The sequence below is a fragment of the Paucibacter sp. KBW04 genome (assembly GCF_003852425.1).
Lineage (GTDB): Bacteria > Pseudomonadota > Gammaproteobacteria > Burkholderiales > Burkholderiaceae_C > Paucibacter_A.
The window spans coordinates 57,098-168,227 of record NZ_QAJN01000001.1; the positions used below are offsets into that span (position 1 = coordinate 57,098).

101 protein-coding genes and 2 tRNA genes (2 of these 103 cut by a window edge) are annotated in these 111,130 nt (G+C 63.4%); 44 read left to right on the top strand and 59 right to left on the bottom strand.

From position 1 onward, the window contains the following. Positions 1–172, bottom strand: the 5' portion of a protein-coding gene (locus DBR47_RS00235; protein WP_124446000.1) for a VWA domain-containing protein. Its footprint begins 1,013 nt before the window's first position; only the first 172 of its 1,185 coding nucleotides appear in the window; it begins with the start codon at positions 170–172; its stop codon lies beyond the left edge, outside the window. Positions 173–453: 281 nt separating this feature from the next. Between DBR47_RS00235 and DBR47_RS00240 the strand changes: the two genes are divergently transcribed. Continuing rightward, positions 454–2,526 (top strand): EAL domain-containing protein, encoded by a 2,073-nt coding sequence (locus tag DBR47_RS00240; protein WP_124446001.1) that lies wholly within the window; start codon positions 454–456, stop codon positions 2,524–2,526. Here DBR47_RS00240 and DBR47_RS00245 read toward each other — a convergent pair. Genes DBR47_RS00245 through DBR47_RS00255 form a run of 3 tightly spaced genes read right to left on the bottom strand, consistent with a single transcriptional unit; the run spans position 2,517 to position 5,800 of the window. Further along, positions 2,517–4,628 (bottom strand): S9 family peptidase, encoded by a 2,112-nt coding sequence (locus DBR47_RS00245; RefSeq protein ID WP_124446002.1) that lies wholly within the window; start codon positions 4,626–4,628, stop codon positions 2,517–2,519. The genes DBR47_RS00240 and DBR47_RS00245 overlap by 10 nt on opposite strands. 11 nt (positions 4,629–4,639) lie before the next feature. Then, entirely contained in the window at positions 4,640–4,891 is a 252-nt protein-coding gene (locus DBR47_RS00250) for a hypothetical protein (protein ID WP_124446003.1), read from the bottom strand. A gap of 54 nt (positions 4,892–4,945) precedes the next feature. Continuing rightward, on the bottom strand, positions 4,946–5,800 hold the full coding sequence (locus tag DBR47_RS00255; protein WP_124446004.1) for a MoxR family ATPase: 855 nt from the start codon (positions 5,798–5,800) through the stop codon (positions 4,946–4,948). An 87-nt stretch (positions 5,801–5,887) separates the two neighbouring features. Between DBR47_RS00255 and DBR47_RS00260 the strand changes: the two genes are divergently transcribed. The 5 genes from DBR47_RS00260 to DBR47_RS00280 all read left to right on the top strand — a co-directional run bounded on the left by DBR47_RS00260 (position 5,888) and on the right by DBR47_RS00280 (position 13,085). Continuing rightward, positions 5,888–6,547 (top strand): cytochrome c, encoded by a 660-nt coding sequence (locus DBR47_RS00260; protein ID WP_124446005.1) that lies wholly within the window; start codon positions 5,888–5,890, stop codon positions 6,545–6,547. Between the two features lie 198 nt (positions 6,548–6,745). Continuing rightward, positions 6,746–8,002 (top strand): HD-GYP domain-containing protein, encoded by a 1,257-nt coding sequence (locus tag DBR47_RS00265; RefSeq protein WP_124446006.1) that lies wholly within the window; start codon positions 6,746–6,748, stop codon positions 8,000–8,002. 115 nt (positions 8,003–8,117) lie between these two features. Then, entirely contained in the window at positions 8,118–9,695 is a 1,578-nt protein-coding gene (locus DBR47_RS00270; RefSeq protein WP_124446007.1) for an ABC transporter substrate-binding protein, read from the top strand. A gap of 215 nt (positions 9,696–9,910) precedes the next feature. Then, positions 9,911–11,821 (top strand): hypothetical protein, encoded by a 1,911-nt coding sequence (locus DBR47_RS00275; RefSeq protein WP_124446008.1) that lies wholly within the window; start codon positions 9,911–9,913, stop codon positions 11,819–11,821. A gap of 106 nt (positions 11,822–11,927) precedes the next feature. Further along, positions 11,928–13,085, top strand: coding sequence for a GGDEF domain-containing protein (locus DBR47_RS00280; RefSeq protein ID WP_197046783.1), 1,158 nt, complete (start codon positions 11,928–11,930; stop codon positions 13,083–13,085). A gap of 28 nt (positions 13,086–13,113) precedes the next feature. Here the strand turns inward: DBR47_RS00280 and DBR47_RS00285 are convergent, their stop codons facing one another. Then, positions 13,114–15,423, bottom strand: a complete 2,310-nt coding sequence (locus tag DBR47_RS00285; protein WP_124446010.1) for a metallophosphoesterase — start codon at positions 15,421–15,423, stop codon at positions 13,114–13,116. 152 nt (positions 15,424–15,575) lie between these two features. Between DBR47_RS00285 and DBR47_RS00290 the strand changes: the two genes are divergently transcribed. After that, positions 15,576–16,301: a toll/interleukin-1 receptor domain-containing protein gene (locus DBR47_RS00290; protein ID WP_124446011.1), complete on the top strand. Its 726-nt coding sequence runs from the start codon at positions 15,576–15,578 to the stop codon at positions 16,299–16,301. Then, positions 16,298–18,274, top strand: coding sequence for a hypothetical protein (locus DBR47_RS00295; RefSeq protein ID WP_124446012.1), 1,977 nt, complete (start codon positions 16,298–16,300; stop codon positions 18,272–18,274). Before DBR47_RS00290 ends, DBR47_RS00295 begins: the two co-directional genes overlap by 4 nt. Positions 18,275–18,309: 35 nt before the next feature. On the opposite strand, the gene DBR47_RS00300 is transcribed toward DBR47_RS00295, so the two are convergent. Beyond that, the gene (locus tag DBR47_RS00300; protein ID WP_124446013.1) at positions 18,310–24,057 is read right to left on the bottom strand and encodes a CHAT domain-containing protein; all 5,748 of its coding nucleotides are present in this window, start codon (positions 24,055–24,057) and stop codon (positions 18,310–18,312) included. 236 nt (positions 24,058–24,293) lie between these two features. Here DBR47_RS00300 and DBR47_RS00305 point away from each other — a divergent pair, with 236 nt between their 5' ends. Next, the gene (locus DBR47_RS00305) at positions 24,294–24,614 is read left to right on the top strand and encodes a YnfA family protein (RefSeq protein WP_124446014.1); all 321 of its coding nucleotides are present in this window, start codon (positions 24,294–24,296) and stop codon (positions 24,612–24,614) included. Between the two features lie 155 nt (positions 24,615–24,769). Beyond that, a complete protein-coding gene (locus DBR47_RS00310; protein ID WP_124446015.1) occupies positions 24,770–25,048 on the top strand; it encodes an HU family DNA-binding protein in 279 nt (92 codons plus the stop codon). 215 nt (positions 25,049–25,263) lie between these two features. Here DBR47_RS00310 and DBR47_RS00315 read toward each other — a convergent pair whose 3' ends face one another. Then, on the bottom strand, positions 25,264–25,935 hold the full coding sequence (locus tag DBR47_RS00315; protein WP_124446016.1) for a hypothetical protein: 672 nt from the start codon (positions 25,933–25,935) through the stop codon (positions 25,264–25,266). A gap of 36 nt (positions 25,936–25,971) precedes the next feature. Further along, positions 25,972–28,347: a cation-translocating P-type ATPase gene (locus DBR47_RS00320; RefSeq protein WP_124446017.1), complete on the bottom strand. Its 2,376-nt coding sequence runs from the start codon at positions 28,345–28,347 to the stop codon at positions 25,972–25,974. Between the two features lie 67 nt (positions 28,348–28,414). Between DBR47_RS00320 and cadR the strand changes: the two genes are divergently transcribed. After that, positions 28,415–28,900 (top strand): Cd(II)/Pb(II)-responsive transcriptional regulator, encoded by a 486-nt coding sequence (gene cadR, locus DBR47_RS00325; protein WP_124446018.1) that lies wholly within the window; start codon positions 28,415–28,417, stop codon positions 28,898–28,900. Between the two features lie 316 nt (positions 28,901–29,216). Here the strand turns inward: cadR and DBR47_RS00330 are convergent, their stop codons facing one another. The 3 genes from DBR47_RS00330 to DBR47_RS00340 all read right to left on the bottom strand — a co-directional run bounded on the left by DBR47_RS00330 (position 29,217) and on the right by DBR47_RS00340 (position 31,493). Beyond that, positions 29,217–29,930 carry a hypothetical protein gene (locus tag DBR47_RS00330; RefSeq protein WP_124446019.1) on the bottom strand — a complete coding sequence of 238 codons (714 nt, stop codon included), beginning with the start codon at positions 29,928–29,930 and terminating at the stop codon, positions 29,217–29,219. Between the two features lie 428 nt (positions 29,931–30,358). Then, positions 30,359–30,448: transfer RNA gene (locus DBR47_RS00335), tRNA-Ser, on the bottom strand. A gap of 217 nt (positions 30,449–30,665) precedes the next feature. Next, positions 30,666–31,493: a symmetrical bis(5'-nucleosyl)-tetraphosphatase gene (locus DBR47_RS00340; RefSeq protein WP_124446020.1), complete on the bottom strand. Its 828-nt coding sequence runs from the start codon at positions 31,491–31,493 to the stop codon at positions 30,666–30,668. Positions 31,494–31,600: 107 nt separating this feature from the next. Between DBR47_RS00340 and DBR47_RS00345 the strand changes: the two genes are divergently transcribed. The 6 genes from DBR47_RS00345 to DBR47_RS00370 all read left to right on the top strand — a co-directional run bounded on the left by DBR47_RS00345 (position 31,601) and on the right by DBR47_RS00370 (position 39,268). After that, a complete protein-coding gene (locus DBR47_RS00345) occupies positions 31,601–32,905 on the top strand; it encodes a hemolysin family protein (RefSeq protein WP_124446021.1) in 1,305 nt (434 codons plus the stop codon). Beyond that, positions 32,902–33,648, top strand: coding sequence for a SapC family protein (locus DBR47_RS00350; protein WP_124446022.1), 747 nt, complete (start codon positions 32,902–32,904; stop codon positions 33,646–33,648). Before DBR47_RS00345 ends, DBR47_RS00350 begins: the two co-directional genes overlap by 4 nt. A gap of 208 nt (positions 33,649–33,856) precedes the next feature. Next, positions 33,857–35,281, top strand: a complete 1,425-nt coding sequence (locus tag DBR47_RS00355; RefSeq protein WP_124446023.1) for a lyase family protein — start codon at positions 33,857–33,859, stop codon at positions 35,279–35,281. Positions 35,282–35,492: 211 nt separating this feature from the next. Further along, positions 35,493–36,788: an acetyl-CoA hydrolase/transferase family protein gene (locus tag DBR47_RS00360; protein WP_124446024.1), complete on the top strand. Its 1,296-nt coding sequence runs from the start codon at positions 35,493–35,495 to the stop codon at positions 36,786–36,788. A gap of 94 nt (positions 36,789–36,882) precedes the next feature. Next, positions 36,883–38,244, top strand: a complete 1,362-nt coding sequence (locus DBR47_RS00365; RefSeq protein WP_124446025.1) for a ferric reductase-like transmembrane domain-containing protein — start codon at positions 36,883–36,885, stop codon at positions 38,242–38,244. Between the two features lie 352 nt (positions 38,245–38,596). Beyond that, positions 38,597–39,268: a hypothetical protein gene (locus DBR47_RS00370; protein WP_124446026.1), complete on the top strand. Its 672-nt coding sequence runs from the start codon at positions 38,597–38,599 to the stop codon at positions 39,266–39,268. A 21-nt stretch (positions 39,269–39,289) separates the two neighbouring features. On the opposite strand, the gene DBR47_RS00375 is transcribed toward DBR47_RS00370, so the two are convergent. Beyond that, positions 39,290–40,105 (bottom strand): IclR family transcriptional regulator, encoded by an 816-nt coding sequence (locus DBR47_RS00375; protein WP_124446027.1) that lies wholly within the window; start codon positions 40,103–40,105, stop codon positions 39,290–39,292. A gap of 157 nt (positions 40,106–40,262) precedes the next feature. On the opposite strand from DBR47_RS00375, the gene DBR47_RS00380 reads away from it, so the two are divergent. From DBR47_RS00380 to fahA, 6 genes are all read left to right on the top strand, one after another. After that, positions 40,263–41,234 carry an MBL fold metallo-hydrolase gene (locus DBR47_RS00380; protein ID WP_124446028.1) on the top strand — a complete coding sequence of 324 codons (972 nt, stop codon included), beginning with the start codon at positions 40,263–40,265 and terminating at the stop codon, positions 41,232–41,234. A 51-nt stretch (positions 41,235–41,285) separates the two neighbouring features. Beyond that, positions 41,286–41,822, top strand: coding sequence for a VOC family protein (locus tag DBR47_RS00385; RefSeq protein ID WP_124446029.1), 537 nt, complete (start codon positions 41,286–41,288; stop codon positions 41,820–41,822). An 84-nt stretch (positions 41,823–41,906) separates the two neighbouring features. Continuing rightward, on the top strand, positions 41,907–43,532 hold the full coding sequence (locus DBR47_RS00390; RefSeq protein WP_124446030.1) for an FAD-dependent oxidoreductase: 1,626 nt from the start codon (positions 41,907–41,909) through the stop codon (positions 43,530–43,532). Then, positions 43,529–43,744, top strand: a complete 216-nt coding sequence (locus DBR47_RS00395) for a DUF2783 domain-containing protein (RefSeq protein ID WP_124446031.1) — start codon at positions 43,529–43,531, stop codon at positions 43,742–43,744. Before DBR47_RS00390 ends, DBR47_RS00395 begins: the two co-directional genes overlap by 4 nt. Beyond that, entirely contained in the window at positions 43,741–45,027 is a 1,287-nt protein-coding gene (gene hmgA, locus DBR47_RS00400; RefSeq protein ID WP_124446032.1) for a homogentisate 1,2-dioxygenase, read from the top strand. Before DBR47_RS00395 ends, hmgA begins: the two co-directional genes overlap by 4 nt. A gap of 19 nt (positions 45,028–45,046) precedes the next feature. Next, a complete protein-coding gene (gene fahA / locus DBR47_RS00405; RefSeq protein ID WP_124446033.1) occupies positions 45,047–46,363 on the top strand; it encodes a fumarylacetoacetase in 1,317 nt (438 codons plus the stop codon). Between the two features lie 15 nt (positions 46,364–46,378). On the opposite strand, the gene arsA is transcribed toward fahA, so the two are convergent. After that, positions 46,379–48,145 (bottom strand): arsenical pump-driving ATPase, encoded by a 1,767-nt coding sequence (gene arsA / locus DBR47_RS00410; protein ID WP_124446034.1) that lies wholly within the window; start codon positions 48,143–48,145, stop codon positions 46,379–46,381. 121 nt (positions 48,146–48,266) lie between these two features. Between arsA and DBR47_RS00415 the strand changes: the two genes are divergently transcribed. The 6 genes from DBR47_RS00415 to DBR47_RS00440 all read left to right on the top strand — a co-directional run bounded on the left by DBR47_RS00415 (position 48,267) and on the right by DBR47_RS00440 (position 55,986). Next, on the top strand, positions 48,267–48,587 hold the full coding sequence (locus DBR47_RS00415) for a helix-turn-helix transcriptional regulator (protein WP_124446035.1): 321 nt from the start codon (positions 48,267–48,269) through the stop codon (positions 48,585–48,587). Between the two features lie 18 nt (positions 48,588–48,605). Further along, positions 48,606–49,298 (top strand): MIP/aquaporin family protein, encoded by a 693-nt coding sequence (locus DBR47_RS00420; RefSeq protein WP_124446036.1) that lies wholly within the window; start codon positions 48,606–48,608, stop codon positions 49,296–49,298. Next, a complete protein-coding gene (gene arsH / locus DBR47_RS00425; RefSeq protein ID WP_124446037.1) occupies positions 49,295–50,014 on the top strand; it encodes an arsenical resistance protein ArsH in 720 nt (239 codons plus the stop codon). Before DBR47_RS00420 ends, arsH begins: the two co-directional genes overlap by 4 nt. Positions 50,015–50,351: 337 nt before the next feature. Then, positions 50,352–52,985: a TonB-dependent receptor gene (locus tag DBR47_RS00430; protein ID WP_231512058.1), complete on the top strand. Its 2,634-nt coding sequence runs from the start codon at positions 50,352–50,354 to the stop codon at positions 52,983–52,985. A 102-nt stretch (positions 52,986–53,087) separates the two neighbouring features. Next, positions 53,088–54,446, top strand: a complete 1,359-nt coding sequence (locus tag DBR47_RS00435; protein WP_197046784.1) for a sugar MFS transporter — start codon at positions 53,088–53,090, stop codon at positions 54,444–54,446. 7 nt (positions 54,447–54,453) lie between these two features. Beyond that, positions 54,454–55,986 (top strand): tryptophan halogenase family protein, encoded by a 1,533-nt coding sequence (locus DBR47_RS00440; protein WP_197046785.1) that lies wholly within the window; start codon positions 54,454–54,456, stop codon positions 55,984–55,986. Here DBR47_RS00440 and DBR47_RS00445 read toward each other — a convergent pair. The 8 genes from DBR47_RS00445 to prfB all read right to left on the bottom strand — a co-directional run bounded on the left by DBR47_RS00445 (position 55,983) and on the right by prfB (position 65,712). Beyond that, the gene (locus DBR47_RS00445) at positions 55,983–57,509 is read right to left on the bottom strand and encodes an ATP-binding protein (protein ID WP_124446039.1); all 1,527 of its coding nucleotides are present in this window, start codon (positions 57,507–57,509) and stop codon (positions 55,983–55,985) included. The two genes, DBR47_RS00440 and DBR47_RS00445, sit on opposite strands and share 4 nt — an antisense overlap. Next, complete coding sequence (locus DBR47_RS00450; protein ID WP_124446040.1) at positions 57,499–58,215, bottom strand: response regulator; 717 nt, start codon at positions 58,213–58,215, stop codon at positions 57,499–57,501. Before DBR47_RS00450 ends, DBR47_RS00445 begins: the two co-directional genes overlap by 11 nt. Next, positions 58,212–59,567, bottom strand: coding sequence for an ABC transporter substrate-binding protein (locus DBR47_RS00455; RefSeq protein ID WP_124446041.1), 1,356 nt, complete (start codon positions 59,565–59,567; stop codon positions 58,212–58,214). Before DBR47_RS00455 ends, DBR47_RS00450 begins: the two co-directional genes overlap by 4 nt. 493 nt (positions 59,568–60,060) lie before the next feature. Next, entirely contained in the window at positions 60,061–60,462 is a 402-nt protein-coding gene (locus DBR47_RS00460) for a VanZ family protein (RefSeq protein ID WP_124446042.1), read from the bottom strand. Positions 60,463–60,550: 88 nt separating this feature from the next. Further along, positions 60,551–60,626 (bottom strand) — tRNA-Thr (locus DBR47_RS00465). A gap of 169 nt (positions 60,627–60,795) precedes the next feature. Next, positions 60,796–61,800: a class 1 fructose-bisphosphatase gene (locus DBR47_RS00470; RefSeq protein WP_124446043.1), complete on the bottom strand. Its 1,005-nt coding sequence runs from the start codon at positions 61,798–61,800 to the stop codon at positions 60,796–60,798. 31 nt (positions 61,801–61,831) lie between these two features. Beyond that, positions 61,832–64,519 (bottom strand): aminopeptidase N, encoded by a 2,688-nt coding sequence (gene pepN / locus DBR47_RS00475; protein ID WP_124446044.1) that lies wholly within the window; start codon positions 64,517–64,519, stop codon positions 61,832–61,834. Positions 64,520–64,607: 88 nt separating this feature from the next. Beyond that, positions 64,608–65,712, bottom strand: a protein-coding gene (prfB, locus tag DBR47_RS00480; RefSeq protein ID WP_124446045.1) for a peptide chain release factor 2 whose coding sequence is annotated in 2 segments (ribosomal slippage) — positions 64,608–65,630 and positions 65,632–65,712 — 1,104 coding nt in all. Because the reading frame shifts where the segments join, the coding sequence is not laid out codon by codon here. 201 nt (positions 65,713–65,913) lie between these two features. Between prfB and DBR47_RS00485 the strand changes: the two genes are divergently transcribed. Further along, entirely contained in the window at positions 65,914–66,213 is a 300-nt protein-coding gene (locus DBR47_RS00485; RefSeq protein WP_370454848.1) for a DUF4212 domain-containing protein, read from the top strand. On the opposite strand, the gene DBR47_RS00490 is transcribed toward DBR47_RS00485, so the two are convergent. Further along, a complete protein-coding gene (locus DBR47_RS00490; RefSeq protein ID WP_124446046.1) occupies positions 66,210–67,163 on the bottom strand; it encodes an alpha/beta hydrolase in 954 nt (317 codons plus the stop codon). The two genes, DBR47_RS00485 and DBR47_RS00490, sit on opposite strands and share 4 nt — an antisense overlap. Positions 67,164–67,237: 74 nt before the next feature. Between DBR47_RS00490 and DBR47_RS00495 the strand changes: the two genes are divergently transcribed. After that, the gene (locus DBR47_RS00495) at positions 67,238–67,720 is read left to right on the top strand and encodes a GNAT family N-acetyltransferase (protein ID WP_124446047.1); all 483 of its coding nucleotides are present in this window, start codon (positions 67,238–67,240) and stop codon (positions 67,718–67,720) included. Between the two features lie 29 nt (positions 67,721–67,749). Here DBR47_RS00495 and DBR47_RS00500 read toward each other — a convergent pair whose 3' ends face one another. The 8 genes from DBR47_RS00500 to DBR47_RS00535 form a co-directional block, all read right to left on the bottom strand. After that, complete coding sequence (locus DBR47_RS00500; protein WP_124446048.1) at positions 67,750–68,379, bottom strand: hypothetical protein; 630 nt, start codon at positions 68,377–68,379, stop codon at positions 67,750–67,752. A gap of 32 nt (positions 68,380–68,411) precedes the next feature. Next, positions 68,412–69,104, bottom strand: a complete 693-nt coding sequence (locus DBR47_RS00505) for a hypothetical protein (RefSeq protein ID WP_124446049.1) — start codon at positions 69,102–69,104, stop codon at positions 68,412–68,414. A 21-nt stretch (positions 69,105–69,125) separates the two neighbouring features. Continuing rightward, the gene (locus DBR47_RS00510; RefSeq protein ID WP_124446050.1) at positions 69,126–69,914 is read right to left on the bottom strand and encodes a hypothetical protein; all 789 of its coding nucleotides are present in this window, start codon (positions 69,912–69,914) and stop codon (positions 69,126–69,128) included. A 142-nt stretch (positions 69,915–70,056) separates the two neighbouring features. Beyond that, positions 70,057–70,662 (bottom strand): hypothetical protein, encoded by a 606-nt coding sequence (locus DBR47_RS00515; RefSeq protein ID WP_124446051.1) that lies wholly within the window; start codon positions 70,660–70,662, stop codon positions 70,057–70,059. Beyond that, positions 70,646–70,885, bottom strand: coding sequence for a helix-turn-helix transcriptional regulator (locus DBR47_RS00520; protein WP_124446052.1), 240 nt, complete (start codon positions 70,883–70,885; stop codon positions 70,646–70,648). Before DBR47_RS00520 ends, DBR47_RS00515 begins: the two co-directional genes overlap by 17 nt. Beyond that, the gene (locus DBR47_RS00525) at positions 70,885–71,466 is read right to left on the bottom strand and encodes a DUF2975 domain-containing protein (RefSeq protein ID WP_124446053.1); all 582 of its coding nucleotides are present in this window, start codon (positions 71,464–71,466) and stop codon (positions 70,885–70,887) included. The genes DBR47_RS00520 and DBR47_RS00525 overlap by 1 nt, the downstream gene beginning before the upstream one ends. A gap of 183 nt (positions 71,467–71,649) precedes the next feature. Then, positions 71,650–72,246: a GNAT family N-acetyltransferase gene (locus DBR47_RS00530; protein ID WP_197046786.1), complete on the bottom strand. Its 597-nt coding sequence runs from the start codon at positions 72,244–72,246 to the stop codon at positions 71,650–71,652. Between the two features lie 13 nt (positions 72,247–72,259). Continuing rightward, the gene (locus DBR47_RS00535) at positions 72,260–72,730 is read right to left on the bottom strand and encodes a carboxymuconolactone decarboxylase family protein (RefSeq protein WP_124446055.1); all 471 of its coding nucleotides are present in this window, start codon (positions 72,728–72,730) and stop codon (positions 72,260–72,262) included. A gap of 272 nt (positions 72,731–73,002) precedes the next feature. Between DBR47_RS00535 and DBR47_RS00540 the strand changes: the two genes are divergently transcribed. The 4 genes from DBR47_RS00540 (at position 73,003) to DBR47_RS00555 (ending at position 76,407) form a co-directional block, all read left to right on the top strand. Further along, positions 73,003–73,566: a GbsR/MarR family transcriptional regulator gene (locus DBR47_RS00540; RefSeq protein WP_197046787.1), complete on the top strand. Its 564-nt coding sequence runs from the start codon at positions 73,003–73,005 to the stop codon at positions 73,564–73,566. A gap of 3 nt (positions 73,567–73,569) precedes the next feature. Further along, the gene (locus DBR47_RS00545) at positions 73,570–74,937 is read left to right on the top strand and encodes a cytochrome ubiquinol oxidase subunit I (RefSeq protein ID WP_124446056.1); all 1,368 of its coding nucleotides are present in this window, start codon (positions 73,570–73,572) and stop codon (positions 74,935–74,937) included. Continuing rightward, positions 74,934–75,929, top strand: coding sequence for a cytochrome d ubiquinol oxidase subunit II (locus DBR47_RS00550; protein ID WP_124446057.1), 996 nt, complete (start codon positions 74,934–74,936; stop codon positions 75,927–75,929). The genes DBR47_RS00545 and DBR47_RS00550 overlap by 4 nt, the downstream gene beginning before the upstream one ends. Positions 75,930–76,119: 190 nt before the next feature. Further along, positions 76,120–76,407, top strand: a complete 288-nt coding sequence (locus tag DBR47_RS00555) for a hypothetical protein (RefSeq protein ID WP_231512059.1) — start codon at positions 76,120–76,122, stop codon at positions 76,405–76,407. Between the two features lie 65 nt (positions 76,408–76,472). Here the strand turns inward: DBR47_RS00555 and DBR47_RS00560 are convergent, their stop codons facing one another. After that, positions 76,473–77,000: a GNAT family N-acetyltransferase gene (locus DBR47_RS00560; protein WP_197046789.1), complete on the bottom strand. Its 528-nt coding sequence runs from the start codon at positions 76,998–77,000 to the stop codon at positions 76,473–76,475. 383 nt (positions 77,001–77,383) lie between these two features. On the opposite strand from DBR47_RS00560, the gene DBR47_RS00565 reads away from it, so the two are divergent. Then, a complete protein-coding gene (locus tag DBR47_RS00565) occupies positions 77,384–77,890 on the top strand; it encodes an SET domain-containing protein (protein WP_124446060.1) in 507 nt (168 codons plus the stop codon). Positions 77,891–78,054: 164 nt separating this feature from the next. On the opposite strand, the gene DBR47_RS00570 is transcribed toward DBR47_RS00565, so the two are convergent. Together DBR47_RS00570 and alaS are read right to left on the bottom strand one after the other, a co-directional pair. After that, the gene (locus DBR47_RS00570) at positions 78,055–78,756 is read right to left on the bottom strand and encodes a UPF0149 family protein (protein ID WP_124446061.1); all 702 of its coding nucleotides are present in this window, start codon (positions 78,754–78,756) and stop codon (positions 78,055–78,057) included. Between the two features lie 81 nt (positions 78,757–78,837). Further along, entirely contained in the window at positions 78,838–81,477 is a 2,640-nt protein-coding gene (alaS, locus tag DBR47_RS00575; protein ID WP_124446062.1) for an alanine--tRNA ligase, read from the bottom strand. Positions 81,478–81,683: 206 nt separating this feature from the next. Between alaS and DBR47_RS00580 the strand changes: the two genes are divergently transcribed. After that, complete coding sequence (locus tag DBR47_RS00580; protein ID WP_124446063.1) at positions 81,684–83,171, top strand: NAD-dependent succinate-semialdehyde dehydrogenase; 1,488 nt, start codon at positions 81,684–81,686, stop codon at positions 83,169–83,171. Positions 83,172–83,254: 83 nt separating this feature from the next. Here the strand turns inward: DBR47_RS00580 and DBR47_RS25315 are convergent, their stop codons facing one another. From DBR47_RS25315 to DBR47_RS00610, 6 genes are all read right to left on the bottom strand, one after another. After that, the gene (locus DBR47_RS25315; protein WP_305037007.1) at positions 83,255–84,787 is read right to left on the bottom strand and encodes a methyl-accepting chemotaxis protein; all 1,533 of its coding nucleotides are present in this window, start codon (positions 84,785–84,787) and stop codon (positions 83,255–83,257) included. A 315-nt stretch (positions 84,788–85,102) separates the two neighbouring features. After that, entirely contained in the window at positions 85,103–87,208 is a 2,106-nt protein-coding gene (locus DBR47_RS00590) for a TonB-dependent receptor (protein WP_124446065.1), read from the bottom strand. A 52-nt stretch (positions 87,209–87,260) separates the two neighbouring features. Further along, complete coding sequence (locus DBR47_RS00595; protein ID WP_124446066.1) at positions 87,261–87,956, bottom strand: phage tail protein; 696 nt, start codon at positions 87,954–87,956, stop codon at positions 87,261–87,263. Between the two features lie 30 nt (positions 87,957–87,986). Continuing rightward, the gene (locus DBR47_RS00600) at positions 87,987–88,697 is read right to left on the bottom strand and encodes a YmfQ family protein (protein WP_124446067.1); all 711 of its coding nucleotides are present in this window, start codon (positions 88,695–88,697) and stop codon (positions 87,987–87,989) included. Between the two features lie 5 nt (positions 88,698–88,702). Further along, positions 88,703–89,086 (bottom strand): tail fiber assembly protein, encoded by a 384-nt coding sequence (locus DBR47_RS00605; RefSeq protein WP_124446068.1) that lies wholly within the window; start codon positions 89,084–89,086, stop codon positions 88,703–88,705. After that, entirely contained in the window at positions 89,083–89,643 is a 561-nt protein-coding gene (locus DBR47_RS00610) for a hypothetical protein (protein ID WP_124446069.1), read from the bottom strand. Before DBR47_RS00610 ends, DBR47_RS00605 begins: the two co-directional genes overlap by 4 nt. A 631-nt stretch (positions 89,644–90,274) precedes the next feature. On the opposite strand from DBR47_RS00610, the gene DBR47_RS00615 reads away from it, so the two are divergent. Further along, on the top strand, positions 90,275–90,844 hold the full coding sequence (locus tag DBR47_RS00615; protein WP_197046790.1) for a hypothetical protein: 570 nt from the start codon (positions 90,275–90,277) through the stop codon (positions 90,842–90,844). 477 nt (positions 90,845–91,321) lie between these two features. On the opposite strand, the gene DBR47_RS00620 is transcribed toward DBR47_RS00615, so the two are convergent. The 20 genes from DBR47_RS00620 to DBR47_RS00715 form a co-directional block, all read right to left on the bottom strand. Then, on the bottom strand, positions 91,322–92,374 hold the full coding sequence (locus DBR47_RS00620) for a baseplate J/gp47 family protein (protein WP_124446071.1): 1,053 nt from the start codon (positions 92,372–92,374) through the stop codon (positions 91,322–91,324). Next, the gene (locus tag DBR47_RS00625; protein ID WP_124446072.1) at positions 92,375–92,812 is read right to left on the bottom strand and encodes a phage GP46 family protein; all 438 of its coding nucleotides are present in this window, start codon (positions 92,810–92,812) and stop codon (positions 92,375–92,377) included. A gap of 1 nt (position 92,813) precedes the next feature. Then, entirely contained in the window at positions 92,814–93,395 is a 582-nt protein-coding gene (locus DBR47_RS00630; RefSeq protein ID WP_124446073.1) for a phage baseplate assembly protein V, read from the bottom strand. Continuing rightward, the gene (locus DBR47_RS00635; RefSeq protein ID WP_124446074.1) at positions 93,395–94,471 is read right to left on the bottom strand and encodes a phage baseplate assembly protein; all 1,077 of its coding nucleotides are present in this window, start codon (positions 94,469–94,471) and stop codon (positions 93,395–93,397) included. The genes DBR47_RS00630 and DBR47_RS00635 overlap by 1 nt, the downstream gene beginning before the upstream one ends. After that, positions 94,464–95,666: a DNA circularization protein gene (locus tag DBR47_RS00640; protein WP_124446075.1), complete on the bottom strand. Its 1,203-nt coding sequence runs from the start codon at positions 95,664–95,666 to the stop codon at positions 94,464–94,466. The genes DBR47_RS00635 and DBR47_RS00640 overlap by 8 nt, the downstream gene beginning before the upstream one ends. Then, entirely contained in the window at positions 95,663–97,159 is a 1,497-nt protein-coding gene (locus DBR47_RS00645) for a hypothetical protein (protein WP_124446076.1), read from the bottom strand. The genes DBR47_RS00640 and DBR47_RS00645 overlap by 4 nt, the downstream gene beginning before the upstream one ends. A gap of 50 nt (positions 97,160–97,209) precedes the next feature. Beyond that, positions 97,210–97,335 (bottom strand): GpE family phage tail protein, encoded by a 126-nt coding sequence (locus tag DBR47_RS00650; RefSeq protein WP_124446077.1) that lies wholly within the window; start codon positions 97,333–97,335, stop codon positions 97,210–97,212. Between the two features lie 8 nt (positions 97,336–97,343). Beyond that, positions 97,344–97,640 (bottom strand): phage tail assembly protein, encoded by a 297-nt coding sequence (locus DBR47_RS00655; RefSeq protein WP_124446078.1) that lies wholly within the window; start codon positions 97,638–97,640, stop codon positions 97,344–97,346. Further along, positions 97,637–97,984 carry a phage tail tube protein gene (locus DBR47_RS00660; RefSeq protein ID WP_197046792.1) on the bottom strand — a complete coding sequence of 116 codons (348 nt, stop codon included), beginning with the start codon at positions 97,982–97,984 and terminating at the stop codon, positions 97,637–97,639. The genes DBR47_RS00655 and DBR47_RS00660 overlap by 4 nt, the downstream gene beginning before the upstream one ends. 22 nt (positions 97,985–98,006) lie before the next feature. After that, entirely contained in the window at positions 98,007–98,192 is a 186-nt protein-coding gene (locus tag DBR47_RS00665) for a hypothetical protein (RefSeq protein WP_124446080.1), read from the bottom strand. Between the two features lie 44 nt (positions 98,193–98,236). After that, complete coding sequence (locus DBR47_RS00670) at positions 98,237–99,697, bottom strand: phage tail sheath subtilisin-like domain-containing protein (RefSeq protein WP_124446081.1); 1,461 nt, start codon at positions 99,695–99,697, stop codon at positions 98,237–98,239. 2 nt (positions 99,698–99,699) lie between these two features. After that, on the bottom strand, positions 99,700–99,912 hold the full coding sequence (locus tag DBR47_RS00675) for a DUF2635 domain-containing protein (protein ID WP_231512060.1): 213 nt from the start codon (positions 99,910–99,912) through the stop codon (positions 99,700–99,702). Between the two features lie 11 nt (positions 99,913–99,923). Next, positions 99,924–100,547 (bottom strand): phage protein Gp37, encoded by a 624-nt coding sequence (locus DBR47_RS00680; protein ID WP_124446082.1) that lies wholly within the window; start codon positions 100,545–100,547, stop codon positions 99,924–99,926. Next, complete coding sequence (locus tag DBR47_RS00685) at positions 100,544–100,978, bottom strand: gp436 family protein (protein WP_124446083.1); 435 nt, start codon at positions 100,976–100,978, stop codon at positions 100,544–100,546. The genes DBR47_RS00680 and DBR47_RS00685 overlap by 4 nt, the downstream gene beginning before the upstream one ends. 15 nt (positions 100,979–100,993) lie before the next feature. Further along, positions 100,994–102,760, bottom strand: a complete 1,767-nt coding sequence (locus tag DBR47_RS00690) for a GDSL-type esterase/lipase family protein (RefSeq protein WP_124446084.1) — start codon at positions 102,758–102,760, stop codon at positions 100,994–100,996. A gap of 192 nt (positions 102,761–102,952) precedes the next feature. Then, positions 102,953–103,144 (bottom strand): hypothetical protein, encoded by a 192-nt coding sequence (locus tag DBR47_RS00695; RefSeq protein WP_124446085.1) that lies wholly within the window; start codon positions 103,142–103,144, stop codon positions 102,953–102,955. A gap of 33 nt (positions 103,145–103,177) precedes the next feature. Then, entirely contained in the window at positions 103,178–104,131 is a 954-nt protein-coding gene (locus DBR47_RS00700; protein WP_124446086.1) for a phage capsid protein, read from the bottom strand. A gap of 41 nt (positions 104,132–104,172) precedes the next feature. After that, positions 104,173–104,529, bottom strand: a complete 357-nt coding sequence (locus tag DBR47_RS00705) for a capsid cement protein (RefSeq protein ID WP_124446087.1) — start codon at positions 104,527–104,529, stop codon at positions 104,173–104,175. 25 nt (positions 104,530–104,554) lie between these two features. Continuing rightward, positions 104,555–105,634, bottom strand: a complete 1,080-nt coding sequence (locus DBR47_RS00710) for a peptidase (RefSeq protein WP_124446088.1) — start codon at positions 105,632–105,634, stop codon at positions 104,555–104,557. Between the two features lie 557 nt (positions 105,635–106,191). Beyond that, on the bottom strand, positions 106,192–106,773 hold the full coding sequence (locus DBR47_RS00715) for a hypothetical protein (RefSeq protein ID WP_124446089.1): 582 nt from the start codon (positions 106,771–106,773) through the stop codon (positions 106,192–106,194). A gap of 39 nt (positions 106,774–106,812) precedes the next feature. Between DBR47_RS00715 and DBR47_RS00720 the strand changes: the two genes are divergently transcribed. The 6 genes in view from DBR47_RS00720 to DBR47_RS24515 are tightly spaced (at most 46 nt apart) and all read left to right on the top strand, a layout consistent with a single transcriptional unit that may run on beyond the window. Beyond that, positions 106,813–107,007 (top strand): DNA-binding protein, encoded by a 195-nt coding sequence (locus DBR47_RS00720; protein ID WP_124446090.1) that lies wholly within the window; start codon positions 106,813–106,815, stop codon positions 107,005–107,007. Then, positions 107,004–109,352: a Mu transposase C-terminal domain-containing protein gene (locus DBR47_RS00725; protein WP_124446091.1), complete on the top strand. Its 2,349-nt coding sequence runs from the start codon at positions 107,004–107,006 to the stop codon at positions 109,350–109,352. Before DBR47_RS00720 ends, DBR47_RS00725 begins: the two co-directional genes overlap by 4 nt. Positions 109,353–109,398: 46 nt before the next feature. Then, on the top strand, positions 109,399–110,124 hold the full coding sequence (locus DBR47_RS00730) for an AAA family ATPase (protein ID WP_124446092.1): 726 nt from the start codon (positions 109,399–109,401) through the stop codon (positions 110,122–110,124). Further along, the gene (locus tag DBR47_RS00735) at positions 110,124–110,465 is read left to right on the top strand and encodes a hypothetical protein (RefSeq protein ID WP_124446093.1); all 342 of its coding nucleotides are present in this window, start codon (positions 110,124–110,126) and stop codon (positions 110,463–110,465) included. Before DBR47_RS00730 ends, DBR47_RS00735 begins: the two co-directional genes overlap by 1 nt. Next, positions 110,462–111,043 (top strand): helix-turn-helix transcriptional regulator, encoded by a 582-nt coding sequence (locus tag DBR47_RS00740; RefSeq protein WP_124446094.1) that lies wholly within the window; start codon positions 110,462–110,464, stop codon positions 111,041–111,043. Before DBR47_RS00735 ends, DBR47_RS00740 begins: the two co-directional genes overlap by 4 nt. Next, a protein-coding gene (locus DBR47_RS24515) for a hypothetical protein (RefSeq protein ID WP_156089031.1) crosses the window boundary here: on the top strand, positions 111,040–111,130 show its 5' portion. Its footprint extends 59 nt past the window's final position; the window shows 91 of its 150 coding nt (coding positions 1–91); it begins with the start codon at positions 111,040–111,042; its stop codon lies beyond the right edge, outside the window. The genes DBR47_RS00740 and DBR47_RS24515 overlap by 4 nt, the downstream gene beginning before the upstream one ends.

Here is a 111,130-nt window from a genome sequence, read left to right on the forward strand (position 1 = left end):
GAGCCTCGTCCTTGACCAAGGTGGTGCGGGCCAGGAAGTAAAAGTCATCCACCGAGGGCGGGCCTTCGGCCCCAATAACGCCGGCCTTCAATCCCTCCAGCAGGCTCAGAAACTCCCGGACCGAAACCGGCAGCTTGGCAGCGCGCAAGGTGTAGAAAAATTTGATCAGCATGGCGTGGGAGGAAAGGGCTTACGTTCCATTATCCACAGCAAAAGCGGCCGAGCTCGGGCTGCGACGGTGGGGGCGAAGGCGTGAAGCCCTGGACTTGTCAAGGCGCAGGCTCCCGCATTCATAGGGGGGGCATTTGTTGGAGTGACAAAGGCGTGGTGCCGGGCAAAATCCCCTGAGGCTCGCAAAGCCTGGACTTGGCTGCCAAGGCGGTGGGCAGAAGCACCGGGCCTGAGTGCTTGGCCAGGGCGCTGCGCGAGCGAGCACAAGGGACAAAACATTTCATGACGGCAATGCCTAAGTCCAGATTGAATCGGCTCGCGCAAAGCCGCTTTGTGCTTTGCATGCGCGAGAGTTTTCTGTCGGTCTTGCCGGTTTACTTGTTTTTGCAGCTGACGGGCTTGCTGGTCGTGATGCTGCAAGCACTGGCGCCCGACCTGGTCCTGCGCCTACAGCCCGAGCTGCTCTTGTTTGCAAAGTTCAAGCTGTTTTGCTGGCCCTTGGTGATGATGAGCTCCTTCACCACCCATTTCGCCAGAGCTTATGGCATCGATCCCTTGTATGCCCTGATGCTGGTGCTGTCCCTGACTTTGCTGGCTTTTTTGGGGGGCTCCGGCGGGCAAAGCGTGTTGCAAACCTCGGCTTGGTTGATGTTGGCTTCATTCGTCTTGCCCCTGGCATCGGTCATGCTCTTGTGCAAGCTGATCGCCTGGATGCCCAGCATCAATATGAGCGGCGTGGCTCGGTTTTCACCGGCGCTATCCAAGACGGTGGTGCATGGGCTGCCCTTCTTGCTGATCCTGGTGGTCCTGGCCTGGCCAGCCATGCTGCTGTCCGATGTTCTGTCCAAGCCCCTGCTCAATCTCGGAGATCAAATTCCGGTCGGCCTGTACCTGGTGGCCCACATCATGATCAGCACTTTTCTTTGGTGGATGGGGATCAGCGGCTCATCGGTGCTGAGCTTCCTCACCGGAGACTATGCGGCCCACCATGAGGCGATTCCCGGTGTGTCCCTCGGCTCCTTGATCTACGACTTCATGGTGCCGGGCGGTTGCGGCGCCAGCCTGGCGCTGACCTTTTGCCTGATGTGGTACCAGCGCAAACAAAAGGGGCCCAAGATCTGGCATTGGGCCTTGCCCTTGCAAACCTTCAATATCAGCGAGGTGCTGATCTTCGGCTTGCCGGTGGTCGGCAATGTCAGCCTGCTCATCCCCTTTATGTTGGCGCCATTGCTGAACTGTGTGCTGGTGTATTTGGTGGTGGTGGAGTTCCGGCTCTTGCCGGTGCTGGGCTCTTGGCAAGGACATTGGATGACGCCTTACGGCCTGAACGCCTGGCTGATTGGCAGCACGACGGCGAGCGTGCTGGCCTTGCAGCTGGCTGTGCTGACCCTGTCCACCGCGGTTTACCGCCCCTTTGTGAAACGCTGGGTGCAGGAAGCGCAGCTGGGCGAGGCCAGCTGGGCCCTGGCCAAGCGCATGAATATCGGGCCGGGTTTGGAGATGTTTGCGGAGGCGCGCTTCGTCAAACGGCATGAGGCTCAGAATGAATGGGGGCTGCAGGCCCAGGCCGCCTTGCGCCTCTTGCAGACCGGCACCTTGTGCATGCATTACCAACCCAAGCTCAATCTAAGAACCGGGCAGGTGGTGGGCCTGGAGGCCTTGCTACGCTTGCGCCTGGAGGACGGCAGCTTTGTCCAGCCCGGGCGCTTTATGCCGGCCTTGGAGCAGACCGGCTTTGGCGATTTGCTGGACCTTTGGGTGGCGCGGCAGGTGGCGGATGATTTGCAGCGCTGGAATGCGGCGGGCTTTGCCAGCAAGGTGGCCATCAATCTCTCGGCGGCCACCATAGGCAATGACGATGCCTTTGGAGAAATTCTGGCCATCATGATCAAGTTCAAGGCCTTGGGCCTGGAGGCCGAGCTGCTGGAGAGCAGTCTGATCAAGGAGCCCGACTTGGTGCGTGCCCGCCTGGGCCGTTTGCGCGAGGCCGGGGTCAAGGTCTATGTGGACGACTTCGGCACCGGCTACTCCAACCTCACCGTCTTCCACAGCGCCGAGGTGGATGTGGTCAAGCTGGACCGCTCCTTGCTAGAGGCGGCGGCCAAACCGCGCGGCGCCGATCTCTACCGCGAGGTCTGCGGCGCCATGCAGAGATTGGGTTATGAGGTCTTGGCCGAGGGGGTGGAAACCCCCGCCGAAGCGGACTTTGTCGCTGCTAGCGGTGTGTGTTTGATCCAGGGGTGGTGGGTGTGCCGCCCCCTGGAGGCCGCTGCAGTGCCGGCCGGGGTGGCGGCCGTGTCCTTGCGCTTTAGCAAACAAGCCCGGGCAGATCCGGCAGCCCTGGCTCAGGCCTGAGTCCTTGGCTTTGCCTTGCCTTTTTCCTTCGCTGGTTTGGCCTTCTTGCCATGCGCCGAGCCGGATTGGCTCGCCGGGTCGTGTTTTTTCAACCAATCAAAGAACTCGCCGTACCAGAGCTTGCTGTTCTGGGGCTTCAAGATCCAATGGTTCTCGTCCGGGAACCAGAGCAGGCGAGCGTCCACATCCTGGGCCTTGAGCGTGTTGTAGTAGGCCAGGCCTTGGGCATCGGGCACGCGATAGTCCTTGGCACCGTGGATGACCAGGGTGGGGGTGCGCATATGCTGGGCAAAGGCGGCCGGATTCTGGCTCGCGACCCGGGCTGCATCGTCCCAATAGTAGGCGCCCAGCTCTTTGGCGAACCAGTGATAAGCGTCGCCGGCGAACATGGCTTGCCAGTCAAAGCAGCCGGCATGGCAGACATAGGCCTGGTAGCGGCCGGGTTTGATATGCCCATTCATCCAGGCCACCATATAGCCGCCATAGCTGCCGCCTGTGGCGAAGAGCCGCTGCTTGTCCACCCAGGGTTTTTTGAGCAGCCAATCGCTGCCGGCCTCGATGTCTTGCAGCTCCAGCTCGGTCCAGTGGCCGGTGATGGAGTCCAGGAAGGCATGACCAAAGCTCGATGAGCCGTGGTAGTTGACGCAGGCCACCACATAGCCTTGCGCGGCAAAGACCTGATGGTTCCAGCGCCAGTGCCAGGAGTCGCCAAAAGCGGTGTGCGGGCCGCCGTGGATGACATGCATCACCGGGTACTTCTTTTTGGGGCTGAAGTCGGGCGGGTAGATCAGCCACATCTGCACCGGCTCATTCAATGCGCCCTGCACAAAAACTTCCTCGTGGCGGCCGAAGCGCTGTTGTTCCAGGCGCTGGCTGTTGAAGTGCTCGATGGCCTGCGCCTGGCCTTGCTCGTCCAGCACCGAAATGCGCGGCGGGTATTGCACGCTGTCGTGGTTGAGGACGATGACGCCGGCGGCCAGATCGAAGCTGGCGGCATGGCCGCCTTCGAATACGATGTGCGCCTGCTGGGCTTGCAGAGCAAAGCGCCAGAGATGGCGGCGACCGCGTTCCTCGGCCGCAAAGAGGATGGACAGATCGTCCGCATCCCAGATCAGGGGTGCGCTGACCTCCAGATCCAGCGCCTCCGACACCACGGCCCATCCGTTCTTGTAGGTGCCCTGCGTGTCCAGCACCGCCAGCTGCGCAGGCATGGTGTGTTTGAGTCCTTGATGGCTGGCCAGAAAGGCCAGGTGCTGGCCGCCATGGCTGTAGCGGGGGGCCTCAAAAGTCCAGTCCTTGTCCTGCAGCAGGGTACGGATGCGGCCGGTCTTGAGCTCCACTTCGCCCAGGGCGAAGCAGTCGTCCAGACGTTTGCTTTTGGCCGGGTTGAAGGAGAAGACGATGCAGCGACCGTCGGGCGAGATGTCAAAGCTATTGGCGTCCACGGCGGACCAGGACAGGCTGACCTCTGTGCCCTCGAACAAATCGCTGACCTTGCCGGTTTGCACATCCAGCACATGCAGATGAGGCACCCGGCCCTGGGGGATGTTTTGGTCCCAGTAGCGGTAGATGTTCTCTGAGGTGGCGTAGCCCGTGCTCTTGCGCGCCTTGAAGTCGGCCAAGGCCTTGGCCTGCGCCGCTGAACCTTTGAGTTCGGGCCAGACCCAGGAGACGAAGGCGATGCGGCGGCCATCGGGGAACCACTTGAAGCATTCCACGCCGGTGGCAATGCCCTGGCCCTTCTCTTGCCCCTGCCCGCCCAAGCGCCGCGCCTCGCCGCCGTCCGGGGCGATCAGATAGAGCTGGGCTTCCTCGTCCTTGTGGCCTTCTTGCTCGCGCCGGGCGACGAAGGCGATTTGCTCGCCGTACTTGGAGGCGGGGCTCCACTGCGGCGCACCATCTTTGTCGCCCGCGGCCGTCAGGCGGCGGGGCTCGCCGCCCAGGGTAGAGAGCAGGTAGAGGCTGCTGGTCCCGGCGTTCTTCTCCATCGAGAACTGGCTCAGGCTGACCACGGCCTGCGCCCCATCGGGCGAGAGGCTGGGCGCGCCCAGGCGATCCAGGGCCCAGAGGGCGTCGACGTCAAAAGCTTTGCTTTGGCTCATGGGGTGCTGCTTCAGGGTTTCTTTTGTTGTTGCTGCTGCTTTGCTTGCCATTGGGCCAGGGCCTGGCGGCACAGCCAGCGACCGGCGCCGCTGCCAGCCAGGATCAGCGCCAGGCTGATCATCTCCGGCATGCCCCAGGCCTTGGAGGCGATGAAGTCAAGCCCGAAGGCCTGGCCCACCCACCATCCGGCCAGGGCGCCCAGCACAAAGCCGAGCGCGTCCGCCAGGCCTTCTTGCAAGGCCTTTTTCATTGCTGCATCCATGTTTTTTTGTCTCCCTCGTGTGCTTTCGACTTCTACTTCTGTTTTAGGCCCTGCTCAGCGGTTGCGGCTTTGCATAAAGACCAGCTTCTCGAACAGGGTCAGGTCTTGCTCATTCTTCAGCAAGGCGCCCACCAGAGGCGGCACCGCGGTGGCGGCGTCCTGGGTCAAGAGCGACTCGGTAGGGATGTCTTCGGCCACCAGGAGTTTGAGCCAGTCCAGTAGCTCGGAAGTCGAGGGCTTTTTCTTCAGGCCCGGCAGATTGCGCACCTCGAAGAAGGTCTTCAGCGCGGCAGCCAGCAGCTCTTTCTTCAGGCCGGGGAAGTGCACGTCCACGATGCTCTGCATGGTCGCCGCATCGGGGAACTTGATGTAGTGGAAGAAGCAGCGGCGCAAAAAGGCGTCGGGCAGCTCTTTCTCGTTGTTCGAGGTGATGAAGACCAGGGGGCGGTGCTTGGCCTTGATCAGCTGGCGGGTCTCGTAGACGTAGAACTCCATGCGGTCGATCTCACGCAAGAGATCGTTAGGGAATTCGATATCGGCCTTGTCGATCTCGTCGATCAGCAGGGCGACGGGCTGCTCGGACTCAAAAGCCTGCCAGAGCACACCCTTGACGATGTAGTTCTCGATATTGCGAACCTTGTCCGAACCTTCGATGCCGGCCAGCTGGCTGTCCCGCAAACGGCTCACTGCGTCGTATTCGTAGAGGCCTTGCTGGGCCTTGGTCGTGGATTTGATGTGCCATTGCAACAGGGGCATACCCAGGGATGCGGCCACTTCCTCGGCCAACATCGTCTTGCCGGTACCGGGCTCGCCCTTGACCAATAAGGGGCGTTGCAGGGTGGCGGCGGCGTTCACCGCCAACATGAGATCGGGAGTGGCGATGTATTGGTCCGAGCCTGCAAATTTCATGCTGTAGATCAAGTGATAGATTGGAAAAATCAGTATAGAGCCGCGACCTATAATCGCCGCCGAACTAGACCAAGACCCCCGGAGACCATGAAAAAACTGTTGCAGAGCTCGCTTGTCGTGGCCGCTATGTTTGGCGCCTCGTTTTCCGTTCATGCCCAGGCAACAGCCGCGGGTCAGGGCAGTGTTCAATCCAAGATTGCCATGTGCATTGGCTGCCACGGCATTCCAGGGTATCAGGCCACCTTCCCTGAGGTGCACAAGGTGCCCATGATCGCAGGTCAGAACGCCAAGTACATTGCCACGGCGCTGACGGCCTATGCCAAGGGTGATCGCAAGCACCCCACCATGCGCGGCATCGCTCAGACCCTGAGCGAGCAAGACATCGCCGATATCTCGGCCTACTACGAGAAACAGGCCGTTGTGCCCGCAGTGCCCGAGACGCCCGCCGCGCCCTCGGCCCAGGTGTCCGCCTTGCTGACCAAGGGCGCATGCGCCTCCTGCCATGGCGCCAACTTCAGCAAGCCCATCGACGGCAGCTATCCCAAGATCGCCGGCCAGCATGCCGACTACCTCTTGGTGGCCCTGAAGTCCTACCAGACCGAAGGCAACCCCGTGGTCGGCCGCAGCAACGCCATCATGGCCGGCCAGGTCAAGCAGTTCAGCCATGCCGAGCTGAAAGCCATCTCCGGCTACCTGGCCAGTTTGCCGGGTGAGTTGCGCACCGTGCCGCAAAGCAAGTTCCGCTGAATCCAGCGTTAGGCCGTAGCGGTGCCAGTGGCGCGGCTGCGGAATTGAGAAGCCGCCTTGGCTGTGGACTTCTTGCAGGCGAAAGCCTGCAAAAGGTCGCAGAAAGGCGGCTTTTTCATGTTTATCTAGAGGTGTGCATCCTCTCGGGCTGCGTGATACTGGGTGTTCCTGACTTTCTCATCTCGGCTGCACCCAGCGATGCTCAAGAAGATTCCCACACAGCAGGTTCAGTTGGGCATGTACCTCCAGTCCATGGAGGGCTCCTGGCTTTCTCATCCTTTTTGGAAGACCAAGTTCGTCCTGAAAGATCAGGCCGATCTCGAAGCCTTGTTGACCAGCGGCGTGCCCATGGTCTGGATCGATGTCAGCAAGGGCGACGACGTCCAGGACTGCCCCAAGCAAGAAGCCAATGCCCATGCCCAGGTGCAAGCGGCCCTGGCCGTGCCCGAGCCCAGCGTTCCGGTGGCCGAGGCCGCCAAGTTTGTCCCCCCAGCAGCCGCCCTGCCTGAGAAGGTCAGCCTGGGCGCCGAGATGGAACGCGCCGGCAAGGTGATCAATCGCTCCAAGCAGGCGGTGATGTCCTTGTTTGGTGAAGCCCGTTTGGGCAAGGCGGTCGACACCGAGCAATGCTTGCCGGTGGTGGAGGAGGTGGCCAATTCGGTCTCCCGCAATCCTTCGGCCCTGATCAGCCTGGCCCGGCTCAAGACCAAGGACGACTACACCTATATGCATTCGGTGGCGGTCTGTGCCCTGATGGTGTCCCTGGCCAAACAGTTGGACATGAACGAGGAGCAGGTGCGCGAAGCCGGCCTGGCCGGCCTGCTGCACGATATCGGCAAGATGATGATGCCGCTGGACGTGCTCAACAAGCCTGGCGCCCTGACCGAGGCCGAGTTCAACGTCATCCGCTCCCACCCGGTGCGGGGCTACCAGATGCTCAAGGAGGGCGGCGCCGTGCCGGCCTCGGCCCTGGATGTCTGCCTGCACCATCACGAGAAGATGGACGGTACCGGCTATCCGCAAAAGCTCAAGGGCGAACAGATTTCGGTGCTGGCCCGCATGGGCGCGGTCTGCGATGTGTATGACGCCATCACCTCGACCCGGCCTTACAAAAGCGCCTGGGACCCGGCCGGCTCCATCCAGCGCATGGCGCAGTGGACGGGGCAGTTCGATCCGCAGATCTTCAAGGCCTTTGTGAAGTGCGTGGGCATCTACCCGGTGGGCAGCTTGGTGCGATTGGAATCGGGCCGCTTGGCCGTGGTGGTCGACCTCAACCCTTTGTCCCTGGCCGCGCCGCTGGTGCGGGTGTTTTACTCCACCCGCTCCAAGCTGCCGGTGCCGGTGCAGATGCTGGACCTCTCCAGCCCTACGGTGCAAGACAAGGTGGTCGGCCGCGAGTCACCGCAGGACTGGGGCTTTACCCACCTGGACGATATCTGGCGCGCACCTCAGTGAGGCTGGGCCGTTCGCCCTGCGCATGAGCCGAGCGGGGCCCTAGGGTTGCCCCCAGAGATATTGCCTTGCCTGCTCCCTACACTCCCGGCAACGCCATTCCTGTGAGGGCTTGCTCATGCGTCGATTGCTTGTGTCGGCTGTCGTTCTTGCGCTCTGCTGCGGCAGCCTGGTGCAGGCCCAGACCCTGCGCTGGGCCAGCCAGGGTGATCCCCAAACCATGGATCCCCACTCACAGAACGAGAGCATGACCAATATGGTCAATGGCCAGGTTTATGAGCGCCTGACCAATCGCGACCGCCATCTGAATATCGTGCCCGGCCTAGCCACCGAGTGGAGCCAGGTTTCGCCCCTGTTGTGGCGCTTCAAGCTGCGGCCCGGCGTCAAGTTTCACGAGGGCCAGAGCTTCACGGCCGACGATGTGGTCTTCTCGGTGCAGCGCGCCAAGGAAGCCAGCTCGCAGCTGGCCGTCTACGCCAATGCGGTGGGTGTGCCGCGCAAGGTGGACGAGCTCACGGTGGAGTTTCAACTCAATACCTTCAACCCTATCTTTTTGCAGCACATCGACCTCTTGTGGATGATGAGCAAGCCCTGGGCCGAGGCGCACAAAGTCCTGCGCCCCCTGGACTTCAAGAACAAGGAAGAAAGCTACACCAGCCTGAATGCCAATGGCACCGGGCCCTTCCGCCTGGTCTCGCGCCAGCCCGGCATCAAAACCCAGTTCAAGCGTTTTCCGGGCTGGTGGGGCAAGTTCGAGGGCAATGTGCAGGAGGTGGTGTTCAGCCCCATCGCCAACGACGCCACCCGTTTGGCGGCCCTGGTCTCGGGCGAGATCGACTTTGTGCTGGACCCGGCGCCGCGCGATGTGCCGCGCCTGCGCAATACCAGCGGTGTGAAGATTGTCGACGGGCCAGAGAATCGCCTGATCTTCATCGGCATGGACCAGGCGCGCGACAAGCTTTTGCACGGCCAGGCGCCGGGCGACAAAAACCCCTTCAAAGACATCCGCGTGCGCCGTGCCCTCTACCAAGCGGTGGACGTGGAGGCCATGCGCGTCAAGCTGATGAATGGCCTGAGCATCCCCACCGGCGGTCTGACGCCTTCCGCCGTGGCGGCTTTCGGTGATGCCGCACTGGATGCGCGTTACCCCTTTGACGTCGCGGCGGCCCGTAAGCTGATGGCCGAGGCCGGCTATGCCAATGGTTTCGAGGTCATGCTGGACTGCCCCAACAACCGCTACGTCAACGACGAAGAAATCTGCCAGGCCCTGGCCGCCATGTGGGCCCAACTCAAGATCAAGGTGAGGGTCTCGGCCATGCCCCGCGTGACCTTTTTCCCCAAGCTTGAAAAACTGGACAGCAGCCTCTTCCTCTACGGCTGGGGCGGCGCCATCACCGATGCCGAGTCCATTCTGACCCCTGTGTATCGCAATCGCGGCGAGCGCGGTGTCGGTGCCTACAACTACGGCAATGTGCATAACGACAAGTTCGATGCATTGGCGGCCCAGTCCAGCACCGAGCCCGATCCAAAAAAGCGCGAGCAGCTGATCAAGGCCGCGCTGCAGGAGTACAAGGAGCAGTTCCATGTCCTGCCCCTGCACCGGCAGATGATTCCCTGGGCGGCACGCAGCAATATCAATGTGGTGCACCGTGCCGACAACTGGTTTGAGCTGTCCTGGGTGCAGATCGGGCGATAGCTCTTGGCCGAGCAAACTTAGGCCCAAATCGACCAGCATCTCCGCCGAACATAACCTCACCGGCCCTGGCAAGATCAGCTGATTGCAAGACTTTTGTCTGCGCTCCTGAACTTGCCTGGAAGCCCACCATGCCGCGTCGATCGGATCTTCTGTCTGCCCCCCTTCAAGCCTTTCTGCCCCGCGCCGGGCAGGCAATTTCTGCCGCAGCCCTGGCCATGGCCTTGACTGCCTGTGGCGGTGGGGGCGGCAGCAGTGCCAGCGGTGGAGGCAGCGACCCCACGCAGACGACGGTGTTCAGCGTCGATCCCACCCTCAGCGGCGTGGCTGCCGTGGGCGCGCCGCTGACCAATGCACGCATCCAGGTGGTGGACGGCAAGGGCGTGGCGGTGGGCTCGACCACAAGCTCGACGGCGGACGGCTCCTACAAGCTCACGCTCAGCAGCAAAAACCTCAACTCTCCCTTGCTGCTGCAGGTGCGCGGCTTGGACGCGGCCGGCGTTCCGCAGGTCTTGCATTCGGCCGTGCCGATTCTCAGCGCCTCCACTCCGGCCATGGTGGCCAATATCACCCCGCTCAGCAATGCCATCGTGGCGCTATCGCTGGGCAGCGATCCGCAAGCCGTGTTTGCCGCGCCGACTCAGAACGCCACCGCGGTCATCGCTGTGGCCAGCGCGGCCAGCGGCGCGGGTGAGTTTGTCAAGAGCTTGGTCAAGACCCAGCTGACCGACCTCAAATTCAGCAATGTCGCGGCCCTTGACCTGCTGGCCGACCCGAGCTTTAGCGCCAACAAAAGCGCCCAAGACCTGCTGCTGGAGAGCCTGCGGGTCAATGTGCTCAAGAGCAGCAAGGGCGTGATGCAGCTGCAACTCAGCAACAAGCTGCAAGCCGGCAGCAGTGCCGAGGTGGTGGTGGAACTGGCCACGGCCCAGACCGAGCTGCTCAAGACCACAGCGTCCAGCCCCGCCAATGCCATCGTCTCGACCCTCAAGGCCACGACCAGCCCGACGGCGACCCTGGCCAATCTGGCGCCGCTGGATGATCTCTCGGCCGCGCTCAACAAGCTGATCGCTCAAGGTGCCAATGCCACGACTATTGCGGCCTCACCCTTGCTGGCCAGTTATGACCAGCACAATGGCCGATTGAAGGCGGCCGTGGTGGCCAAGCTGGCGGACTATGCCAGCAAGAATCGACAGTTTGGTCGCTGGCTGTTGACGGGCTGTGCCGACGATGTGGTCACCGGCGGCCTGTGCAAGCGGGTGCTGGTATCGGCACCCATCAGCGACTCCACCGGCACCGTGGTTGAGCTGTTCAGCGATGCCCTCAGCTATAACAAGACCTCCACCTCGGGCAGTGTCTGGAACCTGATCGGCAATGGCAAAAAGCTGGAGCTCGCCAGCTACCCCTTGGCCTATCTGGCTCTGGCGGCCGACGGCACGCTCAACACCTCCAGCAGCCCCAACCCCACGGCCGGCATTCAGCTGCTGATTCAGGCGCAGGACAGCAGCGGCGCCAAGCTGATGGACACGGCGACGGTGCAAACGCCTGGCGGCTTCAGCATCCCCTTCGGCTATTGCGCCCAGCCGCAGCTGTGCATTTCCAGCACTCCGGGGGCTAGCAATCTGGTCGCCTCGGGCGGGGTGATCGACACCGTCTTGCAACAGTCCAGCGTGGGCTGGATAGGCGGTGCCGACACGGTGCGCAATGCCAAATTCATCGCCACCTACACCCTGACCGGCGGAGCCGAGACGCGCGCCATTTACCTGCCTGTCGATGTGCCGGCCGAGCTGCCCCAGGCCCGCTTCCCCACGCTGGACGGCGTCAGCGCCACGGCGACCTTGCGCGGTGGGCAATTCCTGGTCGGCACGGCCTTGAGCTGGGCCACTTGGGCGGCGGCCAACCCGGATATGCGCTTGATCAGCATTCGCACCGTGCTCAGCATTGCCGAGGACGCAAGCCAGGCACCCTTGATCAAGGACAGCGCGCCGCCGCTGCCGCCGGCCACCGGCCTGACTCTGGCCGGCATCAGCGTGCCCGATGCCTATGTGCCCACCCGTTACGAACTTTGGCTGGGCGCGCAGGACTCGGCGGGCCGCCGCTACTTCACGCGTTACACCCTGCAGCCTTGAGTCTAGGGCGAGCGGTCTAGCCGGCTTGAGGCCGCGGAGAATCTGGCTATGCTGGCTTTCGGTCTCGCCGCTTGCTGGTGGGGGCGGCAATTCAAAGCATGCTCTGATGAACGAAACCGATTTTGGGCGCCCGCCCGATCCGCTGCGCTTGGAGGTCACTCGCCGACTCGCGGAGCGTGAACTTCAATCGGCTCTCAGCTCTTTCCTGGGCTATGGCCTGCAGGCCTATCTGGCCCTGAGCGTGCTGCCCAAGGCCCTGGTCTGGGGCTGGCTGGGCCTGATGCTGCTGCTGGAGGGCTGCAACGCGGCCATCGCTTGGTGGGGGCGGCCGGTGCTCAAGCACCCGGCGCGCATGCGCAGCTATCTGCGCCTGCAGACCCTGGGCCTGCTGCTGTCTGGCAGCTGCTGGGGCTTGTCGGCCTTGGCCCTGGCCATGCAGGGCGACATCCTGCTCTACGCCATCAATGTCTTTGTGCTGGTGGTGGTGGGGGCGTTTTCCATCCACAACCTCTGCCTCTACCTGCCGGCCCTGGCCTGCTTCAACCTCGGCCTGATGCTGCCTGTGGCCTTGTCCGGCCTGCTGCAGACTCAGCCCTATGCCGGCTTCTCGACGGCGGCGGCCCTGTTCAGCTTTTTGATGATTCTGCTCTACGGTCATGGCGCCGGACGAGCCACCCGGCGCGAGATCCAGACCCGCTTCGCCATGCAGTCGCTGACCCAGGAGCTGATGCGCAAGAACAAGGATTTGACCGAGGCCTACCAGCTGATCGAGGAGCAGGCTGCCCACGATTCGCTGACCCATTGCCTGAACCGGCGTGCCTTGCGCCAGCGATTTCAAAAGCTGCAGGAGCGGCGGCGCAGCGAGGATGTGTTTCTGGGCGCCTTGATGATCGATGTGGATCATTTCAAGCAGATCAACGATAGGCACGGTCATGCCGCGGGTGATCTGGTCTTGCTGACCCTGGTGGCGCGCATCAAGGAGCAGCTGCGCGCCATCGACCTGCTGGCGCGCTGGGGCGGCGAAGAGTTCCTCTGCCTGGTGTTCGGCGGCGAGGGCGGCAATCTGCCCGCTGTGGCCGAGCGCATTCGGGCCGCCGTGGCCGTCCTGCCCATCCCCTTTGAGGGCGAGTATCTCTATGTCACCGTCTCGATTGGCGCGGCCCGCTTGCGCGAGGGCGAAGACTTTGAAGCCTTGGTGCGCCGCGCCGACGAGGCCCTGTACCGGGCCAAGGCAGGCGGGCGCGACCAGGTTCAGGCGGACTGAGCGACAGCCTCTTTGGCTTGAGCGGCCCTTATTCGCTGCAGCGCGTGCGCTTGCCCTCGGTGACGCAGCTGCGCAGCAGGCGGCGCTCGGGGTCGTACATGCGGGCCGTCCAGTTGCTCGTGCCCACGACCCGGTCAAACACCACAAAGCCAAATTCCTCGGTCCGCGCTTGTTCGGTGCCGGCCGCCACGATGGGGCTGGTGCTGAAGGCATCGGGCCGGGCCATGCGGCCATCGGGCAGATGGAAGGACCAGGGGGCAATCTCCCAGGGCCAGCGTTTGTCATCGGCCGCGATGTCGTAGGCCTGGTGCTGGGGCACCAGGGCCTGATAGGGCTGGGCGCTGTGCTTGCTTTGGATCAGGCCTTCCAGGGCCTGGCCCGACATGCCGATCAGGTATTGCGTTGGCAGGCCGGTGTTTTCGGGATGGCTGATCATCTGCCAGCCGTGGATATGACCCGAATGCACCATCTGCAGATTGGCCGGCAGCATGCCATTGCCGGCGGCAAAGCTCTCGACCCCGGGCTGGATGGCTTTCTGGAATTGCCAGGTGCTGCTGCTCGCCTGTTTGCCGCCGGAGTAGAAGGCGAACAGGGGCTTGTGTGTGACCAGCCAGGAGATCTTGGCCGACCGCGTTTCGGGCAGGCGGCTGAGCTGAGTCAGCTGCCGCGCCGTGCGCACATGGTCGCCGTTCGTCCAGCCTTGATTGCGCCCACGGCCCGGGTTGTCGGCCAGGCCGCCCACATCCATCAGGATCAGCTGCAGATCGCCTAGGCGAACCGTCAGTGGGTCGGTGTAATTGCTGCAGGTCTCGGCCTGGTAGCTGGGGCTGTAGGCCGGTTCGCTGGCGGGGAATTGGCGATAGTCCAGAAAGCGGTACCAGCCCGCTGCGGCGCGGTCGCATAACTCGTGATTGCCACGGGTGATGGCCCAGGGCGCGGCGGCCAGCAAGGGGCCGGCCGGGTGGAAGAAATCGGCGTCCCAGGCTTTCCAGCCATAGGTGATGGTTTCCAGATACTTGGCGTAGCGCGCCTCATTTGGCAGGTTTTGGCCGGGCTCGGTGCCCTTGGGCGTGCCCTCGCGGTAGTGGATATCGCCGTTGTGGATGATGAGGTCGGGGTTGAAGCTGGCCGCCGCCCGGGCGATCTTGCGCCAGGGCCAGTCGGACTCATCGCTGCAGTCCTGCAGGGGCGCGCCCGGCTTGCCTTGGCCGATGGCATTGGGCCCCTGCACCCGGCAGCCGGTGTCGCCCACCACCACCACCCGCTTGATCAGGGCGGCGGGTTGCAGCAGCTTGAGGCGCAGGCCGTTGATGGCGACCACCTGGGCCTCCGTAGGCAAGATCGCCTCGCAGGTCAGCACCTCAAAGTCGGCCGGGATGGGCTTGCTGCGGTCGCCCGTCTGCGAGGCCGCATTGCTGGCCACGCCGCGCACCGCGGGCGCGCGCACCTGCATGGCCTGTGCTTTGCCGTCCACCAGCAGGGCCGGGCAGCTTGCCCCATAGCTGATGCTGCGGGCCACCTGGCGGCCTTGGCCTAGCGTGGGCTCGCTGAGCTGGTAGCGCGCGGCCAGATCGGCCGGCGTGGCCGCCGCCACTTTGCTGCCGGCGGGCGAAATGGGCAGCTCATTGACCAGGCTGCCGGCCTGGGATCCTGAGCTGACGCCGCTGAAATGCGCGGTGGAGAAGGGTGTTTGGGTGGTGTCGCTGAACTGGGTCCAGGCGTAGAGGCGGCCGGGCGCTTCCAGCTTTGGCGCGGCGAGGCGCAGAGCGGTTTGTGGGTTCTGCGGCTGGGCCGCCAGGGCCGATTCAAGCAGGGCTTCTTGGTCCAGCGCAAAGCGCCGAATCAAGTCCTGACTCAGCGCATCGGCACTGCTTGGCTGGCGCAGGTCTTGCACCGTCACGCCTGCCCTGGCAGCCAGGCTGGCCAGGGCTTGCTCTGGGCTGAGTCCGGCCTCGGCCTGGGCCGCCAGCACGGTGCTGAGCCAGGACAGCTGCAGCGGCTCGCTGCCCGGGCTTGGCAGGGCGCGCAGCCGCAGGCGGGGCAGGGCCGGGTCGGCCTTGGCCTCGCCGATTTCTGCCAGCCATGCATGGCGGCCATCGCTGGCCAGCGTGAATTGGCCCTCGGGCCCGGCTTGGGTGAGGGGCTCGCCCGCGTCGCAGCGGGCGTTGTCGTTCAGGTCCAGGCAGACGCGGGCGTTTGGGCCCTCCGCATGATCCAGCAGGCCGGTGCGGGGCTGTTGGCTAGGCCCAAAGTTGGAGCAAGCACCCAGGGCCAGCAAAACGGCGGCGGAGCAGAGCGGGGCGGCGCCGCGGCGGATCGAAGAGAAGGTGGCGGGCATGGTTTGCGTGTCTTGTTGAGGCGGCAATATCGGGCTATTTTGCGCCTTTGATGTGACGAGGCTTCCTAGGGATAGAGCCTGCCGCCCATCCGTGTTGTTATGCCTGCCGAGTTCAACACAGCGAACGTACGAACGAGCAAGTGAGTGATTCGATGAAAGACTTCTTCATCAGCTACAACCGTGCCGACAAACGCTGGGCCGAGTGGATCGCTTGGCAGCTGGAGTCGGGCGGGTACTCGGTGTTGATCCAGGCCTGGGACTTCCGCCAGGGCGGCAACTATGTGCTGGACATGCAGCGCGCGCTGGAAGACTCGCGCCGCACCCTGCTGGTGCTCTCCCCCGACTTTCTTCGTTCCCAGTTCACCGCGCCTGAATGGGCCGCCACCTTTGCCAAAGACCCGAGCGGCAGCCAGGGCCTCTTGCTGCCGGTGCGGGTGCGTGAATGCCAGCCCAGCGGTTTGCTGGCCCAGCTGGTCTATGTCGATCTGGTCGGCCTGAAAAACCAGGCACAGGCGCGCGAGCTCTTGCTGCAGGGTGCGGCTCAGGGTCGGGTCAAGCCGGCCATTGAGCCGGGAATGCCAGCCCTGGAGCGCGGCTCTAACCTCCGGTCCGAGCCGCCTTGGCCACCCGGCATCAGCTTGTTTGCGCGCCTGGCGGGCACGGTGTTCTGGCGCCTGCTGCGGGACCTGGCCCTGATGCTGCTGCTGGCCTTGGGCGTGCTGTTTTTGCTGCGTGCTGCCTTGCCGGCCATGGCGGAGGAGCAGGCAGGCAAGCTTTATGCGATCGCCATGGTTTGCGGGCTGGTCTTGGTGCTGGCGCTGGAAGGCGCTTTGCACGCCCTGGGTGCGTGGCGTCTGCGCCGTGGGGTGCGGGCATGAAGGCCCGGTTTGCTTGGCGCCTGTGTCTGCATTTGGGTTTGGTGCTGGGCCTGCTGCTGGGCCTGTTCCCGCCCGGCCAAGCCGCCCCGGTCAAGCCCGGTGCGAGCCCCTTGGATTTGCAGCTGGATCGCCAGTATCAAAACCTGCAAGCCTTGCAGACCTTGGACAGGCGCGCCGCTGGCGTGCAGGCCCAGGCCCGAGCGCTGCAAGCCGACAGCCCTGGTCTGAGCGAACAAAGCAGGGCCTTGCTGCAGCGCGCCCAGGACTTGGGTGTTCGATTGGAGGACCTGCAATCATCCTCGGCCTGTGTACAGGCTCTGCACCAGGCGCAGCAAGCTTTGAACGCCCGACTCAAGGCCTGGCAAGCGGCCTTGCAAAGCAGCCAGCAGGCGGTGCAGGCCGTGGCCGCCGTAGCACCCGAGGGCTTGGCCGAGGCCGGCCGTCGTTCCGACCAGGCCTTTGACCAAAGGCAGGCGGCCGAGCAGGGCTTGGCTCTGGCCCGCGAGACTTGGGGCAAGGCATTGGGCCAGTGCCGCAGCCAATTGGCGCAAAGCGACGCTGCCGTGCAGGACCTGCTGGGCAGCAGCCTTAGCCTGCGTGTGCGGGCCTTGGCCATGGCCGAATCGGCGCAAGCCCTGCAGACCCAGACGCAGGCGCTGCTGCGCGAGGCACGCCAGCCCGGAACACCCACCTTGGCCGGCTACAAGCCCGCGCCGCAGCAATGGCCCTCGGGCGATGGCCTGAGTAACTTGCTCCAGGCCTTGAGTGCTCAGCCTCTGCCGGATCGCCTCGGCTTGCTGGAGGCCGATGGTTTGGGCCTGGCCGAGCTGAATCGGCAGCTGCAGATCCTGGCGCAATTGCAGTCCCTCCTGCCGAGGCTGCAAGATGCCGCGAGCTATGCCCGCATGGCGGACGCGGGCGAAGGCGCTGAGGCCGAGGCCGCCAGGGCCGAGATGCAGGCCTTGAGCGAGCGCAGTCAGCGGGCCCAGCAAGATCTGGATCGTGCTTTGCAAGCCATGCAGACGCAGATGCAAAGCCTGCCGAGCCTGCTGCAGCGCTTGTCGCAAACGCAGCAGACCTTGGCCGCGCAGCTGCAGCTGCTGAACGACAAGCTGCCCGCGGCCCAGCAACAGGCCTTGCAAACGGCCGCCCAGGTGGGCTTGCTTGTGCCTCCTTTGCAGACTGCGCTGCAGCTGGCCAAGGCCCAGGCGCAGCGGGCCTGGGAGCGCAGCTATCTGGCGCGTTTTGGCCATCCACCCGATGAGGGCGTGGCCGCGGGCGCCGCACCGCCGCCTGCGCCAGCCCCAGCCCCATCTCCAAAGGGCCCGACGGCCGCCGTACAGCCACCGAGCCTGGCCGGCCATGCCTACCAGTTCTTCAAGGAGCTGGGCAGCGAACGAGGCGGCTTTGGCGCGTATAGCTATGTGCTTTTGCACAGCGGCTCTGACCTTTTGAAGCCCGATGTGGCCAAACGCTATGCCCATGTGCTGGCGGTCTTGCAGCGCGAGCGCGAGGCCAGCACGGTGGCGGCCAGCGAGGCCGCCATGGTGAATTTGTTCTGCCTGCCCGGCTCGGTATCGAGCTATGCGGATGATCTCGGCAAGCAGATTTTGTTCCGCGCCCAATCGGGCTTGCTGACCCGGCCGGAGATGAAAAAGCGCCTGGGGCCCAAGGGCGGCAGTGGGCCGTTTCTGATCACCTTGCCTGTGCGCTTGTCCGAGGCGCGCTCCAGCACGCCCTTGCTGTTTGTCGATCTAAGCCTTTACCCCGAGGACACGGTGGCCGATCTGTTGAGCAGCTATATGAGCGATCTGCTGCGCGACTTCCCGCGCGAGCAGCTGCGTTGGAAGCCGCCTGTCTTGCAGCAAGTGGCCTTGACCTTGATAGGCCTGAGCAGCGATTTCAGCGGCTTGGTCATGAGCGTACTGCCCACGGCCAGTGCCGCTGAATCGATCCCCAAGCCTAAGCCCTGACCCAAGCATTGAGCCTGGCTCAGGCGCTCTGGCGTTCAGGCCGCAAAGGGCTTGCTGCCCAGCGCGGCCAAGCCGTCCAGGATGCGCTGGGCGGCGCCGTGCTCGGCCCTTTGCTGGGCGGCCGTGCCCAGCTTGCAGCTGAGGTAGGGCTGCAGGGTGAAGCGGGCCTGCTTGGCCACAGAGTCCCACATGGTGGCGGCCGGCACTCTTTGCTTGAGTTGGGCAAAGCTGGCCAGGCAGGCGTCGGCCACGCCGGCCAAGCGGCCTTGCGACAAGGCCTCCAGCAAATTCAGCTCGGTCTGGCCGACCACGCTCCAGAAGTCCGGTTCGCGCTGATTGGCCTGGCTCAAGGCCTCGCGAGCGTCTTGGATGCGCTGCGGCGCGATCAAGCCTTGCAGGCTTTGCAGCTTGGGGTCTTGGAAGGCCAGATGCAGGCTCAGGGCGATCGCATTCATAGCCGGGTAGTAGCGCTTGGGATCGCCTTGGGCCACGCAGATGCGCTCGGCCTCCAGGTAATGTTGCAGCGATCGTTGCAAGTCCTCTCGTCCTTGTCCGGCCGCCTTCGTCATGGCTTGCAGCTTCCAGGCCGAGCCCAGCAGATTGTGGCGTTCCGCCGTGGGCTGCATGGCGAGTATGCGTTCCAGCAAGGCCGTGCCTTCCTCGAGCGCGGCCTGGTCCTGGGTCTTCTCGCCCTGGCGTACCAGCAGATTGCCCAGTTGCTCGGCCGCCTTCAGCGAGGCGCTGGCGTCCTCGGCATTGACGGCGATGCGATACCAGGTGATGGCCGTGGCCCGTTCGCCCAAGGCCGTGTAGGCCACGGCAAAGGCCTCGGCCACCGCACCCATGCCGCCCCACAGGGCTTTGAACTGGGCGTCCAGATAGCGCAGCTTGTCCAACTGGGTGCTGCTCGCCTTGCTCTTGCTGTACTGGGCTTCGACGGCGATCTTCTCCAGCGCCAAGGTGAGTGACACGGGAGAGGCGATGCCGGCGAATTCTTCGCCCAGATTGACGGTCGGCCTTTGCGCGTCGCCGCCCTCGCGTTGCCAGCGCCATTCGGGGTCGCCATAGCATTGGTAGGCGGCCCAGGTATTGCCCTGAGGGTTGGCATGCCAGGCAGCTTCGCGGGCCTGCCCCACGGCCTCGATGAAGCGGGCCCCGCTCAGCAAGGCGGCGTAGAAACGGGTGGCGAACTGCTCGGCGGCCTCGTCCTCTACCGCCCAGCCGGCAGCCACCACGCAGCGCACGCCCACGCGGATCAGCTCCTCGGCGATATTGGCGGCGAAGCTGGCGCGATCGTAGGTGGGGGTGCTGCCGCCCTGGCTGCTCAGCACGGAGGCGGCCTCGCGCCCGGCCAGATGGCAGCAGTTGAGGAAGACCAGCTCGGGCACGACACGCATGGCGCGCACCTCGTCGGCGCCGAGGTAGGTGTCGGTGCCCGAGAGCACGACCCCGCCCTTGGCGCTCGGCGCCCCATGGCCGGCGATATGGACAGCACGGTAATTGCGCTCGAACAAGGCGTTGATGATGGACTGTGCATCGTTTTGCTCGACCAGCTGGCGCACCTTGTCCTCGCCATTGCCATCCCTGTCGCCCAAGGCCATGCCGAGCTGAGAGGCGACGGCCAGGGCCTCGCGGCGGGCGCCGTCCAGGCGGGGGTACTTTGTGGGGTCGCACAGCGGCTCACCGATCACCAGCACATGGTCGTCGGGGCTGGCGTCGCGCACCTGGCTGCGGAAGTCCTTGAGTTGCAGCTTGCGGATCAGCTTGCTGCGTATGGCCCAGGGGCGTTGGTCGTCCACGCCGGGGTCGGGGTTGGTGTTGAGCAGCTCCCAGGGGATGCCGGCCGTGGCGGCTTCCAGCTCAATCACCATCTCGCTGGTGCCACCCAAAAAGGGCTCCATCTCCACCGGCACCAACAGATTGAACAGGGTGCGGCCAATCATGGGGTCGGTGTTGGCGACGTTAGAGGCCTTTTCGACCAGCTCGCGCAGCAAGCTGCCTTGGGCATGCTGGGCGCGGATCTCGGTGCGAGCGCGCTTGGTGTCCAGGGTGTAGTTGATGACGGGGTGAGCCGGGTCCTGGCCGGGCACGGACAGGGCGCTGATGAAGTCATAGCTGGCGCCGCGATAGCTGGACTCCAGCATGCGCCGCATGGCGCCGGGCCCGCTCTCCACCTTGCCTTGCAGGCGCAGGCGCTCGGGCGCGGCCAGTTCCTGCAACTGCAGGGCGCGCCAGGCATCACCGGCGCGGTCCAGGAACAACTCGACCAAGGTGAGCTGGCGCAGCTGGTGCCAGCCACAGGCCTGCAGCTTTTGCTTGGCTTCCAAAGCGCCCTGGGCGATGGCGCGGGCCGCGCTGCCCGCGGTGATGCCGCTGCCGCCGCTGCCGATCAGGGTGGCGGCCATCTCAAAGTCCTGCGGCTTGCCTTCGCCACCCTGGCCGCGCTGCTCCGACAGGCGCTGGGCATAGGCCAGCACGGCCTGTCGGACGGTGAAGGACAAATCGCTGGCGCGCAGCTTGCCTTCCTCGCCCAGGCCCACCACGATGACGGCTTGCGGACGGGCCATCTCGAAGGGGTTGTCGGGGTTGCTTCGCTCATTGCCGAAGATCTGGTGCGAGCCCGGTGCATCCGGGTAGAGGCCGGCGGCCAGGGCCCGGCTCATGCCTTGTTGAACCAGGCCATCGATGACGCCCTCGGCACCGGTCAGGCTCAAAGCACGGTAATGCCCCACCAGCAAAGGCTGTTGCACAAAGCGCAGATCGGCGTTCAGCACCCGCACTTGCAGAGCCTGAGCGGTGTTGGCGCGCAGCTTGCCTTGGCCCCGCTTGGCGGCACCGGCGCTGGCCAGCACATCGGAGGCCCGGCTCGGTGGCAGCGAGGACAGCAGGCCGCGCGAGGGCCGGCTGCGCTGCAATGCACGGCTGGCGGACGGGCCGGCTTTGCCCAGGGAGGCGGCGCCTCGGCTGTTCAGCTCCAGGCGGTCCAGCAAGCGGGTGTCGCCGCTGCTGAGCAGCTCGATATAGGCGGCAAAGGCCTCGGCCACATCGGGCAGCTTGCCGTGTTCAGCGTCCAGCTTCCAGGTGCGCAGGCCCAGTTGGGTGCTGCTGGCCTGGGTGACGCGGCCATCGCCATCGTCGGGCGTGTTGAGGTACTCCAGGCCGCTGAGCGGGTCCATCTGGATGCCGGCCGGGGTGAAGTCGGCATGTCCCACCACCAGCAGCATCTTTTGCTTGTCGGTGCCCAGCGTTGCCAACTGTGCATCGAGACGGCGCCGCAGCCGCACCGCCTGGTCGAGCACGGCTTGCGGCGGTGCGCCCCATTCGTAGATGGTGATTTGCGAGTCCAGCGTGTGCCAGTAGCTGTTTTGCCGCAAGGTGTTGATGTCTTGATCGGCCAGCTTCTGCCAGGTCTCGGCCTTGTCCAGGCCCTGGGCCGGGTCCAGCAGATCGGCCTGCAGCTGGATGAAGCCGGGCATGCCCGCCATCATCTTGCGTGCACCGCCGTTATTGAATAGCGAGCCAAAAGCCACCAGGGCATTGCCAAAAGTGTCGTCGCCTGAGAGGGTTTGCATCGGCGCCCAGGAGCCGCCATTGGGCGTGCCCAGCATCAGCACGCGGGCCTCCGCATGGGCCATCAGGCGGCGCCAGGTCTCGGGGGCTTCCAGCTGCACCGTGCGGGCCACCAGACCGCCCATGGAGTGGGCAATGATGCGCACCGGCTGGCCGCTGGCGCGGCGGGCGGCGATGGCCTTGTCCAATTCCACAGCCAGGCGACGAGCCTCGTCCTCGATGGGCCGGCGCCAATCGTAGGCAAAGGGGATGACCTCGTGGCTGTCGGCCAGGCGTTCGATCAAATCGTCGTAGCTGCTGCCAATGGGGCCGTCGGGTTGAACGCGGTCGGCGGTGGCCGGGTCCCAGGCCAGCTTCATCAAACCGTTGACGAAACCAAAGCCCAGCCAAATTCGTTTGCCATCCAGCTTGAGGTTGGAACCCAGGATGCCTGGCAGCACAAACACGGCGGGTCGCTTGGCCGCCTGTTGCGCCGCTTGCGCCAGCTCTTCGGCGCTGTGGGCGGCTGGCTTGTCGTCATTGCCCCAGAACAGGCCGCGCGAGCGCGCCACGGCGCGAGCGCTGCGGGTGCCGCTGGCGCTTTCGCCGGCCCAGGACAGGGGGCCGATGGCGGCAAAGCCCGCCGGTTCGCTGCTCAGCAGGGCGCCGGTAATGGCATCCACCGTGCTGGCGTTGCTGAAGTAGTTGAAGTGGGTGACCTTGCCGCCACGGTCCAGCATGAACTGGGCGCTGGGTGAGGCGCTCGCCCTCAGCTCGCCCTGGCGCGGCGCGCCGCCGTACATGGAGCGGGTCTGCACGACCAAATCGTTATCGCCCCAGTAGAAAGCGTCGGCCAGCAAGGTCTTGACCCAGGAGCCAATCGAGTCGCCTTCCAGATCCCCCGCCACCACCCGCAGCTCGCCGGGCAGGGCGATCTCGGCTCGGTTGAGCCAGGCCACCACGGCGCTCTCGGGCATCATGGCCTCGATGCCGGGCAGCTCGGCCGGGTCGGCGCGGCGTCTTGCCACCTCGTGCAGAAAATCCACCAGGGCCGGTGCCACCGGCACTTGGGCCAGCTGCAAGCCCCATTGCAGCACCGACAGATAAGCGTCCAGCCGGCCCGAGGCCAGGGTGGTGCCGCGTGCCGGGCAGGCCACTCTCACCACCCGCTCCAGCTTGATGCCCTTGGCCTGGGCTTGCTGCACCAGGGCCGTCAGGTCTTTGCGATGCTGCGCATATTTCTCGTCGGCAAACAGTGCCAGCTCGGCCAAGGTGAGCTTGCCGCCCCCGCAGGCGCGGGCCAGGATTTCGGCCACCAGGCCCCCGCGCGAATGCGTCACCAGATGCAGGCGGGCGCCGGCCGGCAGGGCCTCAACCAGCGTCAGTGCATTGGCGATGGGGCTCAAGCCCATGGTCGGGTGGTCCAGGGCGTAGACCTTGTCGCCATAGCTGCTGAACAGATCGCGCACCTTGTCTGGGTGCTGCAGCCAGAGCTTGCCAAAAGTGCTGACGGTGTCGACGAAAGTGCCATGCACCAGCACCAGCAGGGGCTGGCCATCGGCCGCCGGCGGCACCTGGGCCAGCTTGGCACCGCTGCCTTTGAGTGTGGCGGGCAGGGCTTGGGCGAAAGGTTTGAGGTCGTAGACGCCTGCATCCACCTGGCCGTCGACCTTCTTCGTTATGGCTGCGGTGACCAGGGTGACGGCCTCGTCCTTGAAGAGATCGGTGACCACATCAAAGGCCTGCAAAACCACATCGCCCAGCCAGCCTCGCGTGGCGCCGCGGGTGGCGGTGGCTTCCAGACCGGCCCAGGCCAGATTGCCGCTAACGGCGACTTCATCCGCACCCAGTGCCACGGTGGCGCCGCGCGTTCCGGTGCTGCCCTGGCCAGCTGTTTGAGCCCGCATCAGGTCACGGGCGTCCTCGGGGTGCAAGACCAGGGTGGGGCCGCCCGCAATCGTCAGCACGACGACGTCCTCGCCTGGCTTGGCGCTGACGCGCACCAGGCTGCCCGCATCGGCAGCATCCCGCGCCGTGCCGGTGCTTAGGCGGACCGAGGCCTTGATGCGGCCCGTCGAGGGCGCCACGTCCGGACCCGCAAGCCCTCCGCGGGTGGCCGCACTCGCGCCAGTCTGCAATTGGCCAGGGATGAGGAAGGTGATTTCCTGGCCCGCACCATTGCCAGAGCCACGGTTTGGTTTGCTGCTGTTGGTCTTGCTAACGCGGCTGGCCATGGGAGGCACTCCTGTCGGATGGATGGGTGAGTATTCGGGCGAGGCCGGCGGGCCTGATCCTGAGCGCCGCGCCGACTTGGGTACATCATCAGCGCTGCTGCAGGCGAAGTGGGGATGCTAGCGCCTGCAAACAACAAAGGGCAATCGCCAAGGCCCAAGCATCATGCGAGCAAGACCTGACCCCAGAAATCCCTAATTGGAAGGATAGGGGGGAAGGCTGCCCGCACAATGCAGGCATGAAGACCTTGCTGCTATTCGTTGCCACTGCCCTGGCCGAAATCGTGGGCTGCTATCTGCCCTGGCTTTGGCTCAAGCAGGGGCGCTCGATCTGGCTCTTGCTGCCCGCTGCCGCCAGCTTGGCCTTGTTTGCATGGCTGCTGACCCTGCACGAGACTGCCGCTGGGCGGGTGTATGCGGCCTACGGCGGCGTCTACATCTGCGTGGCCCTGGCCTGGCTCTGGCTGGTCGACCAAATCCGCCCCACGGTATGGGATGTGGCCGGTGTCGCCATCGCCTTGCTAGGCATGGCGGTGATCATGTTTCAGCCGCTGCGTTGAGGGCAAAAAGGGGGGCAGCATTGCCGCGCGGTGATGTCCACCGAAAAGCGCTGTTACAGGGCTTTGAGCACTGTTTTTCGGCGGTTTGCGCGGAGCAGCGCATAATCGCCGCCCCCGCAATGGGATTTTCTTTGTACCCACTGGAACAGCAAATAATGAACAAGAGTGAACTGATCGAAAGCATCGCCAACAAGACCGGCGTGACCCGTGCTGCCGCAGCTGCGTCGCTGGACGCAACCCTGAGCGCGATCACCGAGGCCTTGGTGGCCGGTGATTCGGTCGCCATCCTGGGCTTCGGCAACTTCAAGGTCAGCGAGCGCGCTGCCCGCACCGGCAAGAACCCCGCTACCGGCGCTGTGCTGGAAATCGCCGCTTCGACCGTGCCCAAGTTCACCCCGGGCAAGGCTCTGAAGGACGCTGTCAACACGAAGTAAAAAGGCCTGGTCCGCTGGCCCGGCTGCTCAAGCAGGGCCAGCGATCAGGTGCAGGCGCTCATGCCTGGCATGAGTGGCCTGGCTGCCGCGCCCCTCGGCGCCTGTTCAATCCCCTTGCGCAGGCGCTTGGGGCCGGTATCCAAACCCAGAATTCAGGGCCCGCTCCCGCGTGCCCATCAGCATTCAGCTTCTCCGCGCCCCGTCAGTCCTGAGGCTTAGAGCAAGGCCTTGGCCGCCTCGATGCGCAGGGCCATGTCCTGTGACTCGTCGTTCATCACGCGCAGCAGGAATTGCCGCGGATCGGAGCTGGCTCCGGCTTGGCTTGTGCTCGCCTCGGCCCTGCTTGCAGAAGCCAAAGGCTTAGCGCCCAGTTGGTTCAAAGCCTGTTCAAGCGCCTCCGGCTTGATGCTGAGCAGGCCTTGCAGCAGATCGGCCTGGCCCTCTTCATTCGGCGCGGTGTCCAGCCAGGGCTCATCGGCGAACACCGGCGCCAGATCGGGGGCGAGAAAAGCCGCCCACTGCCCACTCAGCGCCAGGCGCGGCGGCGGCTGCAAAGTGCTGGTGCTGGTGTCGGCATGGGCCGCCGGCCATGTCTTGATCCTTTTCAGCGGCAGCCCAGGCAAGTAGCGTTGGCGCAGGCCTTCCAAGAGGGCGGCGGCTTGTGCGGCCGGCAGGGCGGCGCTTAGCGAGAACCAGAGTTGGTAGCCGTCTCGCCCCGAGACCGCGATGGCTGGCGCCGGCAGGCCCAGATCGCTTTGCACGCCGCGCCAGACCTGGCCCAAGACCGTCCAATCCGCGGGTGCCGCCAGCTCCAGCACGGCGGCTCGCACCCGCGCGGGCTCATCCGTCAGATAAAGGCGTTGGATCTCGGTCTGCAGTCGGTTCATGGCGGCGGTCTTGGACGGTAAAACGCAATTGGACCATCAAGACTTGCCGCGCAAGAGCCGCAGACCGTTGAAGACCACCAGCAGGCTGGCGCCCATATCGGCGAACACCGCCATCCACATGCTGGCATTGCCCAGCACCGCTGCCACCAGGAACACGGCCTTGATGCCCAGCGCCAGGCTGATGTTCTGCCACAGCACCGCGTGGGTGCGGCGCGAGAGCCGGATCAGCTCGGGCAGGCGCTGCAGATCGTCGTTCATCACGATCACATCGGCCGCTTCCATGGCGGTGTGGGTGCCGGCACCGCCCATGGCGAAGCCGATATCGGCGCGGGCCAGGGCAGGTGCGTCGTTGATGCCGTCGCCCGTCATGGCCGTGGGGCCATGGCTGGCTTGCAGCTCGGTGATGGCTGCCAGCTTGTCTTGCGGCAGCAGCTGACCGCGCACTTCGCTGATGCCGGCTTGGGTGCCAATGGCCTCGGCCGTGGCTTGGTTGTCGCCGGTCAGCATCATGGTGGCCACGCCCAGGGCTTGCAGCTCGGCCACCGCCGCCTGGCTGGAAGGCTTGATGGTGTCTGCCACCGCGAACAAGGCCAGCACGCCTTGTGCATCGGCCAGCAGCGTCACCGTGCGGCCGGCTTGTTCATGCTGCTTCAGTCGCGCTTCGATGGCGGCGGAGCATTGGCCGCGCTCCTCGATCCAGCGGTGATTGCCCAGCACATAGGCGCCTCCGGCCAAGCTGGCCTGCACGCCGCGGCCGACGACGGCCTCGAAGTCTTGCACCTCGGCGGCCGCTGCCTGCTCGGCCAAGCCCGCCGCAATGGCCTTGGATACGGGGTGATCGGAGCGGCTGGCAATGCTCAGCGCAGCCAGCCGGGCTTGCGCTTCATCACGCAAGAACTCCTGTGCCACCAGCTTGGGTCGGCCCTCGGTGATGGTGCCCGTCTTGTCCAGGGCCACGGCCTTGAGTGCTCGGGCCTGTTCCAGATACACACCGCCCTTGACCAGGATGCCGCGCCGGGCGGCGGCCGCCAGCCCGCTGACCACCGTCACCGGGGTGGAGATCACCAGAGCGCAGGGGCAGGCGATCACCAGCAAGACCAAGGCCTTGTAGATGGACTGCGTCCAGGTCCAGCCCAGCAGCCAGGGGGCCAGCAGGGCCAGCGCCAGGGCCAACACAAAAACGGCCGGGGTGTAGAGGGCGGCGAAGCGGTCGACAAAGCGCTGGGTGGGGGCACGGGTGGCTTGGGCTTCCTCTACCGCGTGGATGATGCGGGCCAAGGTGCTGTCGCTGGCCAGGGCCGTGACGCGAAATTCAAGCGCAGCATTCTGGTTGATGGTGCCTGCGTAAAGCTCGTCGCCCACGGTCTTGTCCACCGGCACGCTCTCGCCCGTCACCGGGGCCTGGTCCACCGCGCTGCTGCCAAGACTCACGGTTCCGTCCAGCGGCACCCGCTCGCCGGGGCGCAGACGCACGATGGCGCCCACCGCAACCGCGCTGGTGGCTTGGCGCAGCCAGCTGCCGTCGGCTTGGCTGACCTCGGCATCGGGCGGGGCCAGATCCAGCAAACTCTTGATGGCATTGCGGGCCCGGTCCACCGCACGGGCCTCGATCAGCTCGGCCAGGGCGTACAGCGCCATCACCATGGCCGCCTCCGGCCACTGGCCGATCACAAAGGCGCCGCTGACCGCCACCGTCATCAAGGCATTGATGTTCAGCCGGCCCACGCGCAAGGCGCTCAAGCCTTTTTGGTAAGTGCCAAAACCGGCCAGCCAGATGGCGGCCGCGGCCAGCGCCATCTGCGCGCTCTTGAACACCATTGTTTCGGGCGCGAAAAAGGCCAGCACTTCGGCGCCCACGGCCAGGGCCAGGGCCGCGATCAGGCGCGGCAGGCCGGAGCCGAAGTCGGCCGGGGCCGCTGGCTGGGGTTTGGCCGGGGCTTGGGTCTGATTGTGTGAATGGGCATGTGAATGTGCGTGGTCATGACCGTGAGCGCCTGTGCAGGCCTCGCCAAGCGGCTCGTCCTGGGTCTCGCTGCCCAGTTCTTCCGGCTTGTAGCCGATGCGGCGAATGGCGGCCAAGGCGGCTTGCAGATCGACCGGCTCGGCCGCCAGCGAGACGGTGCGGCGGCTCAGATCAAAGCGCAGCTGCTTGATGCCCTGCAGCGGCTCCAGCGCATGGCGGATCTCCGACTCTTCGGACATGCAGTCCATATTCGCGATCCGAAAGCGCTTAGCCCCGGCGACGTTGACGTCGGAAGACGCGGGTGATGGCTGGGGCTCAGCCGCAAAGCTGATCGGCCGAGCCGCTGCTGCCGCAGCCGGGCTGCAGCATTGCGTTTCGTCCGAGCAGCTTTCAGGGGCCGACGATGAGGGAGCGGCGGGGTGGGTGTGGAGATGCTGGGTCTTGTCCATGCCTGTATTGGAAACTCTGTAGCAGGTGTAGAGTCAAGCGTCTCTTGTTCAACGGATCTAGCGCAGCATGAAAATCGGCGAACTGGCGCAAGCCTCGGGCACGGCCATCGAGACCATACGTTTTTATGAGCGTGAAGGCCTAATGCCCGCGCCCGAGCGCACCGAGAGCAATTACCGCATCTACGGCGAGGCCCATGTGCAGCGCCTGGTCTTCATCCGCCGCTGCCGCGGCCTGGACATGGCCCTGGACGAGGTGCGCGCCCTGCTGGCTTTTATTGATGCGCCCAGCGAGGACTGCAGCGAGGTCAACCGCCTGCTGGACGAGCACATCGAGCATGTGCGCGCCCGCATGGCGGAATTGCAGATTCTGGAGCGCGAGCTGCGTGAGCTGCGCGCCCGCTGCCAACCCGATGATCTAGCGCCCAGCTGCGGCATCTTGACGGCGCTGGCGCAGCCGGTGGGCGAGGCAGAGCTGCCGGCCAAGCCAGGTGCCCGCTCAGGGCATAGCCATGTGGGTGAGGTGCATGGGCGGCGGGCGGTGCGGAGGGCTTGAGTGCTTCGATCTTTCGCGCCGACATCATGAAGCGTTGAATGTCACCCACTTGGCGACTTTTGGCGAAGGCCCACGGGGCTCCCGGCAAGCACCGACTTTGGAACTCTCCTGAAATCCGGATTTCAATGGGTGGGTGGCCCAGAGCTTGTCGCTCCCGACAGGCTGAGTTCCCTTGGGATTGGTGGGCATGACTCTGAATCCAACCCGCGGCGTATGTGTGCGGTTAAGCTCAAAGGCTAGACACGGGTGGCTGCCTTGGGTGAGGTTTGGGCGCGAGTGGGCTGAAGGGCTCGCTTTGAATTGTTGTGTTGAGCAGTCAAACCCGCGTTGCCTTTGGTGGCCATACCCTCCGGGCTCGCATCTCCTGTTTGACCCACTCTAGCAGTTGGTCCTCATGCTGCTTTAACTGAAAAAGCTGTTGCTCGATAAGTTGCTGTGTCTTCTGCAGATTGCTTTGAATCGTCTGTTGCTCAAGGATGTGGGATTCGCTCGGAAGCGCCTTGGGTAGGGAGTTCAACTGCCGTATGAATGCAATGCGAGTTGCACCAAGCCGAATCATCTGTCGATGGGCATTTCTGATGGAAGTGAACGCATCTCGTGGACCGTCAAGAATAAAAGTTAGGATAAATTCAAGTTCACGATCCGCATTTCGAGCAGAGTCAGCGGCTGCCTGAATGTTTGCATCAGTTTCATTTTGGGCGGTGTCGCAAAAGCGAATGGTGGCATTCACCAGTTCTGTAGTCATGATCGCCGCTCGAGAAAAAACGTCGCGTTCGGCTTCGATCGCTTCAGTCCTTTTTCGATTTGTTTCAGCCCTTGTTGTAGTCCAAAACGCGATGCCGAAGGCTATGAGGCCGCCAATTGTTGATCCGACAATTGGTGCTACATCCTTGATGTAACTTTCTGCGGTCGGACATAGGGTTTGGGCCTTTGTTGCGGTCTCCGTGGATGCATTCGCACTTGACGAGTTGAGTTGATTCTTTGGGCCGCTGCCTGGCGTGCTTGGTGTTGGTCCTGCAAGTGTTGTCATGCCTGTTACTCCCTGGTGTTGTTTGACGCTAGATGCGCACCACTCCAAAGTACTTGAGCGCCATTGCTGGGCAAGCTAGCTGTTCATGGTCGCCATTGTCCAGAAGTCGGCGTGAGTTCTTCGGTCCGGCGCGCCTCAGTTTTTTGGGCTTCCTGCTAGCTTGGAAAAGAAGTTGGCCAAATCGGCTGTGCGTTGCGCTGAGGTTGCCAGCTTCTATAGGGAATCGGCTCCAGGGGATGAGGGACATGGCGCCCTTGTGCTTCGGCACTTTCCTTCTCCGCTCGACAGCCTGAATTTTGTCCGATCGCTGGGGCAGCTAACTCATGCCTCTCATCGGCCTTGAGGGACCCGCCCAGCCACTTTTTTGATGGTGGTTTTTTTGGTGGGTGTAAATGAAAAACGGGCCGCTAGGGCCCGCTTTTACTTTCTGGCGGAAGCTGTGAGATTCGAACTCACGGAGGGGATAAACCCTCGCCGGTTTTCAAGACCGGTGCCTTAAACCGCTCGGCCAAGCTTCCTAAACTCTTTTTAACAGTGCCCGGCATCGCTGCCGGTTTTGCCTGCGCTCACATCGCTGCGCGATATGAGCTTCGGCGCAATCTTCGCTTTCGCTCCGATTGAGCAAGACCGGTGTCTTAAACCGCTCGGCCTTGCTTCCTGAAATCTTTGAGCGCCGTCGCGGTCGCTCAAGAAGGGTGGCATTGTAGCCGTGATTCCACTGCCTCCCGCCGAGTCCTAACGCCCCGGCTTTTGCGCCTGTTCGCAAGGCAGTTGAATGATTTCCAGCATGCGGCCGGCTTCGACTCGGGCGGCGCTGAGCTGGCCGCCCCAGATGCAGCCAGTGTCCAGGGCCAGCAGGTCGGGGCGGGTGATCAGGCCCAGGGTGGACCAATGGCCGAAGGCGATGGGCAGGCCGGCGGTGCGGCGGGTGGGGATGTCGAACCAGGGGCTGAAGCCGGCCGGGGCGGCGTCGGCGCCGTCCTTGGTTTTGAAGTCCATGCGGCCCTCGGCGGTGCAAAAGCGCAGGCGGGTCAGGGCGTTGATGACGAAGCGCAGGCGCTCGGGGCCGCGCAGATCGTCGGACCAGGTGTCGGGCTCGTTGCCATACATCTGGGTCAAGAAGTCGTGCAGATCGGGGCCACGCAGCAGGGCTTCGACCTCGGCGGCCAGGGCCAGGGTCTGGGGCAGATCCCATTGCGGCACGACGCCGGCATGCACCATCAGCCAGCCTTGCTCAAAGCAGGCCAGGCGCTGCTGGCGCAGCCATAGCAGCAGGTCTTCGCGCTCGGGCGCGTCGAGGATGGCTTGCAAGGTGTCGCTGCGGTGCGCGGGGCGCACTCCTGCGGCCACGGCCAGCAGATGCAGATCATGGTTGCCCAGCAGGCAGGTGGCCGAATCGCCCAGCTGGATCAGGCGGCGCAGGGTGGCCAGGGAGCTGGGGCCGCGGTTGACCAGATCGCCCAGCAGGTACAGCCGATCGCGCGAGGGGGAGAAGTCGAGAGTGGCCAGCATGCGTTCGAGCGCATCGCAACAGCCTTGGAGGTCGCCAACAAGATAGTTCATTGCGGGATTGTGCGGTCGGAAGTTTCAAAGGGTTCTGCTACGCTACGCGGCTCTTGCACATCAGGCGCGCGCTGGCAGCTTCAAACCGCTCCTCAGCGGCGCACTCAATGGATACCGCGTTACTTATTTTCCTGTTGTTTCTCAATGCGTTTTTTGCGGCCTCGGAGATGGCCCTCTCGGCCAGCCGCAAGGCACGCCTGCAGGTGCTGGTCGAGGCCGGCGAGTCCGGGGCTCAAAAAGCCATGGATCTGCATGAGGACCCGACCAAATTCCTGTCTACCGTCCAGATCGGCATCACCTCCATCGGTGTGCTGAACGGCATTGTGGGTGATGCCGCCTTTTCGGGCCCTCTGGCCCATTGGCTGACTCAAACCTTTGGCTGGCATGAAGGCTTCGTGGACATCACGGCCACGGCCCTGGTTGTCATCACCATCACGGTGGTGACGATTATTTTTGGCGAGCTGGTGCCCAAGCGCCTGGGTCAGATCTACCCCGAGACCGTGGCCCGCCGGGTGGCGCCGGCCATGGACTTTTTGTCGATGGCGGCGCGCCCCTTGGTCAAACTCTTGAGCTTCGCCACCGAGGCGACGCTGGGCCTGATGGGTCTGGGCGGCCGCGTGCAGCGCAGCGTGACGGAAGAAGAAATCGCCGCCAGCCTGGACGAAGGCCGCGAGGCCGGTGTGATCGAGGAGCACGAGCACCAGATGGTGCGCAATGTGTTCCGCCTGGACGAGCGCGAGATCGGCTCCATGATGATCCCCCGCGCCGAAATCGCCTGGCTGGATGTGGACGATACGCCAGCGCAGGTGCTGGAAGTGCTCAAAGCCCATGGCTATAGCCGCTACCCGGTCTGCCGCGGCAGCCTGGCCGAGGTGCAGGGCGTGGTCTCGGCCCAGGTGCTGTTGCAGCGCGCGCTGAGCGGCCAGGCTCTGTCCTTGTCTGAGGATCTGGAGGCCGCCGTGTTTGTGCCCGAGACCTTGTCGGGCATGGAGTTGCTGGAGCAGTTCCGCGTCTCGGACGCGCCGCTGGTCTTTGTGGTGGATGAATACGGCGAGGTGCAGGGCGTGATCTCTGTGCGCGACGTGCTGGAAGCGATCGCGGGCGAGTTCAATGCGCCCAGCGACGGAGATGCCTGGGCGGTGCAACGCGAGGATGGGAGCTGGCTGCTGGACGGCCTGATCCCGGTGCCCGAGCTGAAAGACCGCCTGGAGCTGAAGGAACTGCCCGAGGAGGACCGTGGGCGCTACAACACCCTGGCCGGCATGATCATGCTGCTGCTGGGGCGCTTGCCGCGCACGGCCGATGTGGTGGAGTGGAATGCTTGGAGATTTGAGGTCGTGGACCTCGATGGCAAGCGTGTGGACAAAGTGCTGGTCAGTCGACTGGCTGTTGATGGAGATGAAGAGTTATGAGTACGCCCCCTCTGTATGGCAACTTGGTGCCCCTGGACCGTGAGGCCCACAAGCATCTGCGCCTGAAGACCGAGCTGTCCACGGTGGAACGCGTGGCTGGTTTGAATTCCTTGTTCCTGGCCGTGGTGGAGTTCGCCGAAGCCTGCAAGGAATACCCCATCGTCTTCGTGCGCGTGGGCGAAGCCCCGGCCGAAGGTGCCAAGCAGGCCGTGGCCCCCCTGGCCGTGCTGGGCCTGCGCGCCGGCAGCAATCTGTTCATCAAGGACGGCAAGTGGACCGGCAACTACGTGCCCGCCTATCTGCGCCGCTACCCCTTCGCCATGGCTCGCATCGATCAGGACAGCGACACCATCGCCGTCTGCTACGACAGCGAGTGGGCCGGCTTCTCGGTGACCGAGGGCACCCAGCTCTTCGCCGCTGACGGCCAGCCGACCGAGTTCCTGGTCAATGCCAAGAACTTCCTGGAAAGCTTCGAGCAAGAGTCCGAGCGCACCCGCAACGCCTGCCAGGTGCTGGTCGAGCTGGACCTGCTGCAAGACATGCGCTTCGAAGCCACTCTGGGCAATGGCGAGAAGATCGATGTGGACGGCTTCCTGGCCGTGGACGAGAAGAAGCTGGCCGAGCTGCCGGACGCCAAGATCGTCGAGCTGCATCGCAACGGTCTGCTGGCGCTGATCGAGATGCACCGCGTTTCCATGGGCAATATGAACCGTCTGGCCGTTCAACAAGCCAACGCTGCCTGATTGAGCGCAAGCTCGGCCGCGCAGACTGAGCGCGGCCCAACGACGAGGAGCCGCCGGGCCATGGGCCTGCCGGCTCCTTTGTCATTGCATTTTGAAAGTTAGTGTTTGGGCGATTTCAGGCCCAGGCAAACCCTGATCGGGTTTAACGACACAAAAAATCTTTGCCAATCTCGCTAGGATGTTTCCCAGAAATCCTCTGAGGTGATTCATGTCGGTGTTGGTGTTTGAGGGTTTTTTGTCCACGCCTGAGATGTTGAAGGTGTTGGATCAGTCGTCCATCGTGCAGTCCATGATGGACTTTGAAGCGGCCCTGGCGAAAGCCCAAGGGCGCGTCGGGGTGATCCCGGCCTCGGCCGCGCAGGCGATTGCCAGCCTGTGCCGGGCCGAGCTCTACGATATCAATGCCCTGGTCGCAGCCAGTGCGCGCGACGGCAGCCTGGCGATCCCGGTGGTGCGCCGCCTGGCCGAGACGGTGGCCTTGTTCGATCCGGTCGCGGCCGGCTTTGTGCACTGGGGCGCGACCAGCCAGGACGTGATCGATAGCTCGCAGATTTTGCTGACGCGCCGCGCCCTGCAGCTGATCGAGGACGATTTGCTGCAGCTGATCAGCCTGCTGCTCGATCTGGCCGATGCCCATCCGGTCACGCCGGTGCTGGCGCGCACGCTTTTGCAGGCGGCCCAGGTCAGCAGCCTGCGCTTCCGCCTGGCCGCCTGGGTGCTGCCCTTGCTGCGTGCCGCGCAGGCCTTGCGCCATGCGGCCGACGCGGCCTTGCAACTGCAGTTTGGTGGGGCGGTGGGTACCTTGTCGGCTCTGGGCGAGCAGGCCGATGCGGTCAGCGCCGCCTTGGCCTCGGAACTGCGCCTGCCCGTGCCCGAGATGCCCTGGCATTCGCAGCGCGACCGTATGGTGCGCCTGTGTGCCGAGTTAGGAGTGCTGTGTGGTTCCCTGGGCAAGCTGGCGCGGGATATCTCCCTGCTCTCGCAGACCGAGATCGCCGAGATGGTGGAGCCCGACGGCGCCAGCCCGACGCGGCCGCGCAGCCCCTCAAGAGCAATGCCCCACAAGCGCAACCCGGTTTATTCCATGCTGGCCCTGGCCGCCGGCCAGCGCGCGCCGCAGCGGGTGGCGGCCTTGCTGGGCAGCATGGTGCAAGAGTTCGAGCGTGGCCTGGGCGGCTGGCAGGCGGAGCTGGCCGAGACCGTCAGCCTCTTGATGCACACCCATGGCTCGGTGCGTGCCATGGTCACGGCCCTGAGTGGTCTCAAGGTCTACCCGGAGCGCATGCGGCTCAATGTGGAGGCGCAGCACGGCCTGGTCTTCGCCGAAGGCCTGACGATGTTGCTGGCCGGCCCGCTGGGGCGGCTGGAGGCGCAGAGCCTGGTGGAAGGCTTGTGCGCCCAGGTGCAGGAGGCCGAGGAGGGCGAGGGGCCGGAGGAAGGCCATAACCTGGCCGCTGCCGCCCGCGCGCTGGTCCAGCGAGACGAGCGCTTGCGAGACGAGATCCGGGCTGCCGAGCTGGACGCCGTATTCGATGTGGAGCGCGTCGCCGCCCAGGCCGATCAAAGAGTGGCCAAGGCCTTGGCCCAGGCCCGCGAGGGTTTGACCGCGCTGCAGGATGAGCCGCATTGGTGAGCCGAATGGCAGAGCCCGGCCGCCTGGTTCAGCGCCTGGCGATCTGATCCAACGCAAGGTCGAGCGCGCGTCGGGGCGAGCTGAGAACAGGGCAGGTCTGGGGCGCGGGGTGGCGGCCGGAGTCGGGTGTAAGGTCTGACTCAGGATTGCAGGTACACACTCACGTCCAAATCCTGCTGTTTTGTTCGAATTCCCAGCGAGCCCCGCCCCCATGTCAGTCCAAGATCTGTACCAACAAAAGCGTCGCAGCGCCGACGATGCGATCGCCCTGCTCAAGAACGATGACTTCATCATCGTGCCCACCGGTGTGGGTGAGCCGCCGACCCTGCTGAGCGCCTTGTCCGACCAGCGTCGGCGCTTCCGCAATATCCGCATCGCCCAGATCCTGCCGGTGCGCAAGTTTGGCTATTTCGACCCCGAGACCACCGAGCATGTGCGACATATCGCCTTCTTCTACGGTGGCGCCTCGCGCCAGGGGGGCAAGGAGGGCTGGATTGATTTCATTCCCAGCTACTTCTCCGAGATGCCGGCCTTGATCGAGCGGGGTCTGATCCCCGCCGATGTGGTCTTCGCCATGGCCTCGCCCATGGACCAGCACGGTTACTTCTCCCTCAGCCTGGGGGCGGACTACACCATGGCCGCCGTCGCGCGCGCCCGCATCATCGTGCTTGAGGTGAATCCGAATGTGCCCTATGCGAATGGCAACTGCCATGTGCACATCTCGCAGATCTCGGCCCTGGTGGAAAGCAGCGAGCCGGTGATGGAGGTGGGCCTGCCCAAGATCGGCCCGGTGCAGCAAGCCATCGGAAAGTATGTGGCCGACATGATCGAGGACGGCTCTACCCTGCAGATCGGCTACGGCGGCATTCCCGACGCGGTGGTAATGCAGCTGACTTCCAAGCGCGATCTGGGCATCCATACCGAGATGATTGGCGACGGCATCCTGACCCTGATCGAGTCCGGCGCCGTCACCAACCGGCGCAAGAACTATCTGCCCGGCAAGATGGTGGCCACCTTCGCCCTGGGTTCCAACAAGCTCTACCGCTTCATGGATCGCAATCCGGGCCTGGAGATGCACCCGGTGGACTTCACCAACGATCCCTACCTTGCTGGCAAAAACGACAATCTCGTGGCCATCAACGCCACCTTGCAGATCGATCTGCTGGGCCAGTGCGGCTCGGAGAGCTTGGGTCCCACGCCTTACTCAGGCACCGGCGGCCAGAGCGACTTTGTGCGGGCGGCGAATCGTTCCAAAGGCGGCAAGGCCTTCATCGTCGTGCCCTCTACGGCCAAGGACGACAGCATCAGCCGCATCGTGCCCACGCTCACGCCAGGCACGCATATGAGCACGAGCAAGAACGACATCAACTATGTCGTGACCGAGTTCGGCGTGGCCCAGCTGCGCGGCAAGTCCGCCAAGCAACGCGCGCAGGAGCTGATCGCTATCGCCCACCCCAGCTTCCGCGCCGAACTGACGGCCGAGGCCAAGAAGCTCAATCTGCTCTGAGCGGCGGTTTCTAGACGCGCGCCTCAGCCGGGCGCGGCTTGCTCGCGTGGCATGATGGTTCGAAAGACGACCGTGCTTGCGCTGAGGAGGCGTGATGAAAGCTCCAACCGCCTGGGTGATTCTGCTTTTGTTGCTTGCGGGCCTGCTGGGTTTACCGGCCTGGCCGGCGGGCGGCTCGCCCGACTTGCAGCGCTGGACGCTGTATCTCGATGCGCTGTATCTGAGTGGCTATCTGGCCATAGGCCTGATGGCCGTGGCCATGCTGCTGGCCCTGCGTTTGCCGCGCTTGGAAGGCTGGCTGGGCGGGCTGGATCAGGCCTATCGCCTGCACCGCCACCTGGCCCAGTGGGGCATCGTTTTAGCCCTGTTTCACTACCTGCTACGCCTCGGCGTTAAGCAGCTGCGTGCGGCGGGCTGGATGATCAAGCCCGAAGGCCTGCCCAGCAATGCACTTGAGTTCTTGCGGCCTCTGCACGGCACGGCCAAGGACTTGGCCGAATGGACGCTGTATCTGGCCGCTGCCCTGGTATTGGTGGCCTTGTGGCGGCGCGTGCCTTACCGCTGGTTTGCGCGCCTGCACCGCCTGCTGCCGGTGGCCTTTCTGCTGATGGTTTATCACAGCCTGGTGTTTCTGCCCCTGGGCTACTGGCAGGGCCTGGGTCTGCCAGCGGCCGGCCTGATCCTGGGCTTGATGGCGCTGGGCACGGTGGCGGCGCTGCTGTCCTTGTTCGGCCGGGTTGGCCAACGCCGCCGGGTGGCGGGCGAACTGCTGGAAGTCAATCGTCTGCCCCTGGACGTGCTTGAGTTGCGGATCAAGCTGGCCGAGGGCTGGCCCGGTCACGACAGCGGCCAGTTCGGTCTGGCGACTTTTGATAGCCGTGAAGGCGCCCATCCCTTCACCATCGCTTCCAGCTGGAAGGGCGATGGTGAGTTGCGCTTCGCCATCAAGGCCCTGGGCGACTACACCCGCGTCTTGCCCACACGTTTGGCGCCGGGCGACCCAGTCTGGGTGGAGGGGCCTTACGGGCGTTTTGTCTTTGCCGACAGCAAGCCTCACCAGATCTGGGTGGGTGCAGGCATAGGCATGACGCCTTTTCTGGCCCGCCTGCAGGAGTTGGCCCAGCGTCGCCAAGACCTGGGTAGCCAGGGCTGCGAGGCGGCTGCCTTGCTGGAGCAGGGCGTTGACCTTTTCTACTGCACTCGCAAGGGCGACCCCGACATCACCCAGCGCATCCGTGACTTGGCGGGCGCGGCAGGGGTGAGGCTACATGTGCTGGAGTCTTCGACCCAGGGGCAGCTGAGCGCCCAGCGCCTGATGCAAGAAGTGCCGCAGTGGCGCGAGGCCAGTCTGTGGTTCTGTGGCCCGGCTCGATTCGGCCAGGCTCTGCGCGAGGGGCTGAGTGCGGCCGGCCTGGCCGCGGGTGATTTTCACCAAGAGGCCTTCGAGTTCCGTTGAGTTGTGGGCGCTATTCGCGCGCATCAGCGAGGCGGCTTTGAGCGGGCGGGCCAGGGTAGGGGGCGGGCCTACAAGTGCCTGTTGATCGGGGATGGCGTCATGCCGCTAGGGCGTCGCGCCCGTTGCTGCTTGCCGGATTGAAGGGCGCTTGACCCAGACTTAGGTCAAACACAGCTCAAAAACACCGGATCCCAGCGTTACTACTTAAGGGATTTTCCAAGCTTCAAGCTGCAAGTTAGGGGTGTCAAATGTAACTTTGAGTTGTATCAGCCAATATTTCACAGAACGCTCGCTAGACTTGCGCCTGTTGGATTCGATCCCCTGATTTCAGTGGTTGACAAGTGAGCGATGAATGATTGATGTGTCAAATGTTGCCGAGTTTCGGCGCGCGCCTTCCGCTCTGAACATCCAGACGGCCGCTCACGAGAATTTGGGTCAAGCCCGCGGTTTGGTTGCCCGTCGCTATGCCGACCGCGGCTATTTGTGCAAGGACCTGAGCACGCAAGCCGATGGCGCCGAAATCATCTGCTCCGCGTTTGATGGCATGACCACGGTGGGCACCATCGCCGTGCGCTTTGATTCCCCCCAAGGTCTGCGTGCCGACGCCATTTTTGGCGAGGAGTTGCAGGCCTTGCGCGCCAAGGGCGCCAGCTTGTGCGAGTTCGGCCGCCTGGCGCTGGACCACCATGTCTGCGATAACAAGGAACTGCTGGCCCGACTCTTCCATGTGGCTTATCTGCATGCCCACCGTCTGGCTGGCTGCAAAACCCTGGTGATCGAGGTCAACCCCCGCCACGTGCCTTTTTATCGCCGCATGTTGGGCTTTCAGGTCCATAGCGAGGCGCGGCTGAATCCCCGCGTCAATGCGCCGGCCGTGTTGATGACGCTGGACCTGGTCTGGGGTAGCGAGCAGGTGGGCCTGTATGGCGGCCGCCCCGCCAGCGCGAGCAGCACCCGTACTCTCTACCCCTACTTCTACGGCGTCGAGGAAGAGATCGCCTTGCTGGCCAAGATGCGCCAGTAAACGGATCAGGCCCTTAGGCGTTCATGCCTGCCGCCAGCCCAGCTGGCGAGACAATTCTCGCCCTGTCTTTTGCAGGGCCAGAGCCAAGGGCCCGTCCAGGGCCAGATCGAAATGACCGCTGGGGCCAATCGCCGTGAGGCTGAGCACCATGCGCCCCTGATCGTCCAGCACCGGCGCCGCCAGCGCGCTGACGCCGTGCACCACCCCGTCGCGTGAGCTGGCCAGGCCGGCTTGGCGCGCCTGGCCCAGCTCGGCCTCAAAAGCCTTGTCCATTGCCGCGCGCTGCTTGGCGTCCAGGGGATTGAGGGCGTCTTCCGCCGCCAGGGCTTGCTGCACCTGGGTCGGGGCTAAGAAGGCCGCAAACAAGCGCCCCGAGGCCGTGCCTCGCAAGCTCATCACCGTGCCATGGCGCATGCTGATGTGCACGGGGCTGGGCGCCTCCGCCACCCGCACGATGGTGGGGCCGCGATTGCCCCAGACCGCGATCGCCACCGTATGCCCCAGGCTTTGCGCCAACTCCTCGATACGTGGCGTGGCCAGGCGCACCGGTTCGTACTGCTGCAAGCTGATCAAACCCAGCTGTAAGGCCAAAGGCCCCAGGCCGTAGCGGCCGCTGCTGGCTTCTTGTTCCACCAGGCCCAGCTTGATGAAGCTGACCAGATAGGGGTGGGCCTTGGCCGGCGCCATCTGGCCCTCGCGCGCCAGGTCTTTCAAAGCCATGGGCCGACCTTGGTGAGCCAGGGCAATCAGCAACTGGCCGCCGACCTCGATGCTCTGGATGCCGCGTGGCCCACGCTCGGTGTTTTCTTCTGTGGAGGGGAGGGCGCTGGAACTCATGGGCGCTGATTAGACCCGAAATCAAGGGCTTGGTACTCAAGAAAATTAGCCATAGACAAATGAATTTAACTTTGATTAAATTCGAGCCCTGCTGAACACCGCGCCCGCTCCGCCGTTTTTGACCGGGTCCTCATCGCCATCAACCCAGCCCAAAGCCATGACTCAAGCGCCCAAGACCTTTGCCTCCCAAGCCGACCTCGAAGTCAAGAAGGTCAGCTTCGACAAGCTCTCCGAGCATGCTTACGCCTACACGGCCGAGGGCGATCCGAATACCGGCATCGTGATCGGCGACGACGCGGTGATGGTGATAGACACGCAAGCCACGCCGGCCATGGCGCAGGACGTGATCCGCCGCATTCGCGAGGTCAGCGACAAGCCGATCAAATACGTGCTCTTGAGCCACTACCACGCGGTGCGGGTGCTGGGTGCCTCGGCTTACGCGGCGGAAGGCTGCGAGCAAATCATTGCCAGCCAAGACACTTACGAGTTGATCCTTGAACGCGGCGAGCAAGACAAGGCCAGCGAGATCGGCCGCTTTCCCCGCCTGTTCGCCAATGTGGAAACCGTGCCGCCCGGCCTGACCTGGCCCACGCTCACATTCACCGGCAAGATGACGCTGTGGCTGGGCAAGCTGGAGGTGCAGATCCTGCAACTGGGCCGTGGCCACACCAAGGGCGACACGGTGGTCTGGCTGCCGCAGGACCGGGTGCTGTTCTCGGGTGATTTGGTGGAGTTCGACGCCACGCCCTATGCCGGCGACGCCTACTTCCAGGACTGGCCGCAGACCCTGGATAACTTGGCGGCGCTCAAGCCCGCCAAGCTGGTGCCTGGCCGTGGCCCGGCTTTGCAGACCGAAGCCCAAGTGGCCGCAGGCCTGGCCGGCACGCGCGCCTTTGTGTCGGAGCTGTATGCCAGCGTCAAGGCCGGTGCCCAGGCCAAGCAAGACCTCAAGAGCGTCTACCGCGAAACCTATGAACGCCTGGCGCAGAAGTATGGCCACTGGGTCATCTTTGCCCACTGCATGCCTTTTGATGTGACCCGTGCCTATGACGAGGCCAGCGGCCATGTGGACCCGCGCATCTGGACGGCCGAGCGTGATCTGGCCATGTGGCAAGCGCTGGAAGCTTGATTAAAAAATCGGCCAGGCAAGACCTGACCCCATCCACGGAGACAAGAAGCCATGAAGATCGAACGCATCCACCACGTTGCCTACCGCTGCAAAGACGCCAAGACCACCGTGGAGTGGTATGAGAAGCATTTGGGCATGAAGTTTGTGCTGGCAATTGCCGAGGACAAAGTGCCCTCCACCCATGCGCCCGACCCCTATATGCATCTGTTCTTGGATGCCGGCGGCGGCAATATCCTGGCGTTTTTCGAGTTGCCCAATTCGCCGGAAATGGGGCGCGACACCAACACCCCGGAATGGGTGCAGCACATCGCCCTCAAGGTGGGCAGCGTGGCCGAATTGGAGGCGGCCAAGGCCAGTCTGCAGGCTGCCGGCATCGAAGTGATCGGCGTGACCGACCACACCATCTTCAAGAGCATCTACTTCTTCGACCCCAATGGCCACCGCCTGGAACTGGCCGCCGATGTGGGCACGCCCGAGATGTACGCCAAGCTCGATGCCTGCAAGCGCGAAATGCTGGAGGAATGGACGCTGACGAAACGGGCGCCCAAGCATGCCGCCTGGATGCACGACAAGGAATTTCAAGCTTAAGCAGAGCTGAGCCTTGCGGCGGCCTTGTTGATCTCGACGAGGCCTGTTTCTTGTGGTTCCCATCACATTGGGCCAGGAGTCCTCATGCAGAAGACTTACCGCTACCCCGAGTTCCCCTATGTGCAAAGCGCCGAGCAGCGCGATGCAGAGTTCCTCCAGCACCCGCTGGTGATCATCGGCGCCGGGCCAGTGGGCTTGTCGATGGCGCTGGACTGCGCCTCGCGTGGCATCAAGACCGTGGTGCTGGACGATAACAACAGCGTCAGCATAGGCTCGCGAGCCGTCTGCTATGCCAAGCGCAGCCTGGAGGTTTGGGATCGCCTGGGCGTGGCCGCGCCCCTGGTGGCTCAGGGTGTGAGCTGGCAGGTGGGCAAGGTCTTCTTCAAGGACGAGCTGGCCTATCAATTCGACCTGCTGCCGCAAGCCGCCCAGCAGATGCCGGCCATGATCAATCTGCAGCAGTACTACCTGGAAGAGGAGCTGGTGCGTGCCTGCCAGTCCCATCCCTTGGTGGACCTGCGCTGGAAGCACAAGCTGCTGAGCCTCAAGCAGGGCGAGGGCGTGCAAGGCGCGCGCCTGACGGTGGAAACACCCGACGGCGTCTTCGAGCTGGGGGGCGACTGGGTGATTGCCTGCGACGGTGCTAACAGCGATACCCGACGCATGCTGGGTGCAGAGTTCAGCGGCCAGTTCTTCCAGGACCGCTTCCTGATCGCCGACGTGGTGATGAAGGCCGACTTTCCCACCGAGCGCTGGTTCTGGTTCGACCCGCCTTTCCATCCAGGCCAATCCGTCTTGCTGCACAAGCAAGCCGACAATGTCTGGCGCATCGACTTCCAGCTGGGCTGGGATGCCGACCCGGTGGAGGAGAAGAAGCCCGAACGGGTGATTCCGCGCATCCAGGCCATGTTGGGCGCCGAGGTGGAGTTTGAGCTGGAATGGGTTTCGGTCTATCAGTTCGCCTGCCGCCGCATCGACCAGTTCCGCCATGGCCGGGTGCTGTTTGCCGGTGATGCCGCCCACCAGGTCTCGCCCTTCGGCGCACGCGGCGCCAACACCGGTGTGCAAGATGCCGACAACCTGGCTTGGAAGCTCAAGGCCGTGATGGACGGCGTCGCGCCCGAGCGCCTGCTGGACAGTTATCACGAGGAACGTGCCTTTGCCAGCGATGACAATCTGCGCCAAAGCACCCGCTCCACCGACTTCATCACCCCCAAGAGCCGCGCTTCCCTGCGCCTGCGCAATGCGGTGCTGGAGCTGGCCCGCAGCGAGCCATTCGCTCGGCCCCTGGTCAATAGCGGCCGGCTGTCGACACCCACACCGTATCTGCAGTCCTCTCTGAATACGCCCGATTTTGAGGGCGCCTTCACGGCCGGCCTGCCGCCCGGCAGCCCCTGCATGGATGCGCCCATCGAGGTAGCTGGCCAGCCGGACTGGCTGTTGCGCCAGCTGGGCCGCGGTTTTGTGCTCTTGACTTGGGGTCCGGCAGCGGCCGTGACGGTGGCCGGTGTCACAGCCCAGGCCCTGCGCGTGGGCCAAGACATCATCGACAGCGAGGGCTTGCTGGCTCAGCGCTTCGATGCTGAGCCTGGCACGGTCTATCTGATACGCCCCGATCAATATGTGGCCGCCCGCTGGCGCACCTATGCCCCGGCCCAGATCAGCGCCGCTTTGCGCCGCGCTCTCGCACTGGAGGAGACCTTGGCATGAATAACAAGAGCTTGAACCGCGCGCCCAATATCCCCGACCCCGATGGTTTTTACGAGGAACTGATCAATGCCCAGCGTGACCTCAGCGACGAGCAGGCCGACATCTTTGTGTCCAAATTGGCGCTGATACTGGCCAACCATGTGGGCGAGCGCGCGGTCTTGCGCGAAGCCCTGGGCCTGGCCCGCAACAACACTTTGTCGATGAATGAATGAATAAACTGAACTATCAAAGCGGCTTCGGCAACCAGCACAGCAGCGAGGCCGCTCCCGGCGCCTTGCCCCTGGGCCGCAACAGCCCTCAGCGTGCGCCTCTGGGCCTGTATGCCGAGCTGCTTTCCGGCGCGGCCTTCACCGCGCCGCGGGTGGAAAACCTGCGGACCTGGCTCTACCGTCGCCAACCCTCGGTGGTGGTGGGCGGCTATCAGCCCCTGGCCCATGCTTATCTGAAAACCGGCGCGGCACAGGCACAGCTCTCGCCGCCGGACCCGCTGCGATGGGCGCCCACGGCCATTCCTGCGGAGCCGACTGACTTCGTTCAAGGCCTGCGCACCCTGGTCGTCAACGGCGATCCCGATGCCCATACCGGCATGGCCGCTCACCTCTACCTGGCCAATCGCTCCATGGAGCGCAGCGCCTTCATCAATGCCGACGGCGAGATGTTGATCGTGCCCCAGCAGGGCAGCTTGCGCTTGACGACGGAGTTAGGCCTGCTGGATGTGCGGCCGGGTGAAATCTGCGTCGTGCCGCGCGGCATGGCTTTCAAGGTCGCCGTGGAGGGGCCATCGCGCGGCTATGTTTGCGAGAACTATGGGGCGGCCCTGCGCCTGCCCGAGCTGGGTCCCATCGGCTCCAACGGCCTGGCCAATGCGCGCGACTTTCTGGCGCCGGTGGCGCATTTCGAGCCCGAGCCTGGGGCTTACGAGATCATCAAGAAGTTCGGCGGCCAGCTTTGGCGCGCGTCGCAGGCCCACACGCCTTTCAATGTGGTGGCCTGGCATGGCAATCTGACGCCTTACAAATACGACACGGCGAACTTCATGACCATCGGGTCGATCAGCTTTGATCACCCCGACCCCAGCATCTTCACCGTGCTGACTTCGCCCTCCGACACCCCAGGCTGGGCCAATGTGGACTTCGTCATCTTCCCGCCGCGCTGGATGGTGGCCGAAGACAGCTTCCGCCCGCCCTGGTACCACCGCAATGTGATGAGCGAATTCATGGGCCTGGTGCTGGGTCAGTACGACGCCAAGCCCGAGGGCTTCAAGCCCGGCGGCGCCAGCCTGCACAATGCTTTTGTGCCGCACGGCCCGGACACCGAGGCCTTTGCCAAAGCCAGCAGCGCGGAGCTCAAACCGCACAAGCTCGACAACACCCTGGCCTTTATGTTTGAGACCCGCTGGCGCTTGCAGCCCACCGAATTCGCCCTGCAAGGCGGCAGCCTGGAGGCCAATTACGCGGCCTGCTGGCAAGGCCTGAACGATTCATTTGAACAATAAGTCAACAGAAGACGCAGCCATGATCGACCACACCCACAACCCCGCCGCCCAGAGCTGGGTCGCCAGCGCCAATGAAGAGGGCAGCGAGTTCCCGATTCAGAATCTGCCCTATGGCCTGTTCCGCCGCGCCGGCTCGAATGAGAGCGCCCGCGTCGGCATCGCCATCGGCGACCAAGTCCTGGACCTCAAATTGGCCGCCTCTGCAGGCAAATGGAGCAGCGCCGTGCAGGTGCTGCTGCAGCCCCTGGCCGATGGCGATCTGAACCGCTTCATGGCCCAGCCCGCCGCCCAGCGCCGTCTGCTGCGCCATGCGCTGTTCGAGGCCTTGAGCGCTGGCAGCCCGCAAGAGACCGCGCTGCGCGCCGCCTTGCTGCCGCAGGCGATTGCTCAGATGGCCGTGCCCTGCCGCATCGGCGACTACACCGACTTCTACACCGGCATCCACCACGCCACCACGGTGGGTAAGCTGTTCCGTCCGGACAACCCGCTGCTGCCCAATTACAAATGGGTGCCCATCGGCTACCACGGCCGTAGCTCTTCCATCGGCGTAAGCGGCGGCACGGTGCGCCGGCCCCTGGGCCAGCTGAAGGCGCCGGACGCCGAAGTGCCGGTGCTGGGCGCGTGTAAGCGCCTGGACTATGAGCTGGAGCTGGGCGTCTTCGTCGCGGGCGGAAATGATCTGGGTGAGCCCATTCCCATGGCCCAGGCGGACGAGCATCTGTTTGGCCTGACCTTGTTGAACGATTGGTCGGCCCGCGATATCCAGGCCTGGGAGTACCAGCCCCTAGGCCCCTTCCTGGCCAAGAATTTCGGCAGCACCATCTCGCCCTGGATCGTCACGATGGAAGCGCTGGAGCCTTTCCGCATCGCCTTTGAACACCCGGCCGAGGACCCCCAGCCCTTGCCCTATCTGGACTCGGCCAAGAACCGCGCCGAGGGTGGTTACGACATCGAGCTGGAAGTCTGGCTGCAGACCGAAAAGATGCGTGCCCTGGGCGAGCCCGCCACCCGCCTGATGCGCTCCAACTTCAAGCATGCCTACTGGACCGTCGCCCAGATGCTGACCCATCACGCCAGCAATGGCTGCAATCTGCAGCCAGGCGATTTGCTGGGCACCGGCACCTTGTCGGGGCCCGATGCTGCCGAGGGCGGCTCTTTGCTGGAGCTGTCCATGGGCGGCAAGCAAGACCTGACCCTACCGAACGGCGAGACCCGCAAGTTCTTGCAAGACGGCGACACCGTCATCCTGCGCGGCTATGCCCAGCGCGAGGGCGCGCGCCGCATCGGCTTTGGGGACTGCAGCGCCACCATCGTGGCCGCACCCGCCCTGGCTTGAGGTTTAGGCGGCTTCCTAGCAGCCTGATTCAGCTTGAGTCAGGCGGTGCAGGGCCGCCAAGCCCACCGGCTCCTCGGCCAGCAAGGGCAGCAGGGCGTAGCGCTTGGCGTGCTGCTGGCGCACCTGCTCGATCTGCACCCGCTCCTTGAGCCCGCGCTGCAGCAGCAAGGGCGCTTGCGTGTGCGCCGCCGCCACGCTGTTGTTGATGACCCAGGCCCAGGGCTCAATGCCGGCGCGACGCAGGTCTGCCTGTAACTGCGCAGCCTCCAGCACCGGGGTCTGCTCGGCCAGGGTGACGATCAATACCTTGGTCTTCTGTGGGTCCTGCAACTGCATCATGGGCGTGGTGTAGTGCAGGCCCGTGCCCTGCATCTGGCGGGCTATCTCGCGGTGGTAGGCGCCGGTGGCGTCCAGGAGCAAGAGCGTGTGGCCGGTGGGCGCCGTGTCCATCACCACAAACTTGCGGCCGGCCTCGCGGATGATGCGGGAGAAGGCCTGGAACACGGCAATCTCCTCGGTGCAGGGCGAACGCAGGTCTTCTTCCAGCAAGGCCAGGCCGGCGGCGTCTAGCTTTTTGCCCTTGCTGGCGATGACCTGGGCGCGGTAGCGCTCGGTCTCGGCGTGGGGTTCGATGCGGCTGATCGTTAGCTGATCCAGCGTGCCGTCCAGGGTCTCCAGCAAGTGCGCCGCCGGGTCCGAGGTGCTCAGGTGCACCGGCAGGCCACGCTCGGCCAGGGCCACGGCCAGGGCGGCCGCCAGCGTGGTCTTGCCCACGCCGCCCTTGCCCATGACCAGAATCAGACCGTGGCCGGGCAGGGCGATCTCGTCCAGCAAGTCGGCCAGGTGGGGGGCTTGCAAGGGGCTGCTGGCTTGTGGGCTTGAGGCTGTACTGGTTTTGTTTTCGTCGAAGAAGCGGCGCAGTGAGTCCACACCCACCAGATCGAAGGCTTGCAGCGGCAGCTCATCGCGGATCAGGCTTTGCAAAGGAGCGGGCATGGCTTGGATGGCGGCCTGCTCACGTCGCCGCACCGCAGCGGCCAGCGCGTCGTGTGCCGCTTCACTCGCTGGCAAGAGGCCGTTGATCACCAAGCGCTGCTCGCTCAAGCCCACCCGCGCTAATTCCTCATGCGTGCGGGCCACCTCGCGCAGGCTGCTGGCCTGGGCGCGGGCCACCAGCAGCAATCGGGTGCGGGCGGGGTCTGACAAAGCCGCCACGGCGGCCTGGTATTGCTCGCGTTGCTTGTCCAGGCCGACCAAGGGCCCGAGGCAGGAGGCGTCGCCCTTGCCGCTGCGCAGGAACTCGTTCCAGGCGCCGGGCAGTTGCAGCAGGCGCAGGGTGTGGCCGGTGGGCGCGGTGTCGAATAGCACATGGTCAAAGCGCGTCATCAGGCTTGCGTCGGTGAGCAGGCCGGTGAACTCGTCAAAGGCGGCGATCTCGGTGGTGCAGGCGCCCGACAACTGCTCTTCCATGGCGCGCAACTCGTCGGCCGGCAAGTGGCCGCGCGCGGGCTCGACGATGCGGTCCCGGTAGCCTTGGGCGGCGGCATGCGGGTCTATCTCCATCGCCCACAAATTGCTCAGGCCTTGCAGGGCGGTGATCTGATTGCCAATCGCCTGGCCAAACACCTGGCCCACATTGGAGGCCGGGTCGGTGCTGACCAAGAGCACCCGCTTGCCCGCATCGGCCAGGCGCAGGGCGCTGGCGCAGGCCAGCGAGGTTTTGCCCACGCCACCCTTGCCGGTGAAGAAGGCGAAACGAGGCAGGTTTTGCAGGAATCTCATGGCGGGCTTCGTGATGTGATGACTTGGCGGATCGCCAAATCCATGGCGCTGAGTCTGCCCCTTTTTTCTTGCGAGTGGCTGTCTTGAATCAATATTTCCATACTTATGGAATAATCGTTTCATGGAAGAACTCGAGGTCATACGCGCGTTGGCGTCCTTGGCTCAAAGCCACCGCCTGCGCATCTTTCGCCTGCTGGTGGTGGCCGGGCAGCAAGGCCTGACGCCGGGCGCCCTGGCCGAAGCGTTGGAGTTGCCGGCGGCCACCCTGTCCTTTCACCTGAAGGAGTTGAGCCAGGCGGGGCTGTTGAGCCAGCAGCGCTTGGGGCGCAATCTGGTCTACCGCGCGGATTTCGAGCGCATGAACGGCTTGTTGGCCTATCTGGGCGAGAACTGCTGTCAGGGCGAGGCCTGCCTGGATGTGCGACCCAAGTCCTGCTGCTGAGCCTGAGATCACCGAGACATGACTGCACCGCTCAATTCGCCGCTGCCGCGCGCCTGCGCCTACTTTGCCGAGGCCTTAGGCACGGCCTTGCTGCTGGCCATCGTCATCGGCTCCGGCATCATGGCCGAGCATCTCAGCGGCGGCAATATCGCCCTTGCTTTGCTGGCCAATACGGCGGCGACGGTGGGCGGGCTTTACGTGCTGATCGAGGTGTTGGGCCCCGTCAGCGGCGCGCATTTCAATCCCGCGGTGAGCGCGGTGATGGCCTGGCGCGGTGAGCTGGTGCGCGGCGATCTGCTGCCCTATGTGCTGGCGCAAATGCTGGGCGCGGTGCTGGGGGCTTGGCTGGCCCATGCCATGTTTGATCTCAGCCTCATCCAAATTTCTACCAAGCCGCGTTTGGGTTTGGGGCAGTGGATTGCCGAGGCCGTGGCCACGGCGGGGCTGCTGCTGGTGATTCTGCGCGCTCCGGCAGGGCGTGCGTCTAGCCTGGTGGCGGCCTATATCGGTGCGGCCTATTGGTTCACCGCCTCCACCTCGTTCGCCAATCCGGCGGCCGCCTTTGGCCGCATGTTCAGCGATAGCTTTGCCGGTATCTCGCCGGCCAGCGTGCCCGGCTTTGTGCTCGCGCAATTGCTGGGTGCGGCCTTGGGCCTGGGCTTGCACGGCTTGTTGGGTGGCCGATTGAAAATCAGGAGTGAATTGAAATGACGCTGGATGAGAGCCTTCCCAATCTCGATGCGACGCTCTTCCACCCGCCCGACCCGCAGCGCCTGCGCCCGGCCGTGTTCAGCCAGCATGCGCCGCGCATTCTCCTGCTCTACGGCAGCCTGCGCGAGCGCTCCTATAGCAAGCTCTTGACGCTGGAGGCCGCCCGGCTGCTGCAGGCCATGGGTGCCGAGACCCGCATCTTCGACCCCACGGGCCTGCCCCTGCCCGATGCCGCACCCGAGAGCGATGCCAAGGTGCAGGAGCTGCGCGATTTGGTGGCCTGGAGTGAGGGCATGGTCTGGACCTCGCCCGAGCGCCATGGCGCCATGACCGGCATCATGAAGGCGCAGATCGACTGGATCCCGCTCAATAGCGGGGCGCTGCGCCCGACCCAGGGCAAGACCCTGGCGGTGATGGAGGTGTCGGGTGGTTCGCAGTCCTTCAACGCCGTCAACCAGATGCGCATCCTGGGCCGCTGGATGCGCATGATCACCATCCCCAACCAAAGCTCGGTCGCCAAGGCCTTTTTGGAATTCGATGAGGCGGGCCGTATGAAGCCTTCCAGCTATTACGAGCGGCTGGTGGATGTGATGGAGGAGTTGCTTAAGTTCACCTGGCTGACCCGCGATGTGTCGCCCTATCTGGTGGATCGCTACAGCGAGCGGCGCGAGTCGGCCGAGGCCTTGTCCAAGCGGGTCAATCAGCCCGCCCTCTGAGGCGACGGCTCAACATCTTTTCAGGCGCAGCCGGCCGGGTGAAAACCCCGAGCCGGCTTTTCTTTTTGTAGGGTCTGCCTTGCAAGCCAGGCGGGCTTTGTAAGCTGCTTGCAATGAAGTCCATCAAAGCGCAACGCGCTGCGCCAGCCGGGCCTGTAGCCGCTAAATTCCAGCCACCGAAACAACGATGCGCCTTGGCGCTTGTTGTTTCGCTGCCGGCGACTCACTCCAGGGTGACGTTTGGCCGGTGGACGAGCTGCACGATTGACTGAAAGATTGACCCAATTTGTTCGCCTGATCTTTAGCGATTGCCCAAATCCATTCGAGGAGCATCCCCGTGGCCCAAACCCCTGCCTTCAAGAAGAAGCATCTGCCCCATCTCATCGCCCTGATCCTGGGCTCCCTGGCCTTGCAGCCCGTGTTGGCGGCCGAGGACGCGCCTGCGGCGGACCCGGCCGACAAGCAGGCCGAGAAGCAAGCGGCGAAGCTGGATCTGGTGGAGATCACCGGCGTGCGCGCCACCTTGAAGCGCAATCTGGCGGAGAAGCGCGAGTCCCTCAATATCGTGGACTCCATCCGCGCCGAGGACGTGGGCAAGTTCCCGGACAAGAATGTGGCCGACTCCCTGCAGCGCGTGCCCGGCATCTCGGTGGACCGAGGCTGGGGCGAGGGCAAGGCGATTTTTGTGCGCGGCACCGACAAGAATCTGAACATGACGCAGATGAACGGCCAGGCCGTTTCGTCCTCGGAATGGTGGCTCAATGAGCCGCAGACCCGCAGCTTCAACTACGACATGCTGCCCTCCGAAATCGTCGGCAGCCTGGACGTGTTCAAGAGCCCTTCGGCCGATCTGGACGAAGGCAGCATCGGCGGCCTGGTCAACGTCAAGACCCGCAAGCCGCTGGACTTCAAGGAACGCCTGACGGTGCAGGGCGCCGTCGAGGCGGTCTATAGCAAGCTGCCCGGCAAGACCGACCCCCAGCTCTCGGGCTTGCTGAACTGGCAGACCGAGGACAAGAGCTTTGGCGTGATGCTGGCCGTCAACCAGCAAAAGCGCACCATGCGCCGCGATGGCCTGGAGATGTTTTCCGACGGCAAGTACAACATCGTGGACCAGAACGGCGTCAACACCCCGGCCTATGCCGCCTGGGGTGGCGGCTCGGCCATCTTCCGCCAGGACCGCGAGCGCACCACGGCCAATCTGGCCCTGCAGTTCCGCCCCAACGGCAATACCGATCTCGTGCTGAATTACATGAATTCAGACATGAAGATGAACAACAGCAACCAGAACTATCTCTGGCAGGCGGGCGGCCTGGCGGTGAACGGCAATATCGCCGTGACCGACCCCAAGTTCATCACCACCTCCGACGGAACCAAGGCCCTGGTCGGCGGCATCCTAGGCCCCAAGACCGGTGTGTCTTTTGAGCCCATCTACCGTACCTCCTACATCAAGTCCGATGTGCTGGATCTGGACGGCACGTACCAGGGTTCTAACTGGCGGCTGCATGGCCAGGCCGGCACCACCTCCAGCTCCGGCGGTAGCTCGCACGACTACCACTTCTGGATGGAAGGCGACACCCGCACCCAGATCAATATGGGCCCGGACCAGTACGGCGTGAAGTATCTGGACATCAGCCCTTTGGACCCCAAGGCCCTGACGCTGATCAATGGCAATGACCGCATCCGCAAGATGCAGGGCAAGGAAAACTATGTGCAAGGCGATGTCACCTTTGACTTCGACAACTCCCTGATCAATGCCGTCAAGATCGGCGCCAAGTTCCGTGACAACACCTTGCAGAACACCCGCATCCAAGGCACGGCCGGCCCGGGCTCGACGGGCTGGCAAGCCTTCTCACTGGCCGATCTCTCCACCGGCCCCTCGCCGCTGCTGAGCCAGCAGGCTGGCTCGCCCGGCGCGCTGACCCAGTACGCCTGGTTCGATGACGGCCTGGTCGCCAGCAAGGCCATCCCCATGTACGAAAAAGCCATGGTCTACAAGGATGTGCTGAGCGAGAACTACAAGATCAAGGAAAAGATCTCGGCCGCCTACGTCAAGGCCGAGTACGGCTCGGGCAAGCTGCGCGGTGACTTCGGCCTGCGCCTGGTCAAGACCCAGCAGACCTCGGAGGGCTATGCCCTGGCCGGCTCGGCTGGCTATGCGCCGATCAGCGTGAACAACAATTACACCGATGCCTTGCCCAACTTCAATCTGGTCTATGACCTGAGCAAGGAGGTGGTTGTTCGCGGAGCCATCTCGCGGGCCATGTCACGCCAGTCCTTTGATCTGCTCAACCCCGGCATGGTGCGGGACGGCACGGTGCTGAGCAAGGCCACGGCCGGCAATCCGCTGCTCAAGCCCATCCACTCCAACCAGGCGGAGCTGGGCGCGGAATGGTATTTCGCCGATGCCTCGCTGCTCTCGGGCACGGTCTTCATCAAGAAGCTCGACACCTTCACCTACCAAAGCGCCAAGTCCGAGGTGATCAATGGCGAGACCCTGACGGTGACCCGCCCCTACAACGCCGACAACGGCGCCGACATCAAGGGCTTTGAGCTGCAGTGGCAGCAGTCCTTTGGCAATAGCGGTTTTGGCTCGGTCTTGAACTACACCTATACCGATGCCAAGGCCGGCACGGTGGCAGGTCAACCGCGCTTGCAAGTGCTGGGCAACTCGCGTGACCAGTTCAATCTGAGCGGTTATTACGAGAAGAATGGCATCGCCCTGCGACTCTCCTACAACTACCGCTCCAAGTCCTACGGCAATCTGGACATGGGTGGCCAGGACGTGAACAGTGCTTACGGCCAGTGGGACGCCACCGCCAACTGGGACATCACGCCGAAGATCAGCCTCTACGCCTCGGCCGTCAACATCACCAACGAGCTGGTGCGCACCAACACCACGGACGGTCTGCCCATCGGCGTCTACGAGAACGGTGCCCGCTACGGCCTGGGCCTGCGCGCGAAGTTCTGAACCTAATGGGCCTGTTCATGGGCCGGCCTGCCTAGGGCAGCCGGCTCTTGACGGCTCAGTGCAAAGCCAGAGAAACGAGAGTCCAGCGAGATGAACGCCGTCATGCAAGCGAAGAAAAACGAAGTCGACCCCAGGTCCAGCGCGCCCAGCAGTTCCACCCGGGAGGTGGTGACGGCCATGTTGTTCATCGGCCTGCTGTTTTTCATCCTGGGTTTTGTGACCTGGTTGAATGGCTCGCTGATTCCATTCCTCAAGATTGTTTGCGATCTCAATAACTTCCAGGCTCTGTGGGTCACCTTTGCCTTCTACATCGCCTACACGGTGATGGCCTTGCCCTCGGCCGCCGTGCTGAGCCGGGTCGGCTACAAAAAAGGCATGAGCCTGGGCCTGGGCATCATGGCCCTGGGCGCGTTGATCTTCATCCCGGCCGCGCAGTCCAGCCAGTACGGCTACTTTTTGCTGGCCTTGTTCACCCTGGCCACCGGCATGACGCTGATGCAGACCGCCATCAACCCCTACATCGTCTGCATTGGTTCGCGCGAGAGTGCGGCCATGCGCATCAGCATCATGGGGCTGTTCAACAAGGGCGCGGGCATCGTCGTGCCCCTGGTGTTCTCGGCCCTGATGCTCTCGGGCATGGACAAATACTCTGACAGCGCCTTGGCCGCGCTGGACCCAGCCGGCCGCGAGCTGCTGCGGGCCGAGCTGGCGGCGCGCCTGATCTACCCTTATGCGGTGATGGCGCTGGCCTTGCTGGTCTTCATGGTCATCATCCATTTCTCCCCCTTGCCTGAGCTGAGCGAAGAAAAGGATGCTGAGGCCCAGCAGGACAAGCCGGTTCGCGCCCTGGGTGTCTTGCAGTTCCCGCAGCTGGTCTTGGGCGCCATCGCCTTGTTCGCCTACGTGGGCGTGGAGGTGATTGCCGGTGACACCATCGGCCTCTACGGCCACCAGCTGGGTGTGCAGAACTTCGGCATCCTGACCTCCTACACCATGGGCTTTATGGTCCTGGGCTATTGCATAGGCGTGGTCGCCATCCCACGCTATATCTCGCAGGGCACGGCCTTGCTAGGCTGCGGCCTCGCCGGTTTGCTGTTCAGCTTGGGGGTGCTGTCCAGCTCACCGACCGACACCGGTTTCTCGCAAGTCCTGCTGGGCTGGGCCGGTGTGCCGGCCGTGCCCAATACCGTGCTTTGCCTGGCCTTGCTGGGCCTGGCCAATGCTCTGGTCTGGCCCTCGCTATGGCCCCTGGCCTTGCAAGGTCTGGGTCGCTACACGGCCGCCGGCTCGGCGCTCTTGATCATGGGCATTGCCGGAGGCGCCTTGTTGCCCATGCTGTACGGCCGGCTCTCGGACGCCAACGGCTCGCAGCAGGCCTACTGGATCATGCTGCCTTGCTATGTCTTGATCCTGGGTTATGCGGTCTGGGGTCACAAGCTGCGCAGCTGGTCGCGGGGCTGAGTTGACCATGAGCGGCCAGCCTCCGGCTCATATCGTCATCGTCGGCGGTGGCACGGCGGGCTGGATGGCCGCCAATCTGCTGGCCAGGCGCTGGGGCGGGCCGCAGAGGCCGCGCTGCAAGATCAGCGTGCTGGAGTCGGCCGAGATCGGCATCATCGGCGTGGGCGAGGGCTCCACGCCTTTTCTGCGCCAGTTCTTCCAGCTGCTGGGAGTTGCCGAGCATGAATGGATGCCTGCCTGCAATGCCACCTACAAGAGCGGCATCCGCTTCCCCGACTGGTCTACGGTGCCGGGCTATGAGAGCTATGTTCACCCTTTCTTCAACGAGCAGGATCGGGTCACCGGAACTGAGTTCTTCCTCAACGCCTGCCTGCGCCGACGCGGCGCCGCGGCCGATGCCAACCCGCAGGACTTCTTCATCGCCGCCGCGCTGGCCCGCGCTTGCAAGGCACCGGTCTTGCCGCCCGACCCCCAGGGCCGACCGCAGCTGCAGACCGACTACGCCTATCACTTCGACGCCGCTCTGCTGGGCCAGTTCCTGCGTCGCCATGCCCTGAGCCTTGGGGTCGTGCACAAGGTGGATACGGTGTTAGGCGTGCAGCTGGCCGAGAACGGTGACATCGCCAGCCTGCAGCTGCAAGGCGGTGCGCAACTGGCGGGCGACTTCTTCATCGACTGCAGCGGCTTCAAAGGCCTCTTGATCAACGAGGCCCTGGGCGAGCCCTTCATTTCCTACAAAGACAATCTCTTCAACGACCGCGCGATTGCTTTGCCCACGGCCCTGAACCCGGCCGCCGATATCCCGTCCGAAACCGTCTCGCGCGCGCTGCGCCATGGTTGGGCCTGGCAGATCCCCTTGAGCAGCCGCTATGGCAATGGCTATGTCTACGCCTCCGACTTCGTCAGCGATGAAGAAGCCGAGCTGGAGCTGCGCCGCCTGCTGGGCCCGGCCGCCGAACACAGCGAAGCGAGACGCCTGAAGATGCGTGTCGGCCGGGTGGAGCGGCACTGGCGCAATAACTGCTTGGCCCTGGGGCTCTCGCAAGGCTTTATCGAGCCCCTGGAGGCCACGGCCTTGATGCTGATCCAGCTGAGCTTGTTCAACTTTATGGAGCTGTTTGAGCGCGCTGGTTTTGGGCGTCAGCAGCAGGGCTTGTTCAATCAGCGCATCAACAAAATGTTCGAAGGCGTGCGCGACTATGTGGTGGCGCATTACCACCTCAATACCCGACGCGATAGCGATTACTGGCGCGCCAATCGTGCCCATCACCATATCTCCAATCGTCTGGCCAGCATTCTGGAGGTCTGGGACGGCGGCGGCGATTTCGAGGCCGAGCTGAGCCGTCACGGCGACGCCCTGATGTATCTACGCCCCTCCTGGTATTGCTTGCTGGCCGGCATGGGCCGCTTCCCGGCCGAGCTGCGTCCGCTTGATAGACCTCGCTTGAGTGGCGCCCAAGCGCGGGCGGCGACCGAGGCCTTGGTGCGTGAGCAATTCCCCAGCCACCGCCAGCAGCTGGTGGCCTTGGCCGAGGCTTAAACCGCCCGACTCGGCAATGCCAGCCTGACCTCGAAGCCGCCCAGCGGGTGGTTGCGAAAACGAATACTGCCCTGGTGATCGGCGACGATATCGCGCACGATGGACAGGCCCAGGCCCAGGCCGTCTTTGCGCAGCCGGGTGCCATGGTCCAGCCGGGTGTAGGGCTGGCCCAGCTGATTCAAGGCGCTCTCGGGCACGCCGGGCCCGTGGTCGCGTACGGTGAGCAAGACCTGACCCTCTTCCTCGCTGCCGGGCTCGCCCTCGCACATGCTCAGCTCGGCCTTGTTTTGCCCCACCCCATTGCCGTAGAACATGGCGTTGTCCAGCAGATTGCCCAAGGCCCGCTTGAGCGCCAAGGGCTTGCCGAAGACGGTCAAGGGCTTGTCGTTGAGCTCGATGTGCTGGCCGGCCATGCGGGCGTCGCGCACCATTTTCTGCAGCACCAGATCGATGCGTACCGGCACGCGGTTCTCGTGGATGTCGGTGTCCTTGACGATTTGCAAGGCGGTCTTGACCATCATGTCCAGCTCGTCCAGGTCCTCGTGGAACTCGTCTTGCACGGCGGTGTCGTCCAGCAGCTCGCTGCGCAGGCGCAGGCGGGTGATGGGGGTGCGCAAATCATGCGAGATGGAGGCGAACAGGCGTTCTCGGTCGCTCAGGTAACGGCGGATGCGCTCCTGCATCTCGTTGAAGGCCTGGATGGCCCGCCTCACCTCCGAGGTGCCGCTGACCAGCAAGGGCTTGGGCGCGGTGCGCCGGCCCACCAAGGCCGCGGCGCGGCTCAGGCCGCGCAGCGGGCGGGTGAGGGTGCGGGCCGCGATCACGGTCAGCACCAGGGCCAGGCCCAGGGTCATCAGCTGAGGGGCCAGGCGTTGCCAGGTGAAGAACTCCAGCTGTTCCAGAAAATAGGGGTCGGGCATGGCGCTGGTGAGGTAGATCCACTGGCCCGGTTCGGTCTCGGCCTGCACGACCAGAAAAGGCGCGGGGCGTTCACTGCTCAGCAAAGAGGGGTCCACCCAGCTGTCGGGCAGCTCGGCCAGCAGGGCGCCGCTGGGGCCGACCTTCAGCCCTTGGGGCGAGGCCAGATTGACGCTTAGCTTGGTGCCGGGGGCCAGTTGGGCGCTCAGCTCGCGCTGCACAATGCCTTCGACCGAGCGCGCCAGCGGCAGGCCGACCAGGCCCTGGGTGGGCACTTGCGCGTTATTGAGAAAAACCAGAAAGCGGGTGCCGCCCATGGTGCGCAGCTGCTCGATCACCAGCGGCCGGTAGGCCACCGGCAGCTCGCGCAAGGCCCGCAATGCGCCCAGTACGCCGGTCGCCACATGGTGGGCCGCCAGCTCGGCCTGGTGGCGGGTGCGTTGCTCGATCTGCCGGTACCAGAGCAGATTGACCAGCAGCTGCACCACCAGCAAGCCACCCAGCATGGCCAGGGTGAAGCGGCCTTGCAGGCTGTCAAACCAGAAGGCCAGGGAGGGGCGGCGCCAGGTCTTGGTCGCGCTGCCCTGCGCTGCCTCAAAGGGCATGACTGGCGCTCACCGTGGTGGCGAATACATAGCCCGAACCCCGCACGGTCTTGATCAGGGCGGGCTGCTTGCCATCGTCTTGCAGGCGCTGGCGCAGGCGGCTGACCTGCACGTCCAGCGAGCGGTCCAGCGGGCCCAGATCGCGGCCGCGCGTGACCTCGGCCAAGCGGCTGCGGTCCAGCACCTCGCCGGGGTGTTCCACCAGCAGCTTGAGCAGCTGGAAGTCCATGCCGGACAGGGCCGAGGCCTCACCGTCGGGGGCGATCAGGCTGCGCTCCAGAACGTCCAGGCAAAAGCCGTTGAAGCGGAAGTAGCGCGGGCTTTGCGTGCGCTCCTGGCCCGAGCGGCGGTGGATGGCCTTGATGCGGGCCAGCAGCTCGCGCGGGTTGAAGGGCTTGCCGATGTAGTCGTCGGCGCCCAGCTCCAGGCCCACGATGCGGTCGGTTTCCTCGGCGCTGGCGGTCAGCATGATGACGGGCACGTCGGAGCGGCGACGCACCGACTGGCACAGGGCGAAGCCCTCGGTGTCGGGCAGCATGACGTCCAGAATGCACAGACTGATGATGTCTTTGTGGCGCTCGAACTCGGCCAGGAAGCTGGCGCCGTCGTGGGCCAGCAGCACCTCGTACTGGTTCTTCTCGAGGTAAGTCTTGAGCAGGCTGCGGATCTTCTGGTCATCGTCGACGATGAGGATGGTCCGGTTCATGATGAGGCGGCTTTCGTGGAATGGGTGGCTTTGTTGGGGCTCAGCGCCCGCAGCAAGCCTTGCAGCTTGCGTTGTGCCGCGGCGGGCGTTTGATTGGGGTCGAGGGCGAAGCGGTGCACCGTCTCGATGATGGCGTTCTTGCCCACCTCACCAAAAGCCATACGGTGGACCAGGCTGGGCACGCGCGGCGTGCCGGGGTTGGCGAAGAGGCGGAAGGACTGCTGGGCGCAGGCGTCCAGCTCATCGACAGGCACATCGCGCCGCACCGGCACCGAGCCCTTGATGCGGTTGTAGCCCAGTTGCAAGGCGGCGCCGCCCAGCAGCTCGGCCATTTTTTCTTGATCGGCCTGGGCGGCGGCATTGCCGGCCAGCATGGCCAGGGTGTCGATGCTGTAGAGATGGGCCTGGGCCGAGCCTGGCACGGCCTTGCAGTCAAAGTCGCGCCCGCCCTCCAGGCCCAAGGTGCCCAGCTCACCGCGTGCCCAGTCGCCCATGATGAGCATGGCCGAACGCTCGCCGGCGAAGTCGGCCACCAGCTCGGTCCAGGGTCGCTCGCCCACCGTCTGGCCGCTGGCATTGTTCGGTAGCGAAAGATTTCGCCAGGCCCGCAGGCGTTTGAAGGCGCGCTCCAGCGCGGGGTCGTCAAAGGCCTGCACATCCTGCTGCACCATCATGCGGCGGTAGAGCGCGGGCCCGGCCTCGCCCAGCAACAAGGCCTCGAACACCGTCGCCACCTGCCAGGGCTCGTCGCTGAAGGCCACCGGCGTCACACCGGCCGCGCGCAGGGCTACGGCGGCCTTCTCCAGCCCGGCCCAGTCGCTAGGCAACTCGATCTTCAGGCGGCGAAACAGCGCCTTGTTGAGGTAGAGGTTGTTGATGCGATGGATGCCCATGGGCGCGGCGACCACATGCTCGCGCACCGTGACTTGCTCGATCACCTGCGGGAACATGGTGCGCGCCCAGCCGCGGCGTTGCGCCACACCGTCGAGTTCAAGCAGCAGGCCCATGCCGGCCCATTCACTCATCGACTGCCCATTGAGTTGGGCCACCTTGGGCCCCATGCGGCGCAGGGTGCGCTCGTTCAGCACCTTGATGGCCGCACCGCCACCGCCGCCCGCCACCGCGCCGTCCACCCAGCGCAAGCCCACCTCGGCCATGCGCGCGGCCACATGGTCGGCGGCTGCGCGTTCGCTGGCCGAGGTCCACCAGTGCAGGACATTGAGTTCGCCATTGCCTTCGCCGCTCGCGTTCGCCGAGGCGGTCGATGCGGCTGCCCCGCCTGCGCCCGTGGGCGCGGCCTGGGCCGTGGAGGTGCCCAGCACACCCAGGGTGAGAACGGCGAGAGCAGACATGGATTGAATCTTGCCCTGTGCCCATCCTCCGCCGCCTTTGGATTTGTTGGACTTTGGTGAGGTTGTGTAAGTCACGGGAGCGCCTGAAGAAGCTTTGCGCGGATTCTCGGGGTCAGCGGTGGCTGCTGGCGATTGGGGGTTTCGCTCGACCCTGGCGAGGCTTGCGGCCAAGTCATGGGAGAGACTGGCCTGCGGGCCCCTGAGGCCAAGGTTAAGAAAGGTAACACGATGCCTGCACGCCACAGCTTCGCCGCGCTTCTGCGCCGGGCGAGGGGGCTGGCGTCGGGCGGGAACTGGGCTAATCTGCGCGCACAGATGCGTTGCAAAACGCGTCAGGGCGTTGGCCAGGATGGGGTGCAGGGCATGCAAGGCCTTGGCACGGCGTCGAGCCTTCGCTTGGGAATCTCAAGCTCCTCGTTCCAGCGCGGGCGGTCTCAACACCAATGCGGGACCGCTCGCGACTCTTTCAGCTTCGGAGCAGGCGTTTGCGAACTCAGACGGCCTTGCTGAGAGGCCGCAGCAGGCGACTCAATGCAACGGCGATCAGCAGGCCCAAGGCCATCCCCAAGCTGTCGGCCCCCAGATCGGCCCATTCGCAAGAGCGACCCGGCACAAAGAACTGAATCAACTCGATGGCGCCGCCGTAGGCAAGCAGGCTCAGCGGCAGCCCCAGCAGTCTTTGCTTGAGCGTGCGCAAAGACCAGAAGCCACAAAAGGCCAGCGAGGCAAAAGCCAGCAGGTGATTGGCCTTGTCCCAGCCGGTGTCCAAGCCCTTGGGTGGGGCGGGGCTGAGCGCCAGATAGCTGATGATGAAGAACAGCAGCAGGCCGATCCAGCGCCAGGCGCGGCGCGCTGCATCGCTGCTCAGCAGAGGGCGTAGAAGGCATGTCGGCATGGGCGGCACGATGTGTTGGCGCAGGCTGAGAGGGACACAGAAGCGACAAAGCCCAGACCTTGCGGACTGGGCTTTGCGTTTTTTGTTTTGGTGCCGGAGAGATGAATCGAACACCCGACCTTCTCATTACGAATGAGCTGCTCTACCGACTGAGCTACACCGGCATCAAGCCCGCTACTATAGCAGGAATTTTCTGGGCTAAGAAAATCAGGTGACGGGCGCCTGGTGGATTCAGTGCAGATCGCCGATCTTCTAGCGCAACAGGCCTTGCCCTGGCGCGAGTCCAGAACAAGGCCTGTCGGCGTTGTCGCTTGAAAGCGGGGCGGGCTGATCTCAGCCCAGGTGATAGGCGGTGACGCGCTCGACCTCGTTCTTGGAGCCCAGCACCACGGCCACGCGCTCATGCAGCTGCGTGGGTTGCATCTCCATGATGCGTTGACGCGCGTTGGTGGCGGCGCCACCGGCCTGCTCGACCAGGAAGGCCATGGGGTTGGCCTCATACATCAGGCGCAGCTTGCCGGCTTTGTTCGGCTCGCGCTTGTCCCAGGGGTACATAAAGACGCCGCCACGGGTCAGGATGCGATGCACATCGGCCACCATGGAGGCGATCCAGCGCATATTGAAATCCTTGCCGCGCACGCCCGTGCTGCCTTCCAGGCATTCGTCGATATAGCGCTTCATCGGGGCATCCCAGTGGCGCATATTCGACATATTGATGGCGAACTCCTTGGTGTCCTCGGGGATCTTGACCTCGTCCTCGGTCAAGACAAAAGAGCCTTGCTCGCGGTCCAGGGTGAACATCACCACGCCGTCGCCCACGGTCAGCACCAGCGTTGTTTGCGGGCCGTAGACGCAGTAGCCGGCGGCGGCTTGTTGGGTGCCGGGCTGCAGGAAGTCGGCCTCGCTGACGCCGGCCGAGCCCTCGGGCTTTTTCAAGACCGAGAAGATGGTGCCGATCGACACATTGACGTCGATATTGGAGGAGCCGTCCAGGGGGTCGAACATCAAGAGGTATTCGCCCTGGGGGAAGCGGTTGGGCACGACGTAAATGCCTTCCATTTCCTCCGAGGCCATGGCCGCCAGATGGCCGCCCCACTCATTGGCTTCGATCAGAACCTCGTTGGCGATGATGTCCAGTTTCTTCTGGACCTCGCCTTGCACGTTCTCGCTGCCGGCCGTGCCCAGCACCTCGCCGAGCGCACCCTTGTTGACGCTGATGGCGATGCGCTTGCAGGCGCGCGCCACCACCTCGATCAACAAGCGCAGTTCCTGCGGGATATGGCCGTGCTGGCGCTGTTGTTCGATCAGATACTGAGTCAGGCTGATGCGTCGGGTCATGATGCTTGGGATTTCAAAGTTGCGAATTTTTTTACGCGTCCACGGCCGGTGCCGAGGCCAGGGCTCGCGTGATGATCTCGCGCACATCGCCCGACAGCTCGGCCTTGGCGGCCACGCGGCGGATGGCCAGCAGGGCGGCGCTGCGATAGGGCTCGGCCAGGGTGTTCCAGCGGTCCATCACGCGGGCTAGGCGGCCGGCCACCTGTGGGTTGATGGCGTCCAGGGCCAAGACCTGTTCGGCCCAGAACACATAGCCGGCGGCATCGGCGCGGTGGAAGGCGGCCGGGTTGAACATGCACAGCGAGAAGATCAGGCTGCGCGCACGGTTGGGGTTCTTGAGCGTGAAGTCGGGGTGCTGCAGGAGCTGGCGCACACGGGCAAAGGTGCGGCCGTCCTTCTCCGGCGTGCGACCTTGCAGGGCGAACCATTTGTCGATCACCAAGGCGTCGTCCTTGAACAGCTCATGGAAGCGGGCCAGCGCCGGCTCGGCCAGCTCGGCATGGGCACCGACCAGGGCCGACAAGGCGCCCAGGCGCTCGGTCATATTGCCGGCGTCCTTGAAGCGCTGGTAGGCGCGGCCAGGCCAGACGGTGTCGCCCGTGCTTTGCGCGTCCAGCACCAGCATACTCAGGGCCAGATTGGCCAGGGCGCGCTTGCCCGAGGAGACCGGGTCGGGCGTGTAGCCGCCCTGGATCTGATTGGCTTCAAATGCGGTGATCCAGTCCTCGCGCAGGGCGGCGGCCAGCTGCACCTGGGCGGCTTCCACCGCGGCGTGGATGGCTTGCGGGTCCACCACCTCCAGCTGCTCGGCGATATAGGCCTCGCCCGGCAGGGTCAGGGCGATTTCCTTGAAGGCAGAATCCAGCAGCGGGTGGCGCAAGACGGCGCGCACCGCGTCCAGATAGGCGGCGTCCAGTTGCAGGGCTTGACCGCTGCGCACTGCGGCCAGGATGCGGTTCAGGGCCAGGCGTTGGCCGGCTTCCCAGCGGTTGAAGGCGTCCACATCGTGTTGCAGCAGCACCAGCAATTGCGCGTCGCTCAGTCCGTCGTCCAGTACCACTGGGGCGGAGAAGCCGCGCAGCAGGGAGGGCACGGGCTCGCTCGTCAAATTGACGAAGGCGAAGCTCTGCTGCGCTTCCTCCAACACCAGCACCTGCTCGTTCGACACCTCGGCCGAGCCTTGCAGCTGCAAAGGCAAGACCTGACCCTCTTGGCTCAAGAGGCCCAGGGCGACCGGGATCACCTGGGGCAGCTTGTGCTCTTGGCCCGGGGTGGCGGGGTTGTGTTGGGTTAGCGTCAGGGAGTAGGTCTGAGCCGCAGCGTCGTAGACACCACGGGCTTGCAAGCGCGGCGTGCCGGCCTGCGAGTACCAGCGCTTGAAGGCGTCCAGGCGCACGCTCAGGGCGGAGCCGGGGTTGGCGTCGGCGATCGCCTGGGCGAAATCGTCGCAGGTCACGGCCTGGCCGTCATGGCGCTCGAAGTACAAGCTCATGCCCTTCTCGAAGCCGGCGCGGCCGACCAGGGTCTGGTACATACGCACCACTTCCGAGCCCTTGTCATAGACGGTGGCGGTGTAGAAGTTGTTGATTTCGGAGTAACTGTCGGGGCGCACCGGGTGGGCCATGGCGCCCGAGTCCTCAGGGAACTGGGCGGCGCGCAGCTGGCGCACATCGGCGATGCGGCAGACGGCGCGGGCGCTGGGCGAGCCGGCCATGTCCATGCTGAATTCTTGGTCGCGGAAGACGGTCAGGCCTTCTTTGAGCGAGAGCTGGAACCAGTCGCGGCAGGTGACGCGGTTGCCGGTCCAGTTGTGGAAATACTCATGCGCGACGATGGACTCGATGCGGTTGAAGTCCGCGTCGGTCGCTGTGGCCGGCGAAGCCAGTAGGGCCGAGGTGTTGAAGATATTGAGGCCCTTGTTCTCCATCGCGCCCATATTGAAGTCGGACACGCCGACCACCATGAATCGTTCCAGATCCAGCGGCAGCTTGAAGCGCGCCTCGTCCCAGACCATGGAGGCGATCAGGGAGTTCATCGCGTGTTCGGTCTTTTCCAGATCGCCACGGCGCACATAGACCTGCAAGAGATGGTCCTTGCCCGCGCGGGTGCGCACGCGCTGCTCGCGCGCTACCAGATCGCCCGCCACCAGGGCGAACAAATAGCTGGGCTTGGGGAAGGGGTCATGCCATTTGGCGAAGTGACGGTTGGCGTCCAAGTCGCCAGCCTCCAGCAGATTGCCATTGCTCAGCAGAACCGGGTACTTGGCCTTGTCGGCGCGCAGGGTGACGGTGTAGACGGCCATCACATCCGGGCGGTCCAGGAAGTAGGTGATGCGGCGGAAGCCCTCGGCCTCGCACTGGGTGAAGAAGCTGCCGCCCGAGGTGTAGAGGCCGCTCAGCGTGGTGTTCTTCTCCGGCGCGCAGGTGTTGCGCAATTCGAGCGCAAAGTCGGCATCGGGCGCGTTGTCGATGATCAGCTCAGCGCCTTCCTGGCGGAAGGACACGCTCTCACCATTGATCAAGCAGCGCAGCAGGTTCAGGTCCTCGCCATGCAAGCGCAAGGCGCCATGGGCGACGGCGCTGTTGCGCTCGATCTGCATCTTGGCCGTGACCAGGGTCTTGGCCGGGTCCAGATCAAAGGTCAAATCAACGGTGCGAATCCAAAACGCGGGCGCTTGGTAGTCTTCGCGGCGAATCAGAGTGACAGAGCCTTCACGCATGGCGGGCATCCTTGGGATGTTGAAAAATGACGGCGCCGAAAATTTCGGCGCCGTGGTTGAGTGGGTCGCGCCCGGGCCTTTGGTGGCCTCAGACGCCCTGTTTCAAGCTGGCCGAGATAAAGGCATCTAGATCACCATCCAAGACCTTCTGCGTGGCGGAGGTCTCGTAATTGGTGCGCAGATCCTTGATGCGGCTTTGGTCCAGCACATAGCTGCGAATCTGGTGACCCCAGCCCACATCGGTCTTGGTGTCTTCCAGCTTTTGCTGCTCTTCGGCGCGCTTGCGCATCTCGTGGTCGTACAGACGCGAGCGCAGGCGCTTCCAAGCCACATCGCGGTTGCTGTGCTGGCTGCGGCCATCCTGGCATTGCACCACGATACCGGTCGGAATATGCGTTAGACGCACGGCCGAATCGGTCTTGTTGATGTGCTGGCCACCAGCGCCGGAGGCGCGGAAGGTGTCGGTACGCACATCGGCCGGGTTGATGTCGATCTCGATCGAGTCATCGATTTCCGGGTAGACAAACAGCGAGGCAAAGCTGGTGTGGCGGCCGCCGGACGAATCGAAAGGGCTCTTGCGCACCAGGCGGTGCACGCCGGTTTCGGTGCGCAGCAGGCCGAAGGCGTACTCGCCTTCCACCTTGATGGTGGCGCTCTTGATGCCGGCCACGTCACCCGCGGTCTCGTCTTCCAGCGTGGCGGTGAAGCCCTTGCGCTCGCAATACTTCAGGTACTGGCGCAGCAGCATGCTGGCCCAGTCGCAGGCCTCGGTGCCACCGGCGCCGGCCTGGATGTCGATAAAGCAGTTGCTGGGGTCGGCCGGGTTGTTGAACATGCGGCGGAATTCCAGCTGTTCAACGATTTCCAAGAGCTTGGCGGCATCGCCCTCGATGGCTTCGAGTCCATCGAAGTCCTGCTCTTCCTTGACCATCTCGTACAGCTCGGTGCTGTCGGCCAGATTGCTGGTGAGGTGGTCGATGGTGCTGACCACGTTTTCCAGCGTGCGCTTTTCTTTACCCAGTTCCTGGGCGCGCTTGGGTTCGTTCCAGACGCTGGGGTTCTCCAGCGCGGCATTGACTTCGTTCAGTCGCAGTGCTTTGCGATCGTAGTCAAAGATACCCCCTTAGCGCGTCAGTACGCGCTGTCAGGTCGGCCAAGGTGGTGCCGATGGTGTTGATGCGTTCGATGTCCATGAGGATCCTGCTGCTTTTTGCTTCGTGTTCCGGTGCGCGGGGCGGCTTCGCTTGCGCGCGCGGGCAATTCGGCATTTTTACATGAGCTGGGCCTGGGCCGGCATTCGGTGCGCGGGCCGCAGGCCTGGGCGCGGCTGGCTGCGTGGAATCCCGCACTGATTGGCGCGGGCTTGCTGCGCCGGGATGGTGCACACTGCGGCCATGGACATGCCCGATTACGACGCCCTGAACCAGCGCAGCCAGCAAGCGGCGACGGCGCGTTCGGCCTATTGGCGCCGCACCCGGCGCCTGACCGCGGCCTTGTTGCTGGCTTGGTTCCTGATCAGCTTTGTGCTGATCTATTTCGCACGCCAGCTCTCGTTTGACTTTTTTGGCTGGCCCTTTGGCTTCTGGGTCGCCTCGCAAGGGGCTTTGGCCGTGTTCTGCCTGATCGTGGCTTATTACGCCTGGGCCATGCGGCGCCTGGACGAGCAGGCGCGGGCGGATAGCAAGAACGGCTAGTCAGCCAGAAAGTCTTCCAGGATGCGTGCCAGCGCCTCCGGCTGGTCGTGGTGCAGCATATGGCCGGCTTCTTCCAGCACCTCGCGGCGCAGCTGGGGCACGAGGGCGATGCGTTCCTCAAAATCGGCGCGCGGGTAGCGATCGCCAAACCAGCGCAGCACGGCCGTGCTCTTGCCCTCGACCCAGAGCGTAGGCGCGGCGATGCGCGACCAGCAAGCCATCACCTCGGCACGCCGGTAGAGCACCGGATTGGTCCGTTTGTGGGCAGGGTCGCCGAGGATTTGCCATTCCAGGCCCCCGTCTGGCCGCACCACCTTGCGTGACCAGTGCGGGGCCAGCCAGGCCGCCTTGTCGTGGGTGAGCCGCGGATTGGTCTTGATCAGGCGCTGGGCCACGGCTTGCAGGCTGGTGTAGGGCTTGAGCTGGGGGGGCTCTTTCAGCTCGTCCAGCCAAGTGGTTAGGCGTTCGGGTGCCAGATCGGGCGCGGCATCGGGCAGGCCAAAGCCCTCCAGATTGATCAGGCGGCGGATGCGCTGGGGGCGCAGGCCGGCGTAATTCATCACCACATTGCCGCCCATGCTGTGGCCCAAGAGGTCTACCGGCGCGTCGGGGCTGATCTGATCCAACAAGGCGTCCAGATCGCCCAGATAGTCGGGGAACCAGTAGCTGTCGGCCCCGCTGCTATCGCTCAAGCCGAAGCCGCGCCAGTCCATGGCGATGATGCGGCGTTGGCTTGTCAGGGCATCCACCACGAACTGGAAGGAGGCGCCGACGTCCATCCAACCGTGCAGCAGCACCAGTGGGGGCTGGCTGGCGCTGCCAGGGCTGTCTTCGCCCCAGCGCAGCAGATGGTGGCGCAGACCCCGCAGGCTGATGAACTGGCTGCAGTGGCTGCGGCGCGCCAGATAGGGCTTGTTGGGGCTGGGCTCGATGGGCGTGGGGCTGTTCATGTCGCGCAATATAGGGGCTTGCGGCCGCTGCGGCTGTCGGCCAAGCGACAAGCTTCAGCGTGCAGAATGGCTTGATGAAGACAAACTACTCCCTGCGCCCTGCCCAAGCCCGTGATGTACCGGCCCTGGTTGGACTGATTGAAGAACTGGCCGAGTTCGAGGGCTTGAGCCATATGCTCTCGCTGACGGCTGAAAAGCTGCATCGCCATCTCTTCGGTGACAAACCCGTCGTCGAGGCCTTGATCGGTGAGATCGACGGCGAGGTGGTGGGCTTCGCCCTGTTCTTCACCAACTTCAGCACCTTTCTGGGCAAGCCCGGCCTCTATCTGGAGGATTTGTATGTGCGCTCCGCGCACCGGGGTTCGGGCCTGGGCAAGGGCTTGCTGACCCGCCTGGCCCAGATCGCCCTGGAGCGCGATTACGGCCGCTTTGAATGGTCGGTGCTGGACTGGAATGAAGACGCCATCGGCTTTTACGAGCGCATGGGCGCCACCGTGCTGCCCGATTGGCGCATCTGCCGTATCAGCGGCGCGGCGCTGGAAAAGTTTCGCGGCTGAGTCTGGCTTAGCTCTGTTTTGGCCTTTTCCTAGCCCACTTCCTTGACGCAAATATTGACCGTTGCGATGCCTTTGAACTCGCTGAAGGGGTCGGTGCTTGCGCTGGCGGCCTTGACGGTCTGCCAGCGTCCCGGCCGCCTTTGCACGCTGCCATCCGGCAGCCGCTCGTCCAGAAAACAGCCGCCGCCGATGGCGGCCGCCAGCTTTTCGTCCAGGCTCAGCCGCGGACTGTTGGCGCGCGGGTCGCGCAGGGCTTGGTCACGTACCGCGGCGGCGCTGCCTTCGTCCGACCTAGGCTTTAGGTTCAGCGGTATTTGCAAATTCAGGCCTGGCCGTGCGGAGTCCCCAGCCACTTCAGTACTCCTTGGGGCGGCCGGCGTGGGCGCCTCATTGGACGCCGCCAGAGGGCTGGGCTCAATCGGCTGGGCTGCCGCTCTGGTGGGTCTTGCAGGCGCGGGGGCTTGTGCCCGAACAGGGGGCTGAGGTTTCTCTTTCAGCAGGCTGAGCACGATATGGCTCCAGGCCTGAGCCGGCAGCGGCCGACGTGCCTCGGCCGGTGAGTGCTGGGCCAGCAAAGCCCAGGCCAGCAAGAGCAGGTGCAGCAGCAAGACCAGGCCCAAAGCGGGCCAGGATCTGCTTTGAGCAAGGCGGGGTTTCAAGACTGGCTGCTCAGGGGGCCAGGGCGGAGTCGCTATTTGTCGCAAAGCTTGTTCAGCGCCGGGGTGGGCATGATGCCTTGATTGAAGGGGTCCAGCCTGGCAATGCGCGCCTCCGCCATGTCCACGCAAGTCGAGCCTTGGCGGACCCTGCGCTTGCCGTCGCCCGTGATGGTCTCGACCCGGCTGGGGTCGCTGCCCAAGGCCTGGGCCATGCGTTCACCCATGTCTTGGCGCTGGCTATTGCTGCGCGGGTCTTGGGTGGCGGCCCAGGCGGGGTGATTGGCGTTCTGGGCCGCTAGTGCGCGCTCGGCCGCCGTACCCGGCAGCTGCAAATTGAGCGGGGCTGGGGCCGATGCGCTGGCTTGCGCAGGCATGGCCGAGGCTGCCGCTGCGGCAGGGCCTGGCGCGGGCAAGCTGATGGCCCCGAGCCGTTCGTCTGGCGAGCCTGGTTTGAGCGGCCGTGCTTCGGATCGCGTCGTCTGGCTGGCCGGCGCGCTGCTGGCCTGGCGTTCGCGACGCTTGGCCTCAGGGGGTGATGCCTTGCCAGGGTTCAGCCACAAAGGGATCAGCAAGCTCGGCCGGCCAGGGGGCGTCAAGGGCCTGCTGGGTTTGGCACGCAGCTGATGAATCATCAAGCCAAGCAGGCCCAGGTGCAGCAGGGCCAGCAGGCCGAGCAGGCCGGCACGGCGCAGATTAAACGACGGCGGACCGGCCTGTTGGTTCATGGGGCCTGAGGAATGAATGGCTTAGCGGCTCAGCTGCACGCTCAGCTTGCTGCCTTCGGGCGCGATCAGCTTGGCGGAGTCGGGCCAGCGCTCCTGGCCGCTGAGCAGGGTGCAGCGATAGTCCGCCAGAACCTTGTCGTCCTTGGGGGCGGGTTGTCGAGCCTTGGCATCCATCTGCAGGGGCAGGCCCATCAGTTGGCCGTTCTCACGCCAGTTCAGCTCCCACTCGGGGCGGGGGCTGCAGATTTTGATCGCTTCAATCTGCGGCATCAGCCAGCGCAGGTAAAAGGGCAGCATCTCGGTGCGCAGGCTGTGGCCTATCTTCATCATGCGGCGCACCATCCCCATGTCCAGGTCCTCGGGTTTGACGTTGATCTCCAACTGACCGCTGATGCTCAAACTGCCTTTGGGCATATTGGTGGCCAGGTCGGCATTCTTGGCTTCCTCCGGGGGCAGGATGGGCAGGGCAAACTTGCCCTCGCTGTCCATGCGTATGGGCAGGTAGTTCTCTTCGCTGATCAGGGCCAGCTTGGGGGCGGGCCCGCTGTAGTTCGGGTCCTTGTGCTTGAGCTTGAAGTCCAGGCGGACCAAGCCTTCACCGAATTTTTGTAGTTTGCTGAGCACCTTGTTCATCTGCTCGTAGGGCAGTGCGGCGGGGTCCTTCACCATTTGTACTTGGACGGTTTCCAACTGCGTGGGGGCCGACGCCGCAGGGGCGGGCGGCGTCTGCGCGAAGGCACTGGCGCTCAAGAGCAGGGCGAGGCCCAGCAGTGCAGGGCGCGGGAGGGAGGGGTACACAGACTTCTTCATATCGGCAAGGCGACTCTCTTGGAACAAGCGTGAAAGATGGTGGTTGGACGGACCGGGGTGAAGCAGGGGTGGAGCAAGGGTGGAGAAGAGGGGAAGGGAGTTGCTGAGATCGGGTGAGTGGGCTGCGGCACTGTTTGCTGCACTACTTGCTGCACTTGCCGCGTGCCTCGGCCAGCAGCCAAAAAGGCGCGCTGAGCAAGCCCATGCCGCCGCCGGCGAACTCGCCTTTGAGGCAATCGCCGTGGCCGGCTTTCTTCATTTCTTGGGCCAGCTTTTGATCGGCGCTGACGAAGTCTTCGCCCATGGCGCCTGCCGCCCGCTCGGACAAGAGCGGCGCCTTGGCCGCCATGCGCAGGGCGCGGCGGGTGGCTTCGCTGTCGAGGATGGAGCCGGTCGGGGGCGCTGCTGTTTCCTGCGGCGCCGAGGCCGCGGGCAGGCTGGTGGCCAAGCTGGAGACGGCCGGGGCTGGGCTCGGCTGTTCGGGCAGCTCTTGCTTGCGGGGCTGAATCGACTGTGGGGCCTGTGGCCGCCTTGCGCTTGGCGGCTTTGCGGCAGAGGGGCTGGGCTGGCTTGTTTTGACCGGTGTGGGACTGTCTAAGAACAAGCTGACGCTGATGCTTTTGCGGGCTGGCGCCGCGCCAGTTGCTTGGCCGCGTAGCTGATGCAGCATCAAGAAAGCCAGGCCCAGATGCAGCAGGGCCAGCACAGCGAGCAGGCCGGCACGGCGCAGATCAAGTGGCTTCGCCATCGCCAGCGGCCTCATCCGGCCCATCCACATAACTGAGTAAATCACCGGGCTGGCAATCCAGGGCGCGGCAGATGGCGGCCAAGGTGTCGAAGCGCACGCCGCGCACCTTGCCAGATTTGAGCAGGGACAGATTGGCCTCGGTGATGCCCACCAACTCGGCCAATTCACGTGAGCGCATCTTGCGGCGAGCCAGCATCACGTCGAGGGTGACAAGAATTGGCATCAGACGAATTCCGCGTTTTCTTGGGCGACGCGGCTGGCCTCAAACATGACCCGGGCGATGGCCAGGAAGAGCAGGCCAAAGAAAAGGCTGAAGCCGTGCTCAAACGCGAAGTGCAGGGTCAGCACCCGGTTGCCCGGCGGGTTGCCCAGGGTGAGAGCCAGCACGGCCAGGGTGTCGCTCAGCGGTGCGGCCAGGGTGTGGGCGGCCAGGGCAAAGGCGAAGCGGCGCAAGCGGCGCACGGGTTCCACGCCAAACACCTCACCGCGCTGATAGCAGCTGAACAAAACCCAGACCTGCCACAGGGCGAAGAGGCGCAGGCCGTTCACCAGCCAGCTGCTCAGCCAGCCGTAGAACAGCGATTGGCCGTCGGTTTGCAAGATGACGGCGTCACCCACCAACATCTGGCGCATGGAGCTCTCCACCCAGTTCGGGTGACTCCAGAACATGGCGGGTGCCACCAGGGTGAACAGGGCGCCAGCCAGGCAAAACAGCTTGATGCTCCAGGCCAGTCGCTTCATGGCCACCGAGGAGGGGGCAGAGGGCGCCGCTGGCGTGCGATTCTGGCTTCTGGGCATGTCCATGTGACTTACTTTGTATTGATAAGAAATTACTGTAAAACAATAAAAAATCAATGTAAAGTAAAAAGCATGAAATGGCTTCAACAATATGCTGGCCTGCTCCTGGCTTTTCTGGCGCTGCTGCTGGCGCTGGGCTTGCTGCTGAGCCGCAGCTAAGACCACGGGTTCCTCGTGGCTGTGCCGATTTCAGGGCGGCTGATCGTCCGGCCAATGCGGGTTTAGCAGGGCAAAGACCTCGTGGTCCCGCCAGGCGCCGTTGATGAAGAGATAGCGGGGGCTCAGGCCTTGGGAAGCAAAGCCCAGGCGGCGCAGCACGGCCAGGCTGGGCCGGTTCGCCGGCTGCACCGAGGCCTGGATGCGATGCAGGCGCACACGGGGGCCGAACATTTCGGCGATGGCCAGGCTCAGGCCCTCGTTCATCAGGCCTTGGCCCTGCGCCTGCTCGTCCAGGCTATAGCCCAGCAAGGCGTTCTGAAACGGGCCGCGTGCCACTTGCGAGAAGTGGATGCTGCCGATCATGCGCTCGGGTGCGCTGGCCAGGCTCAGCCAGAAGCGGTAGGCCGTGCCCTCGACAAAGGCTTCCAGGCCCTGGGCCAGGCGTTGGGCCACGGCCTCGGGCTCGAAAAAGCCGGGCGGGTAAGTGGGGTCCCAGGGGGCGAAGAAGGCGAGATTGCGTTGGTGGTAGTCCAGCACCTGGGCCTGCATGCTCAGGGCCGGAGCGCGCAGCAGCAGGCGCGGGCCTTGCAGCACGGTGAGGGCGTGGCCGGGTTTGGTTTGAGGCATGGCAGACGGGGGCTTAGGCTTGACCCTGAGCCTTGATCGGCGGGGCGAAGCGCAGGACCTTGCCGATGCGGTTCCAGGCATTGATATGGGCGACCGAGGCGCTCAGATAGCTCAGGTCGGCCGGGCCGAATTCGGCCAGGGCCTGGGCGAACAAGGCGTCGTCCACATCGCCTTGGGCGGCCAGCGTCAGGCGCTCGGCGAAGGCCAGGGCGATGCGTTCGCGCGGGCTGTAGACCGGCGCCTCGGCCCAGGTGGCCAGCAGGTCCAGCTTCTCGGCGGGCACGTGCAGGCTGCGGGCCAGATTGAGGTGGAACTGCAGGCAAAAAGCGCAGCCATTGAGCTGCGAGGCGCGCAGCTTGATCAGCTCGATCAAGTCCTTGCCGAGGTTTGATCCGGCCACCGCCTTGCCGATGGCGCTCAGGCCTTCGGTGACGCCGGGAGCGAGTTTGGCGAATTCTGCGTAGTCGATGCGAACGGCGGTCATGGTGTGTTCACCCCTGTGTTGGCTAAGAAAGATGGCCGCATTATTGACGGCTCTGGGCGCTTCTTTTGTGGCGGTTGCTGAGTGCTGGGGCTGGCTTGGCTCCGAGTGCCTTGGGGCGGCTGGCGCGCAATCGCCTTGTGTGTAGCTGGGTTTTGTATATCCTGAGTTTTCAGTAATTACTGAAAACTCGATAAACTTTGTGGCATATCAAGGGCGCGGGCGGCACTGCTTTGCGCCAGTTCAAGTGCCACAAGAAAAGAGAGTGCTAGACCATGCAGACCATGAGCCCCCTGGTGCGCAGCTTTGTCGCCCATTTTGGTGAGATGGGCAGCCGCTGGGGCATCAACCGAACGGTGGGGCAGATCTATGCCCTGATCTATGTGTCCCCGCAGGCGCTGAACGCCGACGAGATGGCCGAGGCGCTGGAGTTCAGCCGCTCCAATGTATCCATGGGCCTGAAGGAGTTGCAGGCCTGGCGCTTGGTCAAGCTGCGCCATCTGCCGGGCGATCGGCGCGAGTACTTCGAGGCGCCCGGTGATGCCTGGGAGATCTTCCGCACCCTGGCCGAGGAGCGCCGCCGCCGCGAGATCGAACCCACCTTGTCCATGCTGCGCAATGCCTTGCTGGAAGCTCCGCAGACCGAGGAGGACCGGGTGGCGCAGGAGCGCATGCGCAGCATGCACGACCTGATCGAGCTGATGACGCGCTGGTTCGACGATGTGCAGCGCCTGGACTCGCAAACCCTGGCCCAGCTGATGAAGATGGGCGCCAAGGTGCAAAAGCTGCTGGAGTTCACCGGCAAGGTCAAGCCCGCGCCCAGTCGGCTGGAGAAGTAAGCCATGGACGCCATCGTGCTGGCCCGGATGCAGTTTGCGGCCAATATCACCTTCCACATCCTCTTCCCCACCATCAATATCGCCCTGGGCTGGATGCTGCTGTTCTTCCGCTGGCGCTGGCTCAAGACCCAGGATCAGGCCTGGTTGCAGGCCTACCGCTTCTGGACCAAGGTCTTCGCCCTGAGCTTTGCCCTGGGCGTGGTCAGCGGCATCACCATGAGTTTCCAGTTTGGCACCAACTGGCCAGGCTTCATGGAAAAAGCCGGCAATATCGCCGGCCCCTTGCTGGGCTACGAGGTGTTAACGGCGTTTTTCCTGGAAGCCAGTTTTCTGGGCGTGATGCTCTTCGGCCATGGCCGGGTGAGCGAGCGGGTGCACGCTTGGGCGACCTTTCTGGTGGCCTTTGGCACGACGCTGAGCGCCTTCTGGATCCTCAGCCTCAACTCCTGGATGCAGACCCCGCAGGGCCACGAGATCATCAACGGCGAGTTCTTTGCCAAGGACTGGTGGGCCATCATCTTCAATCCCTCCCTGCCTTACCGCCTCAGCCACAAGCTGCTGGCCTCGGGCCTGACAGTGGCCTTTTTCCTGGCCGGGGTCAGTGCCTGGCAGATGCTCAAGGGCAAGACCCAGGCCAGCACGGCCAAGGTGATGCGCGTGGGCCTGACGTTGGGCGCGGTGTTGATCCCCGTGCAGATTTTTGTGGGTGATCTTCATGGCCTCAACACCCTGGCTCACCAGCCGGCCAAGGTGGCGGCGATGGAGGGCGTGTGGCAGACCGAGAAGGGCGCGCCCCTGCTGCTGTTCGCCTGGCCCAATGAACAGACGCGCAGCAACGACTTTGCTCTGGGCATCCCCAAGGCGGCCAGCCTGATCCTCACCCATGACCCCGAGGGTGAGATCCGTGGTCTGAATGAATTCCAGGGGGCTCACCCGCCGGTGGCGCCGCTGTTCTTTGGCTTTCGCATCATGGTGGGTCTTGGGGTTTTGATGTTGGCCTTCAGCTGGTTGGGCCTGTGGCTGTACCGCCGCTGCGCCTGGCGCATCGAGGCCTTGCCGCGCTGGCTTTTGTGGGGGCTGACGGGCATGACGTTTTCCGGCTGGCTGGCCACGGTGGCCGGCTGGTATGTGACCGAGATCGGCCGCCAGCCCTTCATCGTCTACGGCCTGCTGCGCACCGCGGACGTGGCCTCCAGCACGCCCGCGCCCATGATTGCCGCCACCTTGATGGGTTATGTGACTCTGTATCTGGGCCTCATCGTGGCCTATATCTCGGTCATCAAATACATGGCCGAGAAGGGCTTGCCGCAAGTGGCGGACGCCGCTTCTCAGGCCACCTCTTTGACCTCTCACCGGAGCCCGCAAGCATGAGCGCCGCCGAATGGATGCCCCTGGTTTTCCTGGGCCTGATGGGCCTGGCCCTGTTGATCTATGTGGTGCTGGACGGCTACGACCTGGGCGTGGGCCTCTTGATGCTGGGTGCCAGCGAGGCCCAGCAGGACCGCATGGTCGCCTCGATCGGCCCTTTTTGGGATGCCAATGAAACCTGGCTGGTGTTGGGCGTGGGGCTTTTGCTGGTGGCCTTTCCCAAGGCCCATGGCCTGATTCTGCAAGCGCTCTACCTGCCGGTGGCCTTGATGCTTTTGGGCCTGATGCTGCGCGGAGTGGCGTTCGACTTCCGCGTCAAAGCGCAAGCGCAGTGGAAGCCTTTGTGGAACGCGGCGTTCATGAGCGGTTCGGCCCTGGCTGCGGCGGCCCAGGGCTGGATGTTGGCGCGCTACATCAGCGGCTTTGCCGAGGGCTGGGCGTACACCGTTTTTGCTGCTGTGATCGCGCTGGCGCTGTCGGCCGCCTATGCCTTGCTGGGCGCGGCCTGGCTGATCATGAAGATGGAAGGGGACTTGCAGGCCCTGGCGGTGCGCCGCGCCAAGCTGGCCTGGCCGGCGGTGGTGCTGGGTTTGCTGCTGGTGTCTCTGATCACGCCCATGGTCAGCCCGTCGGTGGCGGCGCGCTGGTTCAGCCTGCCGGAGTTCATCGCCTTGCTGCCGATTCCCTTGATGACGGCCCTGTCCTTGCTGGCCTTGCGCGGGCTGCTCAACTCGCACCGGGTGTTGGGCAAGCTCTGTTGGGCGCCTTTCGCACTGATGGTGGTGGTGATGCTGCTGGGCTTTCTGGGCCTGGCCTACAGTCTGTTTCCCTTTGTCATCATGGATCGCATGACGGTCTGGCAAGCTGCGGCGGCCATCGACTCCCTGCGCTTCATTCTGTGGGGGGCGGCGCTGACGGTGCCGGCGATTCTGGGCTATACCGTGTTTGCCTATCGGGTGTTTTGGGGCAAATCGGGGGAGCTGAAGTACGCCTGAGGCGGGGGATTGGCGGCAGCGGCGGCGGCAAACTGACCCGCCCGGCGCAACTCATCGGCCAGAAACGCAGTTCGTCGCTTTGCGGTGGAGTCCGGGGGGGCTTGTCTGGATACTGCGAGCATGGATCCAGCCCAAGGCTGGAATGCTTGGGGGCTGGAAAAGAGGGAGGCGTATGTTCTGCGGTCAAAACTTGAATTCGATTGCCACACAACACAAAGAAAAAAGCCGGGTGAAGCGCTTGGGTTTGAGCCTGAGCCTGGTGCTGGGCATGGGCTTGTTGATGCCGGTGCAGGCCGCACAAGCCAGTGAGGTGGTCAAGCTGGCGCGTCTGGTGATCACCGGCAAGCGACTGAGCGCGCCGCCAGTGGCCAAGCCGGTACCGCCCTCCATCAGCAAGGGCGAGGTGCTGAGCCAGCGGGGCGACGATGACGATGGGCGCTTGGGTGAGGCCCGACGCAGCCAGTTTCGCCCCATCTAAGCGCCGCTAAACACCGCCAAAGCCAGGGCATTTACAGCCCTGGCTTTTTTCATTGCGAGCTGCGGTCAACGGATTTTGGGCGGCGCGGGGTGCAGGCGGCCCATGGCCAAGGCCTCCACATACTCTCCGTCTCGTAATGCGAAGGCCGGCATGCGGCCCTCGATCACAAAGCCGTGGCGCTGATAGAGGCGAACAGCTTTTTCGTTGTCCGCATACACGGTCAACTCCATCCGCAGAATTTGCGCCCAGTTGTCCGCATAGTCCAGCAAGGCCTGCATCAAGGCGCCGCCCACGCCTTGACCCTGGGCATGGGCGGCCACCGAGATGCCCATGGTCGCCGCATGCCGCCGCCGCAGCACAGGGCTTGCGGCATGCAGGCCGGCGCTGCCCACCAATTCATCGCCACGCAGCGCCACCAGAGACAGATCCACCCGCCCATTGCCCGGCTGCGCGCCTTCTTGCAGGCGTTGCCGCCACTGCTCCTCGCTGGGGTAGGGCAGTTGCAGCAGGCCGCCAAAGACTTCTGGGTGGCTCATCATGCTGACGAAGCCAGGTGCATCGTTCACTTGGGCACGGCGTATCGAGATTTCCATCAAAGACTCTCCTTGTGAGTGGGGCTGATGAGGCGGTGGAAATGAAAAAAGCCCGCTGGCTAGCGGGCTTTTTTCTCTGCGAGCGCCTGAGCTTGGGGGCTCCGGCTGGCTCTGGGATCAGGGTGAGAGGGATGTCATCGGCCGCTTGCGTGGCATCCCGGGCTTGGCTTGGCTGCGATGCATGGACTGCAGTAGCAGCAGGCAGCTAGGGCTCACCATCTGCAGGGTGTGCAGAGGGTTGCGGCTCAGATTGAGAGCAGGCGATTGAGCGAGGAGCTGATCAGGGATGCGGCGCGACATGGTCGAGCCAGTATGCGGGTGAAGCCTTGCAGACGTCAACGCCGAGGCACGGTGAATTATTTGCACACTGCGACAATGCGGCCATGCCTCGCCTGACCTCGATCCCTCTCGCGCCCGCCCCGGCTGGCAATGCTGTCAACGCTGAACCTGGCCAGCCCAGTGCTCGCGTCAAGGGTCAGGTCTTGCCTGCCGAGCGATTTGCCCTGCGCGTGGGCCCTAGTCCCATCGATGGTTTGGGGGTGTTCGCAGCCGAGGCCATTCCGGCCAAGCGCAAGATTGGTGAGCTGCGCGGCGAGGCCATCTCGGTGCGTGAAGCCCGCAAGCGCGCCAAAGGCCGCGAGCGGATTCATATCGTCGAGGTTTCTGAAACTCGTGCGGTGGACGCTACCGAGTCCAAGGACGCGCTGCGCCACATCAACCACAGCTGCGCGGCCAATGCCAAGCTGCGCATCAATCAGGGCCGGGTGGAGTTTTACGCCTTGCGCGATATCGAGCCGGGCGAAGAGCTCAGCTGCGACTATGGCGAGAGCCACCACGAAGGCCGGCTGAGCTGCCGCTGCGGGGCGGCGAATTGCGTGGGGCGGCTCTAAGCAAGGCTCAAACGAATCATTGAATTGGCGGGTTCGGGCCGAGCGGGGTCTTGCACTCCGCTCATGTCCTCCGGCTCCGGCCTGCGGCCGCCGCCTCCCCCTTTACTTCGCTGCGTGCAAGGCCCCACTCAGCCGGTTCGGCCTGTGGGGCCTACAGGCATGATTCAGGACAAGACCTGACCCTCTTGCGGCTGCAACCAGAACAGGCGCAGATCCTGGGCTGAGAACAAGGCGTCGTCGATCAGCACGTCCTGGTCGATCTCGTCCTCGGGCTCGTACTGCTCGGCAATATAGGCTTCGCGTTGTTCACCGGCAGGCATGGCCACGGCGGCGACGGACATCAGCATGGCGTCCAGCATCTGCCCGGCTTCGCTTTCGCTGTCGTGCACATACCAAACTTGCTCGTTGTCTTCCACGGCTTGCATAAAGCCTTCCACCCACATCACACCGGGCGCCGGCAGATCGCTGAGTTGGTCGGCCGTCAGCACGCCTTGGGCCAGCAGGTCGGCCTTGGTGGCTTCGTCGAACTCGGTGATCAGCGGCTCCAGCAGCATGGCTTCGGGGTCGGCCGACAGGGCTTCAGGGTCCAGGCTGTCGGCGATCTCGTTCCAGCGTGTCATCAGCACGTCCATGAACTCTTCGGTGGCTTCTTGCTCGTCCAGCACCGCCGCCCAGTTGTCGCCAAACAAGGCGTCCATGGCGGCGATGGGGCTGAGGACCACGGGGCCGCAGATCAGGGCGGTCATATAGCCGTCCAGGGTGTCAATCGGCACGGCATCCGCGTCTTCGGGTGTGGCGGCGGCCAGCATTTGGAGCAGGGCGGCCAAGCGCTCGGCATTGGCGTGATCGATATTGCTTTGGGTCATGTTTTTACGTCCTTGAAAAAGCAACAAGGGCTCTCGGTCTTTGTTGCGAGAGCCCTTGTCGGTGTCAGATTGAATAAAGAGTTATAGGCGTTCGGCCACCCAGGCCTGTACGCCCGCCAGCGCTGTTGCCAAGGCTGCCGGGTTATTGCCGCCGGCCATGGCCAGATCGGGCTTGCCGCCGCCCTTGCCGCCCACTTGCAAGGCGACGAAGTTGACCAACTCGCCGGCCTTGACCTTGGCCGTGCTGTCGGCTGTGACGCCAGCGGCCAGTTGCACCTTGTCGCCGTCCACGGCGGCCAGCACGATGGCGGCGGTCTTGAGCTTGTCCTTGAGCTTGTCCATGGTCTCGCGCAGGGTCTTGGCGTCGGCACCGCTCAAGACGGCGGCCAGCACCTTGATGCCATTCACGTCCACGGCCTGAGCCAGCAGCTCATCGCCCTGGGCCGAGGCCAGTTTGCTCTTGGCGGCGCTGAGTTCCTTCTCCAGGGCCTTGAGCTGATCCAAGACCGCGTGCACCCGCTGCTCCAACTCGGCCGGCGTGGCCTTGAGCGTGCCAGCCACGGCGGAGACGGTGTTCTCCAGCTTTTGCAGATAGGCTAGGGCGTTGTCACCGGTGATGGCTTCGATGCGGCGGATGCCAGCGGCCACGCCGCTCTCGGCCACGATCTTGAAGAGGCCGATATCGCCCGTTGCCTTGACGTGGGTGCCACCGCAGAGTTCCTTGGAGGAGCCGATGCTCAGCACGCGCACGGTCTCGCCGTACTTCTCTCCGAACAGCATCATGGCGCCGCTCTTTTGCGCGTCGTCCAGATTCATCACCTCGGCCTTGGCCGCAGCGTTGGCCAACACTTCAGCGTTCACGATGGCCTCGACCTTGGCAATCTGCTCGGCCGTGACGGGGGCGTTGTGGGCGAAGTCGAAGCGGGTGCGCTCGGCATTCACCAGCGAGCCCTTTTGCTGCACATGGGCGCCCAGCACCTCGCGCAAGGCCTTGTGCATCAAATGGGTGGCGCTGTGATTGCGCACGGTCTTGATGCGGTTCTCGGCGTTGACGCGGGCGGCAAAGCTGTCGCCGACCTTGATGCCACCTTCGAGCACGCGGCCGTGGTGGCCGAACACATCGGCCTGGATCTTGATCGTGTCTTCCACGGCAAAGCGGCTGGTGGCATTGCGCAGTTCGCCGCTGTCTCCCGCCTGACCGCCGCTTTCGGCGTAGAAGGGTGTGTGGTCCAAGACGACGACGGCATCATCACCGGCATTGGCTTGCTCGACCAAGGCGCCGTCCACGTAGACGGCGGTGACCTTGGAGGTCTCGCAGACCAGATGCTCATAGCCGTGGAAGGCGGTGGGTGCACCGCTGTATTCCAGGCCCTGGGCCATCTTGAACTTGCCGGCGGCGCGGGCTTGCTCGCGCTGGCGTGTCATGGCGGCGTCGAAGCCGGCTTGGTCCACCGTCACATCGCGTTCGCGGCAGACGTCGGCGGTCAGGTCGACGGGGAAGCCATAGGTGTCATGCAGCTTGAAGGCCGTCTCGCCGTCGAAGACGGTGTTGCCGGTCTTGGCCATCTCGGCCAGGGCCGCGTCCAGGATTTCCATGCCATTGGCAATGGTCTGGAAGAAGCGTTCTTCTTCTTGCTTGAGCACCTCGGTCACGCGGGCTTGGGCCTGGCGCAGCTCGGGGTAGGCGTCGCCCATCTGGTTCACCAGCTCGGCCACGATCTTGTGGAAGAAGGGGGTGCGAGCGCCCAGCTTGTAGCCGTGGCGGATGGCGCGGCGGGCGATGCGGCGCAGCACATAACCGCGACCTTCATTGCCGGGGATGACGCCATCCACGACGGTGAAGCTGCAGGCGCGGATGTGGTCGGCGATGACCTTGAGCGAAGCGCTGTCTTTGTCGCAGTCTTGCGCACCCGAGCCGTCAACGGCTGCCTTGGCTGCAGCCAGCAGGGCGACGAAGGTATCGATCTCGTAGTTCGAGTGCACATGCTGCAGCACGGCGGCCAGGCGCTCCAGGCCCATGCCGGTGTCCACCGAGGGCTTCGGAAGGCGGTGCATCACACCATCTTCCGTGCGATTGAACTGCATGAAGACGTTGTTCCAGATCTCGATATAGCGGTCGCCGTCCTCATTGGCGCTGCCCGGAGGGCCGCCGGCCACATCGGGGCCATGGTCGTAGAAGATCTCTGTGCAGGGGCCACAGGGGCCGGTGTCACCCATCATCCAGAAGTTGTCGGACATATAGCGTCCGCCCTTGTTGTCACCGATGCGCACGATGCGCTCGGCAGGCACGCCGACGACCTTGTTCCAGATCTCGTAAGCCTCGTCGTCTTCGGCATAGACCGTCACCCACAGCTTTTCGGCGGGCAGGTGAAAGTGTTGGGTCAGCAATTCCCAGGCGTACTGAATCGCATCGTGCTTGAAGTAGTCACCAAACGAGAAGTTGCCCAGCATCTCGAAGAAGGTGTGGTGGCGGGCGGTGTAGCCGACGTTGTCCAGGTCGTTGTGCTTGCCGCCGGCGCGGATGCACTTCTGGCTGGTGGTGGCACGGCTGTAGGCGCGCTTGTCAAAGCCCAGGAATACGTCCTTGAACTGGTTCATGCCCGCGTTGGTGAACAGCAGCGTGGGGTCGTCACCGGGGACGACGGGGCTGGACGCGACGATTTGATGCCCTTTGGATTCAAAGAACTTCAGAAAGGTCTGGCGGATGTCTGCTGCTTTCATTCTTGGGCTGCTTTCGGCTTAGGCGCGGGGGCGTGGCGCAAAAAACGCGGGCCGGGCCCGCGTCAGTTCTTGCTACTTCTTCAGTGCTGAATTATAGGGCGGCCCAGGGCTGACAAGCCTGTGACAGCCGGGGCTGCCCGCCTCGGGTAGAGTGTTGCGTCCAACAGCGCTGCGGTGCTTGTTGCGCAAACCTCGGAGACTCCAGCATGAATAGCAAGACTTCCCCTCTGGCCGCCCTCGACGACGCCAGCCTTTTGCGAACCCAGGCCCTGATCAACGGTGAATGGGTGAGCGGCGCCAGCCAATTCGCCGTCACCGACCCCGGCACCGGCGCGCATCTGGCCGATGTGGCCAATCTGGGGGCTAGCGAGGCGGACGCGGCGATTGCCGCCGCCAACAATGCCTGGGGCCCTTGGCGCAGCAAGACGGCCAAGGAACGTGCCGCCATCCTGATGCGTTGGTCGCAGCTGCTGCACAAACATGCCGAGGACCTGGCCCGCATCATGACGGCCGAGCAGGGCAAGCCCCTGGCCGAGGCGCGTGGCGAGGTGGCGTATGGCGCCAGCTTCATCGACTGGTTTGCCGAGGAGGGCAAGCGGGTCTACGGCGAGACCATCCCCACGACAGACAACAACAAGCGCTATCTGGTCATCAAGCAGCCCATGGGCGTTTGCGCGGCCATCACGCCCTGGAACTTCCCCATTGCCATGATCACCCGCAAGGTGGCGCCGGCCCTGGCGGCTGGCTGCACCGTGGTGATCAAACCGGCCGAGGCCACGCCGCTGTGCGCGCTGGCCGTGGCCGAATTGGCTCAGCGTGCCGGCATGCCGGCCGGTGTGTTGAATGTGTTGACGGCGGATGCCGACAACTCCATCGCCATCGGCCATGTGCTGTGCGATAGCGATGTGGTGCGCCATCTCTCCTTCACCGGCTCCACCGAGGTGGGCCGCATTCTGATGCGCCAGTGCGCGGGCACGGTCAAAAAGCTTTCGCTGGAGCTGGGCGGCAATGCGCCCTTCATCGTCTTCGACGATGCCGATCTGGACAGCGCGGTGGAGGGCGCCATCGCCAGCAAATACCGCAACGCCGGCCAGACCTGTGTGTGTGCCAACCGCCTCTATGTGCAGGCCGGTGTGTATGAGGCCTTCTTGGAGAAGCTGACCTTGAGAGTCGGCGCACTCAAGCTGGGCAATGGTTTTGAGTCGGGTGTGAATGTGGGCCCGCTGATCGACGCGCAAGCCATGGCCAAGGTGCAGTCCCATGTGGACGACGCCCTGGCCCTGGGCGCGCGCCTGCTGGTGGGCGGCAAGGCGGCCACCGAGCTGGGTGAGCAGTACTTCGAGCCGACCCTGCTGGCCGATGTGACGCCGGCCATGCTCTGCTCGCGCGAGGAGACCTTCGGCCCCTTGGCCCCTGTGTTCAAGTTCCAGACCGAGGCCGAGGCCATCGCCCTGGCCAATAACACCGAGTTCGGCCTGGCCAGCTATTTCTACAGCCGCGATATCGGCCGCATCTTCCGCGTCGGCGAGGCGCTGGAGTACGGCATGGTGGGCGTCAACACCGGCCTGATCGCCACGGCCGAGGTGCCGTTTGGCGGCGTCAAGCAAAGCGGCCTGGGCCGCGAGGGCGCACACCAGGGCATGGACGACTATGTGGAGATCAAATACCTCTGCCTGGGCGATATCCAGAAATAAGACTGGCGAGCGCGGCGCGCGTCGCCGCAATGTGCAAGGGCAGCCGAGGCTGCCCTTTTTTCATCGCCTGGGGCCGATGCCGGTCAGGACGCCAGCTTGAACACCGACACCGAGTCGACCAACTGCTGGGCCTGCAGCTTGAGGCTTTCGGCTGCGGCGGCCGATTGCTCGACCAGGGCGGCGTTTTCCTGCGTGGCCCGGTCCATATGCGCCACGGCGCGGCCGACTTGGGTGACGCCGGTGCTTTGCTCCTGGCTGGCTGCGCTGATCTCGCCCATGATGTCGGTGACGCGGCGGATGGAGTTGACCACCTCCTGAATGGTGGCGCCTGCGCCGTCCACCTGGGCGCAGCCCAGTTCTACCCGGTCCACGCTGGCACCGATCAAGCTCTTGATTTCCTTGGCCGCTTCGGCCGAGCGGCCGGCCAGGGTGCGCACCTCGCTGGCCACCACCGCAAAGCCACGGCCCTGCTCACCGGCGCGGGCAGCTTCCACCGCGGCATTGAGGGCCAGGATATTGGTCTGGAAGGCAATGCCGTCGATCACGCCGATGATGTCGGAGATCTTGCGCGAGCTCTCACTGATCTCGCGCATGGTGTTGACCACCTGGCCCACGGCCGCGCCGCCTTGCTGCGCAATCTGCGAGGCTTGCTGAGCCAGCTGATTGGCCTCGCCGGCGCTGTCGGCATTGCCGCGCACGGTGCTGCCCAGCTGGGTCATGGATGCGGCGGTTTGCTCCAGTGCCGAGGCCTGCTTCTCGGTGCGCAGGGACAGATCGCTATTGCCCGAGGAGATCTGTGCCGAGGCGGTGGCCACGCCCTCGGCGTTCTCGCGCACGTCTTGCACGATGGCGGCCAGGCGGCTCTGCATCTCTTGCATGGCGCCCAGCAGCTGGGCAGTTTCGTCGCTGCCTCTGGGGCTGATTCGCATGGCCAGGTCACCCGCGGCCACACCGCTGGCCACACGGACCGCCTCGGACAGGGGGCCGGTGATGGAACGCACCAACCACCAGCTGGCGGAGCTGCCCAGCAATAGGGCCAGACCCACCAGCAGTGCGATCTGCAGCTTGGCTTGGCCGACGTCCTCACTGGCCAGTTGGCCGTCGCGCGCCATCTGGGCTTCGCTGCGCTCGACCAAGGCGTCCACCGCCGCCATATAGGCCAGATGCTTGGGCCGCATATCGCGCAGCAGCAGGGTCTTGGCCGCCTCCATATCGCCGGATAGAACGGCCTTGGCGACCTTGTCGCGTTGCAGGCGGTACTCGCCCCGGGCTTGGTTCAGACGAGCCATGCCGCGCTGGCCTTCGGCGTCGTCCAGCACCTTGCTGAGCTTGTCCAGCGTGCTGACGGTGGTCTTGGAGATGTCGGCGATTTGCGCCAGCTGGGTCTCGATCTCGGCCTTGTCATTCAGGATGATCAGATCGCGCATGGCCCGGGCGACCTGGCCATTGGCCTCCTTGACGGAGAGCAGCAACTTCACCGTGGGGTAGCGCTCCTGCATGGTCAGGCGGAACTGCGCGTCGATCTCACTCAAGCGGCTCCAGGCCAGGCTGCCGAGCAGCAACATCAGCACACTCATGGCGGCGAAGCCAAGGCTCAGGCGGGTGGAAATCTTCATCGATCGGAAGCCCATTTGCGACTTCTCCTTTTCTTGTTTGACGAGGGGAGAAAAGGGCAGAGGGTAAAGATCGGGTCTGCGTCTGACTTGGCTTAGATCAAGGCGAATGGTTTCCATGCGCGAAAGCTCGCTTGCAGACTTCAAAAAGTCACGCGGCCGCTGCGAGCTGTCGCCTGGATGCGTCGGTTTGGTTGATTAGTGTCTTGGATGGGGTCAGGTCTTGCTAGTGAACCGTGGAACGAAAAAAAGGGCACCGAAGTGCCCTTTTGAGAGGGGCAGGCTGAGCCTGCCTTGATATTTCCCGAACCCTGAGGCTTAGAACTCGTACTTGGCCGTGACTTGGATGGCCCACTGCGACTCGCCCTTGTTCTGGCGGGTTTCATAGTCGTCCGGGCCGACCACGCTGTAGACGTACTTGCCGTTCTGGATGCCGGCGAAGTTGACGAAACCGCGACGGTTGCCGCCATTGCCACCACCGGGGTTGAAGCCGATCTCGTCGATGCGGCCCCAGTTCTTGTTCAGCAGATTGCCAAAGTTCAGGATGTCCAGCGTGATGGAACCCTTGTGGTTGGCGGTGAATCCAGGCACGTCTTGGCTCAGGCGCAGGTCGAAGTTATTGGCAAACTTGGACCGAGCCGTATTGCGGCCGACCACGCCACCCTTGGCGGCGCTCAGGTCGGAGTTGCTGTTCACCACTTGCCAGAACAAGTCCTCGGCAGCCTGGGCGCTCATGCCGCTGGCCTTGGTGCCGCGGAAGATCACTTCGCCCGAACCGGGAGCGGTGGGGATGTACATCAGGTCGTTGCCTGCGTAGCCGTCACCGTTCATATCGTTCTTGAAGGTCCAGCTATAGGGCTTGCCGGTGCGGCCTTCATAAACGACGCCGACGGTCGTCTTGTACTTGCCCACCCAGGCCTTGGACCAGTTCACGGCCGCGGTGATGCGGTCTTGAATCAGTGTGGCCGAGGTGGCGTTGATGTCTTCGTTGGGGTTGAAGACCGCGCGGTTGCCGTAGTTGGAGCTAGAGGTCGAGGAGGTCAGGGGGCTGACTTCCTTGGCGGCCGTGCGGGTGTAAGCGGTAGACCAGGACCAGCCTTGGTTCTGCTGCGAAAGCTGCAGGGTCAGGGCATTGCCGCCACCTTGGCTGGTGCGCTCGGCGAGCAGCACATTGCCGAAGTTTTTGTCGCGATTGTTCTTGGTCTGCGCGCCGCAACCGCTGGTGGCGGTGGAGTCGCCATTGACCCAGCAGTTCACGTTTTGGCCCGCGGCGTTGTAGTACATCTCGCGACCGTCAGGTGCAGTATTGACGGGTGCGCCCAGGTTCAGGTGACGGTAGTAAATGCCGTCCTTGGTCTTGGTGGACAAGAGGTCCACACCCGCGACCAAACCAGCCCAAGGCAGTTCGGTGTCCAGGCCCAGGTTGAACTTCCAGACCGAAGGCTGCTTCAATCCAGGCGACAGGATGTCGACGTTCAACGCTGGGGGCTGACCCGCCACTTGGGGCTGATTGTTCACATCGTTGGTGTACTGAATCGAGGAGCAAGGCGTGGTCGTAGGGCCGCAGTTGAAGGTGGCGGTCGCTACACCCGAGTTCGAGTAGGGGTTGGACAACCACACATTGGCCGCCGAGCCTTGGAACAAGCCGAAGCCGCCACGCAGCTGTGCCTTCTTCTGATCCAGGCCCTTGAAGGCATAGTTGAAGCCAAAGCGCGGCTGCACCAGGGTTTGGCCGTCAATGGTCTGGCTGTTGTCGTAGCCAAATGCGGCCTGCGCCTTGGCGTTGTAGATCGGGGCGTCGGGCGTGCTTGCACGGTCCAGGCGCAGACCTGCGGTCAAGGTCAGGTTGCGATTGACGGTCCAGGTGTCCTGCACGAACAAGCCCACATTGTTGAGCTTCCACTGGGCCACACCGTCATCCAGGGTCTTGCCTGCCAGGGGCAATTGGACGGCATAGCTGGTGGGGATGCCGGCCTTCCACAGGGCGGCAGGGTCGGTGCCGCGGAAGCTGTAGTTGCCCTTGGTGTTTTGCAAGAAGGCGTTGTAGGTGTCGTTGCTGCTGTAGTCAGCACCGAACTTCAACTCATGGTCGTCCAGATTCCAGGTGCCGGCGAAGTAGCCGTCCCAGGTCTTGGTACGCAGGATGTTGAACTGGCGGCTGTTTTCGGTTCCGAAGAACAGGGTGCGGTCCGACTTGTAGGTCGCGTCCGAGGGATAGACCAATTGGATCTGGGGCAGATCGATATTGTTCTTGGGCACGCTGTCGTAGTCGCGCTTGGACAGCTTGAACTCGGTGGAGAAGTCCGGGGTCCAGTCCGCGAACCATTGGCCGACGACGGTCTGAATCGTCTTCTTCTGGGTCCACCAGTAGGAGCTCAGCGACAGGGCGGTGGGCGAGAAGCCTGCGTAGGTGTAAAGCGCCAATTGGTTTGAGGCATCACGTCAGTTGAATTGAGGCAGCAAACCATCTGGCGGATTAAATCTTGATGCAGTACAGCACAGCAACGTTGCGCGGCCGTGTTTCATTACCAACCACTCCAGCCGGATTGACCTGTCCATCGTAGTCACCGCCGTCATTCGTGTGACCCCAATAGTTGTCATCATCGGTCGAACTGGAGCCTTGGTGGTGCTGAGTGTTCGTCGCACCAAACGTACTGAAGCCGCCGTAACCATGCTCGCCCCACGGCATGATGTGCTTGTGCTGCTGGACTTGACCGAGTTGAGTTGAAGCCAGGGACCGGCCCGCATCCACCCCACGCCCGGCATCAACGCCACGCAAGAACTCGCCGCGCAGGTCAGGCAGCGCAAAGGTGTTCACGCCGTCACCAGCCCCCCAAGCACGCCCAATGGCGTTGAACAAGGCAGGATAGACGGCCTTGCTAACGACGGACCCATCACAAACCAGCCAGCCACTTGGGGCCGTTGCAGTACCAAAGGCTGAAATCAACCCTGCGGGGATCGACGCTGCAAGCAGGCTTTGAATCGCCTTCAAAAGCTGATCGTTAGACGGCTTACTCAGCCCAGTGCCAGTGGCTTCGATAACGTTGCAAATCTCATCTTGAACCGCATTCAAGAACGCGGCAGTAACCACTGTCGCAGGCGTTCCAACATTCGGGTCGCCTTCAGTGAAATGGCCGCCAGGTACTGCCGCTGGGCCGTCAATTCGATGCATGGTCAAACTCCGTTCAAAGGGCCTGCAAGTTCAGGCGTGATAGGCAAACAAAACCCGCGTATGGGCTGGCTTATAGCGATTGAATTGGCACTCGATCACCTCGTTACTCCACACGCGCAAAGGTTCACCGGCAGCACCGGCTCCAGCCCGAAATGGAGTCACAGCAACAGTCGTCGGCACATTGACCCGCCAGATATGCGCCCACTCATCACCTGTGAACACAATGCCCGCAGCAGCTGCAGCTGCAGCTGACTTGAACTCGTCGATGGTGATGGTGTAGCCAAGCCTCGAAGCCAACTCAATGAAGAAGCGCCGAGACTGACCGCCCACCGCAGTCAATCGCCCCTCAAGCGCCAGGCGCCGCTCAGCAACAGTCTGAGAGGTAGTCACACAAGGATCGGGCAGCCCAACTACACGCTCCCAATCCGGCAGCATTTCTGCCGTACTGGCCGGATCAGTTTCAGCGAGCAGCAAAGCCGCGCGGGCGTCCAGCCGCTCAAACTCAGCGGCAAGTCCACCCAAGAACCGCATCAACACCGACTCGGCCTCGCGGGGCCACGCTAACCCACTTGGAAGAAGCGCAGCCAAGGCCTCCTGGAACTCGGCCTGCGAATGTCGCACCAGCCCAAATTGATCACGCAGTTGCTGCAGCATGTTTGTTTCCCAGATCAGGTATGCAGAGCCCCACATGAGCGGCAACCCGCTCTCGCTGGTGACATAAAGATAGTCATACTCGCGCACGATATTCAGAAACTAGGAGCTGCCGGAAAGGCGACATGAGGGAACCCACTTTGCTGCGGAAGATCACGAAGGGCTTGCCTGTAATTAGCCCATGCACTTTTTTGAGCAGCAGTCAACGCGTTGTCAGGTAGTTGAGTCCAGTCCGATGCCGCAATTGCCGCACTCCGTTGAGCCCTCACTCGCAATGCCAATACCTCGTCTGAAATCGGAGCCGAAGGCAATGCTTCAGGAGAAAAAAAGGCGCCTTCCGAGTACATCAAACCGTGCCTAATCTTGCCTTCGTACTCAACCACCTCCAGCCCATCCAAAGTCGCTGGCAACTCTTCGTCGCATGACTCAATGAACTGTTGAACAACGCCGTCCGGGCGCACAAGTGCATAGGTCTTCATTTCTTCGTTCCGATCACCAACATGGAAGTGCCACCGCGTTGATTTGCAAAGGCGGTGAATGAGCCACCATTGCCAGATCCCTGCACCGTCACGACAACGTTGAGCGGCCCACCTCCAGGCGAAGGCACATACCGACTAACACTGACGGGAATTTGCAAGTAGACCGAGGGCGCCGCTGTTGCGATAGCCTGCGCAACAACGGTGCCGTTCACCTTGACCCGGATCGTGAAGTCGGAGCTGAACATCGAGTCGCCAACCGTCTGACATGCACAGTTGAAAAGCACGAAAAGAGGAGCCCCGCCGGTATCGATGTAACCCGCATTGAGCAAGGTGTACTCACCACTCGAACTAGGAATCACCCAGTCCGAGGAAAGTGATGCGCCAAGAGGCACTGTCACAGCGTTATTTGCAATATGGAAAGTGTTGACAGCAAGGTCACCAATTCGCGAGGCCGGAACAACCAGCGTAGCGACACCATTCACAGTCCCAAGAACCATCATGTTGACGGGTGGCGCATCCGGCTGGCTGCTAGCCACGAACACAATCCGATCAGCCATCAGCAGGACTTCAGAGCTTCCACCGGATGAATCGTTAGGGGCAGTTGATGCAAGACCCATTGCACCGAAGATTGACCGGCCGTCTGACCGCGTAGCGACAGTCTTCAGAACAAACTGAGAGGTCACGCCACCCGGCCCGGCTACGACTGTCGACAGCGCGGAAACCTGCCCGCTCAAAGTCCCTGTCGCGGCCACCGTGTTGCTGTAGTAGGTAGCCGCTGCTGAAGCAGAATTTGCAGCTTCACCAGCCTTGGTTGACGCAGTCGATGCATAGCCAGAAGCGGCCGTAGCACTACCTGCGGCAGCTGAAGATGAGGTCGCCGCCGCCCCAGCCGCAGTCGACGCAGAAGAAGCCGAACTAGAGGCGTTTGACGCGCTGGTCGCAGCATCATTGCGATAGCTGAGCGCCTCCCCAGCCTTTGTGGTTGCCGTGTTCGCAGAAGTACTCGCCGACGTGGCGGAGCTTGACGCCTCCCCAGCTTTCGTTGAAGCAACGCTTGCTGAACTCGCTGCGGCCGTCGCACTTCCTTGAGCAGCGCTAGCCGACGATGCAGCTAGATCCGCCTTTGTCGTCGCAGTCGATGCTGAGCCACTCGCACTCGTAGCTGAAGTCGCAGCCTGTGAAGCCGAGGTGCTCGCATTGCTAGCGGCCGTCTCGGCTGACAGCTTGCTGCTGTTGGCCGCAGTGGCAGAGGTCGCGGCCGCAGTCGCAGACGTCGCAGCACTTGATTGCGAGGAAGCGGCAGCCGTTGCTGAGTTACCCGCTGCAGTAGCGCTGTTCGCAGCCAAAGTCGCTTTGGTGGTTGCGGTTGATGCAGACCCACTCGCACTAGTCGCCGAGCTGGCCGCAGAGTCCGCTGAGAGCGATGCATTGGAGGCGGACGTCGAGGCGGCCAACTTGCTGCTGTTGGCTGCAGCCGCCGAGGTTCCCGCACTCGTCGCTGAACTCGCCGCGCTCGTCTCGGATGAGGATGCTGCGCTGGCCGAGTTCGCTGCTGACGTGGCGGCTGAAGTCGCAACGGTGGCCTTGTTGGTCGCCGTAGCAGCTGAGCCATTCGCACTGGTTGCAGAAGTCGCAGCAGCATCAGCTGAAACCGTTGCGTTGCCCGCAGCGGTCGTCGCTGTCGTGGCGCTATTGGCAGCGGAAGTTTTGCTTTCAAGGGCCTCGCCAGCTCGAACAGAAGCTTCATTGGCAGCTTGAAGAGCTGCTGCCTGGCTGCTGGCCGCCGCCGCCTGAGCATTGGCCGCGTCGATAGCCGACTGAGCTGCAGAGGTTGTCGTCCCAAAGACCTCTTGAAGATCCGAGACTTTCGTCACCAACCCAGTCGCCGGATCGTCAACCAAGGCAATGCGAGCAAGAAGTTCATTCGTCAGCACGCTCTCGCCCAAGAGCCCCTGCAGATCAAGCAGTAGGGCATTGACGTCAGCCCAGGGCTGGCCTTCCCCAATGCCGGTGATGATGGATTTGATCCGCGCCCCAACAGTGCCTGCCGGATAGTTCATCAGCGGGTTGAACGCAACCGATCCTGCAGCCCGGTCAGGCCGCGCCCCATCCAGCAGGTCACTCAGGTAGGCAACCACGTCGCGCCGAACGCTTGCCGTCAGACGCTGCTGAACCGCATCTTCAACCAGCTGCAGCCCTTGCCCTTCGGTCAGTCGTCGAACAGCCGTCATCGCATCAGCTCCAGGTAATCACGCCAAGCACCGGCATTTGGCCCGCGCCATACACCACATCATTTGTAGGTGTCACCAACACATTGTTGGACTCACCCGCCGCCACGCTGATCGCCTCGCGTAAGTGGCTCAGTAAAATCGTTCCACCCGGCAAGGCCTCGCGCTGCAACACATCAGCCAGCTCTGCTGTTACAGCTGCGCGTACCGCCGCAGTGTTCGGCGTGAGCGTGATGGTCATATTCAGCGGCACGGCCACAGGCGCCTGCACACTCACTTGCGCGCACACCGGCCGCAAGTCGTCAACGTAGGCCTGCACGGCATCCACCTCGCTCGCATCAGGGATCAACGACTCATCGCCGTCACGAACAAATCGGAGCACCACCGTGCCAGGCCCGTTCTCCAGCGGGTAGCACCAGGCACGCGTCACGCCGGGCACCTGCAAAGCCCAGGCCACATAGTCAGACTTGCTACCGCCCATCGGCGGCTGCTGGATGCGTTGCAAGATGCGTTGGCGCAGGGCTTCGTCCTGCTCCCGATCAGCGCCTTGAACCAGTCCACCAGCAGCCACGACACCCGCGCTGGCTACACCGCCTACGGGCTGCACAAACCCCATCTGCGTGCCCGCATCGCCGTTCCCATCCGCACCGGCCACCACGGCCGCGACTGGAATCAACGCCACACCGCCCACAACAGTCACGTCGGCAGTGCTGGCGTACTGTGCCCCATCGCTACGCTGCAAAACAACGCCAGAAGGCACTACAACGCCGCTGGTTCCTGTAATCGATACTGTCCCGGTAGCAAAGCTAGCAGGCACCCGAAAAACGCCCCAGATGCCCGCATAGCGATCCAAGAACACAGTCTCAGCGGTATCCACCATCAACTGGGCAGCCAGCCAGTCCAAATAGCCATACACGCCGTGAAGCGCGCCCGCATGCATCCGGCTTAGCACCGCCAGGTTGCTGCGCCGCAGTCGGGCGTCAGTGCCCGGCAAAGCCGCCTCAATATCCGCTGATGCGCGCGCGATCAAGTCGGGCAGTGTTGGTCGTGCAAATGGCATTTATTGCCCCTTCCAAAACGATTCAAAACGAAATTGCACAACGGGCTTGGTACTCCGTTTGATGCTGATCGACAGACCCAGAACCACAGTTCCCAGCAGCTCAGCGCTCACATCGACGTCTGAAGCGATACCGTCATCAACCAACCACTGCAAGGCTTCACGCGCATACAGCTCGGCCCGGCCCAAAACTGACGGCAAGCGTTTCTCGCGCGCCAGCTCCCACAGCCGGGAGCCGATCTTGTCGCCCTCCACCTCGGGGTAAGCGTCACCCCACCAGCCGCGCCAGCTAGTCTGCGCGGTCTCACCGGCAGCAGCCACGCGATCAGTAAACAAGCTCAGCACCACAGCGGTCTGCAGCCCATCGTCGTCAGCCAGCGATGGCCCTGAGACCTGCCACTCGCCGCCAAAGTCGCGCCAGGCTGTTCGGATATCACTCATCTCACATGCTCCGATCCGGCCCAGGGCCTGTGCCGTGCTTGTGCGGGTTGAACGCGTCGCGCATGCCGCGCATAGTCTTGGTACCGCCTTGGTCGCGCACATCGTCCTCGGCGGTGATCGTGGCGCCCGAATCAATATTGCCGTCGACCAGCAGCTTTCCATGCACGGTCATGTCGCCGCTGCACTCCACCAGCGGCGAGCTGACGTAGACCCGCGTGGCGGCCACCACCTCAATCGTGCCCCCGCGTTTGATGTGGACCTTGTCGCCCTCGTCGGTGTAGATCGCAACCTCACCTGATGCCAAGCCCTTGAGTCGATAGCGCCGGTCGTCCACCGCGATCACCAGCGCATGGTCTCGATTGCCTGCCACTGCCACCGCAACCGCCTCGGCGCCCGGCAAAGGCACCGAGGTGAAGCCATAGTTCTGAAACCGCTCCACCTGGTCGCGCAGCTCATCAGCCAAAAGCATGATCTGCACTGACTGCAGCTTGGTGGAGTCATCCACCAGCTGCAAGACAGCGCGGCCCACCATCAGCTGGATGCGCTGAGTCAATGGCCGCAGCATGCGTTGAAAAGCCTGCATCACTTTGCTCCCTTGGGTGGGAGCGACCAATAACCAGCGCCCAAGTCGTTGTTCTTGATGGGCAGCACCTTGAATGCATCGGCACGGGTCAACCCCATCTTTGTTGTTGTGCCACCTTCGTCCGAAAGCGAGTACTCGACGCTTGAGATCAACAAGTCATCCGCCAGATGCAAGGCCTGCGCGTCGACATGCACCAGGCGATTTGGCATCCAAAGCCCATCAGCATGCCGCCAACCCTGCACCGTCACCTCAACGGCGAGCGACCTTGCCATCCGCACATTGGCCTCCCAACTGGCTCGCTGAGCCAGCGTCGCTGCAATGTCGGGGCTATCGGCCGTGATGATCAACGGCCGATATCGACCCACCCCAGGGTCTTTCGCCCGAGCGAAAACATGGGCAGCTGCAGCCGCATTGAAGAAGTCGCTGCCAGGCGCCTGACCCTTCAGCAGGTATTCGCTATGCCGATCCCGCATGTCAACCTTCACGCTGGCCTTCAGCAAATTGCTACCAAGCACAAGCGGGGTCGCAATGCGCTCAGTTCCGGCCCGCGTGATCACCAAGCCTCCCCGACCGTCTGTGACAAGCAGAAGGCCACGAATGCGCGCAGCACGGACCATCGCATCAAACACCGTCTCGCCCTCTTGCAGAGCAAAAGAGGTCAGCGGCTTGCCCGTATCCACCTGGGCCGAAACCGACACGCCAAAGGGCTTGGCCAGCTCGGTCGCAATTTGTTCGATATGCAAGCCGCGCCATTGGCCCGCCTTACGAATCGCACTGCAGTCCACCAGGTCGGCAGTCTTGTCTCGGCCAGTCAGCTCAACGGCGTGTTCTTCATCACCGATGGTCATCTCGACTTGGTCGACATAACCCGTGATCACCGTCTCACCATCGATCTGCAGCTCGCAACTCTGGCCGGCCCGGACCTCTTGAACCGGCTCCAGAACATTCCAGCGCTCCGACACACCCAGCCTAAAACTACCTGCGCATTGCTCCATGCTTCGCTGCACGCTAATGCTCTTCCAGCCCGCATAAGCTCGCGCGCCCACCAGCAGCTCCAGACCCGCACTCTTACTCATCAGCCAGCACCTCTAGCGGTACAGAGCCAGCCACGAACAAAGGGTGACGCACCCGGTTCCGAGCGACCAACTCGCCCTCACGGCGGCCGTCTGCATAAAGCTGCTGAGCCAAGGCCAAAGAAGGGGCGGTGACAGCTGGTGTCCAACTGACCACCCGGGCCAAGTTGGCGCCGCGCGTCGTCACATCACGCACGACGGCTGAGCGCAAACCCCGCAAAGCGTCGAACAAGTCATCAGGTACGCCGTCAGCCAACAACACGTCGTCCAGCGTTGCGGTGATCTCATCACGGGCCTTGATTGCGTCTTGATAGCTCGCAAAGTCCAGCCCCGCAGTTGCTCGCGCACCTTCCGCTGCCGCCACGACATGCACCAGGCGCAGCAACTCCAGTTGGTTGTTAGCCTGGGCCTTGCGACTCGTCGTGCTCGGCTTGACGTCCGGTAACGTGTCACCGAAGCGATACAGCACACGCGCCAGGGATAGCGAGTCTTCCGGAGTGCTAGCTACCCCCCGCACCAGTTGCTTGATGGCCGCCAGCAGGGCTTGCGAGGCACTGGCGGGGGCGTAGATCAGGGTGACCCAATCGCGCTTCGCCGCATCCACATCACGTTGCAACGCAGCGACCTGGTCAGCAGCACCCCTCACAAGGCTCACAGCCGATTGAATGCCTGACAACGCACCTTTGAAGATGCCACCTGAAGCTGCTGCGACGAACGCGGGCTTGCCCGCCACCGAATGCCGCTTGTTGAAATTTTCCACGGCCGATGTTGAAGCTTGTTCTGCGGTGGCCACGACAGTTGCAGTGGTGCTGGGCGCGGTCGATGGGAAAGCCGCATCGCCTGCTTCAACCAGCGTCAGGGCAAACCGAGCCAGGCCGCCCTCGGCAGTGGACTCGGACACCTTGCACTCAAGAACCGTGCATTGCAGCTCACCGAGATAAGGGTGCACAAGAAGGCCAGGTCCAGACTTCTCAATTGCAGCCACCAGTCGGTCCCGCACCGTCATATAGCTGCTACCCAACACAAACGCTTGGATGGTCAGATTGCGCGCCTTACGGCCCAGATCCTCGGCAAATGGCTTGTCCCGCAACGGGAACTCATGCACATGCACGCGGCGGCCCAAATTCGCCTCATGGCTATCTACAAAAAAAGGCACACCGCGAAACGATGCTGCCTGAAGTTGATCGCGCCAGCTCATGGGAATGCCAATGATGGCCCGGTGTAGACGTCAAAGTTCAGCGCGCTGCCCGGGTTCTTCTGCAGCTCGCGAACGCGAGGCTGGCCGTTGGCGTCGAACTCAATACGCAAAGTCCCGCCCAGCTCAGGCCTGAAAGGTGATGCCCCGGCCGCAGCAGCCGTCTTCGCAGCGTTGCCAGGCACAGCCGAGGCTGCGGCCGCAGCAGCGCTAGGCCCTGCGGGCAGCTGGATATCCGGCAGCAGCTTGAGCACCAACCAGTTGTCTCGGTCGGTCATCCACTTGGGCATGGCGTCCTTCAACTGGTGCAGCTTCTGCACGACCAGGTCGAAGTTCCTATAGAGCTGATACGCCGCCGTTGCAATGGCTGCCACGGCCAGCAAGAACCAACCAAACGGCGTCACCAGCATGGCCCCGCTCAAGATGCCTACCGCCTTCACGACCTCGTACACCGCCCAAGCCCCCTTCGCCACCATCACGGAAGAGAAGCCTACGATCAACACATCCCAGCCGCCGAACTTCTGTGCCAGCCAATCCATCACGGTGACCAGCATCACCACACCCTTGCTAATCTGACCCAGCGACTGAAGAACCTTGGGCATCTTTTCAATGATGGCGCTGAGCATCTTGCCGATCTTGTCGCCCAGCTCCTTGCGGCTCTCGACGTTCATGTTGGAGACCTTCTCCAGCATCTTGTCCATGCCAGGCAAGGCCGCTGCTGTAACGGTTGCGAGAAGGCCCTTCAATGAGGCTTCAAAGCGCTTGAAGTTGTCAGCCGTTTCCTTGAACTCAGCGGCTTGCTTCTCGTTCAATGTGCCGAACTTGTCGGCCTCGTCGTAGTACTGCTTGAGCGACTTGCTGCCCTGGTTCAGCATCTGGATCTGCTCGGCACCACCACGGCCCATCAGCGCCCGCGTCAGCGCGATCTTCTTCTCAGCGTTCTGTCCAGCGTCCCCCACCTTCTCGAACTTGTCGGCGATGGCTTCAAACACCTGCACGACATTCATTTTCTTGAGCTGGGCAACAGGTATGCCCACGCGCGCAAACCACATCGCTGCCTCTTTGCTGCCGCCAATCGCCTCCACCATGTTTTGGCTCAAGAACTGCAGGCTGGTGCCCATGTCTTCTACGCTGCTGCCATTCACACTTGCTGCGAAGCCAAGGCGTTGGAACTGCTGGATGGGAATGTTGAGCTTCTTGCTTACGTCGACCGTGCGATCAATCTCTTCAATCGTCTGGTGCATCACGGCGAATGCACCACCGAGAGAGATGGCGGCCACCATTGGCAGCTTCGTGACCTGCTCTTTCAAACCCTTCCAAGCCGAGCTGACTTTGTCATAGCCACTCTCGGCGACCATGTTGTTGATGCTGGCGCGCAGCTTGCGGGCCGGGAGCGTGACACGATCCACCGTTGCATCCACCGCCTTGTTGATGGCGCCCAGCTTGGAGGTGGCCTTGTCAACCGCCTCAATTACAAACTGCAGCTTCATCGTCATGGGGTCTTGCCTCGCTTGGAGTAAAAAGCGCGCCCAGTCAGCGCGCTAGCTCATGGTGCTTTGTTGAGTTCTCGGTTGATACGCACCGCCTGCTCATGCCACTCCATCAACTCATCCACCTGAAGCATCGCCAGCTCACTGGGTTGCCAGTGGAATGCATAGGCCAGGTCGGCCATTAGTTCGGTCAGGTTGGCAGGGACAAGCCGAAAAAATCCGAGGCAATGTCCTGGGCCTTGAAGACGTCCTCGGCGTCCATCTTGTCGAACGTGCTGGGCGGGATGCCAGCGCTGGCGCACACCAGCACCATCACCATTTCGCCCATGCCCTTGTCTTTGGCATTCAGGGCCTTGCGCGCATCGCCGCCGTTCAATCGCTTGAAGGTCAGCTCAGTCACGGTCTCAACTACCGCACCATCACGGTTCCTCAGTTCCACCGGGTACTTGAGTGGGTAAACCACCGGTTCTGCTGCAACGCCACTCATACGCCCATCTCCTCGGCCGGATCGCCAGAAAACTTCAGTGCCACCTTGCCACCCTCGCCAGCCGTGACGCTAAGGGTTTCAGTTACAAACGCGTTGCGAATGACGTAGGTCTGGCCGGTATCGGCTTCATACGTGACCGTAGCGTTGACGATCTTTTGCAACGCGGCCAAGCTGGTGCCCTGGCTCAGCGATATCTCGCACTCCAGCGAGCTGGGCTTGATCTTCTCGGCATAACCCAAGATGCTATTGCCGCCAATCACCGGCTCGCGGGTCTTGCCGCCCAGATCCAGCTTGGCACCCGGCATCGAGTTGAGCAGCGCACCATCGGTTTTGATGTACGCCATCGAATGCGTCATTCCGCCCATCTCAGGCCTCCTTGTCGTCAACCATCACAAACTGGCCCTGGCCGACGCTGACTTCAACGCTCTCACCAGGCCCCAGCACGCGCTTTTGCTCGCTCGCATCAGCTTCACCCACAGTCACCACCGTCACCGCCAGGCGAGCTGCCTCGCCCGGTGCTTCGTTGTTGCATATGGTCATTCGGATCGCCATGTCTTGTCCCTTCGCATCGGTTAGAAAGCCGAAGCCAAATTGAGTTAGAGCCTGAACTGAACCTGAGCCGCAAAGACGCGGAACTGGTTGACCACATCAGGGGGGATGATGGCGTCGACACGGTTCGCATCGGTGCTGCTGCGCTGCACGATCAGGTCGCGCTTGAACTGCTCCAGGTTCTCCGCCAAGCCCGCGTCCATCCAGTCCATGAACAGGCTCACAAGCTCAGCGCGAATCACGTTCGGCGTCACGATGGCCTGGCCGTTGCCATAGTTGGTGCCGTCATCAGCCAACTTGTGGCGGGGGAACTTTTGCGCGATGCGGGCCCGGACGGTGTAGCGCAGGTAGGCAATGGTGCGCAGCGTTTCAATGTCCAGATAGCTCACATCGGCCACGCCGAACGCGTTGCTCTGGTACGTGGTGATCAGCCGCTCGATCAGCACCTGACCACCCGCATCCACCACCGTTGTGCTGATGCCATCAAACAGCGCCAGGTTGCGCTCGTCGCGCGTCCAGCGGTCAGCGATCACAGGGGCCAGCAAACCGGGCAAGAGCAGCGTTTGGCGCGGGCGGGCGGGGTCAGGCTCATAGGCGTCCACTGCACCCGCCACAGCGGCCCACACATAGCTTGGCGATGGGCTTCGCCCCGCACCCAGGATGCTCACGTGAGGACTGTTGCGCGTGCTGCCCAGCGTGGTGCAAGTGGCATGCGAGCCGGACACTGCGGTGAAGGCCTGGCCCTCCTTCTGCACCAGCGGCCCAAAGCGTTGGGCCAGCATAGTCTCCAGCTTGCCCAGGTTGGAAGCGTCGGTATAGGGCTGGATGATGGTGTGGTACTGCTCGTCGCCAATGGCGCTGATCATCGCCTGCAGATCCGGGTTGGCACTGCCGCCACTCATCGGGACCACGGCCGAAGTCAAGCCCTTGGGCGTGCGCTCGCCGCTGAAGTAGTTCAGCCGCACATCGAGTGCGCTCTGCACCTCGCCCTTGTGCTTGGCAGTCAATGTCACCACGCTGCCGACCACGGCGGCCGTCACCGGCAGCGTGGTGTCCGCATTCACAGCTGCACCCAAGGCCGTAGCCAGGCTGCCCGTTGTGGCAGCACTCATCACGCCAACCTGTACCAGCTGCCCACCAATGTAGGCGTTCAGCGTGCCCGCCTCAGTAGGGCTACCGCTCAAGGTGATCGTGCCGGTAGCCGCCGCGCCAGCAGGGTTGTCATCGAGGGCAACTGCCCAGCACTCGGTATAGCTGTTTGCGGCCTTCAGCGCATTGAGCATCGCGGCCAGCATGCTGCCGCGTCCAAAGGCATCCTCGCCCTGGGCCGCGCTCAAGATGCGCACCGGCACACCGGCCGCCACGCTGCTGCCGGGCAGGCGCTGGCCCACCACCAGGATCTTGTGGCGGATAGCGGGCAGGCCCTGCACCGCACGCGAGTTGTCGAACTCGATGTACTGACCCGGTGTGCGGATGTTGATAGGGATCGCGTTGAAGCTGATGGACATGATCAGGCCTTGTTGTTGGCAGAGGATTTGGGTTGAGCCGGTTCGATGGGAGCCACCAGCACGTCACCGTCCGCCTGGCGGCGGGTCCAGTAAGTGCTCATCGGCTTCACCTCGCCATCGGCGATCAAAGGTTCGCGGGTAATGGGATCCCGCACGACCAGGCCAGGCACGGCCGGGACGATGCGAAACAGCATGACGTTAGGGTCGCTTGTCATAGTCACTTTCTTCAGGGTTGATTTGGCAAAGCAACAGAGTCGGAAGCATCAGGTTTGCTAGAGCTGTAATCGCCATCCAGCCACTTTTGGTGTTCGGTAGCCGAGTCATGTGCCGGAATGTCGTACTGCGCAACAAGGGTCAGGAAATCGGCCAGGCCTGTCGCTTCACCAGACAAGTCAAACGGCATTGGCAAGCTGAATGCACAGGCGTAGACCGCCAGTCCTTGCCGCTCAACTGTGCCCGTGAACAGGTTTTCAATCCGGTTCAAAATCAAGGTTCCGATGTTCGGTACCGTAAGGCCATGAAGCACAGGTACGACAGTGCGGCAAAGCAGCTCGTAGGCTCCGACCGCCTGCTTATTGCCGCGACGCCGCGCCGCCTGACCGCTAGGGTGAGAAGTCACTACGTAGACAAGCCATTGGCCATCAATCACCGGCTCAGCCACTCCCACGTTTTTTGCCCCGCCGCCAGCAAAGGCCACCAGGACACAAGGCGCGATCGACAGCATTCGTTTGAGCATGTCGTCGTCCCAGTCACCCGGCAGGCTATCGGTACGCACCTTGGTGCCTTCCAAGGCCTGAGTCAGCGCTGCCAGCAGCGCGTCCTCGGTTGCTGAAATGACGTCCTCGGTCATGGCGCGTAGTCACTCAAGCTCGTAGCTGTGAACACGGCTTGCGTTGGCGTCGTGAACTGAGGACCACCGGTGGTAGGCGTAGGTTGGGCCGAATCGTCCAGGCCCAGGCTCACCTTGCCGTCAGCGATTTGATCCAGCAACTTCATCGCGGCTCGCTCACGGTCGGCCACATGATCGGTGATGCGGTCTTCGTACAAGCGAGCACGAACCAGGTCGCAAGCGATGTTGCTCAGCACCCGGGGCACGCTGGCAAGCGGCAAGCTGTAGCGGGGCTGAAGCTTGGCGTCTATCAACGCGTCGATATCCGCAATCGCATCATCGGTGCGGGTGATGTTGACCGCTTCTGCCGTTGGGTCGGTGGGGTGCGTGATCTGAATCAACTCGTCGAGGCCGAAGCGGTCGATGAGGGATTGAGTGGCGATGTAAGGCATGGCTTTCGATCCAGATCAGGGAACAATTTCGACCTTGGCGTCAGCCCAGTCGAACGTTATTGATCCGGTCGATGCGCAGCCGTACTCAAAGGCGAAGAAAGCGGCAGTCATATCTGCGGGGCACTGCATAACGTCGCTTGACCAGTACATCGCGCCAGAGTCAGCAAGAGCACCAGAGATCATCCCCGCCGTTCCAGGTAGCGACAGAGCCCGGTTGTAGGCCGTTCCGTTCGTGCTGCAGGTCAGTTGCACATATGCCTCAAGCCGGTTCACCAAAGTCGCTGACGAAACGCGGCATGTGAAGTGCAACCGGAACTTCACGCCCGGAGCTAGCCCAGTCAACGGTGTGTAAACCTGGCGTACTGCTGAACCGCCTACCGCATTGGTCGCCACCACCCGATTCCAGTTGCCTGGTAAGCCATCAGTGCGTGGAATTGGCGACCCTGAATCGGCAGCGGTGTAGACGACCGAAGTGAATGGGAATGCCCCTGAGTTCCCATCAATCCAGCCAGTACCAAGTTGACCTGTTGGCGCCGGAGTAAGGCCAAAGGTACCGGTAGTACCGGCAAACATGCCCTTGGTGCCCAACAGGTTGCCAGATGGGTTTACTGCGGCGTCATAAACGTCAAGTGCACTAGAAAGCGCTGGGCGAGTCGGAGGAATAACCCTAGCAATGGCTTGCGTGAGCTTCGGGCCAAGGCCTTGAATGGTGCCCAACAAATTTGGATGTAGGTAGTCAGTGCGGTAATACGCCGCGTTCACTACACCGTTGCCTATCGCCACGGTCGGGGATGCCATGAGGCTTGCGCCATCAAACACTTGGCAGCGATACGAGCCGCTGCGCGCCAGGTTTTTAATTGTGGTCACCAGATTGGCGTAGGCCTTGGCCAAGGCCGTTGTCGCAATCGCTGAAGGCAGTGTCGTCGTGATCAAAACAAACGCGCCCGCAGCATTGAACGCTGCAACGAGATCCAGCACTTCGGCCGGTGCAGTTGGCGAGGAGTAGTTGTTGATGCCAACTAGCATCATCACGACATCAGGCGCCCATGCCGTGATCTGAGCAATTCGGTTCTTGACGTCGGTCGTTGTATCGCCCGGAATTCCGTAGTTGCGAATTTGCAGGCTATCAAATCCGTTCATTGCCATCGCAGGAGCACACCAAGCGCTGGCATTTAGAAGGGACTTAGTGCGCTGACCGAGGTTGGAGGCAGTGGTGTCGGAAACTGCGCCGGGACGCGTGCCCGCACGCGGATCCCAACGGACTTGCACGCAAGCGCCCTTGACGCCCCCGCCAGAAACGAGACGGAAGAATCCCCCCCCAGTGACGTCTACAGGCAATCCTGCGCCTTCACCGGCGACGTTAACTGTCATGGCCTTGACGCCATCGAATGCCAGAGTCACCGTGTCATTCACCCCGCAGAATCCATCTGCAGCGGCACTCATCACAAAGCTGGATGTGGTAGTGGCGTTGAGGTTCGTTGTAACCAGAGGGTTTTGATACAGCCCCAGTTCATATCCAGCAAACGGAATGGGATGCAGCAATGCGCCGGCTGCTGAGATGGAGTCAAAGCCGATGGCCATCTTGAGGGGTGCCGTCCGTGCTGACGAGGGAATCCCACTCCCCGACACCGAAGACGCGTCCACGACGGCTAGGTTGACAGACGTCGCGCCGCCGCCCTGGCTCGCCAGCGCCTCCACTTCTTTGTCAAGGCCCACAATGGCAATGCCCGCCGGGTAGTCCACGCCATTGATCTTCTGCCCACGGTTCAAACGGATTGACATTGCGGAGTCCTCAAAACAAGTTCAAAACAAAAGGGGCCGGGCTTTCCGCAAGCAACCGATGCTGCTCGACAGGTCTTGACACGATCCCCGCAAAAGAACCCGGCCTGAGATTTGCGGTTGAGCTGCAGGCCTGGCTCCGAGGCCTCACTGCAGCATGAGGATCCTCGTCATCGCCTTCGGTGGTGTATTCAGTTAGCCTTCAGAGGACTGGTCTGGCTTCAGAGGCTTCACGGTATGTCCAAGCAGCGGCTTGGCTTCGCTCTCAGTCAGATCGACCGTTTCACCATCGGCGTAGTCCTCACCGTCGAAGCGCAGCTGTGCCACCACGTCATACGTCTTCCTGGGCTCGGTGCTAGCAGCGCCTTCTTTTCTCTTCGTTGCCATGTCGGTTACTCCGATTTAGTTGGGGCCGATGGATCAGGCCACTGCGTTGGAGAATAGGAAGCCCAGGTCGTTGGCCGTGATCAGCTCTTTGACGGACTCACCGGAGCGCACGCGCTTGCCGCCCTTCATGCCGATATCGCTGTCTTCAATCGTGCCCGCGACGGCGCCGCCGAACTGAGCCGTCATGCCGAAGGTGATACCGAAGTCAGTGTCGGCCTGCATATTGCGGTGCAGGAACGCTGCCTGCTTGCCCCACAGGCGTGTCACCACTGCGGGCTGGCCCTTGGCCGCCGTATTGAAGAAGGCGTCGCCCACAATCACTTCGTCCAGCTCGAACAGATCAGCGAATTGCTGTCGGCTGACCAAGCCCGCGTTGGTGTTGTTATGGAAGATCGCCTGGCACAACTTCGGATGGCGGCTCAGCACCGACCAGGTCGCCCGGCCAAACACCGCAATGTTGGGGCGCATCACCATGCTGTCGAGTGCCAGGGCGATATCGTTCTGAGGGTTGCTGTTGGTGAAGTCGGACCATTGGCTGGTGCCAGCCAAGCTCAGCTTGTTGTTGGCGCCATAGTTCGCCGGGTTGAAGACCAAGTTGGCAGCGCGGAACTCACGACGGGTTTGCACCAGTTGAGTAGTCAAGCTGGTGGCACGGAACAGCGGGTTCGGAGCGCCAGTCATACCAGCGGCGTGAGCGGCCTCCCATTGACTGATATCGTCATTGGGCACGGGCGAATCCAGCGCATGGTCAACAACGGCGTCGTTAACTTCGGTGCTGGCAAAGTCGATCTGCTGCGGGCTGCCTTTGCGGCCCACCTGGGTTTCGGGCACCGTGAACGCCTCGCCCAAGGCGTACTTTTGCCAGCGGAAGGCCTTGGTGCCAACGGGCACGCGGGGCAGAACCAGGTCGGCGATGAAATTGGGCTGACGGTAAGCCACCGCAATGGCGGTGAGTTCAGGGACGATGATGAACGGCGTAGCGGCCATGTCTTTGAATCCTGTTTGGGTTGAGGTTTAGGCGCCGGTGCTCAGAGCACGTGCGGCGAGCGGAGGTAGGTGATGACGTCATCCGCGACGCCAGACACTTCAGCGAAGCCGATGACGCGGTGGCCGACGGTCGTGGTTGCCACCGCCTTGGCGTTGGCATCGCTGGTGAGTGCGTCACCCCGCGTAACGGTGCCGCCCAGACGGACTTCATGCACATCGCCCACGCCGCAATCGACCATCTCGCCTGCGACCTTGTCGAGGCTGTCGGCGGTGCCGATGATCTTGTCAGTGGGGCCAGTGGCCTTGACGACGCTTAGGTCGGTCGTGCCGGGCTTGACGATGCGATAGCCTTCGACGCCGGACTCGGCCCTGTAGCTGCGAAATTCAGTGATAGCCATTGCGTGGGTTCCTAGAGTTGCGGCGTTAGCCTTGCTTGTGGGTGGTGACGATGTGCTGCACAGCCTGCTCAAAGCTGACCGTGCGGCCAGCCTTGGATTCAGCTTCGCTAAAGGCCACGGCAGCGGCGGTGATGGCGGCCGGGTCTTTCATGTCGACCTCGGCGGGCTTGGTCTCATTGCGAACCAGCTCGGCAAATTCGACGCGAGGTGGCAGCGCCTTCATGGCCGCCTGGAAGACCTCAAGGGCGGGGGTTTCGGTCTTGGCATCGCCCTCGCCGAACTCGATGACCACGGCCGCAGCAGGCAGGGCCTCCATGAACTCCACCCAGCGCTTGCGCTCGGCGGGCAGCCAACGGCCCTCGGCCACCATCGCATCGCCAAATGCAGCAATGCCTGCACTGCGCTGCTCCTTCGCGGCGGCGGCCTGGGCGGCCTCTTGTTCGGCCAAGCGCGCTTCGCGAGCATCCAGCTCGGCGGCACGCGCAGTCAGATCCGGGGTCAGTGTTTTCACTGCTTGCTCTCCTTCGGCATAGGCCGGGGTGGGTTGGGATGGGGTTGCGGTGGCCGTTTCGTCAGCGTCGGGCTGCTGCGCCAGGCGCTGCAGTTCGTCGACTGCGTAACTCGGGGTGACCTTGTCGGCCTCTTCAATGCCGAACTTGGCGATGAGCCACTCGCGGAGGCGACGCCACAGGTTGGCGTTCAGTTCATCGTCCCAGTCGGCAAACTCAACCAGGCCCGCCTCGGGCGCGGCAAAGTCGGCGAGGCCCTTCACGGAGGGCGGCGTGGCGCCCAGCCAGCCGACATGCTTCAGGTAGTACGCGCCGGGCTTGGGATTGCTGGGGTGGTCGGGCGGGTAGAAGCTCGCGCTGCGCTTCTTGTAGCGGCCCGCGCCGACCAGCTCGGCAAACGCGGGCTCGACCTGGCGGGAGCCAGTGATGCACAAGCGCCCCGCCTCATTGACGCCCAGGCTTTGAACCCAGCCATAGGCCGGGCCATCAGTTTTGGGGTGGCCGATGACATGAGGCGCCTCATGCACAGCGGGGTCATAGCTGGCTGCGATGGCGGCCACGTCGGCCGCTGAAAAGTCAATGACCGCGCCGCTCATGGCCACGTGTCGGCCGGGCCTGAAAATCTCGACCTGGTCGAGGTTCACAACACCGCTCGCAACTTGAGCTGCAGCGGGATTTGCTTGGGAGGTTTGGGTTGCCATGCCGCCACTTTGTCGGGCGGCGGGAGCTGCGGCTATTCGCGGGCGCGAAAACTCAACAAAGGCTCAGGCAGGCGCTGAAAAGCACTTAAACCGTGGGGCAAGGCCAGCTCGAAGCATTCTAGACGCAGGTTCGCGTGAACAAAAAAGTTCTGAGTTGCACCCTTCGGTTGCCAACACTTTTACCTAGATTTCGCGCCCGCAATCTCCCAATGTGGATCGGGGCTGGGTTTCGCAGCAACAGCGCGCCAGCCGCACTCGGTGTGCGTACACCGAGGGGCGATTGAGCCTCGCCCTCTTCGTTTTTGAGCCGCATTGCGACCTCTGCCGGAATTCCTGATCCTCAACGGACTCAAGAAACACCCTGCTTTGCGTTTAAACGGGCCGACAAGCGTTTAAAAAGTCTCGCCCCGACCCATGCATGGGCTAGGTGAAGAATTTGCGCTAAATCGCGTTTAATTTCCACTTGAGCTGGGAGTTGCAAGCTTCAACAAGGGGCCGATGGCTGCTCGGTTCACTTGGCCTACCTGTAAAGACAACTCGAAGACAGCCCAATACAACCTCAAGCGGGTCTCGGCTGGCATGGTGATGTTTCGCGCCCTCAGTTCCTCTGACGTCGCTTTCACAGACTCCTGCAAGAGAAATAGGTCTTGCTCACCGCCCTCCTGCCCGTGAACGCGCATTGCCTCCACCGTTGGGCATTCGACTCCCGCTGCCTCACGCCTACGGGCAACGATCTCCTGCAAGTTTGCAAATCGGTTGTCTGGCGGTGGCTCTTCGCCACGCATCGGCAGTTGCCCATTGACCAACCACTCTTGCCGCAATTGCAACTTTTCGCGCAACGCGAACAGTTCGTCCCCGCGCAAATGCTTCACCCGGCCGAGCACCAGGCTCTTCACCCGGTCTAGCTTCACGCCCATCAAGTCAGCAAGGGTCTGCTGCTCCAAGTCGCTCTCTCGCAACACAAACCGAATGCGATCCGCGAGCGAAGATTCTTCTTGCGGAGGTGAAAAGTTTTCGCTAGGATTCACTTGCATTACTTCACTTAGTTTCGCTTGGCCCCGAGGATAACGCTGATGAGGCGCAATAAAACACCTGCTGATGTGAAAAAGGAACTATCACGCAAAGGCGTGTCAGTAGCCGGATGGGCCCGCAAGCACAGCGTGCCGCAGCAAACGGTCCGTGATTTGCTCAGCGGTAAGGCAAAGGGTCACCGAGGTATCGCCCATCGCGCCGCTGTGCTACTGGGTATCAAGGACGGTGAGCTATGAGTAGCACCGCCCGAGTCACGGCCGCGCAACTTGCGGGCCTGCCTGAAATGCCTGCAGACAAGTCCGGCGTCATTCGCCGCGCCGCAGCAGCGGGCTGGTCATATATAGAAGAGCCGGGCCGGGGCGGCATGCGCAAGCTGTATGACGTCGCTCAGCTGCCCGCCGCCACACGAGCAGCGCTGGCCTGGAAGCAACCCAACGTCTTGGTCGCTGGGCAAGATGCGCTGGCCGCCCAGGTGCAGGTGGCAGCAGCTGGCCGCAGCGAGGGTGCCAGGCTGGCGCTGCGGGGAGGCCTTGAGGCCCGCGCCGCACAGGCTCGCGCCCAGAGCAGCTTGCGCCAGGCCGCTGAGCTACCTGCAGCCGCTCAGGCCCGGATGGACGCCAAGCTGGCGATCATTCGCGCCTTCTCGCTGTATGCAAAAGATGCCGGGCTGCCAACCCACCAGGCGCGAACGGCCTTCACCTTGGCCTACAACGCAGGCGCGATTGAAGTCCCCCCTAGCGTTCGCTTGGTTGTACCCAGCACGAGCGACAGCAGCATCGAGCGCTGGCAGGCCCAGGTCAAAAAGGGTGGGATCACTGCCTTGGCGGGTGCTTATGGCAACCGGGCAGGCAGCGGTTTGGTGGACACGCAACCAGCGCTGCAGGAGTTTGTGAAGGCCATGCTGGTGCAGTACCCACATGCGCGAGCGACGCATGTCATGCAGGGCCTGAAAGCCCGCTTCAACTCCTCTGAAAACCCCCTGCCAGCCCGGGCTGTGCTGCCCAGCATGCGCACGCTGGAGCGCTGGATGCATGAATGGCGTGTGGCGAATGCGGAGGTATTGCAAGCCATTGCGAACCCCGATGCATGGAAGAACAACTACATGCTGGCCCTGGGCTCCAAGAGCGAAGGCATCACCGAACTGAACCAGCTGTGGGAGCTGGACAGCAGCCCCGCCGATCTGCTGCTGTCAGATGGCCGCTACAGCCTGATAGGAGGCATCGACGTCGGCACCCGCTGGCCTCGTTTGATCGTGAGCCGCACAAGCAAGGCCACGGCCGTGGCCGCCCTGGTACGCCGCATGCTGCTGGACTTCGGCGTGCCACAGCGCGTGAAGACAGACAACGGCAGTGACTACACCAGCCATCACATCACCCGGGTCTTCAGCGCCCTGAGCGATCCAGGCCGCGAAATGCAGGAGTTGTGCCCACCGTTCCAGCCCTGGCACAAACCGCACATTGAGCGCTTCTTCGGCAGCTTTACACGCAGCCTGGTCGAGCTTTGCGCGGGATACATCGGGCATAACGTCGCCGAGCGCAGCGCCATTGAGGCCCGCAAGAGCTTCGCTGACCGGCTGATGAAACGTGGCGAGGTGGTGGAGTTGCGCATGACGGCCGCCGACTTGCAGGCCTTCTGCGACAACTGGATCAACGACGTCTACATGCACAACCCGCATGAAGGCCTGGGCGGCATTACGCCATTTGAAGCGGCTGCACGAGGCTGCGCTGACCGGCGCGTGATTGACGACGAACACACGCTGGATGTATTGCTGGCCGAGGCCCCGGAGAACGGCGGCCGCCGCACAGTTGGCAAGAAAGGCATTCGCCTGGACGGCACCTACTTCATTGCGCCTGAGCTGGAGGCATGGGCGGGCCGCGAGGTGTATGTGCGCTTTGACGCCCTCAAGCATGACTTGGGCACGGTGTATGTGTTCGGCGGCGACGAGCAGCAATTCATCTGCCTGGCCGAAGCACCCGAGCGCACCGGTATGGACCGCCGCGAAGTCGCCAGCAAGGCCAAGGCGATGCAGACCAAACGCGTGCAGGATCAGCGCCGCGCGCTCAAGGCTGCAGCCAAGAGGGTGGGCACCGACCAGGTCGTCGATGAGATCCTGCGGGAGCGGGCCACGGCCGCAGGCAAGCTCAGCTCCCTAGTCCCCAAGCGCGGTACCGCGCACACCAGCCCAGGGCTGGAGGCCGCCGCCAGCGCGGCAGCAGCAGTGACCGCTCCCCGCCGCAGCACGGCCGACCTGGCCGAGCTGCAGGCGGTGCAAGACGCCCGCCTGCGCATTTCTGCCGAGGAGGTGCCCAAGGGCACACCCAACGAACTGGCTGCACAACGCCAGGCCCGCGATGGCGGTATTGCCACCCCGATGTTTGAAAGCCTTGCTCAGCGGGTGGATTGGCTGCTGCGCCAAGCCAATGTGCGTGAGCTGAGCCTGGAGGAGGCCGACTGCCTGGCGCAGTTCAAACGCGCCCAACCCGCCAGCTATCGCCGCTTGACTGAGCTGGTGGCCGAGCAGGCCAAGGCTGAAAAAGAAAACGCCCCTGACCGCGTTGCAGGCGGTTCAGGAGCGATTTGAACGGGCCACGAAGGCCATTGATTGACACAACAAAGGAGTCCATTTTATGCGCAACAAACTCGCCCTGGTCAAGAACGTCGCCGCCCTGCAGCTCGCGTATGAGGCCCTGAGTGGCCGCGATGCAGGCATCCCTGGCATGGCGCTGGTGTACGGATACACGGGCGCTGGCAAGACCACGGCCATCACCTGGCTGGTGAACAGAACCCGGGGCATCTATGTGCGGGCCGCCGCGACCTGGACGCCCAGCACCATGCTGGGCCGAATCATGATTGAGTTGGGCGCGACGCCGCTGAGCAAAAGCGCCGCGATGGTGGACTACATCGTGAGCGCGCTGACCGAGACGCAACGCCCGCTGTTTGTGGATGAGGCCGACTATCTGCTCGGCAACATCAAGATGATTGAGACGCTGCGCGACATTCACGACCTCAGTGGCGTCCCTGTGGTGCTGATCGGCATGGAGGGTATTGAACGCCGCCTTGTGCATCGCCCTCAGCTTGCCCGGCGCATCAGCCACTGGGTTGAATTCCTGCAGAGCGATTTGGACGATGCTCGCACGCTGGCCTCGACGGTGTGTGAGGTGAGCCTGGACGAAGAGCTGCTGCAGCGCCTACACACTGAATCAGCTGGGTCGATGGGACTGATGGCGGTGGGGCTTGCTCGCATTGAAGCATTTGCGAAAGCCAACGGCTGGGCGGTGGTAACCGGTGAGCAATGGGGTGACCGCAAGCTGCATATGGGCGGCGCACCGAAAGCCAAGGCGGGAGCACGCTGATGACCCGCAAAACCGGAGCCTACAACAAAAGCTCTGTGGCTCCTGGCCTTCAACGCGCTTGGCAAAGTCTGCGCATCTTGCGCACCTGCACGCGCGGCGATATCAGCGCCACCGCTGAGTTGGCTGACGCCACGGTCCGCGCCTACGTGAGCGCCCTGATCAAAGCGGGCTTCATCAAAGTGACGCGCCCTCGTACACGGCGCTATGCAGGCGTCCAGGAGGTGATCACGTTGGTTCGAAATACTGGACCAATCGCCCCAATCGCACGCGCTGACGGCAATGGTGTCTACGACCGGAACACCGACACCACTTGGAACAACAAGGGCGAGGTGCAGAAATGAGCCCCGAAGCAACTCAACCCGCTTGGCTCAAGCACCTGGCCGACCACTGCCGACAGTACGGCCAGCGCCACGCCGCAAACATGTTGGGTTACAGCGCCACCACGATCAATCAATGCCTGAAGGGGTCTTACATGGCCGACACCAAACAGATTGAGCAGCGCGTGCGTGAGCGCCTCACCGACACCTGGCTGCATACCTTGCGCCTGGCCTGCGAACGCGGCACTCAGGCGCAGGCTGCCCAGCAGATCGGCGTCAGCGAAACCACCGTCAGCCAGGTGCTCTCGGGCAACTACAAGGCCAACACGCTGCGCATTGAACGCCGCGTGCGCGGTGAGCTGATGGGCGCTGAGTGCGATTGCCCGGTGATGGGCGATGTGAGCCTGCGCGTCTGCCAAGACGTGCAGGAGCGCCAGCCTGGTAAGTCAGGCACAGGCATCGGCAACCCGCAACACGCACAGGCCTGGCATGCGTGCCGAGGCAGCGGGCGATTCATTAAGGCGGGCCAGTGCCCGCATTTCAACGGAGCCGGGGCCAAGTCGGCAACTGCGCTCGCAACACAGGAGGGCAAGCAGACATGAAACCCGTTCAAGTGATCCGCACGCATCGGTCCGCATGGGCTAAGGCCTGGGACTTCCTCGCCTCATGGCTCAAGGAGCCGGAGGTGT

What these genes read in the sequence shown, in the direction of transcription:
- DBR47_RS00260 (WP_124446005.1), top strand. Translation starts at nt 5,888, where the DNA reads ATGAAAAAACTGTTGCAGAGCTCGCTTGTCGTGGCCGCTATGTTTGGC.
- DBR47_RS00385 (WP_124446029.1), top strand. Translation starts at nt 41,286, where the DNA reads ATGAAGATCGAACGCATCCACCACGTTGCCTACCGCTGCAAAGACGCC.
- DBR47_RS00345 (WP_124446021.1), top strand. Translation starts at nt 31,601, where the DNA reads ATGGATACCGCGTTACTTATTTTCCTGTTGTTTCTCAATGCGTTTTTT.
- DBR47_RS00420 (WP_124446036.1), top strand. Translation starts at nt 48,606, where the DNA reads ATGACTGCACCGCTCAATTCGCCGCTGCCGCGCGCCTGCGCCTACTTT.
- alaS (WP_124446062.1), bottom strand. Translation starts at nt 81,477, where the DNA reads ATGAAAGCAGCAGACATCCGCCAGACCTTTCTGAAGTTCTTTGAATCC.
- DBR47_RS00470 (WP_124446043.1), bottom strand. Translation starts at nt 61,800, where the DNA reads ATGACCCGACGCATCAGCCTGACTCAGTATCTGATCGAACAACAGCGC.
- DBR47_RS00665 (WP_124446080.1), bottom strand. Translation starts at nt 98,192, where the DNA reads ATGGCGATCCGAATGACCATATGCAACAACGAAGCACCGGGCGAGGCA.
- DBR47_RS00415 (WP_124446035.1), top strand. Translation starts at nt 48,267, where the DNA reads ATGGAAGAACTCGAGGTCATACGCGCGTTGGCGTCCTTGGCTCAAAGC.
- DBR47_RS00270 (WP_124446007.1), top strand. Translation starts at nt 8,118, where the DNA reads ATGCGTCGATTGCTTGTGTCGGCTGTCGTTCTTGCGCTCTGCTGCGGC.
- DBR47_RS00305 (WP_124446014.1), top strand. Translation starts at nt 24,294, where the DNA reads ATGAAGACCTTGCTGCTATTCGTTGCCACTGCCCTGGCCGAAATCGTG.
- DBR47_RS00520 (WP_124446052.1), bottom strand. Translation starts at nt 70,885, where the DNA reads ATGCCAATTCTTGTCACCCTCGACGTGATGCTGGCTCGCCGCAAGATG.
- DBR47_RS00395 (WP_124446031.1), top strand. Translation starts at nt 43,529, where the DNA reads ATGAATAACAAGAGCTTGAACCGCGCGCCCAATATCCCCGACCCCGAT.
- DBR47_RS00280 (WP_197046783.1), top strand. Translation starts at nt 11,928, where the DNA reads ATGAACGAAACCGATTTTGGGCGCCCGCCCGATCCGCTGCGCTTGGAG.
- DBR47_RS00605 (WP_124446068.1), bottom strand. Translation starts at nt 89,086, where the DNA reads ATGAAGACCTATGCACTTGTGCGCCCGGACGGCGTTGTTCAACAGTTC.
- fahA (WP_124446033.1), top strand. Translation starts at nt 45,047, where the DNA reads ATGATCGACCACACCCACAACCCCGCCGCCCAGAGCTGGGTCGCCAGC.
- DBR47_RS00725 (WP_124446091.1), top strand. Translation starts at nt 107,004, where the DNA reads ATGAGTAGCACCGCCCGAGTCACGGCCGCGCAACTTGCGGGCCTGCCT.
- DBR47_RS00670 (WP_124446081.1), bottom strand. Translation starts at nt 99,697, where the DNA reads ATGTCCATCAGCTTCAACGCGATCCCTATCAACATCCGCACACCGGGT.
- DBR47_RS00310 (WP_124446015.1), top strand. Translation starts at nt 24,770, where the DNA reads ATGAACAAGAGTGAACTGATCGAAAGCATCGCCAACAAGACCGGCGTG.
- DBR47_RS00580 (WP_124446063.1), top strand. Translation starts at nt 81,684, where the DNA reads ATGAATAGCAAGACTTCCCCTCTGGCCGCCCTCGACGACGCCAGCCTT.
- DBR47_RS00695 (WP_124446085.1), bottom strand. Translation starts at nt 103,144, where the DNA reads ATGGCAACGAAGAGAAAAGAAGGCGCTGCTAGCACCGAGCCCAGGAAG.
- DBR47_RS00455 (WP_124446041.1), bottom strand. Translation starts at nt 59,567, where the DNA reads ATGTCTGCTCTCGCCGTTCTCACCCTGGGTGTGCTGGGCACCTCCACG.
- DBR47_RS00740 (WP_124446094.1), top strand. Translation starts at nt 110,462, where the DNA reads ATGAGCCCCGAAGCAACTCAACCCGCTTGGCTCAAGCACCTGGCCGAC.
- DBR47_RS00255 (WP_124446004.1), bottom strand. Translation starts at nt 5,800, where the DNA reads ATGAAATTTGCAGGCTCGGACCAATACATCGCCACTCCCGATCTCATG.
- DBR47_RS00535 (WP_124446055.1), bottom strand. Translation starts at nt 72,730, where the DNA reads ATGACCGCCGTTCGCATCGACTACGCAGAATTCGCCAAACTCGCTCCC.
- DBR47_RS00525 (WP_124446053.1), bottom strand. Translation starts at nt 71,466, where the DNA reads ATGGACATGCCCAGAAGCCAGAATCGCACGCCAGCGGCGCCCTCTGCC.
- DBR47_RS00545 (WP_124446056.1), top strand. Translation starts at nt 73,570, where the DNA reads ATGGACGCCATCGTGCTGGCCCGGATGCAGTTTGCGGCCAATATCACC.
- DBR47_RS00320 (WP_124446017.1), bottom strand. Translation starts at nt 28,347, where the DNA reads ATGGACAAGACCCAGCATCTCCACACCCACCCCGCCGCTCCCTCATCG.
- arsA (WP_124446034.1), bottom strand. Translation starts at nt 48,145, where the DNA reads ATGAGATTCCTGCAAAACCTGCCTCGTTTCGCCTTCTTCACCGGCAAG.
- DBR47_RS00660 (WP_197046792.1), bottom strand. Translation starts at nt 97,984, where the DNA reads ATGGCGTACATCAAAACCGATGGTGCGCTGCTCAACTCGATGCCGGGT.
- DBR47_RS00460 (WP_124446042.1), bottom strand. Translation starts at nt 60,462, where the DNA reads ATGCCGACATGCCTTCTACGCCCTCTGCTGAGCAGCGATGCAGCGCGC.
- DBR47_RS00445 (WP_124446039.1), bottom strand. Translation starts at nt 57,509, where the DNA reads ATGCCCTTTGAGGCAGCGCAGGGCAGCGCGACCAAGACCTGGCGCCGC.
- DBR47_RS00245 (WP_124446002.1), bottom strand. Translation starts at nt 4,628, where the DNA reads ATGAGCCAAAGCAAAGCTTTTGACGTCGACGCCCTCTGGGCCCTGGAT.
- hmgA (WP_124446032.1), top strand. Translation starts at nt 43,741, where the DNA reads ATGAATAAACTGAACTATCAAAGCGGCTTCGGCAACCAGCACAGCAGC.
- DBR47_RS00390 (WP_124446030.1), top strand. Translation starts at nt 41,907, where the DNA reads ATGCAGAAGACTTACCGCTACCCCGAGTTCCCCTATGTGCAAAGCGCC.
- DBR47_RS00625 (WP_124446072.1), bottom strand. Translation starts at nt 92,812, where the DNA reads ATGAGTGATATCCGAACAGCCTGGCGCGACTTTGGCGGCGAGTGGCAG.
- DBR47_RS00490 (WP_124446046.1), bottom strand. Translation starts at nt 67,163, where the DNA reads ATGAACAGCCCCACGCCCATCGAGCCCAGCCCCAACAAGCCCTATCTG.
- DBR47_RS00720 (WP_124446090.1), top strand. Translation starts at nt 106,813, where the DNA reads ATGAGGCGCAATAAAACACCTGCTGATGTGAAAAAGGAACTATCACGC.
- DBR47_RS00675 (WP_231512060.1), bottom strand. Translation starts at nt 99,912, where the DNA reads ATGACAAGCGACCCTAACGTCATGCTGTTTCGCATCGTCCCGGCCGTG.
- DBR47_RS00240 (WP_124446001.1), top strand. Translation starts at nt 454, where the DNA reads ATGACGGCAATGCCTAAGTCCAGATTGAATCGGCTCGCGCAAAGCCGC.
- DBR47_RS00715 (WP_124446089.1), bottom strand. Translation starts at nt 106,773, where the DNA reads ATGCAAGTGAATCCTAGCGAAAACTTTTCACCTCCGCAAGAAGAATCT.
- pepN (WP_124446044.1), bottom strand. Translation starts at nt 64,519, where the DNA reads ATGCGTGAAGGCTCTGTCACTCTGATTCGCCGCGAAGACTACCAAGCG.
- DBR47_RS00690 (WP_124446084.1), bottom strand. Translation starts at nt 102,760, where the DNA reads ATGTCAATCCGTTTGAACCGTGGGCAGAAGATCAATGGCGTGGACTAC.
- cadR (WP_124446018.1), top strand. Translation starts at nt 28,415, where the DNA reads ATGAAAATCGGCGAACTGGCGCAAGCCTCGGGCACGGCCATCGAGACC.
- DBR47_RS00495 (WP_124446047.1), top strand. Translation starts at nt 67,238, where the DNA reads ATGAAGACAAACTACTCCCTGCGCCCTGCCCAAGCCCGTGATGTACCG.
- DBR47_RS00595 (WP_124446066.1), bottom strand. Translation starts at nt 87,956, where the DNA reads ATGCATCGAATTGACGGCCCAGCGGCAGTACCTGGCGGCCATTTCACT.
- DBR47_RS00685 (WP_124446083.1), bottom strand. Translation starts at nt 100,978, where the DNA reads ATGCCTTACATCGCCACTCAATCCCTCATCGACCGCTTCGGCCTCGAC.
- DBR47_RS00505 (WP_124446049.1), bottom strand. Translation starts at nt 69,104, where the DNA reads ATGAACCAACAGGCCGGTCCGCCGTCGTTTAATCTGCGCCGTGCCGGC.
- DBR47_RS00650 (WP_124446077.1), bottom strand. Translation starts at nt 97,335, where the DNA reads ATGGCCGACCTGGCCTATGCATTCCACTGGCAACCCAGTGAGCTGGCG.
- DBR47_RS00295 (WP_124446012.1), top strand. Translation starts at nt 16,298, where the DNA reads ATGAAGGCCCGGTTTGCTTGGCGCCTGTGTCTGCATTTGGGTTTGGTG.
- DBR47_RS00290 (WP_124446011.1), top strand. Translation starts at nt 15,576, where the DNA reads ATGAAAGACTTCTTCATCAGCTACAACCGTGCCGACAAACGCTGGGCC.
- DBR47_RS00485 (WP_370454848.1), top strand. Translation starts at nt 65,914, where the DNA reads ATGGACATGCCCGATTACGACGCCCTGAACCAGCGCAGCCAGCAAGCG.
- DBR47_RS00730 (WP_124446092.1), top strand. Translation starts at nt 109,399, where the DNA reads ATGCGCAACAAACTCGCCCTGGTCAAGAACGTCGCCGCCCTGCAGCTC.
- DBR47_RS00440 (WP_197046785.1), top strand. Translation starts at nt 54,454, where the DNA reads ATGAGCGGCCAGCCTCCGGCTCATATCGTCATCGTCGGCGGTGGCACG.
- DBR47_RS00300 (WP_124446013.1), bottom strand. Translation starts at nt 24,057, where the DNA reads ATGGCCAGCCGCGTTAGCAAGACCAACAGCAGCAAACCAAACCGTGGC.
- DBR47_RS00315 (WP_124446016.1), bottom strand. Translation starts at nt 25,935, where the DNA reads ATGAACCGACTGCAGACCGAGATCCAACGCCTTTATCTGACGGATGAG.
- DBR47_RS00510 (WP_124446050.1), bottom strand. Translation starts at nt 69,914, where the DNA reads ATGAAGAAGTCTGTGTACCCCTCCCTCCCGCGCCCTGCACTGCTGGGC.
- DBR47_RS00640 (WP_124446075.1), bottom strand. Translation starts at nt 95,666, where the DNA reads ATGAGCTGGCGCGATCAACTTCAGGCAGCATCGTTTCGCGGTGTGCCT.
- DBR47_RS00645 (WP_124446076.1), bottom strand. Translation starts at nt 97,159, where the DNA reads ATGACGATGAAGCTGCAGTTTGTAATTGAGGCGGTTGACAAGGCCACC.
- DBR47_RS00655 (WP_124446078.1), bottom strand. Translation starts at nt 97,640, where the DNA reads ATGAGTGGCGTTGCAGCAGAACCGGTGGTTTACCCACTCAAGTACCCG.
- DBR47_RS00565 (WP_124446060.1), top strand. Translation starts at nt 77,384, where the DNA reads ATGCCTCGCCTGACCTCGATCCCTCTCGCGCCCGCCCCGGCTGGCAAT.
- DBR47_RS00375 (WP_124446027.1), bottom strand. Translation starts at nt 40,105, where the DNA reads ATGAGTTCCAGCGCCCTCCCCTCCACAGAAGAAAACACCGAGCGTGGG.
- DBR47_RS00340 (WP_124446020.1), bottom strand. Translation starts at nt 31,493, where the DNA reads ATGAACTATCTTGTTGGCGACCTCCAAGGCTGTTGCGATGCGCTCGAA.
- DBR47_RS00735 (WP_124446093.1), top strand. Translation starts at nt 110,124, where the DNA reads ATGACCCGCAAAACCGGAGCCTACAACAAAAGCTCTGTGGCTCCTGGC.
- DBR47_RS00515 (WP_124446051.1), bottom strand. Translation starts at nt 70,662, where the DNA reads ATGGCGAAGCCACTTGATCTGCGCCGTGCCGGCCTGCTCGCTGTGCTG.
- DBR47_RS00435 (WP_197046784.1), top strand. Translation starts at nt 53,088, where the DNA reads ATGCAAGCGAAGAAAAACGAAGTCGACCCCAGGTCCAGCGCGCCCAGC.
- DBR47_RS00705 (WP_124446087.1), bottom strand. Translation starts at nt 104,529, where the DNA reads ATGGCTATCACTGAATTTCGCAGCTACAGGGCCGAGTCCGGCGTCGAA.
- DBR47_RS00700 (WP_124446086.1), bottom strand. Translation starts at nt 104,131, where the DNA reads ATGGCCGCTACGCCGTTCATCATCGTCCCTGAACTCACCGCCATTGCG.
- arsH (WP_124446037.1), top strand. Translation starts at nt 49,295, where the DNA reads ATGACGCTGGATGAGAGCCTTCCCAATCTCGATGCGACGCTCTTCCAC.
- DBR47_RS00530 (WP_197046786.1), bottom strand. Translation starts at nt 72,246, where the DNA reads ATGCCTCAAACCAAACCCGGCCACGCCCTCACCGTGCTGCAAGGCCCG.
- DBR47_RS00330 (WP_124446019.1), bottom strand. Translation starts at nt 29,930, where the DNA reads ATGACAACACTTGCAGGACCAACACCAAGCACGCCAGGCAGCGGCCCA.
- DBR47_RS00370 (WP_124446026.1), top strand. Translation starts at nt 38,597, where the DNA reads ATGATTGATGTGTCAAATGTTGCCGAGTTTCGGCGCGCGCCTTCCGCT.
- DBR47_RS00560 (WP_197046789.1), bottom strand. Translation starts at nt 77,000, where the DNA reads ATGGAAATCTCGATACGCCGTGCCCAAGTGAACGATGCACCTGGCTTC.
- DBR47_RS00360 (WP_124446024.1), top strand. Translation starts at nt 35,493, where the DNA reads ATGTCAGTCCAAGATCTGTACCAACAAAAGCGTCGCAGCGCCGACGAT.
- DBR47_RS00540 (WP_197046787.1), top strand. Translation starts at nt 73,003, where the DNA reads ATGCAGACCATGAGCCCCCTGGTGCGCAGCTTTGTCGCCCATTTTGGT.
- DBR47_RS00610 (WP_124446069.1), bottom strand. Translation starts at nt 89,643, where the DNA reads ATGGCTGATCGGATTGTGTTCGTGGCTAGCAGCCAGCCGGATGCGCCA.
- DBR47_RS25315 (WP_305037007.1), bottom strand. Translation starts at nt 84,787, where the DNA reads ATGAAGATTTCCACCCGCCTGAGCCTTGGCTTCGCCGCCATGAGTGTG.
- DBR47_RS00635 (WP_124446074.1), bottom strand. Translation starts at nt 94,471, where the DNA reads ATGAGTAAGAGTGCGGGTCTGGAGCTGCTGGTGGGCGCGCGAGCTTAT.
- DBR47_RS00630 (WP_124446073.1), bottom strand. Translation starts at nt 93,395, where the DNA reads ATGCAGGCTTTTCAACGCATGCTGCGGCCATTGACTCAGCGCATCCAG.
- DBR47_RS00275 (WP_124446008.1), top strand. Translation starts at nt 9,911, where the DNA reads ATGGCCTTGACTGCCTGTGGCGGTGGGGGCGGCAGCAGTGCCAGCGGT.
- DBR47_RS00265 (WP_124446006.1), top strand. Translation starts at nt 6,746, where the DNA reads ATGCTCAAGAAGATTCCCACACAGCAGGTTCAGTTGGGCATGTACCTC.
- DBR47_RS00350 (WP_124446022.1), top strand. Translation starts at nt 32,902, where the DNA reads ATGAGTACGCCCCCTCTGTATGGCAACTTGGTGCCCCTGGACCGTGAG.
- DBR47_RS00250 (WP_124446003.1), bottom strand. Translation starts at nt 4,891, where the DNA reads ATGGATGCAGCAATGAAAAAGGCCTTGCAAGAAGGCCTGGCGGACGCG.
- DBR47_RS00380 (WP_124446028.1), top strand. Translation starts at nt 40,263, where the DNA reads ATGACTCAAGCGCCCAAGACCTTTGCCTCCCAAGCCGACCTCGAAGTC.
- DBR47_RS00355 (WP_124446023.1), top strand. Translation starts at nt 33,857, where the DNA reads ATGTCGGTGTTGGTGTTTGAGGGTTTTTTGTCCACGCCTGAGATGTTG.
- DBR47_RS00365 (WP_124446025.1), top strand. Translation starts at nt 36,883, where the DNA reads ATGAAAGCTCCAACCGCCTGGGTGATTCTGCTTTTGTTGCTTGCGGGC.
- DBR47_RS00570 (WP_124446061.1), bottom strand. Translation starts at nt 78,756, where the DNA reads ATGACCCAAAGCAATATCGATCACGCCAATGCCGAGCGCTTGGCCGCC.
- DBR47_RS00680 (WP_124446082.1), bottom strand. Translation starts at nt 100,547, where the DNA reads ATGACCGAGGACGTCATTTCAGCAACCGAGGACGCGCTGCTGGCAGCG.
- DBR47_RS00620 (WP_124446071.1), bottom strand. Translation starts at nt 92,374, where the DNA reads ATGCCATTTGCACGACCAACACTGCCCGACTTGATCGCGCGCGCATCA.
- DBR47_RS00550 (WP_124446057.1), top strand. Translation starts at nt 74,934, where the DNA reads ATGAGCGCCGCCGAATGGATGCCCCTGGTTTTCCTGGGCCTGATGGGC.
- DBR47_RS00450 (WP_124446040.1), bottom strand. Translation starts at nt 58,215, where the DNA reads ATGAACCGGACCATCCTCATCGTCGACGATGACCAGAAGATCCGCAGC.
- DBR47_RS00285 (WP_124446010.1), bottom strand. Translation starts at nt 15,423, where the DNA reads ATGCCCGCCACCTTCTCTTCGATCCGCCGCGGCGCCGCCCCGCTCTGC.
- DBR47_RS00710 (WP_124446088.1), bottom strand. Translation starts at nt 105,634, where the DNA reads ATGAGCGGCGCGGTCATTGACTTTTCAGCGGCCGACGTGGCCGCCATC.